This is a genomic window from Shewanella sp. 2_MG-2023 (genome assembly GCF_030548905.1).
Classification (GTDB): domain Bacteria; phylum Pseudomonadota; class Gammaproteobacteria; order Enterobacterales; family Shewanellaceae; genus Shewanella; species Shewanella electrodiphila.
In genome coordinates this window covers 230,686-346,028 of record NZ_JAUOSO010000003.1, presented here as the reverse complement: position 1 = coordinate 346,028, position 115,343 = coordinate 230,686, and the positions used below count along the sequence as shown (strand labels likewise).

The 115,343-nt window shown below is 39.5% G+C and carries 88 protein-coding genes, 2 pseudogenes and 1 riboswitch (2 of these 91 only partly in view); of the genes and pseudogenes, 46 read left to right on the top strand and 44 right to left on the bottom strand.

All coding sequences use genetic code 11. The features are described 5' to 3' along the window. A protein-coding gene (locus tag Q4600_RS05380) for an ATP-dependent endonuclease (protein WP_303513485.1) crosses the window boundary here: on the top strand, positions 1–2,137 show its 3' portion. The gene continues 20 nt to the left of window position 1, outside the view; 2,137 of the gene's 2,157 nt are visible here — the last part of the coding sequence; its start codon lies beyond the left edge, outside the window; it ends in the stop codon at positions 2,135–2,137. Next, positions 2,130–3,902: a UvrD-helicase domain-containing protein gene (locus tag Q4600_RS05375; RefSeq protein ID WP_303513484.1), complete on the top strand. Its 1,773-nt coding sequence runs from the start codon at positions 2,130–2,132 to the stop codon at positions 3,900–3,902. The genes Q4600_RS05380 and Q4600_RS05375 overlap by 8 nt, the downstream gene beginning before the upstream one ends. Before the next feature lie 254 nt (positions 3,903–4,156). On the opposite strand, the gene Q4600_RS05370 is transcribed toward Q4600_RS05375, so the two are convergent. After that, a complete protein-coding gene (locus Q4600_RS05370; protein WP_303513480.1) occupies positions 4,157–4,561 on the bottom strand; it encodes a hypothetical protein in 405 nt (134 codons plus the stop codon). A 53-nt stretch (positions 4,562–4,614) separates the two neighbouring features. Then, the gene (locus Q4600_RS05365) at positions 4,615–4,851 is read right to left on the bottom strand and encodes a hypothetical protein (protein ID WP_303513479.1); all 237 of its coding nucleotides are present in this window, start codon (positions 4,849–4,851) and stop codon (positions 4,615–4,617) included. A gap of 603 nt (positions 4,852–5,454) precedes the next feature. On the opposite strand from Q4600_RS05365, the gene Q4600_RS05360 reads away from it, so the two are divergent. Then, positions 5,455–5,769 (top strand): hypothetical protein, encoded by a 315-nt coding sequence (locus Q4600_RS05360; protein WP_303513476.1) that lies wholly within the window; start codon positions 5,455–5,457, stop codon positions 5,767–5,769. Positions 5,770–6,023: 254 nt separating this feature from the next. Here the strand turns inward: Q4600_RS05360 and Q4600_RS05355 are convergent, their stop codons facing one another. Beyond that, the gene (locus Q4600_RS05355) at positions 6,024–6,473 is read right to left on the bottom strand and encodes a hypothetical protein (RefSeq protein ID WP_303513475.1); all 450 of its coding nucleotides are present in this window, start codon (positions 6,471–6,473) and stop codon (positions 6,024–6,026) included. A 1,295-nt stretch (positions 6,474–7,768) separates the two neighbouring features. Further along, positions 7,769–8,886 (bottom strand): annotated as a pseudogene (locus tag Q4600_RS05350) (IS3 family transposase). Between the two features lie 428 nt (positions 8,887–9,314). Between Q4600_RS05350 and Q4600_RS05345 the strand changes: the two are divergent. From Q4600_RS05345 to Q4600_RS05315, 7 genes are all read left to right on the top strand, one after another. Next, positions 9,315–10,055: a hypothetical protein gene (locus tag Q4600_RS05345; RefSeq protein ID WP_303513473.1), complete on the top strand. Its 741-nt coding sequence runs from the start codon at positions 9,315–9,317 to the stop codon at positions 10,053–10,055. Then, positions 10,055–12,055 (top strand): DEAD/DEAH box helicase family protein, encoded by a 2,001-nt coding sequence (locus tag Q4600_RS05340; protein WP_303513471.1) that lies wholly within the window; start codon positions 10,055–10,057, stop codon positions 12,053–12,055. Before Q4600_RS05345 ends, Q4600_RS05340 begins: the two co-directional genes overlap by 1 nt. Continuing rightward, the gene (locus Q4600_RS05335; RefSeq protein WP_303513469.1) at positions 12,055–12,240 is read left to right on the top strand and encodes a hypothetical protein; all 186 of its coding nucleotides are present in this window, start codon (positions 12,055–12,057) and stop codon (positions 12,238–12,240) included. Before Q4600_RS05340 ends, Q4600_RS05335 begins: the two co-directional genes overlap by 1 nt. Then, entirely contained in the window at positions 12,230–14,269 is a 2,040-nt protein-coding gene (locus Q4600_RS05330) for an AAA family ATPase (RefSeq protein WP_303513467.1), read from the top strand. Before Q4600_RS05335 ends, Q4600_RS05330 begins: the two co-directional genes overlap by 11 nt. After that, complete coding sequence (locus tag Q4600_RS05325) at positions 14,266–14,703, top strand: DNA phosphorothioation-associated protein 4 (RefSeq protein WP_303513464.1); 438 nt, start codon at positions 14,266–14,268, stop codon at positions 14,701–14,703. Before Q4600_RS05330 ends, Q4600_RS05325 begins: the two co-directional genes overlap by 4 nt. Positions 14,704–14,841: 138 nt before the next feature. After that, positions 14,842–16,620 (top strand): ATP-binding protein, encoded by a 1,779-nt coding sequence (locus Q4600_RS05320; RefSeq protein WP_303513461.1) that lies wholly within the window; start codon positions 14,842–14,844, stop codon positions 16,618–16,620. 27 nt (positions 16,621–16,647) lie between these two features. Then, entirely contained in the window at positions 16,648–17,220 is a 573-nt protein-coding gene (locus Q4600_RS05315; RefSeq protein WP_303513458.1) for a hypothetical protein, read from the top strand. 108 nt (positions 17,221–17,328) lie between these two features. Here Q4600_RS05315 and dndE read toward each other — a convergent pair whose 3' ends face one another. The 6 genes from dndE to Q4600_RS05285 all read right to left on the bottom strand — a co-directional run bounded on the left by dndE (position 17,329) and on the right by Q4600_RS05285 (position 25,581). Further along, positions 17,329–17,676: a DNA sulfur modification protein DndE gene (gene dndE / locus Q4600_RS05310; protein ID WP_303513455.1), complete on the bottom strand. Its 348-nt coding sequence runs from the start codon at positions 17,674–17,676 to the stop codon at positions 17,329–17,331. Further along, complete coding sequence (gene dndD / locus Q4600_RS05305; protein WP_303513453.1) at positions 17,676–19,706, bottom strand: DNA sulfur modification protein DndD; 2,031 nt, start codon at positions 19,704–19,706, stop codon at positions 17,676–17,678. The genes dndE and dndD overlap by 1 nt, the downstream gene beginning before the upstream one ends. A 1-nt stretch (position 19,707) precedes the next feature. Then, positions 19,708–21,474 (bottom strand): DNA phosphorothioation system sulfurtransferase DndC, encoded by a 1,767-nt coding sequence (locus tag Q4600_RS05300; RefSeq protein WP_303513451.1) that lies wholly within the window; start codon positions 21,472–21,474, stop codon positions 19,708–19,710. Then, on the bottom strand, positions 21,467–22,576 hold the full coding sequence (dndB, locus tag Q4600_RS05295; protein ID WP_303513448.1) for a DNA sulfur modification protein DndB: 1,110 nt from the start codon (positions 22,574–22,576) through the stop codon (positions 21,467–21,469). The genes Q4600_RS05300 and dndB overlap by 8 nt, the downstream gene beginning before the upstream one ends. A gap of 175 nt (positions 22,577–22,751) precedes the next feature. Further along, positions 22,752–24,782, bottom strand: coding sequence for a DNA phosphorothioation-associated putative methyltransferase (locus Q4600_RS05290; RefSeq protein WP_303513445.1), 2,031 nt, complete (start codon positions 24,780–24,782; stop codon positions 22,752–22,754). A 220-nt stretch (positions 24,783–25,002) separates the two neighbouring features. Then, positions 25,003–25,581, bottom strand: coding sequence for a hypothetical protein (locus Q4600_RS05285; protein WP_303513442.1), 579 nt, complete (start codon positions 25,579–25,581; stop codon positions 25,003–25,005). A 172-nt stretch (positions 25,582–25,753) separates the two neighbouring features. Here Q4600_RS05285 and Q4600_RS05280 point away from each other — a divergent pair, with 172 nt between their 5' ends. The 3 genes from Q4600_RS05280 (at position 25,754) to Q4600_RS05270 (ending at position 27,551) form a co-directional block, all read left to right on the top strand. Further along, positions 25,754–26,404 (top strand): HEPN domain-containing protein, encoded by a 651-nt coding sequence (locus tag Q4600_RS05280; protein ID WP_303513440.1) that lies wholly within the window; start codon positions 25,754–25,756, stop codon positions 26,402–26,404. A gap of 146 nt (positions 26,405–26,550) precedes the next feature. Beyond that, positions 26,551–26,817 carry a hypothetical protein gene (locus Q4600_RS05275; protein WP_303513437.1) on the top strand — a complete coding sequence of 89 codons (267 nt, stop codon included), beginning with the start codon at positions 26,551–26,553 and terminating at the stop codon, positions 26,815–26,817. Between the two features lie 209 nt (positions 26,818–27,026). After that, positions 27,027–27,551 carry a DUF3087 domain-containing protein gene (locus tag Q4600_RS05270; RefSeq protein ID WP_102528949.1) on the top strand — a complete coding sequence of 175 codons (525 nt, stop codon included), beginning with the start codon at positions 27,027–27,029 and terminating at the stop codon, positions 27,549–27,551. Between the two features lie 122 nt (positions 27,552–27,673). On the opposite strand, the gene Q4600_RS05265 is transcribed toward Q4600_RS05270, so the two are convergent. Then, positions 27,674–28,096: an organic hydroperoxide resistance protein gene (locus Q4600_RS05265; protein WP_229369469.1), complete on the bottom strand. Its 423-nt coding sequence runs from the start codon at positions 28,094–28,096 to the stop codon at positions 27,674–27,676. Between the two features lie 489 nt (positions 28,097–28,585). On the opposite strand from Q4600_RS05265, the gene Q4600_RS05260 reads away from it, so the two are divergent. Continuing rightward, positions 28,586–29,239: a hypothetical protein gene (locus Q4600_RS05260; RefSeq protein ID WP_303513425.1), complete on the top strand. Its 654-nt coding sequence runs from the start codon at positions 28,586–28,588 to the stop codon at positions 29,237–29,239. Positions 29,240–29,445: 206 nt separating this feature from the next. Here the strand turns inward: Q4600_RS05260 and Q4600_RS05255 are convergent, their stop codons facing one another. Next, positions 29,446–30,276, bottom strand: a complete 831-nt coding sequence (locus Q4600_RS05255) for a TIGR03899 family protein (RefSeq protein ID WP_303513423.1) — start codon at positions 30,274–30,276, stop codon at positions 29,446–29,448. A 32-nt stretch (positions 30,277–30,308) separates the two neighbouring features. Further along, complete coding sequence (locus Q4600_RS05250) at positions 30,309–31,505, bottom strand: MFS transporter (RefSeq protein ID WP_303513420.1); 1,197 nt, start codon at positions 31,503–31,505, stop codon at positions 30,309–30,311. 182 nt (positions 31,506–31,687) lie between these two features. Here Q4600_RS05250 and Q4600_RS05245 point away from each other — a divergent pair, with 182 nt between their 5' ends. The 5 genes from Q4600_RS05245 (at position 31,688) to Q4600_RS05225 (ending at position 37,673) form a co-directional block, all read left to right on the top strand. Continuing rightward, positions 31,688–33,112 carry a TMF family protein gene (locus tag Q4600_RS05245; RefSeq protein ID WP_102528944.1) on the top strand — a complete coding sequence of 475 codons (1,425 nt, stop codon included), beginning with the start codon at positions 31,688–31,690 and terminating at the stop codon, positions 33,110–33,112. 106 nt (positions 33,113–33,218) lie between these two features. Further along, positions 33,219–34,388: an imelysin family protein gene (locus Q4600_RS05240; RefSeq protein ID WP_303513416.1), complete on the top strand. Its 1,170-nt coding sequence runs from the start codon at positions 33,219–33,221 to the stop codon at positions 34,386–34,388. Positions 34,389–34,638: 250 nt separating this feature from the next. Further along, complete coding sequence (locus Q4600_RS05235) at positions 34,639–36,216, top strand: di-heme oxidoredictase family protein (RefSeq protein WP_303513526.1); 1,578 nt, start codon at positions 34,639–34,641, stop codon at positions 36,214–36,216. 276 nt (positions 36,217–36,492) lie between these two features. Next, positions 36,493–37,014, top strand: coding sequence for a menaquinone-dependent protoporphyrinogen IX dehydrogenase (gene hemG / locus Q4600_RS05230; protein ID WP_303513414.1), 522 nt, complete (start codon positions 36,493–36,495; stop codon positions 37,012–37,014). Between the two features lie 128 nt (positions 37,015–37,142). Then, positions 37,143–37,673, top strand: a complete 531-nt coding sequence (locus tag Q4600_RS05225) for a cytochrome b/b6 domain-containing protein (protein ID WP_303513411.1) — start codon at positions 37,143–37,145, stop codon at positions 37,671–37,673. A gap of 199 nt (positions 37,674–37,872) precedes the next feature. Here Q4600_RS05225 and Q4600_RS05220 read toward each other — a convergent pair whose 3' ends face one another. Together Q4600_RS05220 and Q4600_RS05215 are read right to left on the bottom strand one after the other, a co-directional pair. Next, complete coding sequence (locus Q4600_RS05220) at positions 37,873–38,619, bottom strand: thiol:disulfide interchange protein DsbA/DsbL (RefSeq protein ID WP_241906454.1); 747 nt, start codon at positions 38,617–38,619, stop codon at positions 37,873–37,875. A gap of 189 nt (positions 38,620–38,808) precedes the next feature. After that, positions 38,809–39,456, bottom strand: a complete 648-nt coding sequence (locus Q4600_RS05215) for a DNA-J related domain-containing protein (RefSeq protein ID WP_303513524.1) — start codon at positions 39,454–39,456, stop codon at positions 38,809–38,811. 205 nt (positions 39,457–39,661) lie between these two features. Here Q4600_RS05215 and Q4600_RS05210 point away from each other — a divergent pair, with 205 nt between their 5' ends. The 6 genes from Q4600_RS05210 to Q4600_RS05185 all read left to right on the top strand — a co-directional run bounded on the left by Q4600_RS05210 (position 39,662) and on the right by Q4600_RS05185 (position 47,026). Continuing rightward, entirely contained in the window at positions 39,662–40,228 is a 567-nt protein-coding gene (locus Q4600_RS05210; RefSeq protein ID WP_102528939.1) for a phosphoribosyltransferase, read from the top strand. 141 nt (positions 40,229–40,369) lie between these two features. Beyond that, positions 40,370–42,298 carry a U32 family peptidase gene (locus Q4600_RS05205; RefSeq protein ID WP_248954834.1) on the top strand — a complete coding sequence of 643 codons (1,929 nt, stop codon included), beginning with the start codon at positions 40,370–40,372 and terminating at the stop codon, positions 42,296–42,298. Between the two features lie 108 nt (positions 42,299–42,406). After that, positions 42,407–42,724 (top strand): DUF3622 domain-containing protein, encoded by a 318-nt coding sequence (locus Q4600_RS05200; protein WP_102528937.1) that lies wholly within the window; start codon positions 42,407–42,409, stop codon positions 42,722–42,724. A gap of 108 nt (positions 42,725–42,832) precedes the next feature. Further along, positions 42,833–43,489 carry a hypothetical protein gene (locus Q4600_RS05195; RefSeq protein ID WP_102528936.1) on the top strand — a complete coding sequence of 219 codons (657 nt, stop codon included), beginning with the start codon at positions 42,833–42,835 and terminating at the stop codon, positions 43,487–43,489. 243 nt (positions 43,490–43,732) lie between these two features. Then, positions 43,733–43,971: riboswitch (cobalamin riboswitch) on the top strand. 138 nt (positions 43,972–44,109) lie between these two features. Next, entirely contained in the window at positions 44,110–46,089 is a 1,980-nt protein-coding gene (locus Q4600_RS05190; protein ID WP_303513401.1) for a TonB-dependent receptor, read from the top strand. A 184-nt stretch (positions 46,090–46,273) separates the two neighbouring features. Next, the gene (locus Q4600_RS05185) at positions 46,274–47,026 is read left to right on the top strand and encodes an HDOD domain-containing protein (protein ID WP_303513522.1); all 753 of its coding nucleotides are present in this window, start codon (positions 46,274–46,276) and stop codon (positions 47,024–47,026) included. A 96-nt stretch (positions 47,027–47,122) separates the two neighbouring features. Here the strand turns inward: Q4600_RS05185 and Q4600_RS05180 are convergent, their stop codons facing one another. Further along, positions 47,123–48,034 carry a LysR family transcriptional regulator gene (locus Q4600_RS05180; protein ID WP_102528933.1) on the bottom strand — a complete coding sequence of 304 codons (912 nt, stop codon included), beginning with the start codon at positions 48,032–48,034 and terminating at the stop codon, positions 47,123–47,125. 568 nt (positions 48,035–48,602) lie between these two features. Here Q4600_RS05180 and Q4600_RS05175 point away from each other — a divergent pair. Beyond that, entirely contained in the window at positions 48,603–48,812 is a 210-nt protein-coding gene (locus tag Q4600_RS05175) for a dodecin (RefSeq protein WP_102528932.1), read from the top strand. Between the two features lie 185 nt (positions 48,813–48,997). On the opposite strand, the gene queG is transcribed toward Q4600_RS05175, so the two are convergent. The 4 genes from queG to Q4600_RS05155 all read right to left on the bottom strand — a co-directional run bounded on the left by queG (position 48,998) and on the right by Q4600_RS05155 (position 56,060). Further along, positions 48,998–50,146 (bottom strand): tRNA epoxyqueuosine(34) reductase QueG, encoded by a 1,149-nt coding sequence (queG, locus tag Q4600_RS05170; RefSeq protein ID WP_303513520.1) that lies wholly within the window; start codon positions 50,144–50,146, stop codon positions 48,998–49,000. Between the two features lie 146 nt (positions 50,147–50,292). After that, positions 50,293–52,287, bottom strand: a complete 1,995-nt coding sequence (locus Q4600_RS05165; protein ID WP_303513397.1) for a diguanylate cyclase — start codon at positions 52,285–52,287, stop codon at positions 50,293–50,295. Further along, positions 52,284–54,209 (bottom strand): diguanylate cyclase, encoded by a 1,926-nt coding sequence (locus Q4600_RS05160; RefSeq protein WP_303513395.1) that lies wholly within the window; start codon positions 54,207–54,209, stop codon positions 52,284–52,286. The genes Q4600_RS05165 and Q4600_RS05160 overlap by 4 nt, the downstream gene beginning before the upstream one ends. Positions 54,210–54,215: 6 nt before the next feature. After that, positions 54,216–56,060, bottom strand: coding sequence for a GGDEF domain-containing protein (locus tag Q4600_RS05155; protein WP_303513392.1), 1,845 nt, complete (start codon positions 56,058–56,060; stop codon positions 54,216–54,218). A gap of 575 nt (positions 56,061–56,635) precedes the next feature. On the opposite strand from Q4600_RS05155, the gene Q4600_RS05150 reads away from it, so the two are divergent. Beyond that, positions 56,636–57,070, top strand: coding sequence for a DUF3069 domain-containing protein (locus Q4600_RS05150; RefSeq protein WP_102528928.1), 435 nt, complete (start codon positions 56,636–56,638; stop codon positions 57,068–57,070). Between the two features lie 28 nt (positions 57,071–57,098). Next, on the top strand, positions 57,099–57,782 hold the full coding sequence (locus Q4600_RS05145) for a Crp/Fnr family transcriptional regulator (protein ID WP_229369450.1): 684 nt from the start codon (positions 57,099–57,101) through the stop codon (positions 57,780–57,782). A 100-nt stretch (positions 57,783–57,882) separates the two neighbouring features. On the opposite strand, the gene Q4600_RS05140 is transcribed toward Q4600_RS05145, so the two are convergent. Beyond that, positions 57,883–59,571, bottom strand: coding sequence for an NAD-dependent malic enzyme (locus tag Q4600_RS05140; RefSeq protein ID WP_303513385.1), 1,689 nt, complete (start codon positions 59,569–59,571; stop codon positions 57,883–57,885). Positions 59,572–59,960: 389 nt separating this feature from the next. On the opposite strand from Q4600_RS05140, the gene Q4600_RS05135 reads away from it, so the two are divergent. Further along, the gene (locus Q4600_RS05135) at positions 59,961–60,548 is read left to right on the top strand and encodes a hypothetical protein (protein ID WP_303513382.1); all 588 of its coding nucleotides are present in this window, start codon (positions 59,961–59,963) and stop codon (positions 60,546–60,548) included. Between the two features lie 59 nt (positions 60,549–60,607). Here Q4600_RS05135 and Q4600_RS05130 read toward each other — a convergent pair whose 3' ends face one another. Next, positions 60,608–61,078, bottom strand: a complete 471-nt coding sequence (locus Q4600_RS05130) for a DUF1456 family protein (protein ID WP_102528924.1) — start codon at positions 61,076–61,078, stop codon at positions 60,608–60,610. Between the two features lie 404 nt (positions 61,079–61,482). Then, the gene (locus tag Q4600_RS05125; RefSeq protein ID WP_229369435.1) at positions 61,483–62,745 is read right to left on the bottom strand and encodes an Nramp family divalent metal transporter; all 1,263 of its coding nucleotides are present in this window, start codon (positions 62,743–62,745) and stop codon (positions 61,483–61,485) included. A 315-nt stretch (positions 62,746–63,060) separates the two neighbouring features. Here Q4600_RS05125 and Q4600_RS05120 point away from each other — a divergent pair, with 315 nt between their 5' ends. Together Q4600_RS05120 and Q4600_RS05115 are read left to right on the top strand one after the other, a co-directional pair. After that, positions 63,061–65,655 (top strand): TonB-dependent siderophore receptor, encoded by a 2,595-nt coding sequence (locus tag Q4600_RS05120; RefSeq protein ID WP_303513378.1) that lies wholly within the window; start codon positions 63,061–63,063, stop codon positions 65,653–65,655. A 157-nt stretch (positions 65,656–65,812) separates the two neighbouring features. Continuing rightward, the gene (locus tag Q4600_RS05115) at positions 65,813–66,472 is read left to right on the top strand and encodes a glutathione S-transferase family protein (protein WP_248954841.1); all 660 of its coding nucleotides are present in this window, start codon (positions 65,813–65,815) and stop codon (positions 66,470–66,472) included. Positions 66,473–66,544: 72 nt separating this feature from the next. Here the strand turns inward: Q4600_RS05115 and Q4600_RS05110 are convergent, their stop codons facing one another. The 4 genes from Q4600_RS05110 to Q4600_RS05095 form a co-directional block, all read right to left on the bottom strand. Further along, entirely contained in the window at positions 66,545–67,045 is a 501-nt protein-coding gene (locus Q4600_RS05110; RefSeq protein WP_102528920.1) for a DUF4447 family protein, read from the bottom strand. Between the two features lie 57 nt (positions 67,046–67,102). Continuing rightward, positions 67,103–67,507 (bottom strand): SMI1/KNR4 family protein, encoded by a 405-nt coding sequence (locus tag Q4600_RS05105; protein ID WP_102528919.1) that lies wholly within the window; start codon positions 67,505–67,507, stop codon positions 67,103–67,105. Positions 67,508–67,681: 174 nt separating this feature from the next. Then, positions 67,682–68,476 carry a RelA/SpoT domain-containing protein gene (locus Q4600_RS05100; protein ID WP_102528918.1) on the bottom strand — a complete coding sequence of 265 codons (795 nt, stop codon included), beginning with the start codon at positions 68,474–68,476 and terminating at the stop codon, positions 67,682–67,684. 299 nt (positions 68,477–68,775) lie between these two features. Beyond that, entirely contained in the window at positions 68,776–70,848 is a 2,073-nt protein-coding gene (locus Q4600_RS05095; RefSeq protein ID WP_303513370.1) for a M13 family metallopeptidase, read from the bottom strand. 317 nt (positions 70,849–71,165) lie between these two features. Here Q4600_RS05095 and rsuA point away from each other — a divergent pair, with 317 nt between their 5' ends. Then, positions 71,166–71,858 carry a 16S rRNA pseudouridine(516) synthase RsuA gene (rsuA, locus tag Q4600_RS05090; protein WP_229369423.1) on the top strand — a complete coding sequence of 231 codons (693 nt, stop codon included), beginning with the start codon at positions 71,166–71,168 and terminating at the stop codon, positions 71,856–71,858. An 83-nt stretch (positions 71,859–71,941) separates the two neighbouring features. Here rsuA and Q4600_RS05085 read toward each other — a convergent pair whose 3' ends face one another. Together Q4600_RS05085 and Q4600_RS05080 are read right to left on the bottom strand one after the other, a co-directional pair. After that, entirely contained in the window at positions 71,942–72,253 is a 312-nt protein-coding gene (locus Q4600_RS05085) for a hypothetical protein (protein ID WP_303513365.1), read from the bottom strand. Positions 72,254–72,755: 502 nt separating this feature from the next. Further along, entirely contained in the window at positions 72,756–77,783 is a 5,028-nt protein-coding gene (locus tag Q4600_RS05080) for a S8 family serine peptidase (RefSeq protein ID WP_303513361.1), read from the bottom strand. 447 nt (positions 77,784–78,230) lie between these two features. Here Q4600_RS05080 and Q4600_RS05075 point away from each other — a divergent pair, with 447 nt between their 5' ends. After that, positions 78,231–79,139, top strand: coding sequence for a LysR family transcriptional regulator (locus tag Q4600_RS05075; RefSeq protein WP_303513358.1), 909 nt, complete (start codon positions 78,231–78,233; stop codon positions 79,137–79,139). A 9-nt stretch (positions 79,140–79,148) separates the two neighbouring features. On the opposite strand, the gene Q4600_RS05070 is transcribed toward Q4600_RS05075, so the two are convergent. The 4 genes from Q4600_RS05070 to Q4600_RS05055 form a co-directional block, all read right to left on the bottom strand. Beyond that, on the bottom strand, positions 79,149–80,090 hold the full coding sequence (locus Q4600_RS05070; RefSeq protein WP_303513356.1) for a LysR family transcriptional regulator: 942 nt from the start codon (positions 80,088–80,090) through the stop codon (positions 79,149–79,151). Positions 80,091–80,272: 182 nt separating this feature from the next. After that, positions 80,273–81,232, bottom strand: coding sequence for a DUF4097 family beta strand repeat-containing protein (locus Q4600_RS05065; protein ID WP_303513354.1), 960 nt, complete (start codon positions 81,230–81,232; stop codon positions 80,273–80,275). Continuing rightward, the gene (locus Q4600_RS05060) at positions 81,229–81,822 is read right to left on the bottom strand and encodes a hypothetical protein (RefSeq protein WP_303513353.1); all 594 of its coding nucleotides are present in this window, start codon (positions 81,820–81,822) and stop codon (positions 81,229–81,231) included. The genes Q4600_RS05065 and Q4600_RS05060 overlap by 4 nt, the downstream gene beginning before the upstream one ends. Further along, positions 81,819–82,346 (bottom strand): RNA polymerase sigma factor, encoded by a 528-nt coding sequence (locus Q4600_RS05055; protein WP_229369494.1) that lies wholly within the window; start codon positions 82,344–82,346, stop codon positions 81,819–81,821. Before Q4600_RS05055 ends, Q4600_RS05060 begins: the two co-directional genes overlap by 4 nt. A gap of 342 nt (positions 82,347–82,688) precedes the next feature. On the opposite strand from Q4600_RS05055, the gene Q4600_RS05050 reads away from it, so the two are divergent. Together Q4600_RS05050 and Q4600_RS05045 are read left to right on the top strand one after the other, a co-directional pair. Beyond that, positions 82,689–84,554, top strand: a complete 1,866-nt coding sequence (locus Q4600_RS05050) for a methyl-accepting chemotaxis protein (RefSeq protein ID WP_303513349.1) — start codon at positions 82,689–82,691, stop codon at positions 84,552–84,554. 206 nt (positions 84,555–84,760) lie between these two features. Further along, positions 84,761–85,849: a methyl-accepting chemotaxis protein gene (locus Q4600_RS05045; RefSeq protein ID WP_303513346.1), complete on the top strand. Its 1,089-nt coding sequence runs from the start codon at positions 84,761–84,763 to the stop codon at positions 85,847–85,849. Between the two features lie 119 nt (positions 85,850–85,968). On the opposite strand, the gene rpiA is transcribed toward Q4600_RS05045, so the two are convergent. The 3 genes from rpiA to Q4600_RS05030 all read right to left on the bottom strand — a co-directional run bounded on the left by rpiA (position 85,969) and on the right by Q4600_RS05030 (position 88,888). Further along, the gene (gene rpiA / locus Q4600_RS05040) at positions 85,969–86,631 is read right to left on the bottom strand and encodes a ribose-5-phosphate isomerase RpiA (protein ID WP_303513343.1); all 663 of its coding nucleotides are present in this window, start codon (positions 86,629–86,631) and stop codon (positions 85,969–85,971) included. 92 nt (positions 86,632–86,723) lie between these two features. Continuing rightward, on the bottom strand, positions 86,724–87,548 hold the full coding sequence (locus tag Q4600_RS05035) for a mechanosensitive ion channel family protein (RefSeq protein WP_303513340.1): 825 nt from the start codon (positions 87,546–87,548) through the stop codon (positions 86,724–86,726). Positions 87,549–87,559: 11 nt separating this feature from the next. Next, positions 87,560–88,888: an ATP-binding protein gene (locus Q4600_RS05030; protein WP_303513337.1), complete on the bottom strand. Its 1,329-nt coding sequence runs from the start codon at positions 88,886–88,888 to the stop codon at positions 87,560–87,562. A 486-nt stretch (positions 88,889–89,374) separates the two neighbouring features. Here Q4600_RS05030 and Q4600_RS05025 point away from each other — a divergent pair, with 486 nt between their 5' ends. The 3 genes from Q4600_RS05025 (at position 89,375) to Q4600_RS05015 (ending at position 91,769) form a co-directional block, all read left to right on the top strand. Next, the gene (locus tag Q4600_RS05025) at positions 89,375–90,367 is read left to right on the top strand and encodes a cytochrome-c peroxidase (protein WP_102528905.1); all 993 of its coding nucleotides are present in this window, start codon (positions 89,375–89,377) and stop codon (positions 90,365–90,367) included. A gap of 174 nt (positions 90,368–90,541) precedes the next feature. Then, on the top strand, positions 90,542–91,231 hold the full coding sequence (locus Q4600_RS05020) for a cupin domain-containing protein (RefSeq protein ID WP_303513332.1): 690 nt from the start codon (positions 90,542–90,544) through the stop codon (positions 91,229–91,231). A gap of 184 nt (positions 91,232–91,415) precedes the next feature. After that, positions 91,416–91,769 (top strand): HopJ type III effector protein, encoded by a 354-nt coding sequence (locus Q4600_RS05015; RefSeq protein WP_303513330.1) that lies wholly within the window; start codon positions 91,416–91,418, stop codon positions 91,767–91,769. A gap of 18 nt (positions 91,770–91,787) precedes the next feature. On the opposite strand, the gene Q4600_RS05010 is transcribed toward Q4600_RS05015, so the two are convergent. The 3 genes from Q4600_RS05010 to Q4600_RS05000 all read right to left on the bottom strand — a co-directional run bounded on the left by Q4600_RS05010 (position 91,788) and on the right by Q4600_RS05000 (position 94,212). Then, positions 91,788–92,375, bottom strand: a complete 588-nt coding sequence (locus Q4600_RS05010) for a NapC/NirT family cytochrome c (RefSeq protein ID WP_267869129.1) — start codon at positions 92,373–92,375, stop codon at positions 91,788–91,790. A gap of 348 nt (positions 92,376–92,723) precedes the next feature. After that, entirely contained in the window at positions 92,724–93,605 is an 882-nt protein-coding gene (locus Q4600_RS05005; RefSeq protein ID WP_102528902.1) for a PD40 domain-containing protein, read from the bottom strand. A 313-nt stretch (positions 93,606–93,918) separates the two neighbouring features. After that, positions 93,919–94,212 (bottom strand): hypothetical protein, encoded by a 294-nt coding sequence (locus tag Q4600_RS05000; RefSeq protein WP_102528901.1) that lies wholly within the window; start codon positions 94,210–94,212, stop codon positions 93,919–93,921. A 398-nt stretch (positions 94,213–94,610) separates the two neighbouring features. Between Q4600_RS05000 and Q4600_RS04995 the strand changes: the two genes are divergently transcribed. The 5 genes from Q4600_RS04995 (at position 94,611) to Q4600_RS04975 (ending at position 104,093) form a co-directional block, all read left to right on the top strand. Beyond that, entirely contained in the window at positions 94,611–96,725 is a 2,115-nt protein-coding gene (locus Q4600_RS04995) for a TonB-dependent siderophore receptor (protein ID WP_303513320.1), read from the top strand. A 403-nt stretch (positions 96,726–97,128) separates the two neighbouring features. Beyond that, a complete protein-coding gene (locus Q4600_RS04990) occupies positions 97,129–98,511 on the top strand; it encodes a TolC family protein (protein WP_303513317.1) in 1,383 nt (460 codons plus the stop codon). 1 nt (position 98,512) lies between these two features. Next, complete coding sequence (locus Q4600_RS04985) at positions 98,513–99,778, top strand: efflux RND transporter periplasmic adaptor subunit (protein ID WP_229369400.1); 1,266 nt, start codon at positions 98,513–98,515, stop codon at positions 99,776–99,778. Then, positions 99,775–102,912 carry an efflux RND transporter permease subunit gene (locus tag Q4600_RS04980; protein ID WP_102526104.1) on the top strand — a complete coding sequence of 1,046 codons (3,138 nt, stop codon included), beginning with the start codon at positions 99,775–99,777 and terminating at the stop codon, positions 102,910–102,912. Before Q4600_RS04985 ends, Q4600_RS04980 begins: the two co-directional genes overlap by 4 nt. 410 nt (positions 102,913–103,322) lie before the next feature. Further along, positions 103,323–104,093, top strand: a complete 771-nt coding sequence (locus Q4600_RS04975; protein ID WP_303513312.1) for an outer membrane protein OmpK — start codon at positions 103,323–103,325, stop codon at positions 104,091–104,093. 196 nt (positions 104,094–104,289) lie between these two features. Here Q4600_RS04975 and Q4600_RS04970 read toward each other — a convergent pair whose 3' ends face one another. Continuing rightward, positions 104,290–106,260, bottom strand: a complete 1,971-nt coding sequence (locus tag Q4600_RS04970) for a BCCT family transporter (RefSeq protein WP_303513309.1) — start codon at positions 106,258–106,260, stop codon at positions 104,290–104,292. A 474-nt stretch (positions 106,261–106,734) separates the two neighbouring features. Here Q4600_RS04970 and Q4600_RS04965 point away from each other — a divergent pair, with 474 nt between their 5' ends. Both Q4600_RS04965 and secA2 read left to right on the top strand, forming a co-directional pair. Next, positions 106,735–107,241, top strand: a complete 507-nt coding sequence (locus tag Q4600_RS04965) for a type II secretion system protein (RefSeq protein ID WP_303513308.1) — start codon at positions 106,735–106,737, stop codon at positions 107,239–107,241. Positions 107,242–107,834: 593 nt separating this feature from the next. Beyond that, positions 107,835–110,147, top strand: a complete 2,313-nt coding sequence (gene secA2, locus Q4600_RS04960) for an accessory Sec system translocase SecA2 (protein WP_303513307.1) — start codon at positions 107,835–107,837, stop codon at positions 110,145–110,147. 185 nt (positions 110,148–110,332) lie between these two features. On the opposite strand, the gene Q4600_RS04955 is transcribed toward secA2, so the two are convergent. The 4 genes and pseudogenes from Q4600_RS04955 to Q4600_RS04940 form a co-directional block, all read right to left on the bottom strand. Continuing rightward, positions 110,333–110,836, bottom strand: a complete 504-nt coding sequence (locus Q4600_RS04955) for a hypothetical protein (RefSeq protein ID WP_303513305.1) — start codon at positions 110,834–110,836, stop codon at positions 110,333–110,335. A 13-nt stretch (positions 110,837–110,849) separates the two neighbouring features. Then, positions 110,850–111,005, bottom strand: a pseudogene (locus Q4600_RS04950) (IS4 family transposase); the annotation flags it as partial. Positions 111,006–111,192: 187 nt separating this feature from the next. Next, positions 111,193–112,872: a serine hydrolase gene (locus Q4600_RS04945; RefSeq protein WP_303524358.1), complete on the bottom strand. Its 1,680-nt coding sequence runs from the start codon at positions 112,870–112,872 to the stop codon at positions 111,193–111,195. Positions 112,873–113,374: 502 nt separating this feature from the next. Next, positions 113,375–113,704 carry a hypothetical protein gene (locus Q4600_RS04940; protein WP_303513300.1) on the bottom strand — a complete coding sequence of 110 codons (330 nt, stop codon included), beginning with the start codon at positions 113,702–113,704 and terminating at the stop codon, positions 113,375–113,377. A 1,065-nt stretch (positions 113,705–114,769) separates the two neighbouring features. Between Q4600_RS04940 and Q4600_RS04935 the strand changes: the two genes are divergently transcribed. Further along, on the top strand, positions 114,770–115,343 hold the 5' portion of the coding sequence (locus Q4600_RS04935; protein WP_303513298.1) for a hypothetical protein. Its footprint extends 425 nt past the window's final position; only the first 574 of its 999 coding nucleotides appear in the window; its start codon is at positions 114,770–114,772; its stop codon lies beyond the right edge, outside the window.

Here is a 115,343-nt window from a genome sequence, read left to right as displayed (position 1 = left end):
ACTAAGAAACTACCGAAATTTCAGAAATTCAAACTTTGTATTGAAAGAAGGTGTTAACACTATAGTCGGTGAGAATGGCTCTGGTAAGACTAACGTGTTTAGAGCAATTAGGTTACTACTTGACGATAATCTTAGAAGATCTGCTATGAGACTAGAAGAAACAGATTTTTTTAGGGGGCTAGATGATTGGAGAGGGCACTGGATAATAGTAAGCCTTGAATTCTCAAACTTATCGGCTGATGAAGCAATTCAGTCTCTATTCTTTCATGGGGCAGCAGGGATTAGCACTGATGAAAGTACCACAGCTACATACAATTTAGTCTATAGGCCAAAGCCAAACATTAGAAAACAACTTTCAGATTTAACTCATGGCGATAAAGCTGGTTTACAAGCTATCTTAGATACAATAACCATAGAAGACTATGAAACTCGGATTACAGGCAGGAGTACAGCAGACTTTTCAAATGATGAGGAGTACAAAGCTATAGTCGGTGATTTTGAGAATGCTATTTTCCCAAGTGAAGTTAGTAATCATCAGATTGGCACTAAGTTAGGCAATTATTTTAGCATTTATGACGATATTTCATTTACATACATCAAAGCACTTAGAGATGTTGTCTCAGACTTCCATAACAACAGAACAAACCCATTACTTCAGTTGTTAAAAGCTAAAAGTGGTGATATCAATCATCAAGAGTTTGAGACAATTGTAGCTACAGTACAAAAGCTAAATGGTGAAATAGAATCTCTAAGTGACGTATCTCAAGTTAGAGGTGATATTCACAGTACGTTAGTTTCTGCTGCTGGACATACATATTCCCCTAAAGGTATGTCGATTGAGTCAGGTCTTTCAGATAAAGCAGAAGAAATTTTTCAATCTTTGTCTTTACGTGTTGGTGAAGACGATAGTCTGTACGAAGGTTCTATTCATGAAATAAGCCTTGGTGGTGCAAATCTTATTTTCTTGGCTCTTAAATTATTGTCATTCAAGTACCAACAGCGAAGTGAGACCTTCGCAAATATTCTTCTTATAGAAGAACCTGAAGCTCACATACATACACATATTCAGCGTACATTATTCCAAAACCTCGATTACCAAGATACCCAGATCATCTACTCCACGCATTCAACGCACATTTCAGATGTCAGTAATGTTGAGAGTATGAACATCATTGGCAAAACTGATAGCGGCTATAAGGCGTTCCAGCCAGCTACAGGGCTAGATCCAAAAGAAGTTAGAGCCATTCAGCGATACCTTGACGCTAAGCGTAGTAACCTTCTGTTTTCTAAGAGTTGTATTCTGGTAGAAGGTGATGCTGAAGAAATACTTATTCCGATCATGATTAAAAAGGTGCTTGGAATAAGTGTTGATGAGATTGGCATGAGTGTCATTAACATTGGAAGTACTGGCTTTGATAACGTAGCAAAGCTATTTGATGATTCTCGCATCAACAAAAAATGTTCTATTGTTACTGATTTAGATGCCACCTTCTTTGGGGTAGATGATGACCCAGCAGATAACAGCGCAACAAAGGCCATGAAGAAAAAAGCTATTGGTTCTGCTGAGTCTGGTGAGGCTAGAAAGGCTAAATTGGATGAAGACTATCTTAACAATTCATGGGTTGGTTGTTTTTATGCTGATCATACATTCGAAGTTGATTACATCAAAATGGGAAACCAGCAATCAGTAATAGCTTTACTTCCTGATGTATATAAAACTGACGCTAAGATATTAGAGGCTACTGAGCAGCTTAACTCTGGGTTGATTCATTTATCAGGTTATAGAGCTTTAACTATTGCCAACCAAGAGGGGAAGGGGTGGTTTGCAATCCAATTAGGGGATACTTTGACTCCTGATTGTGCTTTACCTAGCTACATAGCAAGGGCTATTTCTTTTGCACATGGAAAATTTGAAGCACATATTCTAAGTAAAATTATTCATCATCGGATTCAGTACAATTTTTCTCAAGGTATTATACCTAATGGCGAACTTGCGCCGTCATCACTACCAATCGACCAAGCAATCCAGCTTTTTGATGAAGGAAAACTACCATTCAATATACTACTAGATAGTTTTAAAAGAGCTTACTCATCAGATTCAGCCATCTCAGCTATTGAGACATTTAGTTATGATTGATTACGCGAAAGAGCTTAATGTTGAACAAATAAGTGCCATTGATCATGATGGAAATGTGTACCTTGTAGCTTGCCCTGGGAGTGGTAAGACAAGGACATTAGTCTATAAGCTAGCAAAAGAGCTTGAAGCAGGCTCTTCATCAAAGAAAAAGATTGCAGCAATCACATATACAAATGTAGCTGCTGACGAAATTAAAGAAAGAATAGTGGATCTAGGTGTAGATACTTCTGCTTTGTGGATTGGGACTATTCACTCTTTTTGTCTCGACTGGATTTTGCGGCCATTCGCTCAATATATCGTAGAATTAGAGCATGGGTTTACTGTAGTAGATAATCATACTAGTGAAGAGATCATCACCGCTTTATGCACGGAGTATTCAAGCCCAAGAATAAACTACTTTGATTGTGGGTACTTTTTAAATACTCAAGGTATTAATCTTAGTTGTGGACAATATAAGGCTGACAATGTTCACTCAGTCATCACTCAATATCATGCGATTTTGAGTGAAAACAAACAGATAGATTTTGAGCAGATTCTTCAATATTCATATGTACTTATCACTCGACACCCCGATATTTCCAAATCTTTGAGCGGGATTTTTCAACATATTTTGTTAGATGAATTTCAAGATACTAAAGAGTTACAATATCAAATAGTTTCATCAATTATCTGTGCAGGGGAAGGTCGTAACAATATCTTTATTGTTGGAGATCCAAACCAGTCTATCTTTGGATCTCTTGGTGGTTATGCAATTACAATAGATGAACTTAGAAGGCTTACTGAACAGGAAGTTGAACAATTTGAACTCGAAAAGAACTATAGAAGCTCAACCAGAATCGTAGAGTACTGTAAAAACTTCCGTGTATACGAATCAAATATGGTGTCTGACTCCAAATACAAAGATCATGCAGGGCTTATTAGCTACAGTTCAAGTACTCACAAAGACCATCTTGTAGAAGAGATATCAAGACTAATACGGCATCACATAGAGACATTAGAAGTATCACCAAATGAGGTTTGTGTTGTTGCTCCTTGGTGGATTCACCTTGCTAGTTTAACAAGGGGGCTAGTTAATAGTTTACCTGAGTACTCTTTTGATGGTCCTGGACTTACACCCATTTATAGAGACCGAGAGAATTTTTGGTATCGACTATCTAGACTTTTATTGACGAGCCCATCACCTAACATTTATTTTAAAAGGCTGTTTTGGGCTAGAGATCTTCTTCAAGCGATGTCAGAACTAGACCTATGTGAGCACTCCTTAAGAGACAAAGATCTACTTAGAATCGTGAATTCAATTGATTTAAATGAACAGGATGGTCTTCAATATTTGTGTCGTGCGTTTGAGGTATTTTCGTTGAAAATTGGGTTCTCGATAAATGAGACTTCTTCCCTTCAAGAGCAGCTTGATGCATTTGTAACTAGCTCGACTCGAAGGATTGAGAGAATTCGAAACGAAGGTATTGATTATGCTGGTTCAATTAAAGACTTTAGAAAAGCATTTATACCTAAGAGTGGTGTTAAAGTTTCATCAATCCATGGGGTTAAGGGAGAGGAGTATGAAACGGTGATTTCTTTTGGATTACTTGATGGGATGGTGCCACATTTTACTGATACAGATAAAAGTAATACCGCGAAAAAACTGCTCTATGTTATAGCGTCGAGAGCAAAGAGGCACCTACATCTTATAGCTGAAACAGGAAGAAGAAACCCACCAACACCGACTTTACATAATCTAAATTATTTAACTTACGATCAGGTTTAAGATTGTTGTTGCAGCTTCCATAAAAATATATCTCGGAATGAAAAGGACGTAGAGCCACGTTGTGGTGGCAAAGTGAGTTTGGCCGTTGATTTGTTGTTGAACGCACTATTTGCATGGAAAAAATTATCTGAAAGTTTTCAGAATTACACCAATTCGTAACTCGGAATTGTCCATAATCTTGTTAGATCGCATTGTGGTTTAGCTATAACCTCAGCCACGAGAAAGCGAACCCCATAGGGTTCGCTAGTTGGTTATTATTGTGCGTAAGCAGCAATAATGAGATCAGACCAATATTGCTCAGCAGCCTCATAGTAATAGTTCGGATGTATCCCAAAAATACTGATGAATTCGTTGCTGAATAGCCCACAAAAAGCGGCAATATCTTCGATGTATATCAATAACATCATGTATGCATCAATACCTGTCAGATATTGACTATCAAGCTCAGCATGCTCTTCAAGCAGCGATTTGCTGATACTGATACCGATCATTTTGCCTTCAACATTTCGATGTAAATAAATGTAGTTATTAAAGCTCAGTTGAATCTCATCGTTCTCAAGTTTATGGTCTGCCAGCAATAATACTGTGCTGTGATCATCCCATGGGCTTTTTGATTGACGTTTATAGACCCTAGTAAGCTGTGTTTCTGACTTGTTCATCGTAATTCCTAGTGTTTATGTCCTCGTTATTAACTAAGAACTCCACTGGGAAATTATCTGTCGTTTATGTACTTGGTAACAAAATCAGTTGCCAGTTCAATATCCGACTCTTGTACTTCTTGACGACTCAAGTGCTGCTTAATTTGAAAGTTAAGTATTTCCAGCTCTATATCATCCTCATAAATACTAATGTCCTGATACAGTGCTTCTGAGCTCACTACTGCAGTGAGCTTTTCTAACAGGTGAGCTAACTGATTTTTCTTTTGAGTAAACTGCTTATGTTCGTTCATGGATGTTTCTCGTTAATGTGGATGTGTGGTCCTTATTAACTAGAAACAGTGTGGAGGAATTATGAGGGAAGGACGTTTTATTTCTGCATAATCCTATTCAATTCATTATTTGCTTATGGACTCGTATTGCAAAGGTAACCCCTGTGGTTACCAGGTAACATAGTACGCCTTAGTGGGGGGGTGAGCCGTATGCAGTGAAGCTTGCTCGTACGGTTCTTAGGAGAGCGGCACTTGGTAACAAGTGCCGCTTATCCGACCATTGTGAGTTACAGAGAATAAATGCTAACTGAGTGTTCACCTGACTAATCAATTTAAAATGTAACTATTTTGGTATTTATCAAAGGCGAGAGGTTCGTTCATTAATAATGTGAATATTACGATTAATCTATTTCAAATAACTATTAAATACACTTGCACTGTTTATTCATACAGTGCTATTGTTGTCCTGATGTAGTAGATTTATTACTACATCAGGACAACAGATAGGACACACAGGACATGTTGATAAATTTTTCTAATAGACCAAGAACTCTAATAGAAAAGTAAAAACTGTTCAGCCTTTGGCTGAACTCCTTAAATCTCATTAATTCGAGAGAGTGTTTTATGTCTAACTTATTTGATTCTAATGTTGTATATCTAGCCAGTTATAAAACTGTCAGCCCAGATTCTGTTCCCACAAGCAAAATTGTACATAACGTTGTGGCTAACGTCCTTAGCTATGCTAATGGACTGTGTCCATTTTTAGATGTAACTGTCAAAGATAGCCTTGCCAAAATGTCTAGGGACTTGGTACAGGAAAGGGTATCTACTCAAAAGTCAGTTTGCAGTCTCGAAGCCGACGAAATGGTTCAGGAAATTACAGACTTCCTTTGTAATGCTCTTGAGCAAAAGTTTAAACTGATGGCTGAAGGGCTTTAGCTTATAATCTGCCTGGATATACCCAGTCTCAGTGATTCTCGCCATCAATAAGTGGTCAGCCAAGATAAATCACTCAAAACCCAACCTCCTACTAATCAGCCTTTGAAGTAGGAGGGGGGCTTATATCTAATCCTATAATTAAAGCTAGCTGGTTATAGCTGGTTCAACTTTTTTTTAATTATATGTCGGACTCTTCTGTGCAAAAATGAGCTTAACTCATTAATGTTTTAAAGTGATATGAGTATGATCTGGCTTTAAATGCCAAGAAAATCTCTCACGCTTTTCCAGTCTAGGAAAGGTTCGGTACCAAAGTGTATTACTTTACCTGTAAATGACTCCTGTCCTTTTCCTTCATTGTAATCGTCGACAAGAAAGTCCCCTTTTAGTAAATCTTTTCGTGGAGAGATAATTAATCGATGTACATAATCCATACCTAAGTGAGCTTCTACCCAAGTTCGTTTCTCCGTATAGCAAAGTGGATTCATGACCGAGGGGGCAGTGAGGATAAATGGATCATAATACTGGGATGTTAATAACTGCCTCATAGCCTCAATCCCACCTTTTATTGGTAGCAAGTCATGAAAGAAACCTGGCTCGCTTTGGGGGAATTGAATTTCAGGATGAAGCTTCAATGCAAGTTGATGAGCGCTTGCGTAATCACACAGAGTATCATCCATGTCTATATAGATAACTTTCTTACTCATATACTTGTTTCCTCTGCATCCTCTTTAAGAACATTATACATCAGGTTTGTTTTCGGCACGTTCCATGAAATCTATCCGCTACCCATTATGGGTCAAATCGAGCGACGTTCTTCTGCTTTTGTTTCCAATGTGTAAGCCTGCAATAAATATCCTAACCTTCAAGTATTGAATGCAAGTTGAGATTAGGGCCTTCATGTTCAGCTGAGCAACTGTTTTCTTCATTAGCACTTAATCGATGGGCGGCAGTGGATTACTTAAACTGGCCACTTGCTTGTAGGTGATACTCGTACTTTGTCATAGCTGAGGTTATCCGAAATATAGAAACTTTCAGAACTTTGTAACGCATTTCACGTCCAAAAACGAGTTACGAAGCTACTTTTACCTTACCATCATGACTTAGGATACTTTGGCAGAGTGATGGTTTCACGCATTGATGCCATCGCCTTACAAAGCCTACAGAAAAGAAATTTTATAGAGCAGTCATTTTAAATTTTCTACTATTTTGTAAAGAATAACTGGTGTCATTTTGTATGGGTTTCAGTCGACAAAGCACTAAGTTTACAAATCTTACTCTTTTCATAAAGCAAAATTTGGAAGATAAAGCATTGTAAACCACGGCACGCGGTTAATTTCACTCACTCACCCACTGAGTTGAATTTATTTTTGGTAAATATAAGTTGAATATATTCAAAAAACCGAATAAATGATGCGTATTAGCGTAGAAAAAGTTTAGGCAGACTCAATGAAAACAATAGTATAAAGCAGGTTTTTTAGCTGTTATTATTCTACAGATGTTAGTTATATTATTGAATTTATTGGTATATGCAGCGGTCTCCAAAACCGATGGTTGCGAGTTCGAGTCTTGCTACCCCTGCCAAATTTAGAAGGCCTAGCAGAAATGCTAGGCCTTTGTCTTTTCCAGCTTTTATTAAAATAGACTCTTTAAAATTACTCATAAATCTCCATCATTCAAATCAAGCATTTTCTAATCGGTGTCCAAATGGTGACCGTTTGGTGACCATCGCATCCGCAGTACTGAAAGAGTTAAGTATTTTTTGTTTATGGTCTCTTTAGTAAAAATGTCAGAATTGCTCCTGTAGAAATCATTGAACCTACGCAGCAATACTATTCTTTCAAATGCACGCCCACATGTCATAGCTCTATAGTTTTCAGCCGAAATGTTTAAGTGATTAGCTAGACGGTGATTGAGAAATTTTGGCGAATGACTATTTTCTTGAATTCTTCTGGATACTTTTTATTCCTAACACTTAATACTCTACTTTGGTTTGTAGTAGTCAATAAATATTAGCCACAGCCTTAGAGTTTAACCATAACAATCGTTCTGATTCATTTGGTGCCAGTCTGTCGTTATATTGATGCGGGCTAAGCTGACAATAATATCCAATTATGTATCGTGTAATTTCATTCTGCGCTTTAGTAAAATTACGATACTCAGTTGTCGGTATCCATTCAGCCTTAAGACTTCTAAAAAAGCGTTCCATAGGGCTATTATCCCAACAATTACCACGTTGAGACAAACTTTGTTTTAGCAGGTATCACCTAATAGTTGCCGATACTTCCTGCTTGTATAGTGATTCCTTGAACGCTATGGAACATGACATCTTTAGGTTTACCATGACCTTCATGGGCCATTGAAAGTGCTTTGCCAGTTAAACTACTATCTGGCTATAACGACATTGCCCACCCTATGACTTTACGTGCAAATAAATCAATCACAACAGCCAAATACATCCAGCGGTTACCAGCCCATACTTAAGTGACATCACCAACCCAAACCTTATTCGGAGCTGTGACGGTGAATTGTCGGCCTAAGTGATTAGGGATTGCAATATGTTCAAGTGCCGCATTTCGGTTTTTGTGTTTAGGTACTTGGCAGCTAACTATTCCATGTCCTTTCATTAACTTAGTGGCTAGATAACGGCTTAGTGAGATTTTTGCTTGTTAATCATATCAACAATCTTTCTAGCTCATGTCGAACCAATACTTGCAGTATGTACTTCACTTACTAGGCTGTGAAGCTTAACGCGCTCAGACTTAATGATTGTTGGCATCTTTCTCCAATACTTGTAGCTACTACTATGTATTTCGAACACTGCGCATAATGTTTTTATGCTGTAGTTCTGCTTGAGTTTCTCTATTACTAAGAATTGTTCAGTGAGTCCAACATCTACATAGTTGTGGCTTTTTTTAATATTTCATTTTGCACCAGAAGGGGAGCTAATTGCTTTTTCAAGTCACGAATTTCAATTTGTTCCTGAGTGATAGGTGATGTTTTAGGCTTCGTACCTTGACACTCTTCTCTCAACTGTCTAACCCTTTTCTCCATGGTCAATTTACCTACATTCATGGCTTGAGCGGCTTCAACAGTTGAGTACTTTTGATCTAGCACCAATTATGTAGATTCAAGTTTTAACTCTGTACTAAAGACTCATCTTGTACGTTTTTCTATAGTGTCACTACAGTTTTATGATAACGGCACATATGATCACGAATTGGACTTCAAACAGTGGGTAACTCACCTTTAAAAGCTTTCGCGTGTCTTCCAAAGTAATGAAGTGTTTCGAAAATCGCTATTTTTAATGTTTAATGTTTAATGTTTAATGTTTAATGTTTAATGTTTAATGTTTGAATAAATATATCTTTTTGAATAAAAAGCGTTCGCGATCGCAATCTGGGTAGGAGGTAACCCCTTTTTCTTTACTTTGAATAAGCGTTTATCTATTTTAGGAATTAAGTTAAATTAGCTTTTGTTAGTTTATATTGCCTTCTAAGGTAATTGTTTTTTTTTGCTGATTTTTTGGGTGTTTTTAGTGAGGTTTTATGTTCATTTCGGATGTTTTACTGGATATCGAAGATAAGGGCTACTTTCTGGGTAGTTGGTTTGATATTGAAGAACTGAAAAATATCGATGTACGTACTGAGTCTGGCTTACTAAGTTTTAAAGAAATTCTAGATTCTAACAGCATTGATTGTTACCCAAAAATTGTGAATGGTTCTGTTGCTAATGTTGAACATTCAATTTTTGATATCGATATAGTTTTGTATAAAACAATCGCAAATGTAAATAAAAATTCAAAAGATATAAAGTATGGATTACTAGTCGCAAAGTTTTCTGCTGCAATTGCAAAGGTAGATGGACTTGTAGATTTTTCAGAAATAGCAGTTATTAGACAAAATATTTATAGCCTTTCAATGTTAAGTGAAACGGAAAAATATTATATTTTTATTCGGGCTATTTACTATTTGCAATTAAAAACGACGAAAGATGTTTTATTAGGTCATTTGGAAAAGTTATCTGATAACTCTAAAAGACAAGTTTTAAGTATTGCCATGAGTATTGTCATTGCAGATATGTCTATCGTTAAAAGCGAGAGGTTACTGGTAGCTGATATGTATAGGTTATGTGACATGCCAACTAATTCAGTATCAAGGGATTTAAAAAAACTTGCTAAAAGCTCTGGTGTGCAGTTACAAGCTAGGAAAGCTGATCGCTGTCAAGAGTTCAATTTTGAACCAGATGATACACTCAATGAATTTATTGAAGAGCTTGAGAATTTCTAATGAATTTTAATAATCTTAATGTACCTTTGAATTTAACCACCGGTTATCAAGATCCCAATAATGATTTTTTCTCCCCAGTGCTATCTTGTGCGCGAAAATTTGACGTCGGGGTGGGGTACTTTTCATCCAATTGGCTAAGTGATGTTAAAAAAGGAATTCATCAATTTGCATTAAATGGAGGAAGGAGTCGTTGGATTATTTCTCCGAATCTTAACATGAAAGATGCTGAAGCTATGAATCAAGGCTTTGAGCGAAAGTCGATTGAGCAAATGCAAAATGATATGGAAGATATTGTTTTAGATGAGTTAGCTCTGATGGACATTGATAGCCGTACTCTTTTGAGTAACTTGATCATAGCAGGTGTTTTAGACTTCAAAATATCTTACCCATTAAGTGGGGGAAGTAACCTGTTTCATGCGAAAATGGGTGTTGCTATTGATGAAGAAAACAACCTGATTGCATTTAATGGCTCATTTAATTTAACAGGAAATGCTAAAAGCAATTGGGAATATATTGATGTTTACACAGATGAAACAGCTCGAGAGAGTCAACGTATCTTTTCTATTCAAGAAAGGTTTAATACTATGTGGGCTGGAGATGACTCTTTTTATAAGGTTTTTACCCCCTCCAAAAAACTATTAACAGGTATTGATAACTTTTCAGATGAAAATAATAAAACTTATCCTAAGCACAGTAAAACTAATAATATAAGCTTACGGCCCTATCAAGAAGAAGCGATTAAAAATTGGGGAGCGAATAAAGGTCATGGTATGTACGTTATGGCTACTGGTTCGGGGAAAACTATTACAGCATTAGCCACGGTAGACAAATTAATTACTCGTGTTAAAAATGCGAATCAGCCATTATTCATTGTATTTGTTTTGCCTCTAAAGCACCTTTTAGACCAATGGCACGAAGAAGCCGCTGAATTTGGCTTTGAAGCTATCAAGTGTTACGAAAATAGCTTGAACTGGAGAGAGCCCCTTAATGCTAAATTATCACATCAACTAATACAAAAGTCAGGTGTTGTCAAAGCAATGGTAACTAATGCAACACTGGCTAGTGACAACTTCCAGCGGGTCTTACAAAGTATAAAAGTACCTATTATGATTGTAGCGGATGAAGCTCATAACTTAGGATCTCCTACATATTTAGATGCGCTCCCAAAGAATGCCGACTATCGCCTAGGGTTGACAGCCACTCCCCTTAGACATAACGATGAAGATGGTACAGAAGCATTATTTGATTATTTTGGTGATGCAGTATTTGAATTCTCTCTAAAAGATGCAATAAATGCCGGCTTTTTAGTTAAATATAAATATTATCCCTCTATTTGCGAATTTAACTACGACGAATACCAAGATTATAAAGCTATCTCTACAAAATTACTAAATGACGAGCAAAGTCAGTTTGACGCTGATAATGAGATGGAGGAGCTGTTAGGTGGAGCATCTAATAAATTGGTTATCTTACGTAATGAACTCGAAAAACTTAAAAAGAATAATCAGTTGCAACATACCTTAGTTTATTGTGGCTCTCATACTGATGACGAAGGTAGTCGTCAAATTGAAAAAATAGTTGGAATGTTAGGTCATGAACTAAGTGTTAAGACTCGAAAGTTCACTGCATCGGAAAGTCTTGACGATAGAAAAACCATATTAGATCAGTTTGCTAGGTGTGAACTAAATGCCATTGTTGCAATTAAATGCTTAGATGAAGGAGTGGATGTTCCCGCGACTAAGCAAGCATTCGTTATTTCATCAACTTCCAATCCAAGAGAGTTTATTCAGAGGCGTGGACGTGTATTAAGGCGTTCACCAGGAAAAGATGAAGCAGCTATATATGATTTTATTGTTACTCCACCTGCTGGAGATGTCAATCCAGCGCTTATTGAAAAAGAGATACGCAGAGGACTTGAATACAATTCACTTGCAGAAAACAAAGATGAGAATGAGTCCCTTCTATTAAACCTTGCAGACCTACACGGAGTGGAATTGTAATGAAAAGTCAGAAAGAAATTATTAATCAGTTGAGTAAAGAAGAGCAGCAGATATTACAACATGTAATGACACTGGAACAAACAAATCTGTATATCAAAGACTTAAAGGAAAATCGTTCAAAAGAAAAAGAAGTAATTGAAAATGTTGTTAAATTAATTGAAAAAGAGATTCGTAATGAAAATTAAAACGATCACGATTAAAAACTTCAGACAGTTTTGGAAAGAAACAACGTTAAATTTTTCTTGCTCTCCAACCAAGAATGTAACAGTTATTCATGGCGCTAATGGTAGTGGTAAAACGTCATTGTTAAATGCGTTTAAATGGTGTTTTTATGGAAAAACTGACTTCGATACAGGTACTGAAAATATTTTAAATGAAGCTGCAATACAAAATGCAACTACAGGCCAAGAAATAGAATTAAAAATCACTGTTATATTTGAGCAAGATGGGTGCAACTATGATGTGCGCAGAACAGCACTATTCAGAAAGCTACCAAATAATAAAGTTGAAGATTTAAAAGCAATTAAATTTCAAATCCAAAAGACTTTGGAGTCTGGCGAAACAATCACTACCGACACCCCTGACTCTGAAATTAACAAAGTGCTTCCTGAAGGTTTACACCCATATTTTTTCTTTAATGGTGAACGAATTGAAAAATTAGCAGGCGTAAATGAAAGTGGTCAAATAAAAGAAGCTATCAAACGGTTAATGGGCCTAAAGCAAATTGAGCGAGCAGAACGACATCTTAAAAAAGCATCGGAAAGCTTTCGTAAAATAAATGCTAAATCCTCAGATGAAACATATCAGGCATTATCTGAAAAAGTTGCTAGATTAAATGACAATATAGATAATTCAAAAAATAAGTTAACAGAGTTAAAATTTGAATATAGAGAAAAATCAAAACGAAAAGAAGATGTTAATAATAAGCTGGGAAATTATAAAGAGTCGAAATATTTACAAAAAGAGCGTTCGTCATTAAATGATTTAAATGAAAGTATATTAGCTGATATGGCTTCAAACGAACGACAGCGTAAAGAGCTAATTGATGAAAATAGAGCGGTAGTTTTGTCGCAAGACCTAGTTAATAAGTGTGAAGCACTAGTTGATCTAAATCGTAAAAAGGGGCTTTTACCATATAAGGTAAGAGCCCCTTTTATTGATGATTTAATTGAACAGGATAACTGTATCTGTGGCCGAGCAGTACATGGCCAAGGAGAAGTTTTAAGTGCACTTCAGAAAGCAAAGGAAACCGCAGGTAACGATGAACTTGATGAAGTGTATTCTAGTGTTTCATTTCTGATTAAAAATCAGTCTGGTAATTTAGATAAATATAATAGAAAGCTACAAGAATTAACTGCTGAGCAAAATGAAAACAGAAAAAACAAGAAAAAAAATGAAGATATAATATCTGATATAGGACTCAAAATTGGAGCTATAAAAAACAGTGAAGTCAATCAACTTGAAGAGCGCCTTGATACATTAGTGAGAGAACTAAAAGATATGGATTTTGATATCCGTACCTTAGAAAAAGAGATTCCAGAATTAGTAAGTAAAGCAACTAGTGAGACAAAAGCATTAGAAAAACTAGAAAAGAAACAAAAAGAACACTCATTGGTTGTAAAACGTATTACAGCGTCAAATAATGTAGCTAATGTCTTTAATGAGTTAAATGATTTCTTTACCGATCAAGTAAGAAACAACTTATCCGACAGAGTAGATGAAACATTTAGTCAAATCATAAGAAAAAATGTAAGAGCTTATATCGATGAAGATTTTCAATTGAAGATTGAGAAACAATCTAAACATGGAGACATCGAAGCAAAAGAGCAATCAACAGGCGAAAAACAAGTAACAAGTTTATCATTTATTTCAAGTATTATTTCGTTAGCAAAAGAGAAGCATGAACAAGGTGGAAAGTTTTTTAAAGGGGGATTATATCCTCTTGTGATGGACTCACCTTTCGGAGCCTTAGATGACGATTACCGATTTAAAGTTGCTGAACGAGTTTCAAACTTAGCTGATCAAGTTATCATTTTTGTTTCAAATTCACAATGGAATGGAAATGTTAAAAGCGCTTGTGCTGATCGTGTCGGAAATTCATATCGTTTAATTCATCACGCAACAACAGATGTAGCACAAAGCATCGAAAATAACGAATACCTACGCTATTCAAGTGATGGTTTCGAGTTCTCTACATTGGAGGAGACATCATGAGTATTGAAGCTAAGCGCTTAGACGATGTACGCATTCGGCGCCCGAAAGAACATGATGATTTATTAGACATTTTCAAAAAAGAAAAAATATTTGCATCAAACAAGAATGCATTAGTATTTGCAGCTTCTTTAGGATTTAAAAAGCAACAACGCCTGTCATTTTTAGAGAGCAGCGAGCCTATAATGCTTAGAGTTTTTGATGATAATACAGATATACCTTTTATATATTCTCTGGCCTTAGCCGAAACAGGTGACATCTCAATGATGACTAAGAATAAATTTAAAGAAGCGGTATTAATTTTTGAAGAATATGCAAATGGTGGCCTTTCCTACATTAGGTCAGTGTTAGACCCTGCAACTGCTTTAGTTTCCTTAGAGGCAATTATTTCAGAGTTAGATGAAACAAATACAGAAGATATGTTTAAAGATTGGTAGTCACCTCTATTTGCACATTAAAACAAACTAAAACACAAAGGATCAATATTGATGAAGATTGCTGGTTTAAATAACAGCAGCGTCAATATTGATATTAGTTGTGAGTAAGGTAGCAACTCATTGAACAGGAAGATATAAATGTCTCACAGCATCATTCCCGCTTCTCTTGCAATTAAATCAATGCGCGATAATGGTTATAAGTCAGCCGCACATGCAATTGCAGAGCTCATTGATAATAGCATTCAAGCCAAAGCTAAAACGGTACAGCTTATTTGTATTGATGGTTATACCGTTAATACAAAACGTAAGCTTCAGCAATTAGAAGAAATTGCCATTTTGGATGATGGTATTGGCATGAGTCCTAAAGTTTTACAAGAATCATTACAGTTTGGTGGCTCTAGTCATCGTGATGATCCTAATGGTATTGGTAAATTTGGCATGGGGCTTCCTAACGCATCTATTTCTCAATGTAGAAGAGTTGATGTATGGAGTTGGAAAAATGGAAAGTCTTACAAAACATATTTAGATGTGGATTTGATAGAGTCTGGTGATATAGAGTCAGTGCCGACACCTGTAGAAGAGCCTATTCCTACAAAATGGTTAGAAGCAAGTAAAGATAGACTTTCAGAATCAGGGACTTTAATTGTTTGGTCAAAGCTAGACAGAGTCACGTGGAAAACAAGTAAATCTATATACACGCATTCAGAATTATTAGTAGGTAGAATGTATAGACATTTTATTAATGAAGGAAAATGCCAAATACTATTCAAGTCTTACATTCAACAAATATCATTAGCCATCACGATTGAAGAAGTGTTCAAAGTAAATGATCCACTGTACTTACTAAAGGATACATCACTTAAGAAGCTACCTTCACCTTACGAAAGTACATCCTTTTTTAAGATGTTTGAAAAACCTCAGGAAATAGAAGTAGAGTTAGGTAATGGCAAAAAATCTATTGTTACAATTACATATTCTTATGTAAATAAAGAGTGCCACAGCAGTATTCGTTCATTACCGGGTATTAAGACTGAAGTGGGTGGTACAGACTGGGGGAAGCATTGTGCTAATAATACAGGGATATCAATTGTACGGTCAAAGCGTGAATTAGAGCTGGCTAATGTATTGACTAATGGGAAACCTCAAGAACGGTGGTGGGGAGTAGAAGTTGCTTTTGAGCCAGCATTAGACGAATTTTTTGGTGTGACGAATAATAAGCAAGCTGCCGTTAACTTTGAAGATATAGATCTTAAAAAAGAAGCTCATTTAAATGGTTATGAAGATAACGAAGTAGAGTTTATAAAAGTGTTCAAGCAGGAGGACCCATATCGCTGGTATATGTATGAAATTGTTTCTCAGATAAAAAGAAATATTAAATACTTACGAAAAGAAACTCCTAATGATAAGCGTTTAGTAGGTTGTGTTAATGCACAAACTAAAACTTCATATGCTGAGCAAGTATCTGATTCTGTTATTGCTTCTAGAGTTGCTGAAGGTTATAAAACTAAGCTAGAAGAAGTTGGAGAAAAATCGAGCAAAGTTGATCAAATCTCTGAACTAGCAAAAGAGTTTGAGTTTACTATAAATATCCCAAAGCCGGAAGCTAACAAAAAGGCAACAGAGACGATTGAAAATAACCAAAAATTAAAGTTTTTGGAAGCTAAGTTAGATAGTCGTGCTTTTTTCGATGTTGCAGTTAAAGCTGGAGTAACCTTAGTTACGATTAACGAAGATCATGAGTTTTATCAGTTTTATATAAAGCTTCCTGACGAACACCGTGAACTACTAAAGTTGTTATTATCTTCTTGGGCGCGCTGTGAGGGTGAATCAATGGATCGAGTACGCAGAGATATGAAAGATATCCGTGCTAATTGGGGGAGAATGTTGTCAGATTTTTTTTACGATTTAAAAACTTAAAAATACAAGCGAAAAGGTAGTTTGTAAATGAATGATTCTGTAATGTTGAGTTTAGAAGATAGGTTTTCAGGTATTAAACGTTGGAAGTCTGGTAAAAAAGTTGCACTACATAAACCCTTATTGATTTTATATGTACTTAATCAGTATAAATATAATCATCGTAGACTATTTAACTTTGAATATGATATTTGTGAGCAACTTGGTTCATTACTTCAGTTATTTGGTTCGGGAAATAAAATTCAGAACCCTCATTACCCCTTCTGGCGATTAAAAAATGATAGCTTGTGGGAAGTAAAGCTTCAGGGCAGTATTAAGCTTACTTCTAGCGGTGACGCTTCTAAAAAACAGCTTTGTGAAACAAAGGCCGAAGGTGGATTTATAGAGCCAATTTATAACAAGTTAATTAACAATAAGTCAGCCATAGATATATTATCTCAGCTAATTGTAAAAGTTTATTTCCCTAAAGCTTTACAACCCGCTTTGACCGAATTCTTCGAAATTAAAGTGATTTCAGTAGCTAAAGGTTTGCATGAAGAAACTACTATTACTCAATATGATTGTAATTTAATAGACGAGCTTATATCAGAGTTTGAGTTTTAATTTAGTATTTGCTTAGTTGAGTTACTTTATCTACCATTTATATATTCGGGTGAAAAGCATTAAGAGCAGCAATAATTTATTGCTGCTCTTATTTGATAATAATTGTATTTAGAGAACTGTACTAATGTCGAGCAACTTTTTATAGTTTCTTAGGGAAGCTATCCCATCTTCAACATGAGCTGCCCAGGCTTGTTGATATGCCTTTGAATTCAGCTCTGGATAGCACATTTTTAGCATCAATTCAGTTACTTCATTAGTCTCACCTAACCAAGTAAATTTATCTAACACCAATGCGCCATCAAGTTTGGCTTCTTGGCCACGATACCTGAAGTCTGACTCGATTGAGCGAAAAAAAGCGATACGCGCAGATACGTTTGGTGTAATGCCGGTATATTGCTTTAATTTTTTTAACTGCTCTTCAGTAGAGCGAGTTAAGTTCATGCGATTTGGTAGCATTAGTTAGCTCCTACGACTGTATCTTTATGCGCTTTACTATTCATAGAATGTTGTTCCCAGAAGTAACCTTCTTTTAAGCTTGATGACTTAGTTGTGCCATCAAACTGAATTTCGAATGCATGGGAAATATCACCTTTAAGGTAATTGCTTCCAAAATATGCCTCATCAATTTCGGTGTCCGTAGATAAAATTATCACCTGATGACTAGCTTCTGGGAAGTAGTGTTCGATCAGTTTATCTCTATGCTTTGAGTCGAGTCGGCCAAGTGGCGTATCGATAATGATTGGCAGTTTTTTACCTGATGTTTTCCCCAATGCTTCAAGAATTGAGATTGCATAGATTTGCTTTTCACCCGCAGATAAGCCTTTTCGGTTGACGACTTGTTTATTTTCATCGATTAACTCGACATCGAAGGTATTGGTATTGATTCTGGCCGACATCTGTAAATCTTCTTTACGAGCAAGCTTTTGGTAACTTTTGATGAACTCTGCTTCAAGCTGTTTGACTCTAACTGCAGTCAACTGTTCACTAAAGTCAGCTAATAAGGCATGGGTATTTTGTGCGTTAGTAACAGAAGCTTCAGCTGTGGTAGCTACTTTATGTTTGTCATGCAGTTTTTGAACCTTGCGGGCAAAGTCTATAGCCTCACGGTATTTCTTTTTAGCCGCTTCAGTTGTATCACGGTGTTCAACAATCGCAGTAGTACGTTGGCTGTTTAGCGCTTTTAGGACGTCGAGTTGTTCTTCAAGTTGGTCTTGGTCTGGTGCACGGGCGATATTAATAGAGATAGAATCAAGCTGCTCTTCAACTATGGTCAAGCGTTTGCGTGCTTCATCGAAGCGTTTATATGAAGAAGGCGCTTGGTTGTTAATCTGTGCTTTGATTTGATCGTATTCTCTATCGGCTAAATCAAGCTGGATATCAGTCTTAATTTGTTGCGACTCTCGTTCGTTTAAACACTCTTTGATTGTTTCTAATGCCACAAAGGAATTAGATAGCGAGAATGATAACTTCTGCTCTAATTCGGTTAAAAAGCCTTTTAGCTCAGAGTTAAAACTATCAGCTTGTTTTGCTTTTTTTTCGACTTCCAACTGATTGAGCAGTGCTTGCATAGCATTTGGGGCTAAAGCGAAGGGGAGGTGGCCTTCGATCTCTGCTCGTAGTGTCTTTTCGAGCTCTTTACGTTCAGCGTCGAGTTCAAGTTGTTTGGTTTTTTCTTGCTCGCGACTTTGGGCCCAAGCCCCACCTCGTGATGACAGGTCTAATTCAGTTTTTTCAATATCTTTAGCTATTAACTCAATCTTTGCGCGGCACAAAGCTGCTTTGTTGGTTAGGTCAACAGCAGCACGTTCAGCGGCTACTCTTTCTGATTCTAGCTTTTCAATTTGCATTTTGATGTTGTCAGGCATTGCGGCAGCATCATGGCGTTTGAGGTAGATAGCTAAATCGCTACGAAGACGCTCGGCTACATCAATACCTAGTAAACGTCTCACTGCTGTTTGTAGTACTTCACCCGATTCATCTTCTGCTAAATCAGCAATTTTTTCGCCATCAAAAAAGAATAAATCAGAGATGCCTGGCGGAATAAGTTCATTTAAAAAGCTTTGGCATTGCTCGTAGCTCATGCTGCTTAGTTCGCTGTTGTCTTGCTCTAAGACCAACTTATCTTTTTGTCCGCGTTTCCAGCCTCTAGTGACCAGGTATTCGCTTTCAATACCATTTTGGCTATGAGTAAAGATGAGTTGAATTGAAGCTTTATCAGCAGTAATACCTACACCATTATGAATAAGTGCATCTAGCTGCTCTTGATACTGAGCTGAATTCATACCACGGCCAAATGCAGCTCGCCCGTATAAAGCAACACGCACTGCAGATAGTATTGAGGTTTTACCAGCACCATTTAAACCGCCAAATAATATGATGGGTGATGCGCTTGCCTGATGTTGTCGTGTGACTCTAGGCGCTAAATCAATTTCATGAACACCGCGGAAAACACGATAGTTATTAACCACAAGGCTTTTAATAATCATTTTACAATTCCACCTTGGCTTGTTTTTCTAGTTCAAGTAATTCTTGCTCGTATTTATCTATTTGATCTTTATGAATATCAAAATCTGACTTACTTTGCAGCTGGGCGTGTCGCTGTTTAATTTCTTCGAGTGTTCCCCAGTCTTGCCTTAAGAGTGTCGCTATTTTATCAAAGACACCGGTACGCCTACTGAGGCCTTCTAAAGAAAGTTCTAGGTCGAGGAGTTTTTGTACCATTTCAGGCTCTACGTTATATTGCTCACCTAAGTCCAAGAGAATTTGTGCTTCAATTTCACCAAAACTTGAGTTGTCGTTAATAACCCAATTAAGGTCGACACCAAAAACTTCGCGATAAATCTTTGGCAGTGAGTCAGCCCAATCTGGTTCATTAGGGTCATTTAGCCACTCTTGGCGGATTGCATGTAATTCAGGCTCAGTAACTAAAGTGACTGAATAACCCTCTTTATTGAATTCTCTTTGTTGCACTAATAGCTCTGTTAGCCATTCTTTACGAAATTTAAGCCAGTATGGTCCAGGAACATGAGCTCGTTCCTCTGATAGCTCTTGACCGTCTTTTACTCGCTGGTAATTGACTTTTCCTACTCGTCGTTTGTAGTTGCGGTAGATATCTTTATTAGCAGGAACGTTCGTTTCAGCTAGTTTGTTACGGAATGTCAGCAATGGTTGCATCCACTCTTCACCATTTTGAATTAGGCTTTCCATAGCACGGTCTTTGGTGACTACAGTACATGTCCAGCAACCGAAACGTGAATTTCCACACGATGGGGTGCTATCGTCGATAACCATAGGGCATTCACCTTGATCAGATGAATCTTTATATAAGTTCCATAAAGTAAGGTTTTTACCTCCCCATGGGTTTTCCCACTCTAAGTCATATTCATCAGACCATTTTTTACCAATCCCCATAGGGGATATGGTGACTTCTAAACTACAGGCTCTAATTAGCTTCCACACATCGTCCATACTCCATGTATCAATAGGAGTATAAATAAATGCATTGGCTAATGTGGTGTGGCGGGCAAGTCGGGTGTTCTCGATTTTGTGCTTAGCAATAACCTGAGCACGGGAGGCACTTTCTTGACTACGTGAGCCTAAAATAACGATGACTTCATCGTGCTGTGAGACTTTATCTTTAATAAAGTCACTTACAGGATCAATTTTCATACGCTCGGTACACCAGCGAAAACTTTGCGTAGGTGCAGGGTAACCTTTACCTAATAAGCAAGACCAAAATGTCTGATGTGGCTTTGGTAAGACTTTATGCGTGGTTAGTGGCAGGCCATCGCGTTTGGCATTTTTTCCAATACTATCAAGTGATTTATTTACATGGTCTACTACCAGTGGCGTTTCAACTAGCGTGTCCGAAGCAACAACATATACAGGTTTAGTTCGCTTGGATTCTTCTAACGATAACAGGGCCAAATAAATAAGCGTCACAACAGCTGATGAGTCTTTGCCACCACTGTAGCCAATAACCCATGGTCGATTGTCTGATGTATAAACATTTTGAACATCATCGATAAAATGCTTTAACAACATGCCTTCATTGTTTTTTTGTTCACGTTGTAATTCACGGCACAAGTTAATACTGACTTGATGTTTTAATGAGTCATCAAGGCTGCTGTACTTTTCAAGTTCAGCTGGAAGTGTATTGCTATTTTTGTATCGCTTGAAGCCTGCAAAAAATTCGTTTTGAATATACTCTAATTGCTCTTCGTCTAGCGCATCAGCTTGGAATAAATCAGCCATTTGATGCCTCATTATGTGGAATGTGTTGGTTTTCTAAGGCGCGTTCATCTGGTGTCAAAGGTAATGATAAACATTGCTTCAGTGCATTCGTTGTTAGTGTAATGTTGGTAGATGCTTTACTTAGCTTTCCATGTAGCATGCTACGGTTAGCCCATACAGGGTTTGCTTTACGCCAATCGACATTTTTTAATAGTTTAATTGTTTCTTTCCAGTGATTTGGTTGCGCGGTAATTAATGCACTGCCCAAGGAGCCTAAAGCATGCAGGCCAACACCATGAGCATGGACATAATCTAATCTAAATTGAGATGGGGCTAATTCTTTATTAATTACCATTTGCCATTCAGGTGTAGCAGCGAAAACTGCTTGCCAATAATCAGAAGCTAGTTGTTTTTCTTCTTCGCTAAAGCTGTCTTTTGGACCTTTACTTAGCAGTGCTCGGTTGGCTTGTTTTAAACTACTTAAGGTAAATAGTTTGCCACTTTTTGAACTGATACTGGACTTTTCCATTTCAGTAAAGCCTTCAAATGGCTTAATGCTTTGAGCTAAATATCTAGCAAGTTCAGCACTTTCGTCACGGCTGTCATATAGGGCTGCTAATGATGGGCTAGGTTTGACGGCATATTTATTAAGGTCGGCAAACATCTGTTGGCTTCGCTTTAATCCTTCATCTACAAAAAATAGAACTGGGATATTATCGTGCGCTATTTCAGGTTGCTCTTTGATAGCGGCTTCGATTGCTGCGCGACGGTGCTGACCATCATTAATGAGAATTTGCGCATCCATTGGCACTTTTAAAGTGCCAAGGTTAGGTGTTTTTAAATGATCGTTTTCTTCGAAATGGACAGATGAAGCTACTGATACCGTTAAAGCTGAAAAAACATAATCTTTAGGGTTTTCTACTAGGTAGCGGACCATTTCTGGAATGCGAGATTTGTTTAGTGTGCGCTGAGCTCTTAATTCAGGAGGTACTTCTTCCTCATCAAATACGAAGATTTTAGGAATGGTACTTAAGGGGCAAGTGGCAATATAAAAAGGTTTTCCGGCCTGAATGCCTCTAACTGCAGGAAAAGAAAAGCAATAACCGTCTTGTGAATTATCCATGAACCGCCCCTAACGTTATTAATAGTATTAATTGTAGCTCTTTAACGTGAAAATATCACGTTAAAATTGTAATTGACGTTAAGTTTGTTGTGGATAGGAGGTTATTCTAGAGGATTATTAGGACTATTGCACGGTTGAAAGGCAAATTTAGAGCTTAAGATTAATAGAGTAGTCGTTAAAGCTGATAGAATCTAAAGCCTCTTATTTCAAGTTCTTTAATTTTTAAAGCTGTAGTGATAAAACTCAAGTTAGTTGGCCTTGAATGGGCTTCAAATAGATCTTCTTTTTGGAGGCGTTTATCAAAACTCAGCTGCTTTTTGTAGTTAACATCCGTCAGTTCTAAAAGCAGATGTTTGTTGATTAACGGCGGTCTTTTGTCTTCCTCTATATAGTCAAAAAAATCCACATCGAGCTGCCACATTTTCACTTTTATACGTTCGCGTAGGGTGGGTAGGGGGCTGGTGTCAAAGTTGTCATATCCCATAAAACTAACCTTGCCTGAAGTGATATGGATTTTAACTAGGTCAATCTCATCAAGCTCACCATAGAGTTGTACCGCAGCCCCAACATAAACCCGCAACAGTGCAGGCAACAAAGGGATGAATTTTTTGTGCAGCTCTAGTGAGTGCCCTTGGTTTAGCTTACTGGCAGGGAGTGAGTTATGTGCTGCAATACAGGCTTGCTCTATATCTTCGGTATTTGCGATGCGGTATAACAATATTTTTGATTCGCTTTGGGCCACTCTGTTGGTATCAAAAAATACTTTTATGTCTCGCTTTAGTTCTTCGGGTAACTGCTTATAGCTCTTGTGCTGCTCGAATTGACTCAAGGCTAAATACACTAATAGATCTTCTTTGCGTGCGGCTATGGCAGCTTCAAACTCTGTTTGCGCTTCACATCCTTGTACTTGCAGTATGAGTTTCAGTGCTTTTTTGGGATTGCCTAAATACTCACAGAGTTGCTCAGTTTGGTTAAACTCGTCTTTTGCGGGTAAGCGACCAAGGGCTAAACATGTGTCCCAAAATTGATTAAGTAACTCATGGTGTTTACTGAACACGAGTCTGGCTTGCTCATCGCTAGTAGGTTTTGGTGCTGTTAGTTGTTTCCAAGAGTGATGACGTTTAAAGCGACTCGACAGAAAACGTTGTTCTTCTATTTTGTCTTTGAAGACATAATAAATACCAGGAGCGATAGCTATAGCATTTTCGTCTAAGGTTCGTTCGATGTAGCCTTTAAGCTCTGCTTGCGCAAAGTACTTTTGAAAGGTGTTTATTGAAGTGATAATGCCATCTTTATAAGGTGTAAATTGGCTGATAAATTTGTCATTGGCTAACATTGCAGAAACGACAAGTAATTTTGTTGTAAGCTCCCAAGCGCCGAGTAGCGCTTCATCTCGTTCTATTTTGTCTTCAATCACGTTAATGACAAAGCCGATGTTAACTAAGTCTGATTTAACTTTATCTGCTTCGGGGCGAAAGTTTGGGTCCCAACCTAACGCTGCGAGGCCGTGAGCCTCTAACTCGATTAAGTCATCGCCTCTACCACAGCCGTAATCGAAGATAGTGTATTCGCCATTGAGGCAACCTTGCTTGGCGAGTTGTTTCATAGGGGCTGAAAGGTCGTGGCGCACTATTGCTGTTTTGTGGCGGTCAATTTTTGTTGCGGTTGTATTACTTTGTTTTATGACTGCAGAGTTGCGAAATAATCGACCATCGACAAGTTCATATCCATGTTGAGCAATAATCCGCTCCCATGATTGTTTAAACCCAATCATCCGAGTATTTGCGTACAATCCTGCATTTTCTCCTTCTTGAGTGATATGAACGAAATTCTCATAAGCTTCATGTCTAGTTGGAAGCATGGTTTCTTTACGATGGAGAATTGGGGGGTTATCACTTTCTTCATACTTTGTGATTCTATGGGATAACTTTACTAAATCGATGGTGAGACTTTGAGTTAAAGCTGGATAAGCTTCAGTGAAAAAGGTTGGGTAGGACAGTAAGGATAATTTGAATTCATTTTTGTTGAGTTTGACTAAATCCCAATGGTCTTGTTCGATGTTAAGTGCATTACCCACAGCATATATAAAGTTGGATAGTTCAGAGGGGAGCTCAGATAGGGCATCTTTATGGATGTAATGAGCATCAGGCAGTTTTTTACCAATTGGCATTGTAGATACAAGTTGCTTAAATAGCGTGGCATCCATTTAGAGGTCCTATCTCAATATATTCATGATTCGTTTTATTGATTCTGTTTTAAACTGTTCACTTGGTAGAAATAACGATTTCCACGTTTTATAGATTTTAATCTATTGGCTACTCTGAGATGGATCAACTCGCAACTCGTTACCTTGAGAAGCTTCATGGTTTCTTGACTGTTGGTGTATTCGATCTTTTCAGCAGCTGAGTCGATAATTATCTTATCCATTAGTAACTCACTTCATCAATAAGCTGTATCACTTTATCATCTCGCCCCTTAAAAGAAGGGGAGCGGTGCTTGGTTACATCGTGTGTTTTCATCAGCTGTAAAAACTGATTCATCTCAGGGCCATAACTAATATGGATAGGGGTGTTTTTACCATAGTAATACATTCTATCGAACTTGAGGTTTTGGCTTATCCATTTGGCTACAACTTGCATATCAACTGATTTATCTTGAATAAAGAAGTCACAGGCAGCGCCTAAACGATTGCATATTACTTTTTGATTACGATTTACTTCATGTGAACAATGCTGGTCAAGTGATGGGGCAATATGTGGATTCTTATTCTTCGCAATAAGCCTTGCTAATTGTGGTGAGCAAAACCCGTAAGTTAATTCCAATGGGCCGAATTGCTCATATAACGGATCGAGTATCTTAGTTGCAAGTTCGCTTAATGCTTTCCATGTATCAGCCTGTTTAGGTAAATTATCGATCTGATTATTCGCTAAGGTTTCACCACTCAGAATTAAATGCTCAAAACTGAAGTGTTTACTAGCTTTTGTTTTTAGGTGAATTTCTGACAATTTTATTACCTTGTTGTGATACTAATTAAACCTTAACGCTAAATACTAACCATGAAAAGTTAGATATTGACTTGAATCTAATTCTTACCCCAAAAATAGTGTTATGTTATTTATGGTTATTAGATGATTCGGTGATGGCACTGAGTCTATTTACCTTAAATAAGGCGGCGAAATGGATTTTGATTCCTTGAAAAAGAAGCAACGTGAAATTAGGCATGGTTTCCCTGAAGGTTTGGCATTACGAGTTCATCGCTCATTGAGTTGGCTGGCAAAATCTGAACAGTGTCAGGATGACAAAGATAGTCAGTTTATTTTTTTATGGATAGCCTTTAATGCCGCTTATGCTCAAGACACTGAAGTGTTAAGGCATACAGAATCAGAAGCGTTTTCCAAGTTTATGTCAAAGCTTGTCGAGCTAGATAAAGGAAATCACCTTTACTCACTTGTTTGGTCTGAATTTTCTTCTTGTATTAGGGTGCTGTTAGACAACCAATATGTGTTTCAACCTTTTTGGGATTTTCAAAACGGAAAACTTACAGAAGAAGAGTGGGTATTACGTTTTTCAAATGCTAAAGCCAGTGCAAACGTTGCACTTTCAACTAAAAGAACTGACCAGCTTAATACAATCATCCTGCAGCGTTTATATACTCTCAGAAACCAATTAATCCATGGTGGCGCAACTTGGAACAGTTCTGCTAATCGCGATCAAATACGAGATGGTGTCGCTTTTCTTTCAAAGCTCGTGCCTATTATTATCAACATAATGATGGATAGCTCGGATCAACTTTGGGGCGATGCAAATTACCCAGTTGTTAACGTTTAAGTTGATTTATTTACCCATCTAGATGTAGTTTGTTTATTCACCGAATATATAATGTCACTTTGATTTAGAAAAGGAATTTTAACATGACAGCACCACAACTATACAAGCTCTCGAAGACTCCGAACGGCAGGGAACTATGGACTTATATGGCTGCGATTCTTAAAGTCACCAACATGGATGAAGGTCAGGTATATCCACTGAATAAGTTTCTTGGAAATTTCAAAACGCACCTAGATAATGATCGTATCTCTCGTGTTGAAGGGGGTTATCAGCTTTCGTCAAAAGGAAAAGATTATTTTAAAGATCGTTACAGCCCTAATAGTCGCCAACATGTTGAGGTATCAGAGGTTGAGATAATGATTAAAGGCTTAACAACAGGTGTCGGTTTCGGTGATTGGGAACCTCTACTTTAATTAATCTTCATTTGTGCAAGTTTGGCAGAAGGATTCTTATATTGAGAAATGACTCTGCCTAAACTTTTGGTTCGTCATGTTGTATTGCTCGTAAACCCCAAAGTGTCAACTTATCTCAGGGCGAAACATACCTTTCAATTCGTAAAAACAACACGCTGTTTGGCTCTATAGGTGTAAAATAGAAACACTATCCTTAAGTAAGGTACTTCATGCAATTTATTCCAATCGATAAGCCGCAATACCGTAAGCGTCTTAATGTGTTGCTCATTTCATTAGTTGCTTCTCTAACGATACTTTCATTAGCTTTCGGCTCAATATTGATTCAATTTTTTGGCAGTGATGAGTTAGTCAGAGGTGAACCAACAGGGCATTTTCACCTTAATCTTATCGGTGTGTTACTTGCTGTTGTAAGCTGCAGTTTAGTGATGAATGCGATTAAAACTAAGCCTTACATGAAAGAGATTTATTGGGTATGGCAAGTTAAGCAATTACAGAATCGCATCTATAGAAAATTGAAGAAAGTGCTCGCTGCGGCAAAAGAAAACGATGTTGATGCGATTACAATTTTACTTTACTACTATCACAGTCAAAAGAAGGTGTATGAGCTAGATAATAACACTTTGACCATGGTAACTGTTGATAGTGATATTAGAAGAATTGAGGCACAAATTGCTGATTTAAACTTAACTATCACCCTTGATGATTTCTCCACTGATTTACTCGAAGAACTTTAATTGATGAGCTTTAATCAGTCTAAAGTAGAGTAGGAACAATATATTATTGGTTCAAATAAAACAGCCTATCAATTGCTTGATAGGCTGTTTTTATAATGCTTTAAAAATGTGATATTTAGCTGTTACAGAACAATAAGCTCAACACGGATATTGCCACGTGTCGCATTTGAATAAGGGCAAACTTGATGTGCTTTTTCTACAAGAGCTTCAGCGTCGGCTTTAGACATACCAGGTAGGGTGATTTTTAATTCCACGTCAATAGCAAAGCCTACGCCAGCTGTATTAGCCCCAATACCTACTGTGGCTTCAACTGAAAGGTCTGAGCTCAATATTTTCTTTTCTTGGCCGGCAACAAATTTCATCGCGCCAATGAAACAAGCTGAATAACCTGCTGCAAATAGTTGTTCTGGATTTGTTCCTTCACCACCTGCGCCCCCTAGCTCTTTAGGGGTACTAAGATTAACTGATAGCTTATTATCAGATGATACTGATTTTCCGTCTCTTCCGCCTGTAGTTGTTGCTGTTGCTGCGTATATGATATCCATTGAAAACTCCTAATCGATTTAATTCTATATTGATAATGAGTGACTCAATTGGATACCCACTATCCATTGACTCAATGATAAATACGATACGCCAAAATTAAATTGCGCGCAACTTAACTTGTGATGAATTATTGAATAGAAAATTTTTGTATTTAAAAACAATATTCTACTGGCTGTGGCTATTGCTATACTTGCGGCTTGTAGTTGGGAAAAGCAGATGATCTAAAAGAAAAGCTAATCCGTACAATATTTATCTAATTAATCCGGTCTTATTTAATGATGAGTCAATTTTAACTGCAACTTTTATATCTTTCACTGGTCATATAATAAGCGCAGTTCAATAAAGTTAGAAGTAACACATATCAGTTACTAAACCAGTAAAGTCATTCTTTTCTTTATAGTTTTACGTATATATTTGCTGATTATTTGTGCGCTAAAGTTGTACATGTTAGGATTGTTACAAAGTTTAACAGGTGGAGTGAGTAGAAAATGAATACCAATTTAACAAAAGAAGAATTAGCTTGTTTTAGCGAATTATTTGCTAAGAAGCCTTCTGCTGTTAAAGCTTCTGATGATACTCATTCTGACACCGTTGCTGTAACAACTGAAATCCCTTCAACATTAGCGAGGTTGCTTGGTAAAACTCAATTAACCCTATTGGCTGAAATTAGTCATTACAGACTCTGGTTTCCATTAAGTATTGCAATGGATGAATTGGGACAGTTTGCGCCTACACTTGGCATTCCTGAAGTTGTTGATACACGCGGAGCTGATCGCAGTTGGAGAATGAAAGAACTTGATAATGTCAGAATCATTGATTTTGATACCAACCTTGCTATTGAAGTGTTATCGCTTTCTAGTACGGGCTTAACTCTTTATGCTCCAAACATTTCGGATGATGTTGAATCACGTCGTGCTAAGTTGATTTTAACCAAAGACATCAGTTTTGAAATCGAATATCAAATTGTACGATCTGAAAATGGCGTTATTGCAGCTACTATCGTGGTGAGTGATGAATCAAGAGAAACCCTAAGACAGTTTCTATTCTCTATGCATAAATCAAAATATTCATACCTTTACGAACATCAAGCTAACCCATCTAAAGATGAAGAAGATAACATCTTAAAAATAAACCCTTATTAGGTGATTCTAACCTTTGTGTTGGTTAATAATAAGCGTCGTTATACACCTAATCTAGGATGTTATAGTCACTAAGTTAATTGTTTAAAATTAATTGCTATCTCTTAGCTCTATCTTCTCTTCTCTCTTAACTTCTTATCTAGCCCTTGTCGTTATTAAGCACTTGTTCCTCGACAAGCAAGACAGCTGTTCAATACCACTTCCTGAAATCACGTAACATTAAAATCAACTTTCAAGCTTTGGGCTAAAGCCTTAGTGAAGTCATTGTCGGCTTTAGCTTGGACTAAGATACACAGCTCATCTCCAACAGGCGTAAAGCGATAGTAACTGAATAATAAGTTATTACTTCTTGGGGATATTTTGATTTGATGGTCTGTCATGCTAAGTAAAATAGCAGCATTTTTTTCTAAAATACCGGTTTCAAATTCACTGCTATGCAATATCCCAGCATCCATTAAAGTGAGAATACTTGAATAGGGCAGGCCAAACTTTGAAAGGCCGACATTTACAGTCGATGTCTTTCTAAAATACTGCTGTATCCCACCTTGAATTCGGTAACCGTTCAATAGTTTATAACGGGTTTCGGTGTTTAATTTAACTGACATTCCCAGCGCTTTTTCAAGTATTTGCGCTTCACGTTGCGTGAGCTGCTTTAAAATAGCTAATGTTCTGAGACTAAACTTACCTGGTTTGACTATTTCACTGGCAAGGATCCTTGCCCACAAATCCTGCATTCTGCGAGAGCTGATTTGTTCAGCCATTTGAAAGAATTGATAACTCCAGTCTGGGTCAAGGTCTTCACCTGTTACATCTGAAGGGGTGTAATTGAGCGCGAGTGAAAAAATTGTTTCTAAATTTAATTGATGCAAAATCTGATTTTTTTGTAATCTGAATTGCGAACGTTCACCGATAGATGCTTGAGATGGACGGTATTCCTCTTCACTTGCTAAACCGAGCATTTTGCCAAGTAACAGTGCCTTTTTACGTGCAGAAACGCCTGCATTTGTTTTGTCAGCTTGTTTTGGATGATTCTCTGCCATTATTGCTCTCTTAGCCCAAGTACTTGACTGGGTTATATCGTATCATCATTTATTTTAGTTGATTTGCCCCAATTTGTTTCGTTTCCAGGTTGAGGCATTGACGGAATATTTAACGATAATATCAATGAACATAACGCAAACAACACACCGATCATAAATACCCATTGTGGTGAGCTTAACCATAAAATACCCAGTAAGGCTGGAATGATGACAGCAGCAATATGATTAATGGTGAAACTGACTGACATACTTGCAGCAATATCTTTAGGGTCTGCAATTTTTTGAAAGTACGTCTTCATAGCAATAGCCATAGCAAATAGTAGGTGGTCGATAACATACAAAGCTGCTGCAACTTGTGCGTGCTCTACAAAGGAGTAGCTAGCAAAGACAATGATAAGCCCGACATACTCGATAACAAGAGCATTTCGTTCGCCAATTCGTCCAATAAAACGACCAATAGCTGGAGCAAAAAAGAGATTAACAACGTAATTTATTAAGAATAATGCAGTAATTTCCGAAACCGAGTAGCCGAATTTTTCCACCATCATGAACCCAGCAAATACCATGAAGATTTGTCTTCTGGCACCGGATAAAAATGTCAGTGCATAGTAAAGCCAGTATCGTTTTCTAAAGATAAGTTTCTTATGCTGCGGCTCAGCGATTTCAAACCTTGGGTAATAGAAGGCCATGATTAAGACAGCTATTAATCCCAATGTGCCAATGATGCCATACATCCAAACATAGTCGAGCTTCATCCAGCTCATCACTAGCCAAATACTACCGTAGCCCATCAGTGCAGCAGCTGATCGCCATGCTAACGCTTTACCTAAAAAACCAGCCGTATCTTGCTTATCTACCCACTGTAATGTGAGCGATTGGTTAATTGTTTCAAAGTAATGGAAGCCAATCGACATCAGAACAGTGGTGAGATATAAGCCCAGCACAGAAGGAAAAAAACCTGTGATGGCAATACCGATGGATAAGACAGCGAGTGAGATTAATGCAAAAGATTGTTCACGAATAAGTAATAAAACGAAAATAGCGGTGAAAGCTAAAAAACCTGGCACTTCGCGCAAGCTTTGAAGCATTCCTATTTCAGCACCACTAAATGCCGCTTTCTCAATAACAAAATTGTTGAGAAGCGCTTGCCAGACAGCAAAAACCATCGACATAACGAAGGTCATCCACAATAAAAGCTGCTGAGGGTTCTTACTCGAATGGGCTGGCATAAGGCTATTTTCCTGAATTTAATCCATTAAACGCATGGTTACACAGTTTGCAATTTTACGCCAAGTGTAAATCTATTGTAAATGAGGTTGCAAAAATAAATGTAAATTTTAATGCAAATGATTATCATTTGGAGTATTGTGTTGCCGTAATAACAAAGCACGCAATTATTGTGGAGAATGAGATGAGCAAAAAGTTAACGCTGTTGGCAGTATCTATAGCGAGTGTAATTGGGTTAGGTGCAACAAATGTGGCACATGCAGCAATATCGGCTGATGATTTAGCTAAAGCAATAGCAAAGCAAGAAGCTGAAATTGCGGCACTTAAGCAACAATTACAAGAATTGGCTAAGCAGCAATCTCTTCAGAGTGAATCTCAAAAGCAAATTGAAGTGGCTCAACACGAGCAACAAGTAGCAGTTAAACAAGTCAGTGAAACGGTGTCACAAGCGGAAGAGCGTTACAGTAAATTCTCATTCAAGTCTTATGGTTCAGCCAACTTCACCAGTGATGAATACTTCGATAATGTTCAAGACACGACGCCAGAAAGAAGAAATCGTTTTGATTTAGAACGAATAGTCACTGAGTTTGGTTATCAATTTAACGATGCATGGAGCATGGAAGTTGAAATTGAATATGAGCACGGCGGAACAGGGGCTGCGCTCGAATATGATGGCTTTGATGAGTTTGGTGAGTTTGAAACCGAAACAGAAGCAGGCGGTGAAGTCGTTGTTGAAAAAGCTGAAATACGTTATCGCCCAAGTGATGCTTTCGGGGTTAAATTCGGTAATATCCATTTGCCAATCGGCTTAACTAGCACTCTGCATAAACCTAATCAATATCTCACAGTATTACGCCATAAAAGTGAAGCGGCGATGATCCCTGCTGTATGGAATGAAAACGGTATTGGCGTTTATGGTGAAATCTCTGATTTTCATTATCAAGCACAGATCGTCAGTGGCCTTAACTCTGAATATTTCAGAACTTATGATTGGGTTGCATCTGGTCATCAAACGCGCTTTGAGCACGTAAACGCAGATGACTTAGCATTTGCGGGTCGATTAGATTACGGCAATTTCAAAACCGGTAGCGCAATTGGTGTGTCTTATTATTACGGTAATACCTCAGGCAACCGCAACAAGAGTAACAAGCTAAATGTTGATGGCACGTTGAGCATTGTGACAGCATCAGCAGCCTTTGTTGAAGGCCCATGGGTGCTTCGTGGTCAGTACATGTATGGCACATTAAGTGATACTGATGCGATCACTCAAGCCAACAAAACCACCCCTGGTTTACGTCCTGGAAACTTCGCTCAGTTAGGGTCTAAATCTCAAGCATTTTTTGTTGAAGCGGGCTTTAAGCTTGATGATTATCTCGATATCCCAATGACAGTCTTTGCCAATATCGATTATTCAAATCCATTAATGGAAGTAGAGAGCGGCACTGCAACTAAGCGTTATGAAAACACGTGGAGCAGTATCGGCGTGAACTATTTCCCAATTCCTGAAATTGTCATTAAAGCCGAAGGTGGTTTACAGCAAGTCGCTGTTGCCAGTATTCCAGATACCAACTTTTTTGCCTTAGGTGTGGGTTACCAATTCTCGCTTTAATGCAGGTGTAAAGGCTGACTGCTTTAACGGCATTCAGTCAACAAGTTTTAGAAATGAACGTGCTGAAGTTAGTCAGCAAATATTATTGATTTAAATGGAGTTTTACATGAATTTTAAGTATACAGCGATTGCATTAACTTTAATGGGTACATTGGCAGCATGTGGCGGTTCTGGCTCAGATTCGAGTGACACAGGAACAACGGATCCTGTTGTACCTGAAACGGGCTTCACTTTCGCTGCAACTGAGATGGTCACTAATTTAACTGATGATGTGATTGTTGCTGGATATGCTGATTTAGCGGCACAAGGTGATGCACTGTTACTGGCTACCCAAAAGCTATTAAATTCAACGTCTCAAGCTGATTTAGTGGCTGCACAAGATGCATGGAAAGCGGCTCGTAAACCTTGGGAACAGGGGGAATCACACATTTTCGGTCCTGTTGATTCACTGAGTATCGATCCTCATTTAGATAGCTGGCCTTTAAATACCACAGATCTTCAAACTCAGCTGGATAACAGCAATGGTTTTGACGCTGAAACAATTAAAAGTTGGAATGATGATGTTCAAGGTTTCCACACTATTGAGTTCTTGTTATTTGGTGACGGTGTTAATGACAACACTAAGTTAATTAGTGAGCTAACTACAGCTGAACGTGAATACGTGATTGCGTTATCAGAAGTTTTCCGTGACTACGCAGTGCAACTTGATGATGCTTGGCAGGTTTCTCATAACCCACAAGATACTAACGCATTACCATACGCTGACTTATTAAAATCACCTGGTAGCGACAGCAATACCATTTATTCATCAGAGCTTGCTGTTATTGAAGAGTTAATTAACGGCATGATTGGGATTGTTGATGAAGTGGGTAACGGTAAAATTGCCGATCCATTCGGTGACTCACTTGCCAATGCAGATACGTCAAAAGTTGAATCTCAATACTCTTGGAATTCATTAACCGACTTTGCTGACAACATTCAAGGTGTTCGCAATGTGTACCAAGGTGAGTTTATTGGCGGTGCTGACAAGCAAGGCATTATCGACTTTGTTGCCGCTGCAGACAGTGATTTATCAGTGCGTATAGCAAGTGAAATTGATGATTCAATCCTAAAAATCCAGGCGATTTCTGGCAGCAACAACATGCCATTTCGTCAAGCTATTTTAGATGAAGATGGACGTGCTCGTATTGAAACGGCAGTGACCGCATTAACAACCTTACAAGCCTCATTAGAGTCAGATGTTATTCCACTATTATCTGAGTGGAATGCCCAGTAATTTCTATTAAATAGTAATAACGATAGCGCTACTGATACTGAGCCAGTGTCAGTAGCGCGATTTGATGACATTGATGAAGTTGGCCGTAAGAGCATGACAAGTCAAATAAAGTGTTTTGAACACCGTCGGTAGAGATACCGGTCTTGATATAAGAGTGTCTAAGATGAGCAAGAATCCCAAAGCTGTTAACGCCCCTAATTATCCTAGTTTAAATGGTAAAACCTTACTGGCCTCCATTGTCAGTGTACTCATGTTATCTGCCTGTGGTGGCAGTGGTGATGATGAAACCCCGACAGTAACCGAGCCTCCAGTTGTCATCTACCCTGACTTTACTGATATTACTGCCAGTGGTGGTGATACCACTACTTATGATGCGGGTAATTCAGGCCATGGTTTTTCAACGCCTTCACCCAATTTAACCGAAGCCGATTTAGCCCTGCATCTCGAAGGAGACGCTAATTTTGAGATCTCGTTTACCACAGCACCCAATGAACAGCATCCAGAACAAGATGGCTTAGGTCCAGTATTTAACAATGCTGATTGTAATTCTTGTCACCAACGTGACGGCCGCAACTCAACCCCATTTTTAGCGGCAGATGAAACACGGGTTAAATTAGGCTCTGATGCGGGTATTTTTTTACGTATTAGTAAAACTCCCGATGAAGAGTGTATTACCCCAACTGCGGATAACGACTATTGTGCGCCGATTGCAGTCCCTGATTTTGGCGGGCAGTTATTTCACCGTGGCGTATTAAAAGCACGTGCTGACTGGCAGGATAATGCTTTTGGTGGTCAAGCGGATGTGTACTTGTCTTATGAGCGCAGTGCAGTGACTTATAGCGATGGAACTAGTGTCGAATTGAAAAAGCCAATTTTTGAAGTCGAGAATCCTTATGATGCTCCAGGTGAAACTAAGCAAAGCGCTAACGTCACGTCCAATCTACTCCAAGATGACGTGTTAATGGGCTGGCGAAATGGCATGCCTGTTTTTGGATTAGGTTTACTTGAAGCGATCCCTGAAGCAGATATTTTAGCCCTTGCAGATGAAAATGATGCGAATGACGATGGCATATCTGGCCGTCCAAACTGGGTGTTTGATGCTATTAAAGACCGTAACGGCGATGAAACGCCAGTATCACTAGGGCGTTTTGGTTGGAAAGCGAATACCCCAAGTGTCAGAGTGCAGTCTTTAGGTGCACTTCGCGGTGATATTGGCATTACTAATCCATTATTCCCTGATGAAAGTGTTGTTGGCACCAGCTTGCATGACTCTTACTTAACCCGTACCGGTTTTGTTGATACTGGTAGTGATGAAAATGGGGCGCCAGAGGCGGATCAGGCCTTTAGTGACGCAGTAGTATTTTATGCTGAAACATTAGCGGTACCGGCAAGACGTAATGTAGATGATAGTGATGTGCGTGAAGGCGCACGTTTATTTACACAAGTTAATTGTAGTGGCTGTCACACACCAAGCTTTACCACTAAAACGGTAGGCGATATTGGTGGTATTGAGATAATAGATTCGCTCAAGGGACAAGTCATTTACCCATTCAGCGATATGTTATTACATGATATGGGTGATGACTTAGCCGATGGTCGCCCTGACTTTTTAGCCAATGGTAATGAGTGGCGCACGCGTCCTTTATGGGGCTTAGGCTTAACGCAAACCGTTAACCCGCAAGCGGGCTTTTTACATGATGGCCGCGCAGCGACAGTGGAGGAAGCCATTTTATGGCATGGCGGTGAAGCAAGTAATAGCAAAGAGGCCTTTATGGCACTAACTAAAGCTGAGCGCGACCAGTTAGTATCATTCTTAATGTCGCTATAACTTTTAAACCCGCAGTTGCCATAATCAACAATTTTAAATTGCTGATTTGAAAAAATTAAGTGGATAACTCATCAGAGTTATCCACTTTTTTGTGAGCCACTCAAAAGTCTTAACTATTAATAGTCGATGTTGCTAATTTGGCGTGATCTGATCCATGTAATTATATTTCGCTTTCTATTAAGATTAGATGTAATAGCATGGTTGGATAAAATCTTGCTGAGTCGTTAACGGTTTAATAATCGTAACTGCTTTTTCTTTATTATCGTCGAGGTGAACGTGAGCAATATTCTAATTATTTATTCAACTGTCCACGGTCAAACCCGTAAGATTTGCGATTACATGCAAGACAAGCTCACCGCAGAAGGTGAAACCGTCACCCTCGCAGCACTTGAAGATAAGCCTGATTTAACTGCTTTTGATAAAGTCTTTATCGGTGCCAGTATTCGCCATGGTAAACATCGCCCTGAACTTTATCAGTTTGTTGCTGATAACAAAGAGGTGCTTGATAGTAAGGCTAATGGATTCTTTTCAGTGAGTTTAGTGGCCAGAAAACCAGGTAAAAATACACCAGATACCAATATGTACATGCAGGCCTTTTTAAAACAAAGTGAATGGCAACCTAAGGTATTAGAAGTGTTTGGTGGCAATTTAGATTATCAATTTTATGGCCCGATGGATCGCAATATCATTCGTTTCATTATGTGGATAACTAAAGGCCCAACGGATCCAAATACCAAAGTTGAATATACTGATTGGGCGAAGGTAGATAACTACGTCGCGCAAATTCAGTCAGCGTAAATAAGTTTAAAGCCAACAATGTACTTGTTGGCTTTATTGATTAAATGACTTGCATTATTAAGCCTCATACAGCACTTAACGCTAAATGAAGAACCAAGCCCTTAGTTAGGAATGCAACAAGGAACAATATGAGCCTAAAATCATCAAAATTTGTCAAGCTGATATCAGAAAAGCTTCATGTCATTGTGATCACGTTAAGTGTTTTTCTGGTAGTGACGAGTCCGTGGATTTTAATTGGTAGCCGATTACGTGCTAAGGCAAGTATTTGGGATAGCTTACATGTTTATATTGGCTTAATCGCAGCGATTTTCGGATTGCTGTTTTTGTTGAAAAACTTACTCAATGGCCATTGGCGTCAGTTCTTTCCGTGGTTAAGATTAGATTTTTCCCAATGCATCGATGAAATTAAGCAGTTAAAGCAGGGCAAGTTACCGAGTTCTGGCGGTAAAGGTATTTTCAGTATCGTGGAAGGTATTGGCTTACTATTAATGGCGTTAGTCAGTATTACGGGGATTGCTTGGTTTATCCTACAAGGCACCAGTGATGCTTTGATGTGGCGTAAATACCACATTATGTTTGCGCAAGGATTTGTTGGCTTTTTAATGCTCCATATTGTGTTTGCTGCATTTCATATTATCGACATGGTGCGTAACTCATAACACAGCTGAAGTTATGATAGTGGTTTACCGATTATTATTTTTGTCCGAGTTTACCTAGTGTTTGTTACAAACGGCATTTATAAACGGCATTTATAAAAATACAGAGATAAAAATACAGATACAAAAAGCCCGACTTTATCGCTAAAGTCGGGCTTTTTAATGTCTTAAAGAGCGCGAGTAGCGCTCATGACTAAATGAGTTACTTCTTTTCTAACGCTAAGTAATTCATCACATCAATCAAGTCACCTAAGGTCGCCATTTCGTTCATGTTGATTGCGTACTTATCGTTAACGATAAATGTAGGCACACTTTGTACTTGGAACATGACTTGCTGTTGACGCCATAGTGCTAGCTTCGCATCAGTTGCGTCGCTATCTGCAATTTTGTCATAAGTTTCAGCATCAACGCCGTTTGCGGCAAATACGTTTTTGATGTCGTCACGGTTGTTAATTTCTGGCTCGTCATGGCTGTGGCCTGGAGCGCTATGGTCGTGATGACCACCTTCGCCTTGAATCGCTTGGAACATTGCAGCGTTTAACGCTTTTTCATTACCGACTTCATGAATAACAGCTAATGCGCGCATAACTTCAGTACCAATCTCGCTGTTCATAAAGTCAACGTGCTTAGTTTCGAAGCCAATCTCTTTGTTCAAGTTACCTTTGATTTCTGGCAGGTATCTAGTTTCCATGTTGTAACAGTTATGACAGTAGAAAGAAAAGAACTCAGAAATCTTAGGTTCGCTAGATGCTGGACCATCAGAAATTTTAGTGTAATGCTGACCTTCAACAAATTTAGATGGAAGAACAGCAACTGTTTCTACAGTTTTTTCAGCAGTGACTTCAACAGCTTTTTCAGCAGTGACTTCAGCAGGTTTACCACAGCCAGTAAGGGCGATTGTGAATGCCGCAAGTGCCATAGTAAATGCAATAGGTTTAATCTTAATCATTTCAGCCTCAATAAAAGTGTCGCGTTACCCGCTGGTAGTTGCGAGAAAACTTAAAATAGTCTTAATTAAGCCAATACTTAATTGCCTTAATATTAACAAGAATTATGACCTAAACGATGATTTATTTCAGGGTTAAATATGTGATGTGATGCGGCTTTCTTATAAAAATAGCTGCATCTAAGTCAGGTACTATCCAGCTTTAGATCGTAAAGTTTGCCATGCTTCACAAACCTGACGAAACTGATGTGCATCTCCGCCTGGGCGATCGGGGTGAAGTTTTAGTGCCAGCTTACGCCATTGCTTACGAATATCTTTATTGGTGGCGCTTGCATCTAACTCAAAAATACTCAGTGCATGGCTGTCATGCATTAATACTTGATTGACGCCAATATACTCTTGATAACTTGACCAAAAGGACTCCAGCATTTCTTTCACCACATTGGCACAAGTATCGTAGTGCTGCCAATCGAGATAATACTCTTTTAACGGCGTATCATGATGTTGTTGCTGGGCGATATCATTGGGTAGAATTCTGAAAATTTGAATATCCATCGCTTGCACTTGTAGCCATTGATTGGGCAATAACAAAGCTTGTAGTTCAAATAATGCGTTCATCAGTAAAAAATTACGTTTGAATAAGTCTTTTTCAGGCTCAGGATCCAGATTATGCATTAAGCCTTTATGTTGAAGTTCACTGGCAAGGTGATGGACTTTCCAGCTTTGACACGAACTCTGAAGCAGAGTGAGGAGGGGCCATATCAGCGGATTATCACTTTTCAAAGATAATCTATCAGTTTCAGACTGTTGACGAAGTTGCGCATCATTTGCTGCAAGCATAGTGTTGGTTTCGCTATGAATTGGCATTAAATTTACTATGCCACAGACATGAAAGGAGTCAATGGTGTTTTTTTGTTCAAGTCTAATTTAAGTCTTAAAGCTCATTTTGTTTAACAAATATGTCGATTAAACGTATTCCTCACAGACAAACCCTGCATATTTGGTATAAAATTCGCCGCAATAAAAATGATAGGGGCCAAAACCAATGACAGATAAACATTACATCAGTGCACAACAGCTACTGGAAGATTCTTTTAAACTTGCGGCGCAGGTTTATGACAGTGGCTTTAGACCACAATTTATTGTTGGTATCTGGCGTGGTGGAGCTCCAATTGGTATTGCCGTTCAAGAATTCTATGATTTTAAAAATGTCGAAACCGATCATATCGCAGTAAGAACCTCTTCTTACTATGGCATTGGTACTGATAAGCAAAGTAAAAAAATTAAAGTACATGGCTTACATTACATCATTGAAAATGCCAATGCAGATGACGGTCTATTGATTGTTGATGACGTATTTGACTCAGGTCGTAGTGTTGATGCGTTAATTGATAAACTACAAAAGTTTATGCGTAAAAACATTCCTACCGATATTCGTGTTGCTTGTCCTTACTACAAGCCCAAAAATACTGCGGTTGATTTAAAGCCAGATTACTTCATTCATGAATCGGAAGAGTGGTTAGTTTTTCCTCATGAGGTCTCAGGTTTAAATCCGCAGGAAATCGCTGAAGGTAAAAGTGATTTTAAGAATATTCAGCATTTGTTTAAGTAAAAGCCGCGAAACTGGTTATTTTTTGCTAAACTAGCAAGCTGAACAGTGCGTCAATGATAGTGACATACACGTGGTTTTAGTCCGTGTTTAGCTACTATCTTGATGCATTTTTTATTACCTAGAAAAAGATAAACATTGATTATGAGTTCTGTAGAAATATTTTCGCCAGCATCAACTGTAACTAAGCCTACTGAAAAGAAACAGTTAGAGCTTTTAGCGCCTGCAAAAAATGCTGACTATGGTATCGAAGCCATTCGTCATGGTGCAGATGCGGTTTACATTGGTGGCCCAGCGTTTGGCGCGCGCCATAATGCGGGTAACAGTGTTGAAGATATTGCTCGGTTAGCAGAATTTGCTCATCGCTATCATGCGCAAGTGTTTGTTGCGCTTAATACCATCTTAATGGATGACGAAATTGAGCAAGCACAAAGCTTAATTTGGTCGTTATATGAAGCTGGCGTGGATGCGCTGATTATTCAAGATATGGGCTTGCTGCAATTGGATTTACCGCCAATTGCAATGCATGCCAGTACTCAAATGGATAATCGTACGCCTGAAAAAGCGGTGTTTTTAGAACAGGTAGGCTTCTCGCAAGTGGTGTTAGCCCGTGAGTTAAACTTACCGCAGATTAAGCAAATTGCTGATACAACAAAACTTAAATTAGAATACTTTGTCCATGGCGCATTATGTGTCAGCTACAGCGGTTTATGTAATATCAGTCATGCCTTTTCTAATCGCAGCGCTAACCGTGGTGAGTGCTCACAAATGTGTCGTCTTCCTTGTGATTTGTCGACTCGTGATGGTGAAGTATTAGCTGAAAATGAGCATTTATTATCCCTTAAAGATAATAACCAAACTGAGAATTTAGAAGCTTTGATTGATGCTGGCGTGACGTCATTTAAAATTGAAGGTCGCTTAAAAGACATCAGTTACCTCAAAAATGTCACCGCACATTATCGTCAACAGCTTGATGCGATTATTGATCGCCGCAATGATCTTGAGTCAATGTCTCATGGTCGCAGCGAATTTACTTTCACACCTGATCCTGAAAAAAGCTTTAACCGAGGTAAAACAGATTACTTTATTAATCAACGCACTGCCTTAATTGAGCATTTTAGTTCACCCAAATACATTGGTGAAAAGGTCGGTACTATTGTGGGTGTTGGCCGAGACTTTATTAAAGTCGACAGTGCAAAAGCCGGTAAAACCATTGAGTTTAATAATGGTGATGGCTTGTGTTTCTTCATTGATGGCTATCAGAAACAACGCTTGTCAGATAATAAAACCAAAGGCTTACGGGTTAACCGCGCCGATGGTAACACTTTATTTTTAACTGACGTCAGCAAAGATCTAAAAGTGGGTGTGGAGTTATTTAGAAACTTCGACCATCAGTTTGATGCGTTATTATCAAAAGACTCTGCCAGTCGTAAAATCATGGTTGATATGGTGTTAGATGATACCGAACAAGGTATTGCCTTAACGGTGTCGGATAACCATCAACACACTGTGACAATTGAACTTGAGTGGGCCAAAGAGCCTGCAAAAGATTATGCCAAAGCGGATGCGAATTTACGGACTCAGTTAGGCAAATTAGGTAACAGTGATTACCGTTTAAACCAGTTGCAAGTTAATTGCGCTAATCGTTGGTTTTTACCGGCTTCAGTGATTAATGGTTTACGCCGCGATGCGATTGCAGCTTTTGATGAAGCACGTATTAATGGTTATCAACGGCCTCTTAGAGGCGAGCATGATAAAGAAGCACGTTTCCCGCAAAAGTATTTAAGCTTTTTATCTAATGTGGCCAATGATAAGTCTCGTGAGTTTTACGAGCAGCATGGCGTAATCCAAATGGAAGATACTTACGAGAAAAACCAAGTACTAACCGATGCACCATTAATGGTGACTAAGCATTGTTTGCGCTACAGCTTCAACTTATGTCCTAAAGAAGTTGAAGGGATTAAAGCCGACCCTATGGTGTTAGATATTGGTAAAGATAGATTGAAGTTAGTCTTTGATTGTCAGAAATGTGAAATGATGATTGTTGGCTCAAACCAATTAGTAAAACAGTAATTTTATTGATTAAAGATAAAAGTGCTCAAAATGAGTGCGAAATAGACAATGTTCGCGTAAACTGCGCGACCTTAATTTAAGCTGAGTTCAGCTAGGAAAAACCGAATAATGAGCAAAAGTAAGAAGTACGATTTTAGAGTATTAGCAGTTGGCGATACTTTTAAAACAGAAATCACTCGTCGTATGAGTGCAACTAAAACAATCGTGTCAAAAAGCCATGATGGCTTTACAACAGAAGATGAAGCTGTTGCATGGGGTCAAAAAGAGCTAACAGCCTTTATGACTACACAAGTTGAGCGTAATAAACGTAAAACTGAAAAGAAAATTAAAGCTAAATCAATTGCTGATGCCATTGCCGCAGAAGCATTAACTAATGAGTCTAGTGAAATTGATTTGACAGATTCAGCGGATGAGCTTGAAGATTAACAGTTAAAATAATACAGTAATACAACATTTTGGTGACATAGTTGCTGTATTTCTGTTTGAATTAACTACGTTTCACCTTTCAGCACCAATACCAAGGATGATTTCGGTATGAAAGCTAGCGCTACCCTAATAATATCTGGGGGGCTGTTGTTATTGAGCCCTTCAAATAATGTAGTGGCCAAAGAGCCACCACCATACATTAACGCCATAACAGCTAATTCAGATGCTGGTGGCGGTTCTGAAGAAAAACAGCTTTCAATCTTTTCTAATAAAGTGTCATTTGAGCTGCCTGTCGGTTGGAAAATGGCCTTTAATTCAGAAAAAGGCAATATGTATAAAGCTGAGTTTGTTCCTGCCGGTGAATCCCTCAATGATTGGTCTGCTTTATTCTGTATTCAAGGATTTGAAGGCTTGGCAACCGATATTGATAGTACTCAATTTCTTAATCGTTTTGCTGATACCTATAAAGATTCTTGCCAAGGCAGTGTGACGTATGAACAGCTTGGTACGACGCAAATTGGTGGCAAAGAAGCCGTTCACGGCATTATCGGCTGTACCAATATGAAGAATATGTATGGCGGTGCGACTGCGAGAACTCGTCAGGGTGAAATTGGCTATTATGCGGTATTAAAAGATACAGAAGATTTGTATCTGCTACATAAATCGATGAGAGGGGAAGTATTTAATGAATCTAACCCACCACTTAATGGCTCAAATCATCGTGATTTTATTTCTAAAATGCTGCAACTTAAATTTCAGCGTTAAGCACTCGATATAGAGACTATTCTAAGTCGTGCTCTGTTTTATTATTTAAGCCATTCCCCTAGCGCAGGTCTCATTGCGCCACCTTCATATTATTCAACCCTTATAACTAAGCGTTGAATAATATGAATGATCTTCATTCTTTATATTAAAAAGTAACGTTAACCAGTTATAATGCAGCCAATTGTTATATGGACTTGCATTTAAGCAAACATAACAATGTTATATAACCTCAATGAGAGTTATTTATAGTCAATTTTTTGTGGTGCCTATCGGCGTTTATCAATAGATAAGCAGCTAAGGGATAATCGGGAAACTAGTGAGAATCTAGTGCTGCCCCCGCAACGGTAATGGTGAGAACTGAGTGCGTAAGCTTGTTTGCTGATAATTAACCAGCAAAAGCGACGTTAAAAATTCAGCTTCGTTTGTCATGATACATGGCATCAACCTGAGTCCGGAGACCGGCCCAAAAAATGATTTTGAGATTTCGGTGGGCAGATCTCGAAATGTAGCCTTTTTTCGTCATTGTGAATGCTATAGCGCTTATGCGTGCTATTGGGATCACAAGATGCTTTATGCTGCGGCAACTATGCCCCATTTTTCCTTTTAGGAGTTAAAGGTAAATGGGTACTAATCCAACAAAAATCGCAACAGCACTTAGCTTAGTATTAAGCTTTTCAGCTGCCTCTATTGCTTCAATGTTTCTTGCTACATCAGCTTATGCTGAAACGACTGACAAGATTAAACCAGACGAAACCATTGTGGTTATTGGTCGCAGTGAAGCTAACCCATTAAATATTGCCGCGAACGTCAATGTTATCGATCAAATTGATATCGAAATGAGCGGTGCGGTGAGTTTAACGGATTTACTTCGCAGTCAAGCGGGTATTCAAGTTTCTGACAATAACTCAGGTACTGTGTTTGCCATGCGTGGTTTTACTGCATCACAAGCTGCGAGTAATACTCTGATTTTAATTGATGGCCGTCGATTGAATAATATCGATATTTCAGCTCCTAGTATTAATGCTGTACCGTTAAACCAAGTTGAGCGCGTAGAAGTATTGTATGGCAGTGCAGGTGTACTTTATGGTGATCAAGCCGTAGGTGGTGTTATCAATATCATCACTAAAGCCCCTAACGGTACCGGTGGTGGAGTGCAGCTTTCTGGCGGCAGCTTTAATACTTATGAAGCGAAAGGGGATATTGCTGGCGCAATAAATGATGATTGGCGTTATTTTTTATCTGGCAGCTATAACCAGTCTGACAATTATCGCCATAACAATGAAAGCGACACGGGGTCAATTTTAGGTCGGCTTCAGTATCAAACAGCCACTCAAGACTTTTTTATTGAAGGCAGCTATTACGATGATAATCGTTTAGTACCAGGGGCAATAAGTGAAGATGAATTTAACGATGATCCTCGCGCCTCAAATAATAATGACAGTCAATATACACATGAAATGACGACCTCGGTACGTTCTGGTTATCAACATCAGTTAAACGAACAATGGGCAGTTAATGCTGAGGCAAGCTATACCGATACGTTAAGTACAGGCAACATTTGGAGTCCTAGTCGTAACTTGCGCAGTCAATTTAGCTTTTTGCCAAAAGCGGTAGCCAAGTATCAACTCGAAAATGGCGAAATGTCATTAGTAACAGGGTTAGACTTACTTATTGGTGAAGCTGACTTTACCTCTATGAGCCGCAGTAACAAACAAACCCAATATAGTGCATTTGTACAAGCCACAGTGCCATTAACAAAAACCTTATCTTATGTGGTTGGTGGACGCTATGCCAAAGCAGAAGACGAGCTGGTTGATATAGGTGTGTACCCTGAAGGCGTTGACTTAGACCAAGATGCTCACGCGCTTGAATTGGGTTTAAACTATCGTCCAAACCAAGCACATCGTTTATATATTCGTGCTGATGATAATTTTCGTTTTGCCAAAGTCGATGAGCAAGCCTATACCGAAAAAGGCACGGTTGGGTTAAAGCCACAAGTTGGGCGTTCATATGAAGCTGGATGGGATTGGAATCATAAAAACTCAGTAACCAGTATCAATGCGTATCGACTCGATCTTGAAGATGAAATTGTCTGGGACCCAAGTGCCCAAAAGCCAGATGGGGGAAATTTTGATGGCGCCAATGTTAATGCTGATGCATCTCGTCGTTATGGTGTTAGCGGTAAATACGAACTCACGTTAGCTAAAAGCTGGCTTTGGGGTGTTGAATACAATTACATTGATGCTGAATTCACACAAGGCGAAAACCAAGGCAAAGCACTTTCTTGGGTGGCTAAGCATTCTGGTCGCAGCTTTGTGAATTACGACTTTGATGAGCATGTGAATGTCTTTGTAGAAGGCGCTTATACCGGAGAGCGCTTCATGGAGGGGGATAACGCCAATCAAGGTGATAAGCTCGATAGTTATGTACTGACGAACATAGCGATAAATTATCAACGTCATGCATGGCAAGCGAGCTTACGTGTAGATAATTTATTTGATGAACAATATGTCAGTGCTGGATACTATTCTGATTGGGGCAACGGTTACTACTCAGGTAATGGCCGCTCAATTCGTTTGACTGCAGGATACCGCTTCTAAAGCTTGTTTGTTTAATACACAGTTATGCTTAGGCATAGCAGTGTAATTGACTAAAAACCTAAAGCCGACAAATTGCTTGTCGGCTTTTTGTTTGATTACGGATTAATTACTTGACCTTAGTGCCGCTTATGTGGATAAATTCCCTACTAGATATATAAAAATGATTAAAGGGAAGCAGTACAATATGACCTACCTTGAGCAACAAGTGCTAACTCAAGTCAAAGCCATTATTGGCAACGAAGAGCAGGTGATCGGTCGACGCGGTATTTTGATCCCTTTAAAGAAAGCACTTATTAATGAAGCTGATATTCGTATTCTCATTGATATTGTTTCAAGTGATCCTGCTTTAGCAGCCCATTTATTATGGCGCAGTAATACCGCTCAAGCTGGTGGTATTATTTCGACTAAAAACCGCAGTATCAAAGATGCGCTTATCCGTTTAGGCCAAGTTAATATCTACCGTTATGCTTTCTCATTCTATTTAAAAGAACGTTTAGATGAACTAAAAGAGCCTTATAGCAAATTGGTAAAAGGTTACTGGACGTTAACAGAGAATATTGCTGTTGATGCGGTTCAACATTTACGTGATATTGAAGAAAGTGACCAACCCATAGACATCGACGCTGATGAAGTGCAAACATTGGCGCTATTCAGTGTCTTTGGCCAAGTGATTACCTTAAGTGCGTTCGCATTTTTGAATGATGCTTCAGAGAAAGCGATTGCATTGCAAGTGATCAAAACCTTAATTGATACTCAGCAGCAAAGTTTGTCTATTGAAGCTTTTGAAGCATTAGGTTTAGATGAAGACTTACGTAACGAATTTATGGTCGCCCATAATATTAATCAAACAGATAATCCTAACTCGGCAGGCATGGTGTTAAGGCATGTGCTTGCTAAGCGTAATGTATTGATAAACCCTCTTGCTGAGTTTGAATAACCTTCAGTAAGAGTGAATATAAAACCTTCAAACAATAATGCCACTCAATGAGTGGCATTTTTATGTGTTAACTTTCGTATGATGGAAGCCTCAGCTTTAGTGTTGCTGACTTAAGCGTTGTAATTTCAAGCCTTCAGCAGCCACTAAGGTTAACCACTTTTGGATTAATGTGGTATTGGCTGCATTACGACGATAAGCCGCAAATAGTGGTCGCTTTAACCCTTCAGCGCCTAATTTAACTGAGGCAAGGTTTAGCCCATGGCTTTCGTTGATCGACCAGCTTGGTAAGGCTGCGATGCCATCATTGCAAGCGACACGTTGCAGTAACATTGCGGTTAAGTCACACTGCTTTTGCTCACCGGCTTCAACACCAGCAGGCTCTAAAAAGTGCTTATAAATATCCAGACGTTGCAATGGTACTGGGTATGAAATCAAAGTTTGCTTAGCTAATTGCTCTGGTTTAATAAAAGCTTCTTTTGCCAGCGGGTTTTCATTAGCCACGACTAACTTTACCTCAAAATCAAATAGGTGCTGATAAGCCAGTGCATGACCAGGGACAGGATCTGATGTGAGTACTATATCGAGTTCGCCCATTTCTAATGCATTTAATGAGTCGAAAAGATGTCGGCTTGAAAGATCAATTCTGCCATCGGGCGCAAGTTGTTTAAATGCTTCTGTTACCGGCATTAACCAACGAAAACAGCTATGGCATTCAATACCCAACTTCAGTGATTGTGACTCACTATCCAAACCCTTTTTAAGGTCTGATTCAGTCACCATGACTTTAGGTAAAATTTCTTCAGCAAGATTTAATAATCTAGCGCCTTCTTGCGTGAATGACAGCGGTTTACTCTTTCGAATAAAAATAGATGAGTTAATACGGGTTTCTAATTCTTTAATCTGATGTGATAACGCTGATTGAGTGACGAAACGTTTTTTCGCGGCACCAGCAAGGCTACCACTTTCTTTAAGCGCCATAAGAGTACGAAGGTGTCTCAGCTCTATCATATTATCCTCACATGAATTCTGTTCAACTTGCGGGTGAAATCTATTCGATTGATTAATGGCAGAGTAACACAATAAACTTCTAGACGTCCAGACGCCTGTGTAATTAATTTACATTAATGTAGGTTAATTGTTAATTTATTGGTTGTTTTGATATGAAAATTACAAACTTAGGCTTTTTAAGTGTTTGAAGAAAATGGTAGTGAACAAGTAAATATCTGTGCTAAAGCGCTATATTCAGATGGAATTGCTTAAGAATCTTTAACAATAAGGCCTAAAAAACATATAGCGAAGAGTTATCACCAAAAGGATAAGCCGTAATAGCACAAGCTTGTGTTCAGTTATTTTACGTAAAGCGACCGTATTGAATTAAGCGACTAACCATTAGTGCTTAAAGCCTCAAGTGAGACCGTTGTAGTCTTAATCTACTAGGGGACTGTGGCAGGCAAAGCCACTTCAGAGTTTATTGTTAACTATATGCGTCATGTTCATTTATTATCTTGAAGTTACGCAGATTTTTATAGGTTATCTATACTCAGTCAATGTTCATAACAATACTGACGGAGTGATAATGAGCCATACTTATAAACTGATTGAACTGACAGGATCATCACCCATTAGCTCGGATGATGCGATTAAGAATGCGATTTCTGCGGCGAACAAATCTATTAAGCATATGCGTTGGTTTCAAGTAGTAGAAACGAGAGGACATTTGGAAGAAGGCTTGATTGCCCATTGGCAAGTGACCGTCAAGGTAGGCTTTACCTTAGATCAAAGTTAATACGTTCAATAATCAATTCACTTGAGTCGTCTAAACGAAAAAGCTCAGCAGTGGTTATTTACTGCTGAGCTTAAAATTTATCCCACAACTATTTTGACTGAAGGTGTTGTGTTCAAGATGTTGTGATCAAGGTGTTGTGGTCATAGTGGTAAGTCATGACCTATTTGAACAACAAGCCGTATTTATTATGCATCTCGTGGTAAGCCTTTCTCAATAGCTCGAACCACTCGCAGTGTTTTACGGCTGATTAACTCGGCATGAGCTTGTGACTGCTGTTTGAGTGCCCAGTCAATATGTTCACTGACCATGTCATCAACTTCATCAGATTGTTTGCGTGTATTAAGTGCGGTCACGATATCATCATTAAAAGGTGCATTACCCAGTGCGACAGCAATATTTCTGAGCCAATTTTTATGGCCGATACGTCTTATAGGGCTGCCTTCGGTTAATGACAAAAACTGCTTCTCTGACCAAGCAAATAAGGTTAATAATTCTGGCTGAATTAACTGATTGCGAATGTGGAAATCGGCTTGCTGAGTTAACGGTGCTTTGGCATTGATAGGACACACGAGCTGGCAATCATCACAACCATAAATACGGTTACCAATAGCGCGTCGAAACTCTTCAGGAATAGCACCTTGTAGTTCGATAGTTAAATAGGAAATGCATCGCCGACCATCAACCACATTATTGTCAAGAATCGCATTGGTAGGGCATGACTTTATGCAGGCTACACAAGTATTACAGCTTTGATTGAGTGGGATATCAATCGGTAGTGGCAAGTTGATTAACACTTCACCTAAAAAAAACCAGCTGCCAGCATCGGGGTTTAGTAATAACGAATGTTTACCGGTCCAGCCCAAGCCGGCCTTTTCGGCTAGTGGCCTTTCAAGCACAGGTGCTGAATCGACAAAAGGTCTAAAATCAATACCTGTCACGCCGATTTGTTGGCAATGGGCAACAATTCTTTCACCCAGTTTTTTGAGTTGTTTTCGGATTAACTTATGATAATCACGGCCGCCAGCGTAGCGGGAGATATAACCTAAGTTAGGATTCGATAGGTTACTGGCAAATCCAGCTTCTGGGGGTAAGTAATCCATTCTGGCACTTAACACACGTATAGTGCCTGGATGTAGCTCATGGGGGCGGGCACGCATCATGCCATGATTCGCCATATAACTCATTTCACCATGATAACCATTATCAAGCCATTGCTGCAGTTTGGGTTCTTCAGCTTTAAGGTCAGTATCTGTAATCCCTAACTGAGCAAAGCCTAATTCCTGCGCCCAGTTTTTTATTTGTAGCGAAAGCTCAGATAATTCTAGCGAAGTCATCTTACGGCTGAGACTCGATTCAACCGTTAATAATCTTGACGATTCAACAGATGGTTGATGCTCAATTTGAGTATCAGTTTTAGAATTTGGCATGCAGGAGTAACAGTGGTTTATGATGACTAACAGTTATTATACTCGCTATCGCCTTAGGCATCATCATGAAAGTAAACTACCTGATTACGGCCTTGATTTTTTGCTCGATATAACGCCTTATCTGCTTTTTTGATTAACTCTGTCAGGGTGGTTTCATCTTTAAACGTTGCTACCCCTGCGCTAATCGTGACAGAAAGGTTTTCGCTAATAGGGCTAAAATCAAATGAATGTATGTCATTTAGAATGGACTGGGCTAGGTTAATTGCAGCTTGAGATCGCGTATTGGGTAGCAGTATTAAAAACTCTTCACCACCGACACGACCGATATGACTTCTACCGGTATGACTTTTACTCGTCATAGATGAATGCTGTTCAGACAAATGGACAACAGATAAGTTTTCTAAGCAAATTTGAGCTACAGCTTTGAGAACTTTATCGCCAGTGTCATGACCATGTTGATCATTAACGAGCTTAAAGTGATCGATATCGATAGAGATAATAGACAATGGTTGTTGGCGCTCTGACAATCGGGTAAATGCATTTTGTGCATTGCGATAAAAGCTTAATCGATTGGGTAATTGGGTTAATAAATCGGTTAATGCAAGTTGCTTTAATTGTTGAGACTTTTTATTAAAATAAAGACTAAAAATGATGAGTAATAATACGGATGCAAAGCCTAGAGCCAGCGTTAAAATTTGCAGCCTTTCATTGTCTTGTTGAATGATGAATTGTTGATCTTTCAACTCGTGATATGCCACTAACTCTGCATTTTCAGCTTCTATTTTTTCACTATCAAATTTAACCCGCATTTCTGTGCTAGCTTGATTTTCAAGGGCTTTATCTAACTTTAAATGGATTTCATACAGTGCAAGTTGCGCTTGATAAGCTTGTTGCCACTGTTCCAAAGATTCAAAAATTTCAACCTTGAGTTTAAGTAGCATTTCATGGCCACGTTTATTGTGGTTTTTATTAAAGCCGACAGTGGCTTTTTCAAGGTGAGGCAGTGCTTCCTTTGTTAACTTTAAGCCATGTTTTGCTTGGGCTTTATATAGATGTAAAAAGCTATAATGGGTATCAACCGATGGGCTAATGATGGCTTCGTATTTATATAAATAGTCTAGTGCTTGTTGATACTGTTCAAGTTGGATGAGCGCTGAGGACATATCCACAGCAACACGGGCGACAAATGTTGGGTCGCTTTGAGTTTCTTGGTAATAATTATAAATAGCTAAATAGTAATCAGCGGCTTTTTGAAATTCATCAATATCTTCAAAAGCATACGCCATGTCATTTTTGACTAGCATAACTAGAGCTATTTGATCGCTATCGCTAAAGGCTTGTTCGAGCTGGGAATAATATTTGAGAGCGGTTTCTGTTTCGCCTAAGCGGCGGTAAGTAATCGCAAGGTCAAGTAAAGTTAAACGTTCTAAAGTCACTAACTTGAGCTTTTGATAACCCTCATAAGCTTGGAGTAAATTCTTAAGGGCAACTGCGAAATCACCTGTGTAGGAGGCGATTTGACCTAAGATGGAATAAGCATCTGCTGTCAGGCGCTGATCATTTATTTGCTGTGCATCAATAAGGGCTTGTTGCACCATCTGGTTGGCATCAGTAATTTCTCCTCGATAGCGAAGTAAGGTCGCCTCGCAAAGTTTGAGGTTGATTCTGATGTCGGCTGGCATCTCAGAGTAACGCTGATAAACATCGGTTAAGAATTTTTGCGCATTTAGGTTTTGTTGTTCTTCTAAAAAATTATACGCTAAGCATTGTTTGGGCAGTAAGCGGTAAGTACGAGCAATATCGCCATCATCAATAAGCTGCGCCATTTCGTCAATGAGGTTAGGGTAACTAGCATCATTGATATCGCCATTATCGATTAATATAAATATCTGTTCAAACTCAGGGTTATCGAATGCTTGAGTCGCTTCGTTAGCCCCTTTTTGTTCTGTTGCAGATACGGGCAAGGTCACGTTGAAAAAGAGTACAAACGTGATAAGACATACCATTTGGCGTAGGCTACAAATCCGAAGCATCAGAAAGTGCATCATTGGCCGTCCTCTCGCTGAAAATCAACTGGACTTTGATAATTCACATAGCCATCTCGGCCTGCATTTTTGGCTTGATAAAGTGCGATATCTGCTTTTTTAAGTAATGGGGAAATACTTGTTTCATTGCTTGTTGTTGCAATGCCGATACTGACAGTAAAACATTCGCTCATAGACAATGAATCAGTATCAATTAACTTAACTTGATTGTTTACTCTTCTAGCCAAACTTATCGCATCTTCAGCTTGCGCATTAGGCATAAGTAGGAGGAATTCTTCACCTCCTATTCGGGCCAAGGTGTCTTCTTTACGGCAAACTTCACTGATAGTGTGGGCGATTAACTGCAATGATATATCACCAACATCATGACCATAATTATCATTAACCGCTTTAAAGTGGTCGACATCGATAAGTAGAATCGAAAATGCCTGCTGTTTTCGAAATAAATGCTTAGTCACTTTATAAGCATAAAGTCGATTTGGTACCTCGGTTAACGGATCGATTAATGCTAACTGTTTATATTGTATAGACTTTTTAATTAATTTTATAAAGAAGAACGCTAATATCACCAGCAAAATAAAGGTTAAGGCTATAGCGACATATTGCAGCTGCTGTTTCTTTGTTAAGGCTTCAAGCTGAGTGGCTTTTAGGGTTTGAAATTCAATCAATTGTTTTTGTTGTTTTTCAAGTTGGTGTGAGTCAAAGCGGATACGCATTTCTGAGTTAAACGTCGCCCAAGCGGCTTCATCCATTTGATTGTGAACAGTAAGAAATTCATGGTGCCAATGGTTTGCTGATTTAAAGTCGCCTTTTTCGGCAAATAACTCAGCAATGATGGGATAGATAATTGTTAACCCTTTCTTATTGTTATATTTGTCAAAACTGTTCTTTGCTTGATTAAAATGCTCGATTGCTTCCAGGTATCGTCCTTGGTGTAACCGTAATTCGAGGTAATAGGCATGCATATAGCCGAAGTGAGAGTAATTAATTGGCGTAATTAAAGGCTGTGCTTGATTTAGCCAACGCTCAGCTTCATCTAAACGATTTAGTTTAATGAGCGGAGCTGACATATCTACCGCCATTTCTGCTGCGTATAAGGGATTATTAGCAGTATTGGCCACAGCATATATTTTTTCAAAGTAATCAAGAGACTCTTGATAATCGCCGTTATCTAGCTTGATGTAAGCTAATGACTGCTCGACGATAGCCAGTAAGTTAGGTTTATCATTTTTGGTGAAATGCTCTTCAACAATATTGTAGTAATAGAGGGCTTTTTTGTTATCGCCTAAGCGTCGATATGAACTTGCTAGAGAGATAATATTAATATTGGCAGTGTTCCAATACCCAAGTTGCTGATATAGCTCAAAAGACAATGACAAATTGTCAATTGCACCTATAAATTGCCCTTTAAATAAGCTTAACTGACCAATAGAGAAGTACGCATCAGCAGTTAATTTTGCATCTTGTAGTGTTTGTACTTGAGTTAACACATCTTGATTAATTTGAGCTGCTTGCTGCAAATCGCCTAAATACATAAAAGCTCTTGCGCGGCACAAATTTAATAACACAGGTGTAGAGGGGACCGAAAAGCTTCTTGATGCTAAGTCATCAGTTTCATTTACAAAATCTTGTAGCTGATCTGGCTCGCCGGAAGGAATATGCGGGCAGGTTAGTGTTTTATACTGCTGCCATCTTTGGTGGTCATCCTCAGCAATCAAGGCTTTAAGTTCTAGTAGTTTTTCATCAATATATAATGAGCTCGTCAGTTGATCACTTTCAAACTGACTAAACAATTCATCAGCTGCTTCATTTTCTAAAGTATTTGCATCGGCTTTAAATGGTAATTGGCCGACAAACATTAAAATAAATAAAACTAAACCGATGAGGTAGTGTGTATTTTTGCGACAACGAATAAGTTTCTGCAAGGTGATTTATACCGTCTTAACGCAGTTTCTACCTGCTGACTTTGCTTGGTAAAGTGCATTATCAACTCGCAATAATAATGCTTCCAATTTGTTCTCATTGTTAAACTGGCTGACACCAGCACTGATTGTTTGGTTTAGCTCTGGCGATATAGCATGCCAATTGGCATCAGCAATTTTATTGACTAATCTCTCGGCTATTTCTTTAGCCTGTTGTTCATTAGCACCAGGTAATAGAACCAAAAACTCTTCACCACCCACGCGGCCGACCGTATCAGATTTACGCATTAATTTTCTTGATACTTCTGCCATTAATACCAATACTTTATCACCAATATCATGACCTAAGCTATCGTTTACTTTCTTGAAATGATCAGCGTCAAATGAGATTAACGAAAAGTGAGTATTATCTTTACGTGCTTGTTCAATATAGTCTTTTGCTAAGTTATATGTTTGACGACGATTAGCTAATTGTGTGAGCTCGTCAGTTAAAGCGAGACTTTTAAATAATTGTTTTCTTTTAACTTGCTTAGCGGCATAAAAAGTCATAATGATTAAAATTATTGCTACAAGAAAGATAATCACTTGCTGTAATTCTTTATTTTTTTCCAATACTTTTAACTCTTGTTCTTTAACTCGCTGCAATGCTTGTAAAGTTTGATTCTCTGATTCTATTTTACCGGTGTTAAAGCGTGCTCGCATTTCGCTATTGCGATTACTTAAGCTTTTCTGATCAAGTTTAAGATGCAGTTGCAAATAATCTGACAAGGCTTCATGGGCTGACTGATAGTCTTCTAAAACCAGGTAGATTTTATTTCGTAGAGTATAAACTTGGCTTAAGCCACGTTCATTATTACTGACATCAAATGCGGTTTCAGCCTCTTGTGCAAAACTTAATGCTTGCTCGGGTTGATGTTTGAGTAATGCAGCTTGCGCTCTAAAGAGTTTCATAAAACTGAATAACCCATCGATTTCTTTAGTGATGATTTTTTCTGCATTATCTAAGGTTTCAATAGCGGCATCAACTTGACCTAGTTTTAATTGAACTCCCGCAATATCAACGCCAGCACCCGCAGTGAGGATAGGTTTGTCTTGTTTATTCCAGTAATGATAACTTTTTTCAAATCGTGCTAGCGCAAGTTCGTTTTTCCCAAGTTCTTCGTAGGAATAAGCAATCTGAGTATTGATGTCGATAGCATCCATTAGCTGATTGTTATCTAAATAGGCTTTTTCAAGTTTCTCCTGATAGGACAGTGCCATTTGTGGATCGCCAAAGCGGCGGTAACTATTGGCTATTTCACTTAAGTTTACCCTGGCCCAATAGTTTAACTTGAGTTGCTCATACATTGACTGCGCAGGGATTAAATCTTCCAAAGCCCCTGTGTAATCACCTTCATAAGACAACATAGCACCTCGTAAACTCCTACCATCGGCGATTAAGCGCAGGTTTTCAATTTGATAGGCTTCTTGTATTGCTGCGTCGTAATCAAGTTTGGCTTGTTTTGGATTGCCTGAGTATTGGTAGTGAGATGCACGGCAAAGTAATAGTTCTGTATGCAGCGTTGACGGGTAGCTTTTTTGATGACGCAGCATCAAGTCTTCTGCATGCTTTATCGCTTGTTGAAATTCTTCAGAGGTTTCTGATGGGTGGTACCAGCAATGCAATGGAATGAGCTTTTCTTGTTGCTTGAGATCTTCTTGAGGAATTAGGGTTTCAAGCTCAATTATATAACCAGCTAGTTTTTCAAGATCACCTTCTTCACCCTCATCGAATATATCAAATAAATGATCAATTCTTTGCTGATTGTTAATGTCATTGGCATTAGCTGAAACAGTGTTAATTGCAAAACACAAGGATATAGCTAATACAAAGTGCAGCAGGGTTTTAATCGAATAGTTCTCATATAGGTTTCTATGCCTAGCATTATTATGACATATAATTTGGTTTGTACAATTAAAGCCACTCAATGGGTTATTTGTATCTAAATGATCGATAAATTAAGCCAAATTAGGGTCTTAATGTTATCAAAGTAACAATGCTTATTGATGCAAAGGTTAAAATCAGCTGAATGAAATGAGAACGACTAGTCAGGTGTGTACTCACTTTGATAGTCTCTTATTTCATGTTTACTTGTTGATATGTCATTTAGCAATGAAAGACATTTAATCCAACCTTTCTGAGAACACGTTCGTAAGAATGTAGTCTATGCACAATGGACTTAGATAAAGGTTAATCAAACCGTTATAAAGTCAATTTAACAGCCAATTCCGTATATTACTTAATTGTACTTCTTTGGATATATAATGGCGCTTTACTGAATGAGTTGAAGCCATTAAGGTATGCCGCCTTTGCAGGATATACATTTATAGCAAACATCTCAGTAGCATTTGAATTTCAGCGGCACTATTAATTAAGAGAGAAATATACAATGAGTCATGTGACAGAAGAATATAAAGCAACAGCAAAGCAGGTGTCTTTTAATGTAGCCAATAAAGTACTGCCAATGGATAAATTACCAGAGACATTACTTGAAGCTTACGAAGGCTTGTTTAAAGAGTTAATTGAAGATAATGCTGGCTTGTTTAATAAAAGTTGGCAAGCCATGCCGGCAAGTGCGCAAAAATTGATGCCACAAGCTGAGTTCCATGGTTTTTATATTGCGAATGCGTGGATGCAGTTAAGCCGAGTAGCTCAAGAGATTGCTGACGATGCAGATTCTGACGAAGCGATTGATGAAAAAGAATATGACGGTGTATTTGGTCGTTTAGCTGAGCAATCACTGAAAGAAAGTATTAGAAAGTTAAAAAAAGCCCGAACGGATCGTTCGATGTTGAATAGTTTTAAACAAGTTATGTCGGCATAACTTGTTATAGCAAATGTTTGGAAACCCAATGACATCAATATTAGCCCACCAAATCAGTTGGCCTTGTGAACTAAGCGAGCAAACCAAAGCTGAGATTTTAGATCTTGCTATTGAGCTTGAGGGCATTGAAAAATACGCCACTCTTTTAGACGGTGATCATCAGCGTGGCTTATTTTATTGTGCACAGGGGCTGGGAACATTTGCGACCACAAGTTTAGATAATCGCCCATTGGCCAGTTTCATATTTGGCAAACAAATGTGGGTTGGCGCTGTGGCGATTGAGATTTTCCCTAAAATCAATTTATACACTTGTGAGCTTGAACCTATTAGAAGTTTATTTTTCCCTAAAAAGGATTTAAATGAACTAGCAAAAACTAACAGTGAAATTTATAAACTGTTATATAGCATCATGCGCACGAATACCCCTAAGCTTGTTCAAGGCATGCATTTATCTTTTTATGGCATAGAAGAGCGCATAGCATTTTTCTTACTTGAACTCGCTCGCAGTAAAAAGAATACGGATTTACCTAGAATTGAAATTAAAATTACTCAGCAGCAATTAAGTGAAATTGCTAATGTCAGCCGACCTAGAGTCAATGAAGTGTTGAATAAGTTTTCTCAGCGAGAGCTTATTGAATTAGTCCGTGGCAAGATGATTATCAGTAACTACGCTGGTTTAAATAAAGCATTAGAAGATAAAGTCGTCATGTAATCGATGGTTTTACCTAAAAGAAAAGCCTAGCATTTGCTAGGCTTTTTCGTTTCGTAAGGTGCTGGTGTTAAGTAAAACCAAAACCTTAAACTTAAGTCATTTAGAAAGAGGTACGTCTATAGCGACGGTACTCAGGCTCCCAAAAGTTACTATCAATTTTTTGTGTTAATAGTTCATCTGGACAAGGTAGAGCAAGCTCTTGTTCAATGGCTTTTTTCGCTACTGCAAAGGCAATGTATTTACTGACTTCTTGAATATCTTCAAGTGCCGGTAATAATGAACCTGTGCCATTTTTACCAAGTGGTGAGCACTCTGATAATGCAAGGCTCGATGCCATTAACATTTCGTCAGATACACGGGTTGCGCCACTCGCTAGTACACCTAACCCAATACCTGGGAAGATAAAGCTATTGTTGCATTGGGCAATTTCGAAGGTCTCACCGTCAATAACTACGGGTTCAAATGGACTGCCAGTAGCAACCAATGCTTGGCCAGATGTCCAGTGCAGCACATCTTTCGGTGTTGCTTCAACGCGGCTAGTAGGATTAGACAATGGGAATACTATTGGACGCTCACAATGGCTGTGCATGGCGCGAATAATTTCTTCAGTGAATAATCCTGGCGCACCAGAAACACCGATCAATACCGTTGGTTTAGCGTTGTTGACTACATCAAGTAATGAAATATGATCGCTAAAGCCATCCCATTGCTCAACGTTTACTGTCTTTTGCGCTAGTTTTTTCTGGAAATCCAGTAAGGTCGGCATGTTATCAAGCAATAAGCCCCAACGATCGACCATGAATACTTGTGAGCGAGCTTGCTCATCTGAAATGCCTTCTGCCACCATTTGCGCCACAATGGCTTCTGCAATTCCGCAACCTGCGCTGCCCGCGCCTAAGAAAGCAACCCGTTGCTTACATAACTGCGTATCAGCTGCCTTACATGCCGCCAATAACGAACCAACAGTTACCGCAGCAGTACCTTGAATATCGTCATTAAAAGTACAGAATCTGTCCTTATAACGTTCAAGCAATGGCATGGCATTTTTCTGAGCGAAATCTTCAAATTGAATAAGTGCTTCAGGCCAGCGGCGATTGACTGCTTGCATGAATTCTTCGATAAAGTCAGCGTACTCTTCGCCGCCAATACGTGGATGACGAGAGCCCATATACATAGGGTCATCTAACAGATTAGGGTTATCAGTCCCCACATCTAAAGTAATTGCGAGGCAATATGCAGGGCTGATCCCGCCACAGCTGGTGTATAAGGATAATTTCCCAATTGGGATCCCCATACCGCCAATCCCTTGGTCGCCTAAACCTAAGATACGTTCACCATCGGTGACCACAATCACTTTCACTTTGTGGCGTGTCGAGTTATTTAGAATATCGTCAATACGATCTTTGTTATCGTATGAGATAAACAAACCGCGGTTACGGCGATAATTCTTCGAGAAACGCTCACAGGCTAACCCCACGGTAGGGGTATAGATGATAGGCATCATCTCACTGATATGGTTTCGCACTAATCGATAAAATAGGGTTTCGTTAGTATCTTGGATATTACGCAGATAAATATGCTTATCGAGGTCATTACTGAAACTTTTATACTGTTCATAAGCACGTGATGCTTGTTCTTCAATTGTTTCAATAACCCAAGGAATAAGCCCTTCAAGATTAAAGTAAATGCGCTCTTCTTCGCTAAAGGCGGTACCTTTGTTTAGCAGAGGAGACTCAAGAATGGCTGGACCTGCGAAAGGAAGATAGAGAGGGCGTTTATTATCGTCCATTGGAAACCTTATTATCAGTGTCGAATTACTGTTATTTATAGCTAGGATTAGACGGCGATGACTGTCTAATAGTAGACGTTTTTTGTTATCGGAGAAGGTTAACACAAGTTATATTTTTTGTGGTCTGTTAAGTGAGCTATTTCACACTTTTTTTCTATTTGAATGTGAGCTGTGAATATTGAAAACGTTTGATGTGATTTGTTTGCGACTCAATGCTAATAACGATATTAACTAGATTGTGAGAGACAAGACTAGAGTGAGGGCAAATATGTCAATGAGTCATGACTCGTAACACTTTAGCAGCTGACTAAAACTAGAAAGGGACTCGATATTGATTAAATTAGATGCCATGCTGATTATGTACACAATTTCTACACTGTGAGGTACAAATGGCTCTTCCTTTAATTTGGCTTGGTACAGCGGCGGTAGGTGCAATTTTACTTGCTGATGATCGTAAACAGCGCAAGTCACTACAACATGAACGCCGCATGGGCCGTTCCCCAAAAGTACCTAATGAAAAGTCTGCGAGCCCGTTAACCCCAAGTATTTGGCATACCAGTGATGTATGTGTCGAAGCGGCACCTGGAGGCATTGTTTGTTGTTTTGTTTTTGGTGTGGTTGAGCATAGCGGTATTTGGGTGGGCGATAATCACTTGGTTGAACTTCATGGCAGCGGGTTAATAAGACCCGTATCAGCGCAGCGTTTTTTACAAGACCGGACAGGTAGACGCATATTTCAAGCATGTAATCACTTACATCAGCCTTTAATATCACCACAAGCACAGAAAAGAGCAGAGCAGGCAATATATCAATATCGCGAATATGATTTATTTAACAATAACTGTCATCGATTTGTATGGTCGTGTGTAAACGGAGAGGAAGTCGCAGTAAAGAGTTTCGAAAAACTGAATGCTTTATTAGCCGAAGAGTTTAAACAGGCCATTTATTGGGATGAAGTGACACTGAGCGAGCGATAAAATGACATAAAAAAGCACAGCCATTGCTGTGCATTTCAATGTTACATCAAACAGGGGAGTTACAGTTCAACACCACGGTGTTTGATTGATAGTCCATGTAAGAAGTTACGTAAAATCTGATCGCCACAAGTTTTGTAGTTCTTATGATCAGGGTTACGGAACAAGGCACCTAACTCTGACTTACCGATAACGAAATCAGCTAAACCACAAATTTCAATAATGTCATCTTCGCGAAGCTCTAAAGCAATACGTAATTTTTTGAAGATTAAGTTATTTGTTAGGTTTTTAACAGGCGCTGGAACTTCACTGCCTTCACGTAAACCACGTTTTTCGATAATTAGTCCGTCTAAGAACTGACACATGACTTTGTCATTACAGGCTTTATAACCTTCTTCAGCTTCTTTCTTCAGTAAGCTAATGATTTCATCTGTGCTGACTTCAACATTGGCTTGAGCAAAAACTTTAATCATCTTTGCGTTTGAATAATCGAATACAAAACGTAGACGGCGAATAATATCGTTGTTAATCATATAAGTCTCTGGGCGCGGCTGCGCAGTTTTTTAAGCTGAGGATTATTGAGCCTAAGCTTAAATAAAAATTGGATGCGGATTATACCCATGATACTTCAAGATGCAAAGTCAGCAAGGCAAATAGTGCCAAGATGCTAGGCATAAAATTGAAGTATAGTTATTCTACATCGATATTTTATAACAACGCAGATTGGTGCTATTTGCCTTGCCCTATGGGGCGCAAGCTCGAAAACCACTGCTACGTTGTAAGCTTTGAAAAGTGAACAACAATTACCTCAGCTTACGCCTTGCATTGTTATCCGAGATTGCGCCTGACAAAGCATCTTGAAGTAACATGGGTATATACCTGAAAATGGAGTAATAGTTCAGATTATCTGCAATTCATCGTCATTAAGAGAAGCTATTTATTGTATCGCAAGCTTCCAGTAAATGAATACCGCCGAAAACCCAACCAGATACACCAAGCCAAACCATGCCAGTAGTTTCATTTTTATACCGTAACGGTGTTTTTCTGGTAAGGCTTCACTGGTCATTAAGCGTAGATTAAGCCACGCAAAAATCACTGTGGTTAGAAATGCCAATGTCATCACAAACTCAAGTAAAGGCAGCAGCGCTCCTTTAAAAAACAGAATAAGCCCTAGTCCTAATGCAGAAACAAGCAACATCACTCTCGTTAATCGCTTAGCGCAATCCTGTTGATTGTTGAGTAACTGCCAACCAATATCTAACGTTCGGCTATAACCGTCAATGACGGTCACTGTGGTACTAAAAATACATAAAAAAGCGACAGCAGCGATTAAAAATCGGCTTTGTTCACCCATGACATCGCTATACAAATCAATAAGCTGGCTTGCGAATTTAGCACCAGAATTAGAAAATACTTCGCCACTGCCATGCATCACTAATGCACCAAGGGCTAAAAAAACTACCGCTAAAATAGCGGTGACAATAAAGCCCAAGTTGAAGTCGAAAATGGCTTGCTTACTGGTCACCGTTTGGGTCTTTTTCTTCTCAATTAACCACAAAGAGTTCCAAGCACTGACTTCAATTGGCGCTGGCATCCAGCCCATCATAGCCACTAAAAAACCAACATAAGCCCATTGCCAAGGGCTCTCGGCCACCTCCGTTATAGCCGGTGCTTGGTAATGTTGCCAAGCAAGTGCGACTGCAATCAAGGTAGTTAAGGTTAAGGCCAGCATGATGACTTTGGTCATTTTATCCAGTAATTGGTAATGACCCAATATGAGAATTGCCAGTGAGCTCACTAGTACTAGGAATGCGAGTACATCAATCGGCAGAGGCACAAATTGGGTCAGCATAGCAGCAGTTAACATGCACACCCCCGCTGTACTGGCAATCGCTGCGATAGTGTTTAAGCAAGTAAACATCAGTAAATAGCCGCGTCCTTGCTTTAAATATCCATGGAGTAAACTTTCATCTGTGGCTGCGGTGTACCGAGCGCCAGCAGCAAAGAATGGGTATTTGAGTAAATTAACGAGTAATACCACCCACACCAATTGCCAGCCAAACTCAGCACCAGCTCGGGTAGAGGAAACTAAATGTGATGCGCCAATAGCGGCGGCGGCCATCAAAATTCCTGGGCCAAGGCTGGCAAAAAATGTGGCGGCTGAGTAATTACTGCTGGTGGCTTTTTGAGTCGTCGGCATCATGTTCTTATTGTTTGAGGTGAGATTACTATTCAGTTTCAAGATGATGTATGACTATGTCATATTTTGCTGAATGCGCAAAATAACAAATTGTTTACAAGATGTAAGTGATAAAGCGTTCTGTTACAACTGTTTAAAAACTAACCATTGACTTCTGATGTGGATTACTTATGTTAGAAAAACATGATGCGCTAATATAAGCGCGCATGAGATGAACCGAAATAGGATGATTTGTAAGTCATTCTTATTAGGAACATAAAGGCTTAAAAATGATGTTGAGCCTATTTAAAATAATAATTCATATTAGGGACAATTATGAAAAGACCTCAATTTTGGCAGAGCGCCTGCGCTGCTGCTGTATCACTCATCCTCACACCTACCGCTTTTGCTGCCGAGCCCGAAGTCGAACGCATTGAAGTGACAGGTACTCACATTAAACGCACGGATTTAGAAGGCGCTTCACCGATGACGGTGTTAAGTGCTGAAGATATTGCCCGCTCAGGCGCACAGGATATTTCGCAGTTACTGAGTAAGTTACCTGTTTCAGGGAGTGGCACTTTCTCAACCCAAGGTAATAACTCTGATGATACCGCTAATGGTGGCGCTGCTGTGTCATTACGTGGTTTAGGCGCAGATGCCACTTTAGTATTGTTGAACGGCCGCCGAATTGCGGTGTCATCTTTTGCTAAATCCATTGATACCGCGTTTGTGGATATTAACTCAATTCCTATTTCTGCAGTGAAACGTATCGATATCGTTAAAGATGGCGCCTCAGCAACCTACGGTTCTGATGCTATCGCGGGTGTGATAAACATCATCATGAAAAAGGATTTCGAAGGATTCGAAGTCAACGGTAAACTTGCTGAAACTGTCGAAGATGGCGGTGGTCAGCAAGCGGGTTCAATTTTGTGGGGTACAGAAGCCGCTGACGGTAAGTCGCATACCACCGTAATATTTGATTACTTTAAAGAACGTGAAACTCTCTTTGCCGACCGAGACTATTCAAGCTCTGCCGATCAAACACCAAATGGCGGTGATGATTTTCGTTCATCTGCAGGTAACCCTGGTTCATACATTCCTGCGACAATTGGCGCTGATGGCTCAATAACGCCAAAGTCTGATTTATTCAGCTGGACGCCTGATGTCAATTGCCCAGCGGACAGTGTAAAAGGAAATTATTGCCGCTATGACTACGCACCACTGATGACATCAGTGCCAGAATCGACTCGCATGGGGTTATCGGTATTTCAAGATTACGAGTTTAACGATGAGTTGAGTTTATTTGCTGAAATGATGTATCAGCATAATGAAAGTGTGGTGAAAGGGGCGGCAAGTCCATCATTCGGTGAGTTTTATATGCTAAATGATAACCCATTGTTTACTAGCGGCGCTGCGACTAATCCTTTTCCTGGTGAAGACTTAACCATGCGCCGAAGACTCACTGAAACGGGGCCTCGCCAAAAATCATCTGAATCAGATAGCGCTAGAATTGTATTAGGGTTAAATGGCATGTTATCGGATTGGGAGTGGGAACTGGCTTATACCTATTCTTATAATCGTAATCATGAATATGGTGAACAAGGTTTTGTGTGGACACCACGTTTACAAGAAGCCATTAACTCAGGCGCGTTTAATCCATTAGCAACAAGCCAGCAAGGCGATGTGATTGATGATATTAGCGTCAGTACCACCCGTAATGGTAAATCTACCACTAATGCGTTTGACGGAAAGATTGCTGGTGACTTGTTTGATATGCCAGCGGGCAGTGTCGCGATGGCGGTTGGGTTTGAATATCGTGAAGAAAAATTATCAGATAATCCTGATGAGCTGTTTAAGCGCGGCGAAATATTTGGTACCGAAGCGACTGAAGCCTATGGCGAGCGCGATCAAACCTCATTATTTATTGAGCTTGCTGTACCAGTATTTGAAAAACTCGAAGCACAATTAGCATTGCGATACGAAGACTATAGTGACTTTGGCGATACGACTAACCCTAAAATTGCTCTGCGATATACCCCATTAGATAATTTAACCTTCCGTGCAAGTTGGGGCAAAGCATTTAGAGCACCATCATTAGTGCAATTAGGCTTAGGCCCATCACAGGAATCTCCGGGATTAGTGGATGCGGTACGTTGTCCATTAACAGGGCTTGAAGAAGACTGTACCGCGCAAGAGCGCACGGTTATTTTTTCGGGTAACCCTGATTTACAACCTGAAGAGTCAACTTCTTATAACTTTGGCGGGATCTGGGAAATTACCGATGGCTTAAGTGTCGGGGTGGATTACTGGAATTATGATCAAGAAGGTTTGATTACTTCTGATACTCAATATTTGGTTAATACTCAAGGTGATGATCCAAGCGTTGTAAAACGTGAGCCTACCGATGCCAATGGCGTACCTGGACGTATTATCGAAATCTATGACCAGTTTGCTAACTTAGGTAGCCAGACGACTGATGGTGTTGACCTTGATGTGCAATACACCATGAATACGCAAAGTGCGGGTGAGTTTGGTTTTAATTATAACCTCACTTGGGTCAATAGTTTTGATCAAGTACGTGAAGACGGTTCGACCCGTGAACTTGCAGGTGAATACCAACACCCTGAATATCGCTGGACGGGTGGCATGGATTGGGGCTACACCAACTGGCAAACCAGTGCGCGCTTAAACTATATTGGTGAATATCAAGATAATATCGATGCGGGAGCTACAGGAACCATAGATTCAATGATGACTTTAGATTTAAATGTCACCTATATTGGTTTCGATCATTGGTCACTGACGTTAGGTGCTAATAATGTATTGAATGAAGAGCCTTCATTCAGCGCCGCTGATTTCATGGGTTACGATCAGGCAACCCATTCTGCCATCGGTGCATTATGGTACGGTAAAGTCAGTTATCAGTTTTAAATAACTGAACATATGTTAGGTTAACTCCTAGCTCAAGACAGAAGGCGAGCTTTAGGCTCGCCTTTTTATTGGTATCATTTTCGATGACACTCATTTTAAATCTGTTTGATTTTACGAAGTCTGGTTCAGTAGGTAATTAATCAAAGGAAAATAGAACATGGAAATAGAAGCAAGCACAGGTATTACCTTATATGGCACTCCGCGCAGCAGAGCGCTGCGGGTTTCATGGTTATTGGAAGAGCTCGGAGTTGATTGGCAGTTTTGCTTTCTTAACTTTGCCAAAGGCGATAACCGTTCTGAAGAATATTTAGCGCTGAACCCAAGCGGTAAAATGCCTGTAATTACTGATGGTGATTTTGCGCTAACTGAGTCAGCGGCTATTTTGCAGTACCTAGCGGAAAAGTATGGCAATGGTGCTTTTTTACCAGAACCTGGCACTGAGCAAGCGGGCTTGCATCACCAATGGGTTAGCTTTGTTATATGCGAATTAGAGCAACCTTTATGGAGCATGGGCAAACATCGTTTTGCGCTGCCAGAAGAGCAGCGTGTAGATGCCATGCTACCAGTAGCAAAATTTGAGTTCGATAAAGCGGCTAAGATTGCTGAACTCTGGGTACCTGAAACAGGTTATGTTTGTGGTGATGAACTCACCATCGCTGATATCTTACTGACTCAAACGCTTTTGTGGGCGACAGTATTTGAGCAAACTATTCCACCAAAGCTGACGGCATATCGAGATAGAGTGAAACAACGACCTGCAATGACTAAGGCGTTAGAAAAGTCAGAAGCGATTGCGAAGGCTGCTCAAGAAGAGTAACGATTAGATCGTGAATTTTTGACATGAAAAAAGGAAGCTAATGCTTCCTTTTTTATTTATCTACTCAGCTTATTAAAGCTGAGTCGCAGCCCATTTAGCGCGGCTTTCGCGAGACTCACTCATGCCATTATCAGCACGGAAGCTTTTGTAAGCTTCAATTTCAAGTGGAATAAGGCTGACTTCTACTTCTAATACAATTTGGCATTCTTTTTTGATGCGCCATGCTGCAGTATTGTATAGCTCAGTAAAAGGCAGTGAGCTTAAAAACTCAGGGTTGTACTGAGTATAAATAGCCTGAGTTGGGTAGACCACAAAGGCTAAACGTCGCTTTGGTTCGGTTTTGAATAGCGCTTCAATACCGTCAGTGGTATTGAGTACTTGCATCTCAATGGTATCTTCAATTTCAAGTAACTTCTTTTGTGCAACTTCTGGCGCATCAGTTTCGCCAGCTTCCCAAGCAGTAACTGCTTCAGCCGTTGTTTTAGTTAGTTCGGCAATTTGCTCGACACTTAACCCTAATGATAAGCGTAAACACTGCATTTCGATTGCATTCAAGTTATTTGATTTAGCCATGGTTTTTCCTATTTAATCTTGTCGTGTTGTGGTTAAAACATAGGTGAATCAAATTAATTACTTACGTTTTAACCAAATATCTTGAATCCAATCCCAGAGAGATTCCCACATGATGTCTGCCATGCGACCATTCTTGAAAAAGCGCACATTGGCTTCTTGGTCGATACAGTAAAAGTTATCCCCTTGCTGACAAATCGCAATGTACTCTCTTGGCATACCCACAGACCAAGCGTAGCTGGTCACTTCAGGTAAATAGGTATGAGAATATGGGTCAGATGCCGTAACCATTTCAATAGCACCGTAAATAACATCACTACCAAATAGCAGGTATTCTTTTAGGTCGTTGGGCAGTGAAATTAAAATTTGCTCTTCAACTTCTACCAGTTGCTCGAATGTCGGTAATTCAAGTGGTACAGGGACCGTTTCGCTTAAGTCTTGAAGCATTTCAATGATGTCATTCATCAGTGTTTCCAGTTATCGGCAATAATGGCGGGAGTATAGCTTGTATGGCGCTCTTAACCAATTTGAATTAATCGAAAAACCAACAAAACAGCAAAAAATAATAAAAAAAAGCACCTTAAATTAAGGTGCCAAAATGGAAGGGGGTTGAACGGAAATAGGCAAAGCTTAATGGGGTTAAGCTGCTTGGGTTTGGTCTCCTATGTGTGTGTTGTCAAATTGGGCAAGGCTTTGGCGTTTATAGCTAAGCCAAGCTTTGTGATAAAGCTTATGTGATGACTGACGCAGCTTAACAATTTGCATTAACTCTAAATCAGTTAGGGCGCGGTGTTGGGTTTGTGCGACAGCTTCAATATGCTGTATTTGTTCATAGACTTGATGTTCTGGGCCGCTTTTAATCTCAGCGATTTTGCTCAGATGTAATTGCACTTCTACAATCATTTTTGTTTGCGGTAATTTCACTAATAAATTTAAGTCGCGATAGCCTGATGCTTTGGGGTCTGCAAAGCGGTTTTTAACTTGCACAACCTCTGTGGTCTCAGCCAAGGCATCATAACTGCGCATTAATGTTTCAACGTCATCGGCAACCAACGTTGCTCTGGCAATATCGGTAATGAAACTGGCATCGCCATTGAATTTTCGTTCAATTTTTTGTTGCGCCCTTTGGTAACTTTTAATCTCAGGCATCAGTATATGAGTATGGCTTTCTTGACTGATGTTGTTGAGTAAATTACTCAGTTCTGTTTGCGCTAAAGGGGCGCGTTCAAATAACTGTTGTAAGCTATCAGTTTCTTGTTGCGGCGCAGTACCTGAAGTACTTGCTAGGTTTAATAGACTGTCTAAATCATCAACAAGGGTCTGGTTAACATCGTAAACGGGTTTAACAGGGCTAGTATCAACAGTAACAGCTACGGCATTTCGCGTAGTGAGTAATAATAAAAATATAAAAAAGGTACGAAAAATTCTGTTCATTTGCGTTACCACTGACTCTAAAGTTATGAAGGCATGAGTAATAAAGTATTCGTTATAACCCTTTTGGGATATGTGATTACTTTAGCTGGTGGAAGCTGAATCAAAGCTGAATATTTTATCGACTATGGGTAGGTTTACCAATCTTTACAAAGTGATTATTAAGACTGTGATATTGAATATTGAGCAGGCTTTGATTTGCTAAATCTAGAATGTTAAATCGCAATAAAAAAGGACATCGAAATGATGTCCTTTTTAGTCGTTCTACCCTTTAAGAAATAAAGGGTAGCTCAAGTGAGTGACTACCAAATCTTTACGCGTTTAGCTGGTTCGATATACATTTTATCGCCTTCTTTCACGTCATAAGTTGTGTAGAACTCAGGCATGTTAGATAGGGCACCTAAAGCACGGAAATGGCCTGGTGAATGTGGATCAGTTGCAACACGGTTACGCAAAGCTTCTTCTTTCATTTTCACTCGCCAGATTTGAGTGAAGCCCATAAAGAAACGTTGATCGCCCGTTAAGCCGTCAATCACAGGTGCTTCTTTACCGTCTAATGACATTTTGTAAGCTTTATACGCAATAGTCACACCCGATAAATCACCGATGTTTTCGCCTAGTGTCAGTTCACCATTAACATTTAAGTCATCAAATACTTGGTAACCATCATATTGGGCAATTAACGCATTCCCTTTTTTGGTAAAGGCGGCTAAATCAGCTTCAGTCCACCAATCACGCATATTTCCTTCGCCATCGAATTTAGCGCCTTGGTCATCAAAACCATGACCCATTTCGTGGCCGATTACTGCGCCGATGCCACCGTAGTTAACCGCATCATCTGCTTGCATGTTGAAAAACGGAGGTTGCAAAATTGCCGCAGGGAACACAATCTCGTTCATCGTTGGATTGTAGTAAGCGTTGACGGTTTGCGGCGTCATGTGCCACTCGCCTTTATCAATTGGGCCGCCAAGTTTAGCAATATCTTTATTGTGGCTTTCAACGCTTGCACGCTGCGCATTACCGACTAAGTCATCACCTTTAATGGTTAGCTTGCTGTAATCTTTCCATTTATCAGGGTAACCAATCTTTGGATTAAATTTGGCTAATTTGTCTTTAGCGGCCACTTTAGTGTCAGCACTCATCCAATCTAATGAGTCGATGCTAGTACCGTATGCGCCACGTAAGTTTTCAACTAATACACTCATGCGATCTTTTGCTGCAGAAGTGAAATGACGCTTAACGTACACCTTACCTACAACTTCACCTAAAGTGCCACTGACTGTGTTTACACCACGTTTCCAGCGAGACTCTTGCTCTTCTTGACCGTTTAAGGTTTTAGAGAAGAAAGCAAAGTTTTCTGCATCAATGGCTTCAGACAAGTTACTTGCTGCATGGGTTAATACGCTCCACGTCATGTAAGTTTTAAGGGTGTCTAAATCTGTTGCACCAATCACTTCACTCAAGCCGCTCACGTAACTAGGCTGGTTGATGATGATATCTTTTTGCTCTGCAACACCCATAGTTGTCAGGTATTGGTTCCAATCAATGTTCGGAGCAAGCTCTGCAAGCTCAGCTATTGTCATTTTATTGTAAGTTTTAGTGCTATCGCGGCTTTCAACCACATCCCAATGCTTTTCAGCAATGGCAGTTTCAAGGGCTAAAATAGACTCAGCAGCAGCCTTACCATCAGCAAGACCCGCTAAGTTAAACATTTTTTCAATGTGCTCAACGAAAGCTTTACGAATATTAACGAAACGTTCTTCTTCGTTAAAGTAATAGTCTTTTTCTGGCAGGCTTAGGCCATATTGCCAGATATGGGTGGCGTAACGGGTTGAGTCTTTTGCATCAACATTAACGTAAAAAGCCAGTGGGGTGCCGTAACCGTTAACTTGGCTATAGGCAAAAAAGTTGGTGAGGTCAGCTTTTGATGAAATAGCAGTAATTTTATCAAATTCAGCTTGGATAGGTGTGACACCTAATTTATTTAACGTTTCAACATCCATAAAGGCGCGATAAAGATCGGCTACTTTTTGTTCGTCAGTGCCAGCTGTCAGAGTAGGCATTGCTGCTACTTCTTCAATGATTGCTTTCACGTCTTCACGAGCATTTTCACGTAGGTCGTAAAAGGCGCCAATATTAGTACGATCGCCTGGGATTTCAGCTGTTTTTAGCCAAGTGCCGTTTACATATTCATAAAAATCATCTTGTGGACGTACTGATTTATCGATGTTTTGAAAATCGATACCTGATGTTAGTGCAGTTTGAACTGCTTCAGCCGTTGCCGTTTTGGTGGTGTTTTGCACTTCATTATTACTACAAGCACTGAGACCTGCGATCAATGAGGCACAAAGTCCCCCAATAACAAACTTATTCATGTTGTTTCCTTTGCATTCTTGAAATCAAGTATTAATAAGCTCTTCAATGAGCTTTAGATGCTGATTTTTCATTTATTCTTTTAAACAGCAAAAGTGTAAATAGAAAATCAGTCTTTATTGTTGTGAACCCCATGTTAAGTGTTGAAAAGGGCATTTAACAAGGGGATAGGGCATTTTTGTTGATAAAATGTGAGCTTTTCAGGAACTGATATGTAACTAAAAATTACCGTTTTACTGCAGAAGCGGAATATTTGTTTTTCATTTGATGGTTCACGGCTCATAATAGCGGCTAATTAGACACTCAATTGGTTGTAGTAATGCGTTTAGATAAGTTTATCTGTGAAAGTACTGAGCTCACTCGTTCATTGGCAAAAAGAGTATTAAAGTCAGGTGAAGTTACCTGTGATGGCGTGGTGGTAAAAGATGCCAGTTATAAAGTCGCTGAAGATACTGAAGTGTGCATCGAGGGACGTCAGATAACCATTATCGGTGAACGTTACATCATGATGAATAAGCCGGTCGATACGATTTGCTCAACCATTGATGAAGAATATCAGTCGGTACTGAGTTTGATGGATATTGAAAAGGTCGATACGTTACATATTGCAGGCCGTCTTGATGTGGATACCACCGGGTTAGTGCTCATTACCAGTGACGGTTTGTGGTCGCACAAAATCACTTCACCTAAGAAAGACTGCGGTAAACGGTATTGGGTTGAGGTGGCTGAGCCACTTGATGAAGCTTTGATTGAGACCTTTAAAGAAGGGGTTCAGTTACGTAGCGAAGATGGGTTAACCAAACCCGCTCAGCTTGAAATTCTAGATGACACCCATGCTCGTTTAACCATCAGTGAAGGCAAATACCATCAAGTAAAACGTATGTTTGCCGCTGTGGGCAATAAAGTGGTCAATCTTCATCGTGAAGCGGTCGGCAGTATTGAAATGGAAGATGAATTGCTTGAAGGTGAATGGCGATTTTTAACTGATGAAGAAGTAAAGTCAGTTAAATAGTTTACGACCCCCACGATAGATAATCGGCCATAAAAAAGGGCCTTCTTTACAGAAGGCCCAAACACTAGTTTTGGAACGCTATATTAGTGTAGTTTACGACGTCGCGCAGCGCCTAATAAACCGACCAAAATAAGACTAAAGACCCCCATGCTACTGCTTGAATCAGATTTCACAGGTGTTTCTTCTGGCGCCTCTTCTGCTGGTGGTGCTGCATCGATATAATCAGAATTAACCGTTAGCATAAAGCTTGTGTTGGCTTGGTCATGTTGATTAGCCGAATCCATCATTGTCATTGTCATTGTCATTGTCATTGTCATTGTCATTGTCACAGTTACAGTCACTTTAGCTTCCGTTTCACCATACCAATCGATATCTGGATTGCTAGTAAAGCTCATACCGTCTACTTAGTCGACACGTTTTCACTGTGCATGTATTCCACTGTTAATTCTTCCATGACTTCATTTGCAGCCATTTTCTTACTCGGCATGCCGAAAGCGGTAATGTTGGTTAGGTTAAAGTAGCCAATACTACTTCAAGCAGCAAAACCGATATTGAATATATAAAAGGAAGATAAATCCTTAAGAATACAATGTGAGCTGATTCTTAATTCATGATGTAACTGTTGAAGTAAAGGTGAGGCGTTAAGCAAGGTCGAGTTAATTGTAAAAGAGTTAAAGAATCAACCTGACTCATCTAGTGTAGTGCTTGAGCAGCGCTTAAATAGTATTTGTATAAGACTAAGTAAAACCAAAATAGTCAATTACATCATAGGCTCTTAGCCATGATGTTCAATTATGCTAAGTCAATCAGCTTCTAGAATAATATGTTTTTGGCTATTTATAAGCATAAAAAAGGCCTTCATCTGAAGGCCTTTTGATTGATTATATTAATGAATTATTAGTGATACTTTTTACGACGACTTGCGCCAAGTAATCCTAAGAAAACTAACCCTAATAAACTTAAACTTCCTCCATCGTCATTATCTGGAGTTGCTTCAGGTTCAATTGGATTCTCTGCTGCTGGTGGAGTTGGCTCCACACCATCAGAGTTAACCGTTAACATGAATGTTGTCGTGCTCATATCATTCGGGAACAAGTTATCAGACACTGTCACAGTGATCATGGTTTCACCCCAGAAATCAGCTGCTGGCGTAATATCAAAACTTGAACCTGATGTATGACCATTGACTACAGCAGTAACATTGTCGCCAGTGACTGTAATGGTGTTAGCAGATACTCCACCATCGTTATCAGCGTAGTTAACCACAATACCTTCAAGTGTTGTGTTTTCATCAACCATTTTATCGCTAATATCAGACATAATGATATTTGAGGCAACGCTAATCATTTGTTCAGCATTGGCATTGGCAATACCTTCAATATCGCCTGCGATAGTGACTGTTTGATTGACACCAAGCGCTTCGTGGGTGACTTCAGCTTGCATATTCACAACAACAATACTGTCACTAGGACCTGTGATGTCATAACAGACGACTAAGTTATTTGACACTTTGTCTTCAAGGTCATTGAAGGCGTAGCTTACACCAGTATGGCCGTTTAATGGACCATAAGTACCACGAGGACCATTGTAACCGCGAACACCGATAGAACCTTCCCCAGCTTCACCAGCAAAATCGATATTGTCATAGGCCATGACAATTTCATATTCACCAGGTGCGTGACCAGTATTGTTTTTCAAGAAAACTTGATGATCATAAGAATCACTTCTAGGGGTGATCAATGTGTTCCAGTTTTCATCCCAACTTTTGTCATGAGTTGCAGCTTTATTCCATTCTATGATGGTGTAATCGTCTGCAAAGGCTAATGTCACACCTTTCTCTTCGTTGATGTCCCAGTTCGGTTCATACATAGCGAGTGTCCACTTCTGCGGACCAAACATTGCCATTGGGTCTGTAGCATCTAAGCCACCCCATAATGGTGCTACGATGAAATCAGGTGGAGTTGAATACTCGTTAGTTGGCAGCTCTAAATACATATTCATTGGCACGAAGTCCCAAGGATTGAAGTTGCCTGTATCTAACTGTAACCAGCCTTTAGAACTTAGGATAATAGAGTCTGTATTGAAATAATCTTGGTTATCAAATACCGTCAAAGTACCGGCATTTAATGGTATTTCAATATCATGATTCCAGTTTCCGCCCCATTCGGTTGCTTCATAAAAACTACCCCAAGTAACATTAAGTCCGAACTTAGCTAAGTCAAGGTATCCGCCATCAACCGGAGTGCCATCAGGATAATCAATATCCAATGGTGTACGACACATAGCATCTTCAAGATTGGTAGTGATGTTGTAGTTTGTTTCAAGACCGGAAGTATCAAGTTGGCTGCTAAGTAAGCTGAAGCCGTTTTCCGTTTCAGTTAATCCTTCAATCTCAGCAATTGAACCTGGCACTAACTTTAAACCTGAAGACAATGTTGCACTTAACTCTACTGCACGATCATTACCAGAAAGGTTAGGCTGAACCATGAAACTGACATCAATGATATCGCCAATTCGTGCAGCATCTTGTGAAGTATTAATAGAAACGCTGTTTACACCGCGTTTAATGTTAAGCGGTACTATAGCTAAAGAACCTTCGGCATTATCACCAGCAGCTATGGCAGCAGCAGAGTAGTAATGTGTACCCTGTTCCATCTCCATATTCCAGTCGATTGTTAATGTCGAATTTAGCGCGCTTGTTTCTTCAAAGTTAAGGTTAATAGCTGATGAAGTTTCTTTTGGGATAACAACATGAGCCATTTCAATAGTATCAACATTATCATATGGGAATAATGGGTAACCACTCATCACCATAACAGTGTATTCACCTGCTTCTGGATCTTCTAAAGCACAGTATTGTCCTTTGGTAGTTTGCCCCAACATTGAGCCACAAATAGCTTCTGACTGATGTAAACGTCCATCTTTGTTGAAATCTTGAAAGATATATACATCGGTTTGAAGATATTGATTAAATGGATGATCAGTTTCTGAACCTACTCGTCCTAATAATTCAGCACGTAAAACAGCACTATTTTCAGGCACATCAACCGTAAAGGTCTTTATGTTTGGTAGTGTGGTATCCCAGAAAAACTCATCATCAACGGCGATGGCGCTAAACTGGCGGCGAGGTAAGTCAAATGTTTCGACAGTTGCTTCAACAGGCGTGTAAGCAACACCGCTTAAGCTTGAACCTGGAGCACCAAATGGTACATCGGCAATGACATGTTGAGATTGATCATCATGTGCAGTGATATTAATCGTACTTGGCAGTGTTTTACCTTGATACGTTGCTAAAAACGGCCAATGAGCTGCAGGTATGGTTTCATCTTGTGGCGTAAATTGAATTTCACCAGCAGCTGTTTGCACTGTGCCATCGTACCAAGCCATATCTGTTTCTTTAAATAGACTGGTAACCGTTAAATCAATGCTTTCACCAGCTTTTAAGGTAAAGGTCGAAGGAGTGACTCTTACTTTGGCTGTTGGATCTAAGGTGAAATCCCAAAATAGTGGTGAGCGATCAGAGTATTGTGCATCAACACTCCAAGTGCCATCTCGAGTCGCTTTCACTGTACGTATCCAGTTACAGCTTAATCCACAATCTTTATTAATCAGTTGCGGTAAGTTAAGTTCACGAACTTGGCCGCCATTTTGCGGATTTGCTCTGCGGAAATTATCTGCAGTTTCATCCATGACTAAACCACTATTGATGGCTCGTGCAACATTAACAAGACCGTGTCCTGCGCGGTAAGGGCCCGCAATCTCAACTTTTTGATCAAATGGATGATTCGTTTTAATTGCTTGGCTATTGGCTGTCATTTGCAAAGCTGATTGTACTTCAGATGCTGTCCAGCTTGGATTAGCCTGACGTACTAATGCCATGACACCTGCAACATGCGGGCTTGCCATTGATGTACCGCTAATAGCGTTATAATTACGGGTATCTGCTTGTGGGTTAAGCGGGTTTTCATCGTTCCAAGCTGCAAAAATATCCACACCGGGTGCAGCAATACCTGGAGAAAATAATTCTTCAATCGTACTTGATGGACCACGAGATGAGAAACTCGCTAACTGATCTGCATTTTCTGGGGTGATGACGCGCGAAGCGGTTGAAGCGGTGATTGTTCCTTGTAGGTCTGTGCCTGACTGAATCCATGGCTGAAGACCTTTAACACGCCAATTACCGTACCACTGAGTCGCATTGATATGCACACCTGGAATTGCGTAAGTATCATTAGCAACATCATCATCGGTTTCATTGTAGGTGTTATAGAGAACGAAACCACCAGCGCCACCTGCAGCAGCATTTGATGCTTTGTCTACACGAGCAATATCGCCACGTTCACAAATAACAATATCAGTTGCTTGGAAGGTATCAGCAGGAAAAGGTGAATTACAACGTGCATCACCAAAATCGGCAGCAACAACGAAGTTACCAGTGAAGGATTCAGAGATACCAGCAGCATCCAGCCTGTCAGGGACTAACGCAGCGTCACCTCCAACAAAATTATCTAATGCTTTATCTTCGATGGCGATTGAACGTGCATGTGTGGTGGCTGCAACGTTTAATACCCAAGGTGAAGTATGATCTACGGTGTAAAGTGAATCGGTACCGTTTGCTGCGCCAGAGTTACCGGCAGATAGTGCAACAGCAACACCCGCTTCACGGGCAGAAAGGAATGCCATTTCAAAGGCATCATCCCATGGGAAACTTTCGCTACCACCAATTGACATGTTGATGACATCAACACCGTCTTTAATTGCTTGTTCAATGGCAAATAACATCGCATCACCTGAACAGCCACCACTTACCATACATACTTGGTATGAAATGATGTTAGCGTGAGGGGCAACACCTGAAATCATCGGCATTTGCACGCCAATAGGGTTACCAGGTCCGCCACCAAGTTGCGATCCTACAACGTCTACATCATATAAAATATTACCAGCAACCGTACTGGCTACATGGCTACCATGGCCTTGAAAATCTTCACCAAAATCAGGTGCTAATGGATTTCCCCATTCGTCTTTGAATTCAGTAGTGATATCTTTGTGAGTGTAAACACCGATCAATTTATCGTTACAACGGTCTGCAAATTCTTCTAGGCCACAATCACCTAAGTAGTTTCCTTGACCTAATGGATTGGTGTGTTCAAAACCGTCCCCGCCAATTGCTGCAAATGAAGGGTGGTCAGTGTTAATACCTGTATCGATAATACCGACGATCATGCCTTCACCTGTGTAGGCATTGCCATCCGTCGTTGTAGAACCATCCCACACACCTTTCGAACCAATGTGTTCAGGACCAACGTCGGTATGTAATTGATAAATTTTTGAACGTTGAATATAGGCGACTTCTGACATGGAAGACAGCTGCACGGCTTCTTCTTGAGTCATTTCAACGGTAAATGCATTAGCTGCTAAGGTAAATTGTTGTTTAACTTGCAGGCCTGCTTTTTGAATCAAACTTTGTTGTTTTGACAATAGGTGTTTGGAGTAAGCATCAATCGCATTAACACTTGCACCAGTTGCAACGCCTGCAGTAAATAATTTTGCACTTTTATTATTTAGGGTGGCTTGTGTAGCTTGTAGGCCTGGTACATCACCTTTATAGGTCGCAACCGAGCTACCGTGCATTCTAACAATGTATGTTTGTTTGCCCGTAAGGCCTTTTTCAATCTGGATTTTGTCTTTGGCTTGTTTAGCTTGGAAATGAATATTAGTCATCTCGCCACGTCTAAGTGGCTGAGTGGTTTGTGTTCCTAATTTAGCCTGAGTCTCCTTTTGGGCTAAGTACATTTCCATAATGTCAACGCCTTGCAATTGCACAATATCATTTGCAGAAGGAGGGCTACTTGCTGCAGCACTGCCAACACTACCTGCATATATCGCAGCCAATGTCATCAATGTCAATTTTTTAATTCTCATGATGAGTTCCTATTAATTATTATTTTAATGACCACGAATAAAAAAGTGGTTAATCAGATATTGCAAAATTGTTACCAGATAATCCAATGCGAAATTAAGCATTAAATAATGCATAAAAACTATTAATAGGAATTGGTTGTTTAATCTTAATTGATGCAATTTTTGTATCAGATTAATGCGCAGTTGTAATTAATTAATTGAATATTAAGTGATACGTTTTGATACATTTGCGTATTTATATAAACTCTTTATTTACAGTGGCTTATGGTTTTGGTTTGAGGTTTTGCATCAATTTTAATTATTGTTGAACTAAGAAATTAATTCTGTTTTAATATTGATGTTTTATCACTTTTATTAAAATTTGAAATGTTTTTTTATAATGAGTAAGTTGACGTAATTGCTATTAATACTTCGGATTTTCTGCTTTTTTTATAATTGGGTATGTTAATGGAATTACGTCATTTAAAACATTTTCTTGTTGTTGCGGATTTAAAACATTTCCATAGAGCTGCACTCGAATTAAATTTGGCACAACCATCTTTGTCTAGAAGTATTCAAAAAATGGAAGATTTATTAGGAGCTAAATTATTAGAACGGACTTCACGCTCGGTGACATTAACCCCATTTGGCGAAGTAGTTGTTGAACATGGTAGCCGTATCGTACGAGATGTTGAGTATCTAAAAAGAGAAATCAAAGCGATTCAAGGATTAGAAACCGGGGAGTTAATGGTAGGGGCGAGCGCAATACCATTAAATAGCATTGTAGGCCCGAGTATTGGCCAATTTATCAATACATTTCCCAACGTCAATGTTGAATTAAAAGTAGGTAATTGGCTGAGCTTGTATCAAAAACTGTGTAAAGCTGAAGTGTCATTATTTATCGCTGAAACCAAAGCGACGGAACTGGATTTAAGAGATGACATTGAGGTGATTCCATTACCCAGTTTTCAAGCGGTATTTTGCTGCCGTGCAGGGCACCCTTTAACTGATAAACCTCAAGTTACACTTGATGATATTAAGCAGTATCCGATTGCGATTCCATCAGCCTTACCCAAACCGTTATTTGATCAATTTGGCGATCTATTTTCTAAGTATCGCGATGACTTTTCAGGGTTAGTGAAATTTGAACAATTTCAGGCGATTAAGGAGTCGTTGACTGAATGTGACTTAGTGGCATTAGCGCCAGATATCTCCATCGTGCGAGAGGTAGAATCCCAGTCTTTAGTGGAGCTACCTGTGATGGATATTCCTGACATAAAAGCATCTTTTAGTATTGTTTATCTTAAAAATCGACGCTTAACGCCTGCGGCCAAAGCTTTTATCGACTTTATTAACCCTGAACCTTTAGCGATTTAAGTAAACTAATTAACGACTTCTTTCTGCTTTATTTTGCTCAGTAATAATCTGATTAATGGTGTTATATAGCCACTGAAAAAGCGGCTTGTTTCTGTGTCGATAATGATGGCAGAAATAGCTATTTAATTCGACAGGTTTACCATCGATATGTATCACCTTACTGGTGACTTTTTCTGTGCTTATACCATGATATTGTGTGCCGACAGCATGCATTAACTGGGTTTGTGCAACCACACTGAGCACTGAGCTTGGATGAGGGTTACGATAAGCAATAGTTGGGCTTAAACCACGGCGTTTAAGATACTTTTCCACATAGGTTATATTCTCGTTCCAACCTGGCACATGTAACACCGCTAATGGGTACTGAGTAAAAGCCTGTTCATCGATAGTTTTATCTATCAACGGGTGCTGTTTGTTTAAATAAACCCTCGCAAACAAACTCGGCAGTGTTTTTATGCTCATTTCTTTGGAGAAGTCTGGTTCCATCATCGTAATGGCAAAGTCTTGTTTACCTAATAATAAATCCTGCTCCGTTGCGCTATTCCATACCGATACGACTAATTCTACTTGCGGAGCAGTCTGATGCAGAGCGAGAAATAACTTATCGCTGATCAAACCTATCAAAGCTGGGTGAATCGTGACGCAGAGTTTACCGGTTAGTTTTTTGAACTCAAATTCGTCGACATGATTAATGATATCAGCCAACTCTTGCCACGTATTTGGCAGCCTTTGGGCTAAAAAGTGGGCTTTATCTGTTGCCGATAATCCGTGTCTAGTCTTAACAAAAATAGGATCGTTAAAGGCATCACGAAGTTTTTGTAGTGTTCGACTGACTGCTGGTTGACTCATGTGCAGTCTTTCAGCTGCTTTATGGGTGTTGAGCTCTTCGTACAAGATGAAAAAAACTTTGATTAAATTCAGATCGAGTGACTCAAATGGGGTTTTATTCATTGTGTTTGAAGGCAAGTAAGACAATGGGTATAGACAGTGTATTGTGGATTAGACGAAATGTCGAAATAGTGCTAATGAAAATACCAATTAACGCTTGAATAACTATACAAAAAAAGCCCCTAACAATCATCATTATTAAGGGCTTACTGAGTGTTGAATTATTTCATTAAACTTAGGTTAAGTTATTTCTCTAAACTGACTTTTCCGCTAATGGTGCTGGCATTAAAGCTACCATCACCTTGCTGAGTTTTAAATTGAATAGACTGACGTGATGAATACTTGGTTTTCATCGGTTTATCATTCGTTAAACGATTTTCAATTCTTCCACCTGGGCCACCATCAATCTCGAATGCTAAATTTGGCATATTGGTAAACTTAACTTCAATGTCACCGCTGACAGTATCGAATAATACTTTAGTGATGGCGTCACTCAGTTTAACTTCAATATCGCCGCTAACAGTAACCACTTTAACTTTTTCCGCAGCAGTAAAACTGCCTTCAACGTCACCAGAAACTTGGTCAATGCTTAAGTCTGTGACTAAGTTATTTTCAGATTCTAACTCACCACTGACCAGGCGATATTTTGCTTTACCTTGCACATCTTTGTCTTTGATATCTCCTGACACCGTTTCTAATTCAATTTTACCGTTAAGCTTTTCAGCTTTGATGTCGCCTGAAACAGTGTTTAAGCTGATTTTACCTTCAATATCTTCAACTTCCATACTGCCACTGACTAAAGATAATTGAACTTTACCAACTAGTTTTTCAACTTCGTAGTCAGCAGAAACCCCTTCGGCTTCCAGTGCTAAATTTGATGGAATACGAATAACTAAGTTTGAACCTTGATCATTGTTACCGCGGTAGCTGCTTGGTAGCTTATCCTCTATGATAATATCGCCGCCTTTTTTTTCAAAAACAAAGCCCTCTGATAGTTCATCAAGCTGACCCTTTACGCTAATAATATCCTTATCCCAACCAATAATTTCGACCTTGCCACGTTGTACTTTTAACTCAATATTAGGGTTGGCAGAAACGGTCATTTCACGCTCTATCTGTTCGACTGCTTGCGCCATCAGTGGAGTCATTAACAGACTGCAGCCGAATATCGTTCGACTGACTAGCTGGTTAAGGGTGATATTCATATTTGATTTCCTTGAGTTGATGGAGCTGTATTCATTGGTGTGCGTTGCTGTTGTTGTAACAATTCTATTTCGCGTTTCATAATCCAAAGCCATAAATCCCAAACTTGTTTATTGTTAGGGTCATTCTTTAAGGCTTGCTGAATCTCTTTTGAGGCAAGTTCTAGTTCTGAAAACCCTTTATTGAACGGGTTAGTTTGATTATCAAGCTGCATACCTACGGTGTATTTGTTGTCTTCAAATGTGGCAATTTGTTGTTGATGTGTCTGGGCTATTTGATCGACCAGTGCAATTAAATCTTCGGTGGACTGGTTTGATAATGCGTTCTTGACCGTTAGGGTTTCAGTGGAGCTGATGTTTGGCGTCGACAGTTTCCAGCCTAATACCATCACAAATGCAAGGCTTGCGGCCATTGCAATCATTTTCCAATGTGAATCCCCTTTGACCATGCTGTTTTGTGTCATATTGCTGTTGGTTTTCGCATTAATTTGGTCATCAATGTCTTGCCAAAGATCGACCTTAGGAGTGATTTCTTTGGGTAAACTGGCTATCAAATCGTCAAGGTTTTCTTGTTGTGGTTGGTTTTTTTTCATGACAGCATTTCCTGTAACATCTGTTTTGCTCTGTGGTACTGGGTTTTGCTCGTTCCCACTGCAATATTCAATATTTCTGCAATTTCCTGATGCTGATAACCTTCAATGGCGCTTAATACAAATACCACTCTGGTTCTTTCTGGTAACTTCATTATTAACTTGTCTAAACGGTGATATTCATAATGCCGACTTGCTTCTTGTTCGTTTTCGTCGGTGATACTGCTATCAGGTAAAAAGCGGTGCCAAAAACGCTGTTTGGCTTTCATGCTGTTAATGGCTTGATGAACCGATAATTTATGCAACCAAGTGGTGAACTGACTTTGACCATTAAACTGTTCTAATTTTTGCCACAATCTAACAAAACAGTCCTGACAGATTTCATCGGCATGATCATGACTACCACTAAGGCGAAAACAAATGGCATACACTCGTCCCTGGTGACGCAAATATAACTGCTTAAATGCAGCTTTATTACCTGACCTGGCTAGATTCACTAATGTCTCGTCAGGCGTAAGCCCATCGATTTGATCGTGATTAGCCTGATTTTGATCTGTTTCAGCGTTTTTACTTTGCTGCTGAAACTGGCAATCAATGTCAGTAATGTTGTTGGAGTTCAGGGTCACCGTTTTATCCGATTGGGTGCGAGTTACTAGATTAGACATTAGCAAGTTAGTAAAAGGTTTACTCGTATATAAAAAATAATATCTAGAAAACCAACTTTTGGTCGATAAAGATACAGTCAGTATCCTGAAAGCTAATACATTATTAGCTTATGCAGGCTATAAAAATTAGTTTGCTTAAAAGTTGTCTAATAGGTAATTAAGCATCTATATTTTTAATGTACCTTAAGGTTATTAGGGATTTATATGCTAATTCGTACCAAGTTAATATTGAGTGTTGTGGTGTCACTAGTTGCATTTGTCGCGATGTTTTTATTGCAACTCTATACCAGTGATGTGAAATCGACTTTGGCAGGTGCTGCCAACAATATTACTGAAATTGAGCGAGAAGTTTTACAACTTCGAGTGACGGAAAAAGACTTTTTTGCCCGGTTAGACAGTAAATATATTGATCAACATGACAATATTTATGTCGATATTAATAATACGATAGCTGCGCTTAATGAGGCATTAACCGATCGTGGTTTATCCACTCAAAGCTTATCGAGTTTTAACCAAAGTCTGGACACCTATAAAGTCATGTTTGCTGAGTTAGTGACTTTACAAACAGAAATAGGCTTAACACCGAAGACGGGTTTATATGGGGATTTACGCAAGTCAGTTCATAATGTTGAAACCATTTTAAAAGAGCAAGGACAAGCGGAGTTATCAGTCACCATGTTACAGCTGCGCCGTAACGAGAAAGACTTTATGTTACGCCGGACCCAAAGCTACCTAGATAAATTCGAAAAGAATTTAGATTTATTTCAATCGCAACTTCAGTCTTCATCTCTCAATTCATCAACCAAGAATCAACTATCAGGATTGGCTGATGCTTATCAAAAAAGTTTTATCTTATTAACTGATAAAGAAAAGCTATTTGGTTTAACCGCTTATGATGGTGACATGCTGAAACTAAGAGAAGCCATTAAAAGGACGGATACCGATCTTATTCATCTGCATGAGCAAACTAATGCTCAAATTGCAGGAGCTGAAACTAATGCGCTTATTTTAGGGGTAAGTATTTTTGTGCTTATCTCCGTAATCTTATCGATTTCTGCTTATCTTATTTTACGCAGTATTGTGGTGCCGATTAATGATATCAATCGGGTGATCTCAGAAGTTGAAAAGAATAAAGATTTAACGCTTCGTTGTGATGAAAGCAAAAACGATGAACTTGCAAGAATTGCAAAACACTTTAATGCCATGGTGCTCAGTTTTCAGCATTTGATTGAGCAAGTGAACGAATCAGTAGATGCGATGAATATCTCCTGTGAAGAGCTGACTCAAAATGCAGTTACGGCATCTGAAGGCGTTTCAAAACAATTAAGTGAAACGGACATGGTCGCAACAGCCATTACTGAAATGGGGGCGACCATTGATGAGATTGCCAGTAATACTGAGCAAGCAGCACTTAAAGCCAACGAAACCAATGACAATGCTCAGCAAGGTTTAGTCAGTGTTGAACAGACAATTGAGAAAATACAAAGCTTAGCAAGTCAGCTGAGTGATTCATCAAACGTGGTCGCAGACTTAGAACGTGACAGCGAAACCATAGGCAGCGTGTTAGATGTTATTAGAGGTATTGCAGAACAAACTAATTTACTGGCATTAAATGCTGCGATTGAGGCTGCTAGAGCCGGTGAGCAAGGCAGAGGATTCGCGGTAGTGGCAGATGAGGTCAGAAACCTTGCCATGCGCACCCAAGAGTCCACCGAAGAAATTTCGAAAATTATTTCAACTTTGCAAAGCCGTACTCATTCGATTGTGCAGTTAATGGATGCCAGTCAACAGCAGGGTTCAGAAAGCGTCGAGCAAGCTGGTGGAGCAGGGGACTTACTCAACTCAATCACCCAAGATGTGCAAACCATATCAGACATGAGTACCCAAATTGCGACCGCCATTGAAGAGCAAAGTATGGTGGCTGCAGAAGTCGGTAAAAATGTAGTGGTGATCCGTGATATTGCAGATGAAACAGCCAATGCAACTGAAGAGAATGCGGCAGCAACACAAGATGTTAGACAGCGAGCAGAGTCATTACATGAAGCGGTGAGCTTATTTAAAGTGAGTTAAATCTAAAAGCCATTTATTAGGCTCTAATATGCAATGGGTTTATGCAATTGGCATATGCAATGGGCTTATGTAATTGGCTTTAAAATCAGTATTAACTATTTACAGGAATAGTCCACATTATTGAGTTCCAATCAGTGAAGTGTTTTTGTATAAGGTTTATATTAAATTCAAGTGGATATTAAATAAAAAGAATAATTGGGATAGCGATGTTTGTTTTAAGAAAGAGTCATACACAGCTACAACAAGAAAATGATGCGTTAAAAGAGAAAATTAATCAGTTATCTAATGAAAATGCTCAATTAGCTGATAACAATGCGCATCTAAATGAACAATTCAATGCTATTCAAGAAAATTCAGATACAAAATTTAGAGGAATGCTCCTAGATTGTGCGATTCAATCCTTAGGACATATTGAAGGAGTTAGAGGCACTGTCCTTCAAGCTCATATTGATATTAATAATGAGAAAGAAGCGAGTGAACAAATTAACGACTCGCTAGATGCTTCAAATCAATCACTTGAAAGCATGGTTGAGGGCATAGAGACAATCACTCAAAAAATGACTGGCTTAACGACTAATATATCTGGTTTATCTTCAATGGCAGATAACATCAATTCGTTTGTTGCGACTATTTCAAAAATTTCTGACCAAACTAATTTGTTAGCTTTGAATGCTGCAATTGAGGCAGCTCGTGCTGGAGATGCTGGTCGAGGTTTTAGTGTCGTTGCTGATGAGGTGAGGGCCTTAGCAAGCAATACCAATGGTTCTGCTAAAGAAGTTGCTGAGTTAGTGCAACAAATTATTCAATCGACCAATGAAACTGTTTTTTCAGTTGAAGATATTCAAGGAAGTAATGCAGAGTTAGCGGGTGGGATGTCATCTCTTAATGAGGATTATGATTCTATTATTTCATTCTGCACCTCTATGAAAGATGCAATTGGTCATGCTTCATTACGTACCTTCATTCAAACAGTAAAGTTGGATCATATTGTATGGAAGGGCGATGTTTATGCTGTCGCTTCTGGAGCGAGTCAAAAAGAGATAGGAACATTTTCAGATCATACTATGTGTCGATTAGGTAAATGGTACCAAACAACTGGCAAGGAAAGTTATGCTAATTTATCTGCCTTTAAAAGGTTAGATGAGCCACATAAACTTGTGCATCGTAATGGGGTTGAAGCGCTTTCTTTAATTAATGCTGGCGAGAAAGAAAATGCATTGAAATACCTAGAAGCGATGGAGTTAGCCAGTGAGAAAGTGATGGCTTGTTTAGATGAGATTGCACAAAGCAGCTAAGGTAATTAGCAGACATTAATTTAATTGTAATAAATTAAAGCCAACAAAAAGCCCAATCACTGATTGGGCTTTTTAGTGTTCAATAAACCATTTATTCAAACTGTTTGGTTTCAGACCGCTTATGCTGGCAAAATAGTGTTTACACCATCTGGTGAGCCAACCAGTAATACGTCAGCACCGCGATTAGCGAATAGACCATTTGTTACCACACCAACGATAGCATTAAGTTGCTTTTCTAGTGTTTTAGGGTCAAGAATTCTGTAGTTGTACATGTCTAAGATAACGTTACCGTTATCAGTCACTACGCCTTCTCGGTAAACAGGATCGCCACCTAACTTAACAAGCTCGCGAGCAACATATGAGCGAGCCATCGGGATCACTTCGATTGGTAGTGGGAATTCACCTAACACATCAACTTGCTTGGTGTTATCAACAATACAGACAAACTTTTTAGCCACAGCTGCAACAATTTTTTCGCGTGTTAGTGCCGCACCGCCGCCTTTGATCATGTCCATGTGAGCATTGATTTCATCTGCACCGTCAACATAGACAGATAAATCAGATACGCTATTTAGATCAAATACTTCAATACCCAATTGTTTCAATTTTTGGGTTGACGCTTCTGAACTTGAAACTGCGCCTTCAATGTCATTCTTCATTGTTGCTAGCGCATCAATAAAGTGATTAACCGTTGAACCGGTTCCAACACCAACAATTGAACCTTCTTCAACATATTTTAGTGCAGCCCAACCAGCGGCTTTTTTCATTTCGTCTTGAGTCATGACAACATCCTGTGGTGGCAATCTAGCAATGATAAATATTAAAATTGGCCTGAGTATAACAAAAGATAAACAGTGCTAGATACGGTAGTGATTTAATTAATCGACTCTGAAGTCACAGATTTCGTTACAGGGTAAAATTGTGCCTGTTTAAATGCATTAATCACCCGTAAATTAATATCACTGGCAAATTTTCGCTCTAATCTAATATCCATCACATAGGCTTTTACCGTTAAGGTAATCAGATGCTCACCATATTGATAATCAGTGGCAATATTGACCGTAATGGGCTTATCTAAAAAAGTGTAAGGCGAACATTGAGTGGCTTCTTTTGCCAGTTGAATCGCGTGCAGATGATCAACGCTAATGGGTAGCTTAAATGTCACCACTACCATTTCATCTAATGCGCCACTGTTAGCATTCGACACCGCCGTTTTTAATGCCTCAGCATTGGGCACCATAACAGTATTGTCATCAAAAGTGCGTAGCCAGGTGACACTCCAATCAAGTTGAATCACCTCGCCATAATGACCTGAAAGCGTGACCATATCACCCACTCGATAAGGCGGGGTGATCATAATAATCAGTCCAGCAATCATATTTTTAGCAGGCTCTTGTGTCGCTAAACCTAATACAATCCCGATGGAGCCAATAACGGCTAATATCAAATTCTCGTGAGGATCGATGATTTCAGTGATGGTGTAAATCATCACGGTAGCCCAAACAAATAAGCGCGCAAAAGGGTATAAACGACTCCAGAGTAAACGGTATTTTGGCAGTTTGATGGTGAGCTGTTTCAACACAAATTGCACGATAACCATAAGCAGCCAAGCAAATAAACATACGGTGGCAAAAGCTAATAATTTATCAAAAGAAATAATGTCGAGTATGGCTTGTAGTGCTTTACGTGAATCATCCATGCTTATTGCTCCTACAAGTAAAGTTTATTGTGATTAACTAAATGACTGGCGATAAGCCGGGTTAATGTTGGGGGAATGACGTAGTAATGCTGAGCAAAGTCCAACTTTGAGTAATGAGGTTTAAGTAAGCCCTGGCGTGAAAGATATTCTAATTTTAATGAGCTTTGTTCTATGCTGGTGGCAAAAATTTCAGCATGCTGAAATATGCGTAAGCCTCCATGAACATAGATCTCAGCCAAGCTAAATAAATCTTCATCAGTACATTGTTTAAGTGTTGCTAAGTCCGGTGTGCATATTGGTTTTATGCTTAAAGGGTGATTAGGGTCTTCGGTTAACGCATTAAATAGTAAAACACAGGCGAGTTTGCTGTGACCGCCACTGACCTGGTGCAATTGCTTTGTTAGCTGTTCAAATGCGGCTTTCTCTGTTTCTTCATTGCCATCACTTGTTAAAGTCAGGCTAATATTAGCGGTTTTAGCTTGGATGACATCTCGAAACTCTAATAAAGAAAAGTATTCTAATCTTACGATAATTTTGACGAAGTTTGTGATGGAGTATTGTGACGATAAGCGATGCCATACATAGGTTTCACAGCCTAGGATCCAGCAATGCTGTTGGCGTGTTTCCATGATAACTGTCGCGAAGGTCACTAAAGCTTGATAGTTGCCCATCATTCTCAGCATCAGTTTATGTAAGTCATCAATGATAATGATGTGTGAGTCTTGTTGATTAATAAGTGCAATCGCTTCAGTGATGGATTTGGGCTCATCGGTAATATTGAAGCAATAACACAAGTTAGCGATGGCTTCTTTGGTCGTGAGCGCTGCGTGGTAAAAGCTGACGTAAGTGACAGGCACTTGTTGATGATATTGATGATGAAATTGATTCAGAAAAGAGCTAACGCCAGAGCCAAACGGGCCTATCACCGCGGTTAACTCGCCTTTATTATTTTGCCAACGAGAGATCGCATCACTGACCTTTTTCTGCTGAACATCTCGGCCAATAAACTGACTATTTACCGCTTGGAGAGGCGTTTCAATTTGCTGCTGATTTGACTGCTGATTTGACTGCTGAATTAGCTGAACATCTTGAGTATCAAGGGCGACTGACTCAGCAAGCTTATTCGCTAAAGGCTGTAAGTCAGTTCTTATTGGATGATAAAGCAGACACTTTTCTACTTCAGAAAGTATGGTTGTGTCACGGGGATAAAGTTGGCTTATTTCCTTAAGCGAAAGTTTGCCTTCAATGCTGTCGCCATCATGACTGCTAGTCGATTGTCCTGATATTAGGTTTTTTATTGATTGCCATGCTTTTGAAACACGTGGGAGTTGAACATCCATTTAATCGCTACCTTCATTGTCGACACATGCAAGCTCTTGGCTTAATTCCATTGATTTTACTTAGCTAAAGTTAACTTTAGCATACTTAATTGAACGAACACTTATTCAATAGCTTGAATAATAAATTGGGATTTCGGCTCAACCTAAAGGCTTAAAAATCGGAAATTGACAGTACATGAAGGTGAAACTGTAAAAATGCCTAATCTAAAAATGTCATTTTAAAGCAGAAATAACATCAAAGGTGATGGTTTTTCGCTCTTTTGGGTGTGATCTATCTCGGTTGTAACCGGTATTTTGAATGCACTGTTTAGCTGTAAACTAATTAATTGATAACCTACCTTGTTTGTAATAATAAACAGTGATTTAGGTCGCGTTTTTATCATCAAAATACACGATAGACCCAATCGAATTTTGTCGTTTTAACTCATAAAAAGTGGCGTATATGATGGCTTCAAATAAACCACATACCCTATAAGGTTATTAGTTATGACGAAGCTAACCTCAGTTGCAATTTTGATGGCATCAATTTTTTCAATCTCTACCTCACAGGCCAGTGAGCCAATCGAAGTGATCAAGCCTGCTGTGATCACCGAACCTGAAAAAGTTGAACTAGGCAAAATGCTATTTTTTGAACCACGTTTGTCAATGTCTGGGTTTATCTCTTGTAACTCTTGTCATAATCTATCTTTAGGTGGTGTTGATGCCCTGCCAACCTCGATTGGCCATGAGTGGCAAGAAGGTCCAATTAACTCACCAACAGTATTAAACGCTGAGTACATGCTAGCGCAATTTTGGGACGGTCGAGCGGCTGACTTAAAAGAGCAAGCTGCAGGCCCTATCGATAATCCAAAAGAAATGGGTTACACCCATGAATTGGCAGTCGGAACTATTGCTTCAATGCCTGGATATGTAGAACGCTTTAAAGCAATCTACGGTTCAGATGAAGTGAATATCGACAGAATTACCGATGCAATTGCCGTATTTGAAAAAACCTTAGTAACCCCAAATAGCCCGTTTGATCAGTATTTAGAAGGCGATAAAAAAGCGATTACTGCTGATGCGAAAGCGGGTTATCAATTGTTTAAAGATAAAGGTTGTGTAGCCTGTCATAGCGGCCCTGCTGTTGGTGGCACCATGTACATGAAAATGGGCCTAGTTAAGCCGTTTCATACTGACAACCCTGCGGTAGGGCGTAAAGGCGTAACGGGTAAAGATGCGGATAAATTCGTCTTTAAAGTACCAACCTTACGTAATATCGAACTAACTTATCCCTACTTTCACGATGGTAGCGTTTGGACATTAGAAGAAGCCGTTAACACTATGGCAGACATTCAGCTAGGTCAGACTATGACCGAAGTTGAAACCAAGCAAATGGTAGACTTCTTGAAGAGCTTAACCGGTGACCAACCACAAATTATGTTACCAATTTTGCCACCTTCGAATGAGAACACACCACGTCCGGTGCCATTTAAGAAGTAACTAGCAGCCCTATATTTAGCGGAAAAAGCCTACTCAATTTTTTGAGTAGGCTTTTTTATGTTTAATAATCAATAAATAGGACCTAAAAGTACCTACTACTCCAAATTGTGCCTGCTTTTTATTCATCACCAATAAGCCTATGATAACGGCATAGATTGAGTGGAGAAAAAGAATATGAATACCGCTAACAATACCAGCAAGACTGATTCACTGAATATGGATTTTAGCCAACGAATTGTTATTAATACTCATATGCTTGAGTGGGATAAAAGCCCTGCCAAAGGTGTATGGCGTAAACGTTTAGCCAGAGAAGAAGCGGAACGTGGCCATGCGACCAGTATTGTTAAGTATGATGCCGGTGCAAGCTTTGCGTCACATCCGCATCCTTTAGGTGAAGAGATTTTAGTTTTATCAGGAGTCTTTTCTGATGAAACTGGAGATTATCCAGCGGGCACCTATATCCGTAACCCTGAAGGTTTCAGCCACGCACCATTTAGTGAGCAAGGCTGCGAGTTACTGGTTAAGTTACATCAGTTTCAAACCACTGACATTGAACAAGTTAGGGTAGATACTCATCATACTGATTGGCTTCCAGGCCAAGGGGACCTGCAAGTGATGCCGCTGCATCAGCATTTAACCGAGTCGACAGCATTAGTGTTTTGGCCTGCTGGCTGTCAATTTCAGCCTCATCGTCATTTTGGCGGCGAAGAGATATACGTTATCAGTGGCGAATTTATTGATGAGTTAGGTCGATATCCAGCAGGCACTTGGATCCGCAGTCCACACTTAAGTCAGCATAATCCCTTTGTAGAACAAGATACGGTGATTCTGGTTAAGGTGGGGCATTTGATGATAGATGAATAGCGGCCTTGATATGGTTTTTATTAAATCAATCTTGTCGTTTGCGTGCTAATAAGAAATTGTTTCAATTGATCTTATTTTACAGGAGATTTATGGTGTTATCGCTACAATGGACAGATCACTGCAGCTATAGAATTAGGCAAGAATATAACCCAATCGATATCAACATAAACTAGGACAGCACTTAATGACTCAATCAACACTAGCAAACTTCATCAAGGCTATCGATAGTCCACAGAACATTCTATTTGAAGATACTATGGCGATTATTGAGGCGCATTATGTGTTTACGCCATGTGCGTTTACTAATGGTCTACAGAGCAATGCTGAAGGAGAAAATGCCGGCTCTTGTAAGGTGTTTGCTTTTGGGACGTTACATCAGCTAAATGAGCAACAAACCTTGAGTTTATTTGGTCAGCATTATCGAGATGTCGTGGCCACTCCACAAGGGAATGACCATCAAAATATCCGTCAATTTATGCTTAATGGCTGGGACGGTATTAAATTTACAAGCAGCGCATTAGCGTTAAAAAGCGCATAGTTGCAGCTAGTTCAACCTTTAATAACCTTCAACTCCGGCCATATCTGGTAATTGATGAGCAATGCCTTTATGGCAATCAATACAGGTTTGTGCACCGCTTTCTAAGTAGGTTGAGTGCATATCAGCTGCGCGGGTTGATTGGCGAGTGAAGTCCATATAGTCGAACTCATGGCAATTTCGGCACTCTAAAGAGTTGTTGGCTTTAAGGCGTCGCCATTCGTGCTCGGCTAATTGGCGGCGTTTAGCTTCAAACTTTTCAGGCGTATTTATCGAACCCACTAAATGCGCCCAAATCTCTTTTGAAGCTTGCATTTTTCGCGCTATTTTATCGGTCCATTTATGGGGCACATGACAATCGTGACAGGTGGCTCGTACACCGCTACGGTTGGTAAAATGAATCGTTGGTTTCATTTCTTCATAGACATTTTGATGGCAACTGCTACAAAACTCCTCGGTACTCGACATTTCTAATGCAGTATTAAATGCACCCCAAAAAATGATCCCAGCAATAAAGCCGCCTATTACCAGAAAGCCTAAGCTGTAATGGACACTCGGCTTTTTCATCACTTGCCAAACAGTATTCAGTAACGCGATTAATTTTTTCATATTTCACTCATAAATGAATAGAAAAGGAGTTGTAATTGACTCTTTAAACGACTCTTTAAACGACTCTTTAAACGACTCTTTACACGATTAGGTAATGGATGACAGCTGGCCGCAGTAATATAAAAAATAAACCCGACTCAATCAGTATAAGCGGTGTCAGATTATCTGCGCTGTTTGTTGGATAAACATATAGTACGGATGCTAAAAGAAGCTAACTTAAAGGCGTTGGCGAACATACTGTCATCAGTGTAATAGTGTTTTTAGTGATAAATGGATCATTTTTAATGACATTAGAAAGAGGAGGGAACAAGCAAGGGAAACCTCCCTTGCTATGTATTTTTATTTTGGTTAAATCGCTAATGCAGAAAGTTTAATCTGGTACAAGTTACCTTTGCCATTTTCAATACGGGTAAAGAACAAATACTCGCCGTTAGGTGAGATAATTGGAGTGAACTCATGGTCTGCTGTATTCACTTTACTGCCTAGACTTTTTGCTACTGTCCATTCGCCATCGATTAACTTAGACAGATATAAATCGCCTTTTCCGAGGCTATCATCGCGATCCTTGATACTAAAAACGATCGTCTTGCCGTCTCGAGACACCGCCGAATCACCAATGTTACCTTTCATACCATAAATATGGCTTGGCAATGGTCTTGGAGTGTCAAAGCCATCTCCTTTAGGCTGAGCAACATACATATGGCGACCGTTGTCCCTAAATGAAGGAAAGTATAACTCGCCTTTGTCAGTGAGTGACGGGTATAAGTCTGCTGCGGCAGAGTTAACATCAGTTAAGTATTCAGGTGTTTGCCATTGGCCTTCAGCCCAAGTCGTTCGCCACAAATTGACCTCAGGTGCTTCATCCTCACCCTCTGAAATGGGTCTTTTAGAGACAAAATATAGCTGAGAGTAATCGGCACTGTAATAAGGATCTGCATCGAGGTAATCACCAGAAATAGATAAGGCTGACGGTGCTTGCCACTGGCCATTGCTAAAGTCTGATTGCATCATAGTGCAGTGACTAAAATCGTCAGCACAACGGGCAAAAATGACCTTATCTCCTGCTTTGTTAAACACAGTATTAATTTCAAAATGATCGGCTGTAGAAATAATCCCAGGAGCGAATTCAACAGTTTTGTTGGCCGCTCCAGGGTTATGGTAAGCAGGAGTCGATGCAAAAGTGTGGAGTGACATCATGCATAAGCTGATTGTTATTATGGTTTTTTTCATGAAATGCCTATTGGTGATTTCTTTTGCTTTAGTAAAGCAGGTTTGATGAATTTGAACGGAGGATACAAGGGTTTGTTTTATAAATCCACACTTATGTGAACTTAGATTCGCTTTTGGTGAAAGCGAAAACCTCGGTGTTTTATGTTGCTGACCCTTTAAGTTGGAAATTAGATCTAGATAGAAAATTGTACAGTGGATACTTAATAACTGGGGAGGATAATTCTAGAGGTTGGGATGTTAACAGTGGCTTGGTCTACATCATTAAAATAACGTTTATGAGAAAAGTTCGCATAAACGTTATCTAACAATTTGCTTATTTTGGATCTCTTAGATGAGTTTTTCGATGAGAAAACTGCTGGTTTAGCTGACTAACATCCGCTTTGGTAGGATCTAGCACTTGAGTTTTTCCGTCTTCAGTGACTTGATACTTGTCGACAGTTTTGTTGACAAAATCGACGACAAATACTGGGCCAGACACTTGATTGTTAATTGAAGATAGTCGTTGCTCTGGGCTGCAATCATTACATTCGATGATCATAGCAGACGCATTAGCAGCCATTAAAACTGACGCTGCTAGGATTGATACTTTGTAAGATAACGATTTCATAAAAACTCCTGTAATTCATTTCTCTAAACTGCATTAGTAGAAAGGTGATCTTCGTCACACTTTTATCTTATTGAATAATAAATGAACTGTCTAGTGCAGATAATTATCTTTGGAGTTTTAAGATTAGAATCCTAATCCCTTGAAACGAATAATGTATATGTTTGTGTAGGGGTAAACGAGTAGTAATTCAGGAAGGCAATGAACCTCATGTATTCGATTCCAGCCTATTGGCATTGAGTGACCTTATACTTCATGACCCCTTAAAAATTGAGGTATTAAATTAGTGCTTATTACTATGTAGCACTTACAGTAACAATTAATTCATGGACTAGCTTTGACGATTAAAATGATATGTTGTAACATCCCGCTTCAAATCAACCCCTCACAGAGAAAAGCACGTGAAAAAACAGCTTTTATGTTCACTAATTGTCATTTCTAATGGCGCGATAGCACAGGATAATATTAACCAAACGTCAGAAATGAATGATGATATTGAACGTATTGAGGTGAGAAGACACTGGCAACCATATCGCGGTAATGTGCCATTGATTGATACACCACAAGCTGTCGATAGAATTAATGCTGACACGATAAAAAACGAGGGTATTACTCGTTTTATGGATGCCTTAGATTTTTCTCCAAGTATCGTAAGACAAAACAATTCTGGTGGCATGTTTGATAGCTTTGCTATTCGCGGTTTTTCTGGGGATGAAAACAATCCAACAGGTTACTTAGTGAATGGTTTTAATTCACGGGGTTATAACGGTAATAGAAACACCGCTAATATTGAAACCATTGAAGTAATGAAAGGACCAGGCTCGGCATTGTACGGTCAAGGTGAGCCAGGTGGTACCGTCAATATCGTTACTAAAAAGCCTCAGTTTGAAGAACAAGGCTATATTCAAGGGACTTTAGGTAACTACGATACTAAGCAAGTTGAGTTTGACCACACTAAAGGCATTAGTGATGATGTCGCTTACCGTATCAATGGTTTTTATGAAGATTCAGATACCTATCGCGATCATGTTGATGTTCAAAGCTTAAACTTAAGTCCGTCTCTTTTGTGGAATATTTCAGATGCCACTAGCTTAAGCTATGAAATGGAAATTCTCGATCAACGTAAGCCGTTAGAACGTGGTGTATACGTTTTAGATAATGACTTTGATGCTGTTGATACTTCGGCTTTTTATGGTGACACCAGAGATGGCGACCATACCGTTAAGGCACTAGGTCACCAATTATTATTAAATCATCAGCTTAATAATAATTGGCACTTATTAACCGGCTTAGCTTATAGAGATTCATCGTTTAAAGGACAGTCTTCAGATGCAGAGCTTTCTGACGGTCGCCAGTTGATTTATAGCGATCCAAATACGCTATCAAGACAACGAAGAGAACGTGACTATCAAGCGCAAGATTTGTCAGCGCGCTTCGAGATCAGTGGTGACGTAGAATTAGGAGGATTTAAGAATAACCTTTTAGTTGGATTAGATTATTATAACTTCCAGTTAGACACTGATTACCGAGTATGGCGCACGGCTTGGGGCTCAGGTGACGATACCTATTCAATTGACCCGAACAACCCTGATTACACTATGTTTCAGCCTGAAACATCACCAACGACATTGACATCAGAAGAGCAAACAGGTGTTGGCTTTTATGCGCAAGATTTGATTGAGTTAACCGATAAAGCAAAATTATTGTTGGGCTTCAGGGTTGATCGATTTAATCAGCAAATTTTGAACAAACTGGATAACGAAGAACACGAACAAGACCAAACTGAAGTGTCTTCGCGTTTTGGGTTTGTTTATGAATTAGGTGACAACATAAATGTGTACACCAGCTATGCAGAAGGCTTCAGACCGAACTCAGGTCTAGATTCAGACAGAAATGCCTTTGAACCTGAACAAACAAAGTCGTTTGAAGTGGGCCTTAAGTGGCAAAATGTCGCCGATAGATTTTCAGGTAGCCTCGCACTTTATGACGCAAGCAAAACCAATATGCTAACAGCGGAGCCTGATACTGGCCTGTCTGCCACATTAGGTGAAGTAGAAAGTCAGGGGGTTGAATTTCAGCTGAGCACATTACTGACCGATGATACCAGTCTTGAACTCGCTTACGCATATACTGATGCAAGAACTGCGAAAGACTTGATTGATAACGACTGGGGTGTGCCAATTCCTAAAGGCTCACGCTTAATCAACGTTGCAGAGCATGTCGGTCATGTTGCTTTAAGACATTACACAGACATTATGGGTAAAGAAGCCTACTTTGGCGCCACAGTAAATTATGTTGGTGACCGTTTAGGTGAGACAACCGACCCTGACTATATTTTACCTGCATACACCTTAGTTAACTTATCTGCGGCGGTAGATTTAACCAGCAGATTTAGTCTGATGATTGATGTAAATAACTTATTTAATCAGCAGTATTTTGAAAGCTCGTACCATAAGTTATGGACTATGCCGGGTGAGCCGATTAATTTCACCGCGAGTGTTAAGTATCAGTTTTAATCGCTGCTTAGACTTGCTACTGCGTTGTTGAACTTCGGCAGCAGTCCTCATTGACAACAGTTAACATTAAAAAGCGACCCTAGGTCGCTTTTTTGTTGTCTTTAAAACGGACGGGGATATGTCATCATGACATTATTCATTCAATGTTATATCTAATTCCCTCCTACCTCTCAGCTAATTCTTTTCTCACTTTTCATCACACTATCATTAATGTATTGATGTATTGATGTATTGATGTATTGATGTATTGATGTTCATAGGCGGGTAACTAGAAGCGCTTTGTAAAGCTATGCAAAGTTATTGTTTGGCTATTTTCTTTAAAATGTGAACTATTTAGAATCAATTGCGTAACATCTAAATAATAATGAATTGCATAATAATAACGAAAATGGATTTCCAATTGATGAAAAGACATTTCACTAAAGTGGCTTTAGCAACTTCGCTGGTCATTTTGTCTGCTTGCACCAGCTCATCCTATGTCGATGAGCCTTTGGTTAAGCCGCAACTTCCTCCTTCTTGGCATACCGATGCTGAGTCGTTAAAAGACAATCAAAGTTGGGTAACACCAATAGCGACAGATCAGTTATTAGAATTTATCAGCATTGGCTTAAACACTAACCAAGCACTCATACAGCTAGCATTAGAAGTTGAGGTCAAAAAGCAGCAGCTCAATGTGAGCGATTCAAGCTTTTGGCCTGAGCTAAACCTTGGTGCGAATAGCTCCCGAAGTGGCGATAATGATGCGTCTTCTAGTGCTAATAGCCTGAGTCTAAACTTAAGTTATGAACTCGATATCTGGGGTAAGTTATCTGATAACGCCAGGGCCTCAAAACTGAATTTATTAACCGCTGAAGCTAACTATCAGCAAGCTAGAGATGCTTTGGTGGCGGATTTGGTCATTGCCTATTACAAGGTAGTGACATCAAATGAATTAGTGAAGTTGTTTGAGCGCCGCACTGAAAATGCTCGCCTGAATTTTGAGATTATTGAATCAGGTTATCTGCAAGGCTTAAATGCCGCATTAGATGTCTACCTAACACAAAATGAATTTTATACTGAAAACTCCAATCTGCTATCCCAGCGCAGTCAGCGAAATCAAGATGTCAGAACCCTAGAGCGACTGTTAGGTGGCTATCCTGCGGGCAAATTATTGATTGATGAAAAACTACCATTGCTGCCACAAGGGATAAAAATTGGCGTGCCCAGTGAGTTAGTAAAACGCAAACCTGAGTTAAAAGCCGCTTGGTACCAACTGCTGTCGCAAGATGCGTTAGTGGCTTATACCCAAAAACAGCGATACCCATCATTGAGTTTAGGGGCTGATATTGGCACTGCCAGCAGTGACATTGCCAACTTATTAAGTGGTGACTACAGCTCATGGTCTGTGTTTGCTGGTATTACCGCACCTATTTTTAATGCGGGCCGATTAGCGTCGCTCACAGCACAACAGAAATTAAAGCTGAAGCAGCAAGAGCAACAGTATCTCAGTACCTTATTTAACGCTTTTGAACGGGTTGAGAACAATCTAGATTTAGATGCCAGTCTGCAGCAACAATATCGCGCGACTTTAAAAGCTCAAGAAAATGCTATTCAAGCTGAAACGTTATCATTTGAGCAATACCAGGTGGGTCTAGTCAGCTATACCACTGTGTTGGATGCTCAAACGCGCGCCTTTGTTGCCCAAAGCTCAGTCATTAGCTTAAAAAACCAAATTATTGCCAACCGTATCGGACTACACCTAGCTTTAGGTGGCGATCTGGATGCGAGTGTTACAGAAGAAGAATAATATGATGAATAAGAAATACCTTATCCCCGCAGGCATTATTGCGATTGCTATCGTCAGTATCATAGTGATTACTTCAAATCCACCAAGTAGCAAACGTGGCAAACCAATGGCTGTGGCTGCAATGTCGGTAGAAACACTGATAGTTAAACCGCAGGATTATCAGATTCAGGTGAGCAGCTTTGGCGTGGTAAAACCGCGTACCCAAAGTGTGTTAGTGACGCAAGCATCAGGGCAAATCTTATCTATTAGCCCTAACTTCCGTGAAGGTGGCTTTTTTGAAAAAGGGGAAGTGTTAGTCCAGCTTGATGACCGAGATTATCAAGCAGAAGTAAAAATTGCCGAATCTGGATTAATGCTGGCGAGACAACAATTGTTAGAAGAACAAGCCCGCACCAATCAGGCACTTGCAGATTGGCAGCGTCTTAGTAATGGCCGTGAGCCAACCTCATTAGTATTACGTGAGCCACAATTAGCCGCAGCGCGAGCGGCGATGTTATCTAATCAAGCGTCATTAGAGAAAGCCAATTTAGCACTAGAGCGAACTCATGTAGTCGCACCATTTTCAGGACGAATACTCGAAAAGCATGTTGATGTCGGCCGTGTAGTGTCAACCAATGGCCAGTTAGCCACTATTTACGCAACCGATTATGTTGAAATTCGCTTACCGATTAACAACAGCGATTTAGGTTTAGTTGAGCTCCCTGAGCAAGGTAAGAAAAGCGTTGCCAAAGTAAGTTTTGAGTCGGATTTAATTGGCTTGCAAAAGTGGGAAGGAGAACTTATTCGCACTGAAGGGGCCATCGACAGTAATTCGCAGCAGCTTTACGTTGTCGCGCAAATTGACGACCCATTTGTGTATCAAGCAAGTCAGCAAATGCCGCTTAAAATTGGACAATACCTGACAGCTAATATTGCCGGTAAAAAACTTAAGCAAGCGTTAGTTATTCCAACTAAAGCTATTTATCAAGGCGCTTATGTCTATGTGGTAAATGACGGCGTTTTACTGCGCAGAGAAATCACCACAAGATGGCAAAACAGCCAAGACTCAGTAATTAGAGCAGGCTTACAAAGTGGCGATGAATTGGTAACGACTTCCCTTGGTCAAGTTAGTTCTGGCACGCCAGTCTCAATCGTGGGCCAAACGAGTAAAGCTGCTCAGTCTGATAAAGGTGAACCTGGTCCGCGTCGAGGTGATAAGCCGCCTAAAGCTAAGCTAGTCGCAGATAAGGCAGCAGATAAAGCGACCAAAGAGGAGCAACGACCATGATTGCTTGGTTTGCTAAAAACCATGTAGCAGCCAACTTGTTAATGTTACTGCTGCTGGTATTGGGTTTAGGTTCATTGTCTACGCAGATCCCGCTAGAGGTATTTCCAACGGTTGAATCTGAACGAATATCAGTAAGTGTTTCGCTGCGTGGAGCTACCCCTGAAGATGTCGAAAAAGGGGTGACAATTCGCATTGAAGAAGCGGTGCAAGATTTAGAAGGGATTGAAAAAATCACGTCGAGTTCATCTGAGTCATCCTCTCGGGTGACGATTGAGGTTGATAGTGGCTACGACCCTCGTGACATGTTGGCCGATATTAAAAGTCGAGTCGATGCGATTAATACCTTTCCTGCTGATGCTGAAAAACCTGTGATAGCGCTTGCCCAGCGAAAGCGTGAAGTGATTGCAGTGACGGTAACAGGTAAATACAGCGAAAAAGAAACCATTGAGTTTGCTGAAGTCGTGCGTGATGAATTACTGCGACTTGATGGCGTGACCCAAATGGATTTAAGCGGGGTGCGTAACTATGAGGTGTCGTTAGCGTTATCGCAAAACAAGTTACGCCAATACAATTTAACCCTTAGTGAAGTGTCGCGAGCAATTAATGCCTCCAGTACCGATATCTCAGCGGGTAACTTAAAAACCCAAGGCGGCGATATTTTACTGCGCTCAAAAGGCCAAGCTTATTACAAAGATGAGTTTTCCAATATCGCGATTAAATCTGCTGCAGACGGCACCATTATTCGCTTAGGTGATATTGCTAATGTCGAAGATGGTTTTGAAGAAACACCAGTAAGAACCCGTTTTAATGGCCAGCAGGCTGCCTTTATTGATGTCTATCGTATTGGCCAGCAAAGTGCAATTGATGTTGCTGATCAGGTCAAAGGCTATATTGATTCACGTCAGGCAACACTGCCTGAAGGTTATGGCCTTAGCTACTGGGATGATGATTCTGAAATCGTTAAAAACCGTATTGCCACGTTAACAGGCAGTGCACTGCAGGGCGGTATTTTGGTTCTGCTATTGCTGACACTGTTTTTACGTCCTTCCATTGCGATTTGGGTGTTTATCGGTATTCCAGTGTCTTTTATGGGCGCTTTTATCTTTATGCCGTTTTTTGGTGTTTCATTAAACGTCATCAGTTTATTTGGTTTTATTCTGGTACTGGGTATTGTGGTCGATGATGCGATTGTGACCGGCGAGAATATTTATACTCATCTCAAGACTTCTCCCAATGGCGAACATGCGGCTATTTTGGGTACGCAAGAAGTGGCTGCGCCCGTGACCTTTGGTATTCTTACAACGATTACTGCCTTTTTACCTATGTTGTTTATCGAGGGGAATCGAGGGGCGATATTTGGCCAGATTGCGATTGTAGTTATCCCAGTTTTATTGTTCTCATTAATCGAATCTAAGTTTGTTCTGCCTGCTCACCTTAAGTACATTAAACTGCGTAACGATAAGGACCAATACAATAAGTTTGAGGTGTTTCAGCAAAAATTCGCAGATGGGTTTGAACATGCAATTATTAAGTTTTATCAACCATTCTTGCGCATAGCGCTAAAGCATAAAACTGCTACGTTAAGTTTATTCCTGAGTATTTTGCTGATTATTGCAGCGTTACTGGCTACGGGCTGGACCAAGTTTACCTTCTTCCCGCGCATTCCCAGTGAAACGGTACGTCTAAACTTGACCATGCCAGCAGGCACCCCATTTGAGGTGACTAACGCACATATTATTGCTATTGCCGCTAAAGCTGAGGCGCTGCAAGAAAAGTATCGAGACGAAGATACGGGCGAGAGTGTGATCATTAATATTCTAGCGACCACAGGTGGCCGTGGTGGCACATCAAATGCGGGTGGCGTTCGTTTTGAAATCACCCCTGCAGAAAAGCGTGAGTCAGATATTACTTCACGGCAGTTACTAACTGAGTGGCGCCGTAGTGTCGGTGATATTCCGGGGGCGGAGTCTGTGACCTATCGCGCTGAAATCGGCCGAAGCTCTGATCCAATTGATGTGCAGTTAAGTGCGAATTCCCTTGAGACATTGCGAGAAATTGCCGACCAAGTGAAACAACACTTGAAAACCTATCCGACCGTATTTGATATTGCCGACAGTTTATCTAACGGTAAAGAAGAGCTGTTAATTGAGTTAACCGAGCAAGGTAAAGCCTTAGGCTTAACCCGTCAGGAAGTTTCAAGCCAAGTCAGAAGTTTCTATTTTGGCGCCGAAGTACAACGTATACAACGTGGCCGTGATGATGTGCGGGTAATGTTACGTTTGCCATTGGATGAACGTCAGTCATTGGATGACCTTAAAAAGGTATTGATTACCACCAGTCAAGGCACACAAGTACCGCTTGGCCATGTGGCGAAAATGACCTCAGGTAAAAGCCCATCTAGTATTCGAAGAATCGATCGCTATCGAGTGTTAAATGTCACTGCGGATGTGGATAAAGACAACACCAATATGACAGTACTTCAAGCCGATCTTAAGGTCTATCTTGATGGTTTAGTGCAGCAATATCCTGGTGTGCGCCATTCGCTTGAAGGAGAAGCGCGTGAGCAACGAGACAGCTTTGGTTCATTGCAGTGGGGCTTAGTGTTTGTGTTGTTTATGATTTATAGCCTATTGGCGATACCGTTCAAATCATACATTCAGCCGCTAATTGTGATGAGTGTGATCCCCTTTGGTTTAATTGGTGCAGTACTCGGTCACTGGTTTATGGGATCGCCACTCACCATTTTCAGTATTTTAGGGATGCTTGCACTGGTAGGGGTTGTGGTTAATGACTCGTTAGTGCTGGTGGATTTTATCAATAAAAAACGTATTGAAGGTATGCCATTAGCCGAGGCGGTATTAACCGCAGGCACAAAACGATTTAGACCGGTTATGTTGACCAGTTTAACCACCTTTATTGGTCTGATGCCCTTGCTACTCGAAAAATCTACCCAAGCGCAGTTCTTAATTCCAATGGCGATTTCACTAGGCTTCGGGATTATCTTTGCCACCTTTATCACCTTGATTTTGGTGCCAGTTAATTACCTTGTGGTTGAGCGATTAAAGGGTAATAAAGTGGATCACGCAAGTTTAGACCAGACGTTTGATGATGCTTTTGGTGTGGCTAAATCTTAGTTCTGCATATCGTATATATTGTACGTCGTATATCGCATAGGGCTAAATTAGTCTGAATGCCTATATTGGCGAAGACCCAAAAGGGGAACAGAGATTGTTCCCCTTTTTTGATCGTGTTAAACCAAACAATTATGCCGTTCGATTATTTAATTGGGTGGTTATCTATTACTTCTATTCAATATAGTATTTGATCAAAATTCTGTTTACTTTTGGTCTACTTATTTACTTGCCTGTTTATGCTTATCAAAACACACTTGTTATATTTTGGAGTATTTATCTACTTAAAAGTGACTAAGCTAAATGTCATAATAGTTGGAGCTGTTCTGAAATAAGGACAAAAGGTGTTTGCTGTTTTACATGCAAAATCATCACTGTATGTTTTACAAAACTTATATTTACAAGGACTTAATATGAAACGTTTTCTCGCCTTGATACTGCTTTGTCAGGCTCCTTTTGTTGCTGCAAATGACGCAACTTCAACAGAGATAGTCCATTGGCAAGATAATAGTTTGTCTTATCTGTATGGTGATAATTTTAAAGTGAACCCGAAAACCCAGCAAACGATCACATTTGAACATGCTAGTGGCTGGAATATCGGTGATTTGTTCATGTTTGTGGACTTTACTAAATATAATGGCGAAGAAGATTTTTTAAATGGCGAAACAACCTATTACGGTGAGTTCGCCCCACGTTTTAGCTTTAGCAAAATGTTAGATAAACCAATAGAAATTGGGTTTGTAAAAGATGTTTTATTAGCAACGACGGTTGAGTTTGGTGAAGGCGATGTTGAATCATTTTTGATTGGTGCAGGCTTTGATTTAGCGATTCCAGGTTTCGATTTTTTCCAATTAAATATGTATAAGCGCCTGCCTGATGGCCGTGATGGCGATACATGGCAAATTACTCCAACATGGAAAATGAGCTGGCCTGTTGGCGAGTCTAGTATTGTGTTTGATGGCTTTATTGATTGGGTAGTCGATTCTGATGGCAGCTATGAGAAAAACTTCCACTTTAACCCACAGCTTAAATATGACTTAGGTAAACAAGTGGGGCTAGGTGATAGCGCTTTACTAGTCGGTATTGAATATGATTATTGGAAGAATAAATACGGTATAAAAAGCAGTTCAGGCTTTGATACTGACCAAAGCGTAACCAGCTTACTCGTTAAATACCATTTCTAATGTCTGGATTAACTTATTACTTAACTTTATTCATAAAGATGTAATGAGTTCTGGCTGGTTATCACTATCAATTTACTGATTCAGATAGGTAAAGTGACTGAAGTGTCGATAGCCTGAATGTCACCTGCAAGCTGAATACTTGGGTTAAGCAATAGCGTCAGTATGAGTACATTCTCATACTGACTTAGCTATCCGATTAGTCTGTTACTAACTCAGAATTAGATAGATGTTGGTAGTGCAGGTAGCGTTCATATTGATTAATCACGTCAGCGATTATTTGCTCTTGGGTGTATCCCATCACATCATAATGTTGCCCGCCGTGCTCTAAAAATACTTCTACTCGGTAATAATCCTGCTCGCTAGCAAAGCCTTCGATATCAGCGCCATTCATTGTAAATGCGCGAATACGTAAACCATAAGCAAACTGTAATGCTCCATTATTACCAATTAATAACCGCACTCGTTTATCATGCTGAGTAATAACAGCAGGGGTATTGTTGGCTAAAAATATTTTTACCACTTCTTCTAAACCAGGCTTAGCAACAGTATTCAAGAATTGTTGCGCATCCTCTTTACTGGGGTGAGACACCAATATATTGACTCGTTCTTTCCAACTTATGCTAGTTTTGGCAAATTGAACCCCAGTATGGTGTTGCTGCACGCTTTCAAGTTTTAAGCGATCATCTTGCAAGGCTTTATATAAACCAATACACATCAAAAGCATGACAATCATAATGGGCAGCGCACTGGCAATGGCAGCAGTTTGTAGCGCTTGTAACCCCCCAGCCAGTAATAATACGCTGGCAACAACCCCTTGTAATATGGCCCAGAATACACGTTGGCCTGCGGGTGATTGCTCATTGCCGCCTGAGGTTAAATTATCAATCACTAACGAGCCAGAATCAGACGAAGTAATAAAGAAAGTTACCACCAAGAAAATGGCTAACACTGATAATGTGGTCGAAAATGGTAGATGCTCAAAAAATCTAAACAAGGCTACTGACACATCACTTGATACGGCTTCAGATAGATAGGTTGCGCCTTGGTTTCTGATTAGGTCAATGGCGCTATTACCAAATACCGTCATCCACAAGAATGTCACCCCAGTAGGGAAAAATAACACCCCAGCGATAAACTCACGAATGGTACGGCCACGACTGACTCGAGCAATAAAAGTACCGACAAATGGCGACCATGAAATCCACCACCCCCAGTACAATAATGTCCAACCACCTAACCAATCATCTTTTTGCTCATAGGCATATAGATTAAAGGTTTTTCCGACAATATCGCTTAAATAGCCCCCGGTATTTTGCACAAATGCTTGCAGTAACATCACGGTCGGGCCGAGCAGTAAAACCGCAGTTAACAGTAGCAAGGCCAGCGTGAGGTTGAGTACACTTAAGCGTTTAACGCCTTTGTCTAAGCCTGCAAAAACAGAGAGTGTTGCGATAGCGGTGATCATCATAATGATAACCACCTGCACTGTTGGGTTATTTGGCACCCCATCAAATAAATAACTTAAGCCTGAATTAACTTGCAGTACGCCAAAACCTAAAGAGGTGGCGACACCAAACATGGTGCCGAGCACCGCAAACGTATCAACGGCATGGCCGATAGGGCCGTAAATGCGCTCTCCAATTAAAGGATATAACGCAGACCGAGGCAGTAAGGGTAATTTATGACGGTATGAGAAGTATGCTAGGCTAAGTGCCACAACGGCATAAATCGCCCAAATATGAATACCATAATGATAAAAGGTAATATTCAAGGCTTCTTTAGCGGCTTCCAGTGTCTCAGGTGTTGCATCAGGTGGCGCGAGATAATGCATCACGGGTTCAGCAACGCCAAAAAACATTAATCCAATTCCCATGCCGGCAGAAAACAACATCGAGGCCCAGCTTTTAAAGCTGTAATCAGGGACGGAGTGATCAGGACCTAGTTTGATATCTCCGAAACGGCTGACCATGACAAAAATGATAAAGATAAGGAATATCGCGACCCCAACAATATACAACCAGCCTGCTTTGACTTCTAAATAGCTTTGAATGGATTTGAAAAAGATGCTGGCTTGCTCTGGCCAAACCGCACAGATAAATACCATGACAAATATAAGCAGCACAGAAGGGAAGAAAACCGGAGGATAAATACTCGATTTCTTAAACATGATTGGGACCTGTATATGGGGTTATGAACGCTGAGACTTATTGTTAACACAAGCTAAGTATAGGCATGTTCTAATCGATTGCGGCTAAAGCAATCATTTATTGGGTAATTCGCACACTCAAAGGGACAACGGGTTTAGGGGGAGAGCAAGATAAACTCGTGTCGTTTAGGGCTAACAAATTTTTAGGGTGCGCAGTGTAACAGCTTGTTAGGGGAAGTGTGAAAAAGTTGAAGGAGGTCTGACTTTGATCTCACTAATTATGCACCTACTCATTCAATCTCTGGTTGGTGCTATTTTATTTATTGGGTTTTAAATTAAGTTTACTCTGCTTTGGGGCCCTCCTGACACATCCAAGTACCCCATATGGAATATTGTTTATTCCATATGGAATATTGTTTATTCCATATGGAATAAGGCCTTTTGACGACATGTATCGAGTTATAATTTATTTATTCTTATTTTTCGGACTGTTACATGAGCAAAAAACTACGTGGCTTTACTTTAATTGAACTTGTTGTCGTGATTATTATTTTAGGTATTTTAGCGGTATATGCAGCGCCTAAATTTATCAACCTTCAACGCGATGCACGTATTAGTGCTTTAAATGGTTTAAAAGGCGCAATTCATTCTAATGACACATTATATTTTGCAGCTGCAGCAATAGAAGGTGAAGAAAAATCACCTGCTTATGATACTCCTGAAGGGATATCGCTAGTCTACGGCATTGTGCATGAAAGTGGTGCAGATATGTGGAGCAATCAGGCTGAATCAATGGATTTAGATAAGACTGAATGGGCGGGTGGTCAAGGTGTAAACCCAGATAATGCATATGTGATTACGTTTGCTAACAATATGGAACCTGAAGAAGATTTTGTCAAGCCTAGAGCGCTAACATCATGTTACTTAAGATATAGTGTTTCAGTTGACCCTACACAACAAGTAGCGACTAAAACATTAACTCTAGTCGATGATGACTGTTAAATTAGCCTAACTGTAAATTGGGCAAAGGCTTATATCATCGCATTCTTCCAGCATGAGTTACCGAGAGGGATAACACAATCCTCTCTGCTGATTCTAAGCCTAGCCCTAATCCTAACCCTAAACATTAGTTATTTATCCTGAGTCGTTATGGTCAGGATCTGATCCAATGGCTCTCAATTTTTTACGGTATTAATGGCTGAGAAAGTCGTTGCGCTTCGCCCATACTAGACGAAAGGAAAACAACAACATTTCCCTTTTCGCTTCTTGCATCAAACGTCTTGCCGTCCCCATTGATACAGCATTCACCTCATTGGGTTCGACCTAATTTGAATTGATGAGTTTTAGATTAAGTTGCTCTTGCCAATCACTCTACACACCGACTCTACCCACTTACTTTCAACTTATTTACTTTAAAGTTTTCTTTATTAATTGGAAACAAAATCATTGCTTTAGGAGTTATTTTAGGTGCGGTAGTTAGCATTGAATAGATTGTAAAACAAGGATTTAAAGGCTTTTGACTTGAATTAAGCCTTTCCACAACCAATATATAATTTAAGCATAAACAAACAGGTGGAAGTATGTTTAAAAGGGTTATGGAAAAACTGCAAAGGTCATCGATTGAATCCGACCTTAAACCGTTTAAGAGAACGTTGACACAAATAGACTCCTTCAGCGAGACATTGAAATCGCTTTGTGATGATGAACTCAAAGCACAGCTACAATCACTGTGTGCTTCTATTTCCCCGCCAATGAATATACCCACTCAAGTTAAAATTTTTGCTTTTGTGTCAGAAATATCAAACAGACGATTAGGCATGAGGCCCTTCGATAGCCAAATGTTGGCAGGGTTAGCATTACATGACGGTTATATTGTCGATATGAAAACCGGGGAAGGTAAAACATTGGCCGCAGCTGCCCCCGTTATTGTTAACGCATTAGCTGGCCGCAAAGTTCACGTACTCACCTTTAATGACTATCTGGCTAAACGAGACAGTCACTTTTTACAGCCCCTCTATCATTTTTTTGGTTTGAGCGTGGATATGATCCAAGCTGGCATGTCGGGTAAACAACGCAAAAAAGCTCATGCCTGCGACATTGTTTATGCCACAGCCCGAGAAGTTGGCTTTGATTATTTACGTGATCAATTGGTGCATTATAAACAGCAAAAAGTATTGTCGGGATTAGATGTTGCCATTGTTGATGAAGCCGATTCGATTCTAATTGACGAAGCCCGTATTCCTCTGGTTATTTCAGGTGATATCCACCAAAACAATGATCAACTGACGCACATTGCGACGGTAATTAAACAATTAGACAAAACAAACGATTATGCGGTCGATGAATTTAGCACCTCTGTTCATTTGACGGACAGCGGCAGTCGTAAAATAGAGCAACAATTTGGCTGTGAAAACCTATTTGATATCGATAATTTGCCCTTGCTGACCAGCGTCAATCTAGCACTGCACGTCGAGGTTTTGCTGGTCAAAGACATAGATTACATAGTTAAAGACAACAGCATCAAACTGGTTGATGAATTCACAGGTAGAATTGCCGAAAAGCACCGCTGGCCTGATGGTATGCAATCGGCATTGGAATCCAAAGAAGGTCTGCCAGTCAAAAAGGAAGGTCAAACCCTAGGTTCGATCACCTTGCAACATTTGATGTGTTTGTTTAAGAAAGTGAGCGGCATGACCGGCACCGCGGTGTTGGCAGCGCAAGAGCTTGAGCAGTTATACCAATTAAAAACCTGTGTTATTCCACCGCGTAAACCCTGCATTAGAATAGACAAGCCAGATCGGGTGTTCAGTACAAAAGCCGAAAAAACCATTGCCATTTGCAATGAAATATCCTTGATTCAACGTACTGGGCAACCTGTTTTAGTGGGCACGCCCAATGTCCGTGAGTCTGAAAACTTATATGCTTTGTTAGTTGAAAAAGGGATTGAGTGTTGTCTGCTCAATGCTAAAAATGATGAGCAGGAAGCCCAAATAATTGCTCAGGCAGGTGCTTTTGGGGCCGTTACCATCTGTACCAACTTGGCCGGACGCGGCACAGATATTTTACTGGGGGCAAAAGACACTGCAAGCAATATACAAGTAAAAAAGGCAGGTGGCCTGCATATTATCGGCACTAGCCGATTTGAGTCGAGACGGATTGATGATCAATTACGGGGACGGGCGGCAAGGCAAGGCGAGCCAGGGTCTTCGCAATATTTTGTCAGCCTTGAAGACAAATTATTTAATCACTTGGGGCACGATGGCTTGTTGTCTGGGAAAAGTGACACAGGGGAGTTGCTATCTAATGCCCGTATAAGCAAAAAAATTGCCCACGGCCAGCGAGTACTAGAAGGCGCGAATCTTGATAGACGCAAAGCGTTGTACAAATACAGTGATTTGGTTGAACAACAAAGGCAAATGATCCACCAACTACGAAATGACATTTTACTGGGGGATGGGGCTGAGCAGTTTAAAAGCAAAGTCACACCGCGTTGGCAAAATCTCAGTACAGTCGTGAGCGATGAAAAGCTCAATGAAGCCCTGAATATTGTAGTTATGCACGCCATCGACAAGCTATGGGTCCAGCATTTGTCTGAGATTGACTATATCAAAGAAGGTATTAATTTAGTGGGGACGGCGGGCTCCAGTTTTATGTTAAGTGGTAACGAGCCTTACCATGTGTTTATCCAGCAGGTGCAGCAAGTTTTTGAACAATTATTGGCGGAATTAAAAACTGTGGTGGTTGATTTGTTCAATAACCTTGCCATAGACGAAAACGGCATTAACCCCAACAGTGAATTATTTGCAATGACAAAATCGACCTCATCTTATGTGGTCGCCGATAATCCATTTGACGCTGTAGACAGACAGTTTATAGCCAATATATGGAAGAAATTGAAGTTAGCATAAAATTTATTGGAGGTAGAGAAACTAACTCAGTTTTTGGGAACATGTTGGGGTAAATGAATATTTTGCGTCAGAATATACAAACTCAAACACCGCTGCACTCTCCAATATTCCCATTTGCGATTAAGTTAACTCTGCTCGACTTCTTCTGATTTTTAATTTACTACAAGCAGAGGTAGGGTCGTTAATTATTCCACATAATAATACCAATTCAATGACAGCAGATTAGAGCTACGTTTGAGATTAGGTTTAATAAAATTGTTTATAATTCCTATACTAGGATTATAAACATAATAAACTTCATCTTTAATATCTTCATAAGGAACAAAAATCATACATTTATTTGTAACCCTAACCAAAGCTTCATCAACAGCTAGCTTAATCAGATTTTTATCGAGAGTTCTAAACATGCTTAATGTCACTTCATCTAGCTTCTCAGAAGTAACATCAAAAAAAGCATTATTACTATAGTCATTATTTAATGCAGTATTATAGTTATCCTCTCTCTTTTTTATATCACCAACTTTGTAATTAAAATTAGATTTAACTTCATTTTGAATCGCGCAGCCAATAACTGATAATTTCTTAAAATTAATTTCATTGTCAAAATAATTCTTCTCTACGTCATCAAAATTAACCTCCATGCAGCTTTGCAGAGTTAACATGCATAACAGTAAAATTGATTTTTTCATAGATTAGCCTTCCATTATTACAAAGCCTATTGAGACGTTTAATCTTTCCCCCAAACACTTTACTTTCAATGCTACGTCCAAGCCCTGTGATTGAAAGAGAGCCACCATTTATTAAGCTTTCGATTATACAGAATAAACTTTATCAACGAGTTTTATGCATTAATGGCATTTAATCGTGGTGACTTTTGTTTGGCGGTAAATTTGAACACCAAATGGCATGAATGTTCCATTCTTTTTTAATGTTTTGTTTTTAAAAATTATTTCGTGAAGGGAGTCAGGCTTTACCCCCACTTATTCATGACCCACTTTTTCATGAACGGATCAGGTTCAGATTAATTTTGTTATGTTCTACTCATTCACGGTGTAATCAAGACTTTTTCAAACTGGACATGTTTAACTCGATTTGAGGACATTTCGAATCCACTGATCACACCCTCGTGGTCTCTTACGATATTGATGACGCCAAGGTTGCGACTGACCAGTATGTCTGGTTGTGTTGCATTAAGTTGTGAAACCTGGCGGTTGCCTATAAAGAGCTGTAGCTCACCATCAACTAACTTGATGTGATAATTGACCATTAGTGCTTCACTGTGAAAGCTTCCCGTAAATTGGACTAATTGATCACTAGTGTAATTGGCAGGCGTGTACTCATCACATATAAAAGGTTCTCGGCCATTCACCGAGACTGACATTTGGTTGCTTTTTGGCATAAAAGTCATAATGACGTTGGCTTTTACGCCCATTAGCTTAAACTGGTTTTCGGAAAAAGCTGCTAAATCGAATTCTCTATTAGGGGAGGGCGATAACTTTAATTTTCCTTCTTTAATATACACATGACGCGAATCATTTCTATCTTTGCTCCAATAGTGACCAGAAAAGTCCTTTAGCTGATCAACGTTAAGCTCAACAAACTGCGGCGTACTTTCAACTTCTTTTTCATAGAATTGGCTTAAATATAGATCGGCAACTTGGCGGGCTAAACCTGTTGAATAAGCATCTTCTCTATTCGCAAGAACAATGACTGAAAATTGTTGTTCTGGAAATCTAATCAAGTTTGATTTAAAACCGCCAAACCACCCTGCATGGTCTATTTGTTTAAGCCCTTTATAATCACTTATACGTAGACCTGAAGCATATTCAATATGCTCACCGTTATTGAGTTTTCCGACGGTTGTCATCATTTCCCAAAAGTTTTTATCAAGCACTTTTTGTTGATAAAACTCATCGTCCCATTTTTTCAAATCTTCTACGGTAGTCAAAATGCCGCCATCACCAATAAGATCTAATGTTGACATGTTAATTTCGAATTCAGGTCCAGAGAAGGGGGTATATCCATAGGCTTTGTTTTTAACAATATGGTTATGATTATTATGAAACAGAGTACTTTGCATCTTAAGTGGCTTAAAAATTTCGTTGTCAGCGAATAAGGCCATTGAAGTACCTGTTACCTTTTGCACTATTTGTCCAAGCAGCCAATAACCTGAATTACTGTATAAAAACTCCTCCCCAGGGGTGAAATTAAGTGATGGCTGGGTGGTTAACCACTCCATGACGTTCGTGTCATCATAGTAATCATCAGTTCTAAAACCTTTTAACTCTGTAAGATTAAAATAATCTCTTACCCCACTTGTGTGGTGGAGTAAATGTTTTATGGTGATGTCTTTTGCATAATCTGGAGACTCAGGAAAGAAAGAGTAGAGCGAATCGTTTAAATTTAATTTTTTCTGCTGAGCTAACAAAAGGATCGTAGCAGCAGTGAATTGTTTTGAGGTCGATGCAATTCTAAAAACGGTATTAGGAGTATTAGGGACTGAGTGTTCGATATTGGCTAGGCCATATCCTCTACTGTAAATGAGTTTTCCCTCTTTAATTACTGCAATAGAGCCACCAGGCTGGTCATCTTGCTCCCATTCGGAAAAAATACTATCAATATCCTGCTCACTAGGAGTTGCGCTAACATTGGGGGGAAATGCGGAAATAGCAATATAAACACTAACGAGGGTTAACAGTTTTATTTTTAGCAATTTAAACTCCATTTTAAAATCACATGTACTCTTTTAGTCCACAGTATCCTATTTTTGTTCAAAATACTTGCAAGTGAACATTCCTATTGGGACTTATAATGCCTTGTTTCTCATACGCTATAAAACTGAGAAAGACGCTCTTGTAGAGTTATAGGCTTTCAACTAAAAAGTCATTACGTTACTTTTTACAATGGGTGGCATGTTAAGTGTTTACGGGGGAGTAGTTAGCGTCAGGCTTTATTTGAATTTGAATAACAAAGAGTCATAAAAGGTCATCGCAATCCAAGTAGAAGTTGTTATTTTACTTTTTAACAATGAGTGGCATTTTAAGTTATGTTGTTTCTCTCGCCATCTCCAGTTAAACAAACTCTTTGAAAACAGCATTGATGCTTCTAAATTGGTACCACTGCAACCCGCATATCAACAACGAACACACAATAAAGCTGATAACGGGAAGCAGAAGCAATGAGGTTAACGGGTCTGCTAAATTAAGTAACATCATTAAATCCATTTATTAGTCCTCATTACTGACTAATGCTGTATCTGGCTCTGTTACTGATTCAGTCAACTCAAGAGAAGTACTCAGCTCAAATAGTTGTTCTGCGATGTGACTTTGCAGATTCAAAGTAATTTCTTGTTTCGCAGTTTGTAGCATTTCTGTGGTTGCTTCAGTAAAACGTGTTTCTAATGCACTTACGACATCAGCACTACTTAATTCGTTCGCTTGAGCGCCAATACTTGCTGTTGCAATAACGGCAATTAACGCTAATTTTTTAAATGTACGGTTAGTTTTTGTAGCTACTGAACGAGTGGCTAAATTTGTATTTGAGCTTGAGTTAAACATGGTGTCTTCCTTTTCAATTATGGGGTACACCTAGGTTACTACAAGCTGCGTGCCAAGTTTTTAAGTGAACACTTAAATTCCTGATTTAAAGTAGTTTTAAATGGTTTTAGTCAAAAGGAAATCAAAAGTAAATCAAATAATATTCATTTTATTTCTGTGTGATAAATAAACAATTAGTCATTTTAACCACCTAAGTAGTGAGTTTAGCTAACTCTTAATTAGCAAACCAAAAATACATAAAAAGCGCCTCTAATGAGACGCTTTTTATGTTCAAAAATAGTTTAATCAGTGGTGATATGGGAAGAAGTAGAAATAAGAAGGGTCAGAATCTGATCTCATTTATTGCGCCATCGATAAGCAGGAAGCCTGAATATCATCTAGTGCATGGATACACGGGAATAACCTGCCTCCATCACGTCAATTCACTTAACACACTCGTACACTTCCAACGGGGGGAACATTCAGCTTCTGGCTTTATTTTGGAAAATGGGTTTTATGATTAGGTTTATTACTATTCTTTTATGGCCTTACGGCCAATGAAAGTCGTGGCGCTTCGCCCACACCAGACCAAAAGGGTGTGAACTGCGACACCCTCTTGGATCACCCCGCAGCCCCGACGAAGTGTTATTCCTTGTGCTAATTTAAGCGAATTGACTACCGCCTCAGATTCGCCATCCATGGCTCAACTGAGGCTATCTCGGCATCCATGCCGAGCTCACGTCAATTAACTTAACGCACTCGGACACTTCCAACGGGGAATCATCCAGCGTCTGACTTTACATGAATGAAAAGATATGGTTGCCTGGTCTTTTTCATCTTTTATTAATATTAAGTGACTGTAAACATAAATGTTTTATGGACAAGTCTACCTGCGAAAGGTTATCGTTAACAAATATGACAAGAATGAAAGCTAACGTTTAATTAACCATTAGATCATTGGATTAGGATGATGTGTCATTTATATATCGTTATCTGATTCTTATATTAATTTTACCTGCTTGTTGTTATAACGAAATGTTAAATTTTATCTAAACCCATGATAAGTAAAATAGTGAGATGAGTATTATGTCCAATAGAAGTGGTTTTGAAAGGCTTGTATGGTTTTATAGCTTAAGTATAAATAGTCGAGCCAGAACGAGACCTGATGACAGTCAACATTCTTCGATTTTACCGGTAAAAAGTTTAATTGATTTAGAAGAGGCAATTATTTCTAAAAAATATTTTGAACATGCCTATACTATTAATACTCGAAGAGCTGTTTTAACCTTACAAGATATACAAGTCTCTCATTGTGAAAAATATCTTACATTATTAGTTAATATTTCTGATACGGCAGGTGCAACAAAAGTAATTAAAGATAATGAAAGTCACTCTAGGAGAGAGTTTTCACTTGAAAAAGGGAAAGATCAAGGTTTCGAATATTCATCACATATCTTGATATCTAGAACTTTGGATACTAAAAAAAGGCACCTTGTTTTAGTTGAAAAGAGTCCATTACTATCGACCCATTATCTTGAGCTCTTTTTGAATAAAGTACTATTTGAAATAGCAAAGGAAAATGAAAGTGATTATACAATAGCTCAAGAATTTGGTGTTCTGGATAGTGAAACGGGAAAAGTAAGAAACATACGCTATAAAC

Excerpts from the sequence above, each read along its gene's own strand:
- dndD (WP_303513453.1), bottom strand. The coding sequence starts at position 19,706 with ATGATTATTAAAAGCCTTGTGGTTAATAACTATCGTGTTTTCCGCGGT.
- Q4600_RS05025 (WP_102528905.1), top strand. The coding sequence starts at position 89,375 with ATGACGAAGCTAACCTCAGTTGCAATTTTGATGGCATCAATTTTTTCA.
- Q4600_RS05260 (WP_303513425.1), top strand. The coding sequence starts at position 28,586 with ATGAATACCAATTTAACAAAAGAAGAATTAGCTTGTTTTAGCGAATTA.
- Q4600_RS05180 (WP_102528933.1), bottom strand. The coding sequence starts at position 48,034 with ATGATAGAGCTGAGACACCTTCGTACTCTTATGGCGCTTAAAGAAAGT.
- Q4600_RS05220 (WP_241906454.1), bottom strand. The coding sequence starts at position 38,619 with ATGATTAAGATTAAACCTATTGCATTTACTATGGCACTTGCGGCATTC.
- Q4600_RS05210 (WP_102528939.1), top strand. The coding sequence starts at position 39,662 with ATGACAGATAAACATTACATCAGTGCACAACAGCTACTGGAAGATTCT.
- Q4600_RS05320 (WP_303513461.1), top strand. The coding sequence starts at position 14,842 with ATGTCTCACAGCATCATTCCCGCTTCTCTTGCAATTAAATCAATGCGC.
- Q4600_RS05330 (WP_303513467.1), top strand. The coding sequence starts at position 12,230 with ATGAAAATTAAAACGATCACGATTAAAAACTTCAGACAGTTTTGGAAA.
- Q4600_RS05120 (WP_303513378.1), top strand. The coding sequence starts at position 63,061 with ATGAAAAGACCTCAATTTTGGCAGAGCGCCTGCGCTGCTGCTGTATCA.
- Q4600_RS05360 (WP_303513476.1), top strand. The coding sequence starts at position 5,455 with ATGTCTAACTTATTTGATTCTAATGTTGTATATCTAGCCAGTTATAAA.
- Q4600_RS05290 (WP_303513445.1), bottom strand. The coding sequence starts at position 24,782 with ATGGATGCCACGCTATTTAAGCAACTTGTATCTACAATGCCAATTGGT.
- Q4600_RS05345 (WP_303513473.1), top strand. The coding sequence starts at position 9,315 with ATGTTCATTTCGGATGTTTTACTGGATATCGAAGATAAGGGCTACTTT.
- Q4600_RS05175 (WP_102528932.1), top strand. The coding sequence starts at position 48,603 with ATGAGCCATACTTATAAACTGATTGAACTGACAGGATCATCACCCATT.
- Q4600_RS05100 (WP_102528918.1), bottom strand. The coding sequence starts at position 68,476 with ATGAACAGAATTTTTCGTACCTTTTTTATATTTTTATTATTACTCACT.
- Q4600_RS05095 (WP_303513370.1), bottom strand. The coding sequence starts at position 70,848 with ATGAATAAGTTTGTTATTGGGGGACTTTGTGCCTCATTGATCGCAGGT.
- Q4600_RS05145 (WP_229369450.1), top strand. The coding sequence starts at position 57,099 with ATGACATCAATATTAGCCCACCAAATCAGTTGGCCTTGTGAACTAAGC.
- Q4600_RS05200 (WP_102528937.1), top strand. The coding sequence starts at position 42,407 with ATGAGCAAAAGTAAGAAGTACGATTTTAGAGTATTAGCAGTTGGCGAT.
- Q4600_RS05235 (WP_303513526.1), top strand. The coding sequence starts at position 34,639 with ATGTTATCTGCCTGTGGTGGCAGTGGTGATGATGAAACCCCGACAGTA.
- Q4600_RS04980 (WP_102526104.1), top strand. The coding sequence starts at position 99,775 with ATGATTGCTTGGTTTGCTAAAAACCATGTAGCAGCCAACTTGTTAATG.
- Q4600_RS05165 (WP_303513397.1), bottom strand. The coding sequence starts at position 52,287 with ATGATGCACTTTCTGATGCTTCGGATTTGTAGCCTACGCCAAATGGTA.
- Q4600_RS05150 (WP_102528928.1), top strand. The coding sequence starts at position 56,636 with ATGAGTCATGTGACAGAAGAATATAAAGCAACAGCAAAGCAGGTGTCT.
- Q4600_RS05050 (WP_303513349.1), top strand. The coding sequence starts at position 82,689 with ATGCTAATTCGTACCAAGTTAATATTGAGTGTTGTGGTGTCACTAGTT.
- Q4600_RS05255 (WP_303513423.1), bottom strand. The coding sequence starts at position 30,276 with ATGGCAGAGAATCATCCAAAACAAGCTGACAAAACAAATGCAGGCGTT.
- Q4600_RS05130 (WP_102528924.1), bottom strand. The coding sequence starts at position 61,078 with ATGATTAACAACGATATTATTCGCCGTCTACGTTTTGTATTCGATTAT.
- queG (WP_303513520.1), bottom strand. The coding sequence starts at position 50,146 with ATGACTTCGCTAGAATTATCTGAGCTTTCGCTACAAATAAAAAACTGG.
- Q4600_RS05105 (WP_102528919.1), bottom strand. The coding sequence starts at position 67,507 with ATGAATGACATCATTGAAATGCTTCAAGACTTAAGCGAAACGGTCCCT.
- Q4600_RS05060 (WP_303513353.1), bottom strand. The coding sequence starts at position 81,822 with ATGAAAAAAAACCAACCACAACAAGAAAACCTTGACGATTTGATAGCC.
- Q4600_RS05075 (WP_303513358.1), top strand. The coding sequence starts at position 78,231 with ATGGAATTACGTCATTTAAAACATTTTCTTGTTGTTGCGGATTTAAAA.
- rpiA (WP_303513343.1), bottom strand. The coding sequence starts at position 86,631 with ATGACTCAAGACGAAATGAAAAAAGCCGCTGGTTGGGCTGCACTAAAA.
- Q4600_RS05205 (WP_248954834.1), top strand. The coding sequence starts at position 40,370 with ATGAGTTCTGTAGAAATATTTTCGCCAGCATCAACTGTAACTAAGCCT.
- Q4600_RS05245 (WP_102528944.1), top strand. The coding sequence starts at position 31,688 with ATGAGCAAAAAGTTAACGCTGTTGGCAGTATCTATAGCGAGTGTAATT.
- Q4600_RS05190 (WP_303513401.1), top strand. The coding sequence starts at position 44,110 with ATGGGTACTAATCCAACAAAAATCGCAACAGCACTTAGCTTAGTATTA.
- Q4600_RS05270 (WP_102528949.1), top strand. The coding sequence starts at position 27,027 with ATGCAATTTATTCCAATCGATAAGCCGCAATACCGTAAGCGTCTTAAT.
- Q4600_RS05300 (WP_303513451.1), bottom strand. The coding sequence starts at position 21,474 with ATGGCTGATTTATTCCAAGCTGATGCGCTAGACGAAGAGCAATTAGAG.
- dndB (WP_303513448.1), bottom strand. The coding sequence starts at position 22,576 with ATGGATAATTCACAAGACGGTTATTGCTTTTCTTTTCCTGCAGTTAGA.
- Q4600_RS05335 (WP_303513469.1), top strand. The coding sequence starts at position 12,055 with ATGAAAAGTCAGAAAGAAATTATTAATCAGTTGAGTAAAGAAGAGCAG.
- Q4600_RS05315 (WP_303513458.1), top strand. The coding sequence starts at position 16,648 with ATGAATGATTCTGTAATGTTGAGTTTAGAAGATAGGTTTTCAGGTATT.
- Q4600_RS05045 (WP_303513346.1), top strand. The coding sequence starts at position 84,761 with ATGTTTGTTTTAAGAAAGAGTCATACACAGCTACAACAAGAAAATGAT.
- Q4600_RS05365 (WP_303513479.1), bottom strand. The coding sequence starts at position 4,851 with ATGAACGAACATAAGCAGTTTACTCAAAAGAAAAATCAGTTAGCTCAC.
- Q4600_RS04945 (WP_303524358.1), bottom strand. The coding sequence starts at position 112,872 with ATGGAGTTTAAATTGCTAAAAATAAAACTGTTAACCCTCGTTAGTGTT.
- Q4600_RS05325 (WP_303513464.1), top strand. The coding sequence starts at position 14,266 with ATGAGTATTGAAGCTAAGCGCTTAGACGATGTACGCATTCGGCGCCCG.
- Q4600_RS04965 (WP_303513308.1), top strand. The coding sequence starts at position 106,735 with ATGAGCAAAAAACTACGTGGCTTTACTTTAATTGAACTTGTTGTCGTG.
- Q4600_RS05115 (WP_248954841.1), top strand. The coding sequence starts at position 65,813 with ATGGAAATAGAAGCAAGCACAGGTATTACCTTATATGGCACTCCGCGC.
- Q4600_RS05030 (WP_303513337.1), bottom strand. The coding sequence starts at position 88,888 with ATGGATGTTCAACTCCCACGTGTTTCAAAAGCATGGCAATCAATAAAA.
- Q4600_RS05020 (WP_303513332.1), top strand. The coding sequence starts at position 90,542 with ATGAATACCGCTAACAATACCAGCAAGACTGATTCACTGAATATGGAT.
- Q4600_RS05265 (WP_229369469.1), bottom strand. The coding sequence starts at position 28,096 with ATGGATATCATATACGCAGCAACAGCAACAACTACAGGCGGAAGAGAC.
- Q4600_RS05355 (WP_303513475.1), bottom strand. The coding sequence starts at position 6,473 with ATGAGTAAGAAAGTTATCTATATAGACATGGATGATACTCTGTGTGAT.
- Q4600_RS05015 (WP_303513330.1), top strand. The coding sequence starts at position 91,416 with ATGACTCAATCAACACTAGCAAACTTCATCAAGGCTATCGATAGTCCA.
- Q4600_RS05085 (WP_303513365.1), bottom strand. The coding sequence starts at position 72,253 with ATGAGCTTTACTAGCAATCCAGATATCGATTGGTATGGTGAAACGGAA.
- Q4600_RS04970 (WP_303513309.1), bottom strand. The coding sequence starts at position 106,260 with ATGTTTAAGAAATCGAGTATTTATCCTCCGGTTTTCTTCCCTTCTGTG.
- Q4600_RS05080 (WP_303513361.1), bottom strand. The coding sequence starts at position 77,783 with ATGAGAATTAAAAAATTGACATTGATGACATTGGCTGCGATATATGCA.
- Q4600_RS05140 (WP_303513385.1), bottom strand. The coding sequence starts at position 59,571 with ATGGACGATAATAAACGCCCTCTCTATCTTCCTTTCGCAGGTCCAGCC.
- Q4600_RS05275 (WP_303513437.1), top strand. The coding sequence starts at position 26,551 with ATGGCTGCGATTCTTAAAGTCACCAACATGGATGAAGGTCAGGTATAT.
- Q4600_RS04985 (WP_229369400.1), top strand. The coding sequence starts at position 98,513 with ATGATGAATAAGAAATACCTTATCCCCGCAGGCATTATTGCGATTGCT.
- Q4600_RS05370 (WP_303513480.1), bottom strand. The coding sequence starts at position 4,561 with ATGAACAAGTCAGAAACACAGCTTACTAGGGTCTATAAACGTCAATCA.
- Q4600_RS05065 (WP_303513354.1), bottom strand. The coding sequence starts at position 81,232 with ATGAATATCACCCTTAACCAGCTAGTCAGTCGAACGATATTCGGCTGC.
- Q4600_RS05125 (WP_229369435.1), bottom strand. The coding sequence starts at position 62,745 with ATGCCGACGACTCAAAAAGCCACCAGCAGTAATTACTCAGCCGCCACA.
- rsuA (WP_229369423.1), top strand. The coding sequence starts at position 71,166 with ATGCGTTTAGATAAGTTTATCTGTGAAAGTACTGAGCTCACTCGTTCA.
- Q4600_RS05000 (WP_102528901.1), bottom strand. The coding sequence starts at position 94,212 with ATGAAATCGTTATCTTACAAAGTATCAATCCTAGCAGCGTCAGTTTTA.
- Q4600_RS05010 (WP_267869129.1), bottom strand. The coding sequence starts at position 92,375 with ATGAAAAAATTAATCGCGTTACTGAATACTGTTTGGCAAGTGATGAAA.
- Q4600_RS04975 (WP_303513312.1), top strand. The coding sequence starts at position 103,323 with ATGAAACGTTTTCTCGCCTTGATACTGCTTTGTCAGGCTCCTTTTGTT.
- Q4600_RS05225 (WP_303513411.1), top strand. The coding sequence starts at position 37,143 with ATGAGCCTAAAATCATCAAAATTTGTCAAGCTGATATCAGAAAAGCTT.
- Q4600_RS05005 (WP_102528902.1), bottom strand. The coding sequence starts at position 93,605 with ATGAAAAAAACCATAATAACAATCAGCTTATGCATGATGTCACTCCAC.
- Q4600_RS05195 (WP_102528936.1), top strand. The coding sequence starts at position 42,833 with ATGAAAGCTAGCGCTACCCTAATAATATCTGGGGGGCTGTTGTTATTG.
- Q4600_RS05375 (WP_303513484.1), top strand. The coding sequence starts at position 2,130 with ATGATTGATTACGCGAAAGAGCTTAATGTTGAACAAATAAGTGCCATT.
- Q4600_RS04940 (WP_303513300.1), bottom strand. The coding sequence starts at position 113,704 with ATGTTTAACTCAAGCTCAAATACAAATTTAGCCACTCGTTCAGTAGCT.
- Q4600_RS05135 (WP_303513382.1), top strand. The coding sequence starts at position 59,961 with ATGGCTCTTCCTTTAATTTGGCTTGGTACAGCGGCGGTAGGTGCAATT.
- Q4600_RS05280 (WP_303513440.1), top strand. The coding sequence starts at position 25,754 with ATGGATTTTGATTCCTTGAAAAAGAAGCAACGTGAAATTAGGCATGGT.
- Q4600_RS05250 (WP_303513420.1), bottom strand. The coding sequence starts at position 31,505 with ATGCCAGCCCATTCGAGTAAGAACCCTCAGCAGCTTTTATTGTGGATG.
- Q4600_RS05070 (WP_303513356.1), bottom strand. The coding sequence starts at position 80,090 with ATGAATAAAACCCCATTTGAGTCACTCGATCTGAATTTAATCAAAGTT.
- Q4600_RS05240 (WP_303513416.1), top strand. The coding sequence starts at position 33,219 with ATGAATTTTAAGTATACAGCGATTGCATTAACTTTAATGGGTACATTG.
- Q4600_RS05340 (WP_303513471.1), top strand. The coding sequence starts at position 10,055 with ATGAATTTTAATAATCTTAATGTACCTTTGAATTTAACCACCGGTTAT.
- Q4600_RS05185 (WP_303513522.1), top strand. The coding sequence starts at position 46,274 with ATGACCTACCTTGAGCAACAAGTGCTAACTCAAGTCAAAGCCATTATT.
- Q4600_RS04990 (WP_303513317.1), top strand. The coding sequence starts at position 97,129 with ATGAAAAGACATTTCACTAAAGTGGCTTTAGCAACTTCGCTGGTCATT.
- secA2 (WP_303513307.1), top strand. The coding sequence starts at position 107,835 with ATGGAAAAACTGCAAAGGTCATCGATTGAATCCGACCTTAAACCGTTT.
- Q4600_RS05215 (WP_303513524.1), bottom strand. The coding sequence starts at position 39,456 with ATGCTTGCAGCAAATGATGCGCAACTTCGTCAACAGTCTGAAACTGAT.
- Q4600_RS05035 (WP_303513340.1), bottom strand. The coding sequence starts at position 87,548 with ATGGATGATTCACGTAAAGCACTACAAGCCATACTCGACATTATTTCT.
- dndE (WP_303513455.1), bottom strand. The coding sequence starts at position 17,676 with ATGCTACCAAATCGCATGAACTTAACTCGCTCTACTGAAGAGCAGTTA.
- Q4600_RS04955 (WP_303513305.1), bottom strand. The coding sequence starts at position 110,836 with ATGAAAAAATCAATTTTACTGTTATGCATGTTAACTCTGCAAAGCTGC.
- Q4600_RS05110 (WP_102528920.1), bottom strand. The coding sequence starts at position 67,045 with ATGGCTAAATCAAATAACTTGAATGCAATCGAAATGCAGTGTTTACGC.